The organism is Pseudomonas sp. ML2-2023-3 (assembly GCF_037055275.1).
Lineage (GTDB): Bacteria > Pseudomonadota > Gammaproteobacteria > Pseudomonadales > Pseudomonadaceae > Aquipseudomonas.
This window is the reverse complement of sequence record NZ_CP146343.1, coordinates 1,678,044-1,793,386: the sequence shown is the minus strand read 5'-3', so window position 1 is coordinate 1,793,386 and position 115,343 is coordinate 1,678,044. Positions and strand designations below refer to the sequence as shown.

The 115,343-nt window shown below is 58.4% G+C and carries 108 protein-coding genes and 1 tRNA gene (2 of these 109 cut by a window edge); 50 read left to right on the top strand and 59 right to left on the bottom strand.

The features are described 5' to 3' along the window. Nucleotides 1-375, bottom strand: partial view of an argininosuccinate synthase gene (locus V6P94_RS08320; RefSeq protein ID WP_133075884.1) — the 5' portion only. 843 nt of this gene lie to the left of the window's left edge; the window shows 375 of its 1,218 coding nt (coding positions 1-375); the start codon lies at nt 373-375; its stop codon lies beyond the left edge, outside the window. A gap of 127 nt (nt 376-502) precedes the next feature. Then, nucleotides 503-1,408 carry an OmpA family protein gene (locus V6P94_RS08315; RefSeq protein ID WP_326398398.1) on the bottom strand — a complete coding sequence of 302 codons (906 nt, stop codon included), beginning with the start codon at nt 1,406-1,408 and terminating at the stop codon, nt 503-505. A gap of 144 nt (nt 1,409-1,552) precedes the next feature. Between V6P94_RS08315 and pyrC the strand changes: the two genes are divergently transcribed. Together pyrC and rnt are read left to right on the top strand one after the other, a co-directional pair. Then, on the top strand, nt 1,553-2,599 hold the full coding sequence (pyrC, locus tag V6P94_RS08310) for a dihydroorotase (protein ID WP_133075886.1): 1,047 nt from the start codon (nt 1,553-1,555) through the stop codon (nt 2,597-2,599). Next, entirely contained in the window at nt 2,596-3,270 is a 675-nt protein-coding gene (gene rnt, locus V6P94_RS08305) for a ribonuclease T (protein WP_019823542.1), read from the top strand. The genes pyrC and rnt overlap by 4 nt, the downstream gene beginning before the upstream one ends. Nucleotides 3,271-3,348: 78 nt before the next feature. Here the strand turns inward: rnt and V6P94_RS08300 are convergent, their stop codons facing one another. Beyond that, nucleotides 3,349-3,951 carry a peroxiredoxin gene (locus tag V6P94_RS08300; RefSeq protein WP_133075887.1) on the bottom strand — a complete coding sequence of 201 codons (603 nt, stop codon included), beginning with the start codon at nt 3,949-3,951 and terminating at the stop codon, nt 3,349-3,351. 282 nt (nt 3,952-4,233) lie between these two features. Between V6P94_RS08300 and V6P94_RS08295 the strand changes: the two genes are divergently transcribed. Then, nucleotides 4,234-4,452 (top strand): bacterioferritin-associated ferredoxin, encoded by a 219-nt coding sequence (locus tag V6P94_RS08295; protein WP_133075888.1) that lies wholly within the window; start codon nt 4,234-4,236, stop codon nt 4,450-4,452. Between the two features lie 198 nt (nt 4,453-4,650). Continuing rightward, complete coding sequence (gene bfr / locus V6P94_RS08290; RefSeq protein ID WP_016779692.1) at nt 4,651-5,121, top strand: bacterioferritin; 471 nt, start codon at nt 4,651-4,653, stop codon at nt 5,119-5,121. 90 nt (nt 5,122-5,211) lie between these two features. Here the strand turns inward: bfr and grxD are convergent, their stop codons facing one another. Continuing rightward, nucleotides 5,212-5,553 carry a Grx4 family monothiol glutaredoxin gene (grxD, locus tag V6P94_RS08285; RefSeq protein ID WP_016779691.1) on the bottom strand — a complete coding sequence of 114 codons (342 nt, stop codon included), beginning with the start codon at nt 5,551-5,553 and terminating at the stop codon, nt 5,212-5,214. A gap of 386 nt (nt 5,554-5,939) precedes the next feature. Between grxD and argF the strand changes: the two genes are divergently transcribed. Then, nucleotides 5,940-6,860 (top strand): ornithine carbamoyltransferase, encoded by a 921-nt coding sequence (argF, locus tag V6P94_RS08280; RefSeq protein WP_133075889.1) that lies wholly within the window; start codon nt 5,940-5,942, stop codon nt 6,858-6,860. Next, nucleotides 6,857-7,966: an ABC transporter ATP-binding protein gene (locus V6P94_RS08275; RefSeq protein ID WP_326398399.1), complete on the top strand. Its 1,110-nt coding sequence runs from the start codon at nt 6,857-6,859 to the stop codon at nt 7,964-7,966. The genes argF and V6P94_RS08275 overlap by 4 nt, the downstream gene beginning before the upstream one ends. Nucleotides 7,967-7,989: 23 nt before the next feature. Here V6P94_RS08275 and ybaK read toward each other — a convergent pair whose 3' ends face one another. Beyond that, complete coding sequence (gene ybaK, locus V6P94_RS08270) at nt 7,990-8,460, bottom strand: Cys-tRNA(Pro) deacylase (protein ID WP_133075891.1); 471 nt, start codon at nt 8,458-8,460, stop codon at nt 7,990-7,992. Nucleotides 8,461-8,841: 381 nt separating this feature from the next. Here ybaK and V6P94_RS08265 point away from each other — a divergent pair, with 381 nt between their 5' ends. The 14 genes from V6P94_RS08265 to V6P94_RS08200 all read left to right on the top strand — a co-directional run bounded on the left by V6P94_RS08265 (nt 8,842) and on the right by V6P94_RS08200 (nt 23,105). Then, nucleotides 8,842-9,693 (top strand): MIP/aquaporin family protein, encoded by an 852-nt coding sequence (locus tag V6P94_RS08265; RefSeq protein ID WP_133075892.1) that lies wholly within the window; start codon nt 8,842-8,844, stop codon nt 9,691-9,693. Between the two features lie 89 nt (nt 9,694-9,782). Continuing rightward, the gene (gene glpK / locus V6P94_RS08260) at nt 9,783-11,288 is read left to right on the top strand and encodes a glycerol kinase GlpK (protein WP_133075893.1); all 1,506 of its coding nucleotides are present in this window, start codon (nt 9,783-9,785) and stop codon (nt 11,286-11,288) included. Nucleotides 11,289-11,424: 136 nt separating this feature from the next. After that, a complete protein-coding gene (locus V6P94_RS08255; RefSeq protein ID WP_133075894.1) occupies nt 11,425-12,180 on the top strand; it encodes a DeoR family transcriptional regulator in 756 nt (251 codons plus the stop codon). A gap of 176 nt (nt 12,181-12,356) precedes the next feature. After that, nucleotides 12,357-13,895, top strand: a complete 1,539-nt coding sequence (glpD, locus tag V6P94_RS08250) for a glycerol-3-phosphate dehydrogenase (protein WP_219260810.1) — start codon at nt 12,357-12,359, stop codon at nt 13,893-13,895. 386 nt (nt 13,896-14,281) lie between these two features. Continuing rightward, nucleotides 14,282-15,211 carry a glutamate/aspartate ABC transporter substrate-binding protein gene (locus tag V6P94_RS08245; protein ID WP_133075896.1) on the top strand — a complete coding sequence of 310 codons (930 nt, stop codon included), beginning with the start codon at nt 14,282-14,284 and terminating at the stop codon, nt 15,209-15,211. A gap of 204 nt (nt 15,212-15,415) precedes the next feature. After that, nucleotides 15,416-16,162 carry an amino acid ABC transporter permease gene (locus V6P94_RS08240; protein WP_133075897.1) on the top strand — a complete coding sequence of 249 codons (747 nt, stop codon included), beginning with the start codon at nt 15,416-15,418 and terminating at the stop codon, nt 16,160-16,162. After that, nucleotides 16,162-16,836: an amino acid ABC transporter permease gene (locus V6P94_RS08235; RefSeq protein WP_016779682.1), complete on the top strand. Its 675-nt coding sequence runs from the start codon at nt 16,162-16,164 to the stop codon at nt 16,834-16,836. Before V6P94_RS08240 ends, V6P94_RS08235 begins: the two co-directional genes overlap by 1 nt. Then, nucleotides 16,833-17,567, top strand: coding sequence for an amino acid ABC transporter ATP-binding protein (locus tag V6P94_RS08230; protein ID WP_019823566.1), 735 nt, complete (start codon nt 16,833-16,835; stop codon nt 17,565-17,567). The genes V6P94_RS08235 and V6P94_RS08230 overlap by 4 nt, the downstream gene beginning before the upstream one ends. 149 nt (nt 17,568-17,716) lie before the next feature. Beyond that, the gene (locus V6P94_RS08225; protein ID WP_133075898.1) at nt 17,717-19,621 is read left to right on the top strand and encodes an ATP-binding protein; all 1,905 of its coding nucleotides are present in this window, start codon (nt 17,717-17,719) and stop codon (nt 19,619-19,621) included. Then, nucleotides 19,618-20,943: a sigma-54 dependent transcriptional regulator gene (locus V6P94_RS08220; RefSeq protein ID WP_133075899.1), complete on the top strand. Its 1,326-nt coding sequence runs from the start codon at nt 19,618-19,620 to the stop codon at nt 20,941-20,943. The genes V6P94_RS08225 and V6P94_RS08220 overlap by 4 nt, the downstream gene beginning before the upstream one ends. Nucleotides 20,944-20,951: 8 nt before the next feature. After that, nucleotides 20,952-21,278 carry a GlpM family protein gene (locus V6P94_RS08215; RefSeq protein ID WP_219260995.1) on the top strand — a complete coding sequence of 109 codons (327 nt, stop codon included), beginning with the start codon at nt 20,952-20,954 and terminating at the stop codon, nt 21,276-21,278. A gap of 110 nt (nt 21,279-21,388) precedes the next feature. Beyond that, nucleotides 21,389-22,309, top strand: a complete 921-nt coding sequence (locus V6P94_RS08210) for an arginase (protein ID WP_133075980.1) — start codon at nt 21,389-21,391, stop codon at nt 22,307-22,309. Then, nucleotides 22,306-22,680 carry an EamA family transporter gene (locus V6P94_RS08205; RefSeq protein ID WP_133075901.1) on the top strand — a complete coding sequence of 125 codons (375 nt, stop codon included), beginning with the start codon at nt 22,306-22,308 and terminating at the stop codon, nt 22,678-22,680. The genes V6P94_RS08210 and V6P94_RS08205 overlap by 4 nt, the downstream gene beginning before the upstream one ends. Before the next feature lie 11 nt (nt 22,681-22,691). Next, complete coding sequence (locus tag V6P94_RS08200; protein ID WP_133075902.1) at nt 22,692-23,105, top strand: EamA family transporter; 414 nt, start codon at nt 22,692-22,694, stop codon at nt 23,103-23,105. 46 nt (nt 23,106-23,151) lie between these two features. Here V6P94_RS08200 and V6P94_RS08195 read toward each other — a convergent pair whose 3' ends face one another. Next, nucleotides 23,152-23,916, bottom strand: coding sequence for a MipA/OmpV family protein (locus V6P94_RS08195; RefSeq protein ID WP_133075981.1), 765 nt, complete (start codon nt 23,914-23,916; stop codon nt 23,152-23,154). A 227-nt stretch (nt 23,917-24,143) separates the two neighbouring features. Here V6P94_RS08195 and V6P94_RS08190 point away from each other — a divergent pair, with 227 nt between their 5' ends. From V6P94_RS08190 to V6P94_RS08165, 6 genes are read left to right on the top strand one after another with little or no spacing between them, the layout of a single operon-like run. After that, nucleotides 24,144-24,839: an MtnX-like HAD-IB family phosphatase gene (locus V6P94_RS08190; protein ID WP_133075903.1), complete on the top strand. Its 696-nt coding sequence runs from the start codon at nt 24,144-24,146 to the stop codon at nt 24,837-24,839. Further along, the gene (locus tag V6P94_RS08185; protein WP_133075904.1) at nt 24,832-26,226 is read left to right on the top strand and encodes an aspartate aminotransferase family protein; all 1,395 of its coding nucleotides are present in this window, start codon (nt 24,832-24,834) and stop codon (nt 26,224-26,226) included. The genes V6P94_RS08190 and V6P94_RS08185 overlap by 8 nt, the downstream gene beginning before the upstream one ends. Continuing rightward, complete coding sequence (locus V6P94_RS08180; RefSeq protein WP_133075905.1) at nt 26,223-27,089, top strand: alpha/beta fold hydrolase; 867 nt, start codon at nt 26,223-26,225, stop codon at nt 27,087-27,089. The genes V6P94_RS08185 and V6P94_RS08180 overlap by 4 nt, the downstream gene beginning before the upstream one ends. Before the next feature lie 14 nt (nt 27,090-27,103). Continuing rightward, complete coding sequence (locus tag V6P94_RS08175) at nt 27,104-28,228, top strand: GNAT family N-acetyltransferase (RefSeq protein WP_326398400.1); 1,125 nt, start codon at nt 27,104-27,106, stop codon at nt 28,226-28,228. Continuing rightward, a complete protein-coding gene (locus tag V6P94_RS08170; protein WP_338649206.1) occupies nt 28,228-29,994 on the top strand; it encodes an ATP-binding protein in 1,767 nt (588 codons plus the stop codon). Before V6P94_RS08175 ends, V6P94_RS08170 begins: the two co-directional genes overlap by 1 nt. After that, entirely contained in the window at nt 29,991-31,382 is a 1,392-nt protein-coding gene (locus tag V6P94_RS08165) for a sigma-54 dependent transcriptional regulator (protein WP_326398402.1), read from the top strand. The genes V6P94_RS08170 and V6P94_RS08165 overlap by 4 nt, the downstream gene beginning before the upstream one ends. Before the next feature lie 138 nt (nt 31,383-31,520). Here V6P94_RS08165 and V6P94_RS08160 read toward each other — a convergent pair whose 3' ends face one another. Then, a complete protein-coding gene (locus tag V6P94_RS08160; RefSeq protein ID WP_338649204.1) occupies nt 31,521-34,214 on the bottom strand; it encodes a Tc toxin subunit A in 2,694 nt (897 codons plus the stop codon). Between the two features lie 342 nt (nt 34,215-34,556). Continuing rightward, nucleotides 34,557-35,393: a hypothetical protein gene (locus tag V6P94_RS08155; protein WP_133075910.1), complete on the bottom strand. Its 837-nt coding sequence runs from the start codon at nt 35,391-35,393 to the stop codon at nt 34,557-34,559. Between the two features lie 107 nt (nt 35,394-35,500). On the opposite strand from V6P94_RS08155, the gene metR reads away from it, so the two are divergent. Then, nucleotides 35,501-36,418 carry a transcriptional regulator MetR gene (metR, locus tag V6P94_RS08150; protein ID WP_133075911.1) on the top strand — a complete coding sequence of 306 codons (918 nt, stop codon included), beginning with the start codon at nt 35,501-35,503 and terminating at the stop codon, nt 36,416-36,418. Nucleotides 36,419-36,531: 113 nt separating this feature from the next. Here metR and V6P94_RS08145 read toward each other — a convergent pair whose 3' ends face one another. Genes V6P94_RS08145 through V6P94_RS08135 form a run of 3 tightly spaced genes read right to left on the bottom strand, consistent with a single transcriptional unit; the run spans nt 36,532 to nt 38,114 of the window. Beyond that, nucleotides 36,532-37,044 carry a GNAT family N-acetyltransferase gene (locus tag V6P94_RS08145; RefSeq protein ID WP_133075912.1) on the bottom strand — a complete coding sequence of 171 codons (513 nt, stop codon included), beginning with the start codon at nt 37,042-37,044 and terminating at the stop codon, nt 36,532-36,534. A 12-nt stretch (nt 37,045-37,056) separates the two neighbouring features. Next, a complete protein-coding gene (locus V6P94_RS08140) occupies nt 37,057-37,695 on the bottom strand; it encodes a LysE family translocator (RefSeq protein WP_133075913.1) in 639 nt (212 codons plus the stop codon). After that, a complete protein-coding gene (locus tag V6P94_RS08135; RefSeq protein WP_133075914.1) occupies nt 37,695-38,114 on the bottom strand; it encodes an NUDIX domain-containing protein in 420 nt (139 codons plus the stop codon). Before V6P94_RS08135 ends, V6P94_RS08140 begins: the two co-directional genes overlap by 1 nt. A 323-nt stretch (nt 38,115-38,437) precedes the next feature. On the opposite strand from V6P94_RS08135, the gene V6P94_RS08130 reads away from it, so the two are divergent. The 3 genes from V6P94_RS08130 (at nt 38,438) to V6P94_RS08120 (ending at nt 41,800) form a co-directional block, all read left to right on the top strand. Next, nucleotides 38,438-40,057 (top strand): FMN-binding glutamate synthase family protein, encoded by a 1,620-nt coding sequence (locus V6P94_RS08130; RefSeq protein WP_133075915.1) that lies wholly within the window; start codon nt 38,438-38,440, stop codon nt 40,055-40,057. Nucleotides 40,058-40,078: 21 nt separating this feature from the next. Beyond that, nucleotides 40,079-40,363, top strand: coding sequence for an antibiotic biosynthesis monooxygenase (locus V6P94_RS08125; RefSeq protein WP_133075916.1), 285 nt, complete (start codon nt 40,079-40,081; stop codon nt 40,361-40,363). A gap of 336 nt (nt 40,364-40,699) precedes the next feature. Beyond that, a complete protein-coding gene (locus tag V6P94_RS08120) occupies nt 40,700-41,800 on the top strand; it encodes an OpgC domain-containing protein (protein ID WP_326399127.1) in 1,101 nt (366 codons plus the stop codon). Between the two features lie 101 nt (nt 41,801-41,901). Here the strand turns inward: V6P94_RS08120 and V6P94_RS08115 are convergent, their stop codons facing one another. Beyond that, nucleotides 41,902-43,314, bottom strand: a complete 1,413-nt coding sequence (locus V6P94_RS08115) for an amino acid permease (protein WP_133075918.1) — start codon at nt 43,312-43,314, stop codon at nt 41,902-41,904. A 373-nt stretch (nt 43,315-43,687) separates the two neighbouring features. Between V6P94_RS08115 and V6P94_RS08110 the strand changes: the two genes are divergently transcribed. The 3 genes from V6P94_RS08110 to V6P94_RS08100 all read left to right on the top strand — a co-directional run bounded on the left by V6P94_RS08110 (nt 43,688) and on the right by V6P94_RS08100 (nt 48,410). Then, nucleotides 43,688-46,798, top strand: a complete 3,111-nt coding sequence (locus V6P94_RS08110) for a transglycosylase domain-containing protein (RefSeq protein WP_338649203.1) — start codon at nt 43,688-43,690, stop codon at nt 46,796-46,798. A 251-nt stretch (nt 46,799-47,049) separates the two neighbouring features. Next, nucleotides 47,050-47,628: a PadR family transcriptional regulator gene (locus V6P94_RS08105; protein ID WP_326398406.1), complete on the top strand. Its 579-nt coding sequence runs from the start codon at nt 47,050-47,052 to the stop codon at nt 47,626-47,628. After that, on the top strand, nt 47,625-48,410 hold the full coding sequence (locus tag V6P94_RS08100) for a siderophore-interacting protein (RefSeq protein WP_133075921.1): 786 nt from the start codon (nt 47,625-47,627) through the stop codon (nt 48,408-48,410). The genes V6P94_RS08105 and V6P94_RS08100 overlap by 4 nt, the downstream gene beginning before the upstream one ends. Nucleotides 48,411-48,528: 118 nt before the next feature. Here the strand turns inward: V6P94_RS08100 and V6P94_RS08095 are convergent, their stop codons facing one another. Both V6P94_RS08095 and V6P94_RS08090 read right to left on the bottom strand, forming a co-directional pair. After that, the gene (locus V6P94_RS08095) at nt 48,529-49,164 is read right to left on the bottom strand and encodes a Pr6Pr family membrane protein (protein WP_133075922.1); all 636 of its coding nucleotides are present in this window, start codon (nt 49,162-49,164) and stop codon (nt 48,529-48,531) included. Nucleotides 49,165-49,171: 7 nt separating this feature from the next. Next, nucleotides 49,172-49,402 carry a VF530 family DNA-binding protein gene (locus V6P94_RS08090; RefSeq protein WP_019823597.1) on the bottom strand — a complete coding sequence of 77 codons (231 nt, stop codon included), beginning with the start codon at nt 49,400-49,402 and terminating at the stop codon, nt 49,172-49,174. A 219-nt stretch (nt 49,403-49,621) separates the two neighbouring features. Between V6P94_RS08090 and V6P94_RS08085 the strand changes: the two genes are divergently transcribed. The 9 genes from V6P94_RS08085 (at nt 49,622) to cmoB (ending at nt 62,394) form a co-directional block, all read left to right on the top strand. After that, the gene (locus tag V6P94_RS08085; protein WP_133075923.1) at nt 49,622-51,658 is read left to right on the top strand and encodes a TonB-dependent receptor domain-containing protein; all 2,037 of its coding nucleotides are present in this window, start codon (nt 49,622-49,624) and stop codon (nt 51,656-51,658) included. A gap of 465 nt (nt 51,659-52,123) precedes the next feature. Further along, on the top strand, nt 52,124-53,488 hold the full coding sequence (locus tag V6P94_RS08080; RefSeq protein WP_133075982.1) for a carbohydrate porin: 1,365 nt from the start codon (nt 52,124-52,126) through the stop codon (nt 53,486-53,488). A gap of 130 nt (nt 53,489-53,618) precedes the next feature. Beyond that, a complete protein-coding gene (locus tag V6P94_RS08075; protein ID WP_133075924.1) occupies nt 53,619-56,036 on the top strand; it encodes a glucose/quinate/shikimate family membrane-bound PQQ-dependent dehydrogenase in 2,418 nt (805 codons plus the stop codon). A gap of 304 nt (nt 56,037-56,340) precedes the next feature. Continuing rightward, a complete protein-coding gene (lon, locus tag V6P94_RS08070) occupies nt 56,341-58,770 on the top strand; it encodes an endopeptidase La (RefSeq protein WP_133075925.1) in 2,430 nt (809 codons plus the stop codon). Nucleotides 58,771-59,013: 243 nt separating this feature from the next. Next, a complete protein-coding gene (locus tag V6P94_RS08065) occupies nt 59,014-59,508 on the top strand; it encodes a hypothetical protein (protein ID WP_133075926.1) in 495 nt (164 codons plus the stop codon). 75 nt (nt 59,509-59,583) lie between these two features. Further along, entirely contained in the window at nt 59,584-59,976 is a 393-nt protein-coding gene (locus V6P94_RS08060; RefSeq protein WP_133075927.1) for a protease inhibitor I42 family protein, read from the top strand. A 1-nt stretch (nt 59,977) separates the two neighbouring features. Then, on the top strand, nt 59,978-60,613 hold the full coding sequence (locus V6P94_RS08055; protein ID WP_326398409.1) for a lysoplasmalogenase: 636 nt from the start codon (nt 59,978-59,980) through the stop codon (nt 60,611-60,613). An 84-nt stretch (nt 60,614-60,697) separates the two neighbouring features. Continuing rightward, nucleotides 60,698-61,441, top strand: coding sequence for a carboxy-S-adenosyl-L-methionine synthase CmoA (cmoA, locus tag V6P94_RS08050; protein WP_338649202.1), 744 nt, complete (start codon nt 60,698-60,700; stop codon nt 61,439-61,441). Then, nucleotides 61,438-62,394 (top strand): tRNA 5-methoxyuridine(34)/uridine 5-oxyacetic acid(34) synthase CmoB, encoded by a 957-nt coding sequence (gene cmoB / locus V6P94_RS08045; protein ID WP_133075929.1) that lies wholly within the window; start codon nt 61,438-61,440, stop codon nt 62,392-62,394. The genes cmoA and cmoB overlap by 4 nt, the downstream gene beginning before the upstream one ends. Before the next feature lie 114 nt (nt 62,395-62,508). On the opposite strand, the gene tadA is transcribed toward cmoB, so the two are convergent. From tadA to treP, 7 genes are all read right to left on the bottom strand, one after another. Next, a complete protein-coding gene (tadA, locus tag V6P94_RS08040; protein ID WP_133075930.1) occupies nt 62,509-63,000 on the bottom strand; it encodes a tRNA adenosine(34) deaminase TadA in 492 nt (163 codons plus the stop codon). Further along, nucleotides 63,000-64,376, bottom strand: coding sequence for a multicopper oxidase domain-containing protein (locus tag V6P94_RS08035; RefSeq protein WP_133075931.1), 1,377 nt, complete (start codon nt 64,374-64,376; stop codon nt 63,000-63,002). The genes tadA and V6P94_RS08035 overlap by 1 nt, the downstream gene beginning before the upstream one ends. Before the next feature lie 141 nt (nt 64,377-64,517). Beyond that, nucleotides 64,518-64,793 carry a PTS transporter subunit EIIB gene (locus tag V6P94_RS08030; protein ID WP_133075932.1) on the bottom strand — a complete coding sequence of 92 codons (276 nt, stop codon included), beginning with the start codon at nt 64,791-64,793 and terminating at the stop codon, nt 64,518-64,520. Nucleotides 64,794-64,795: 2 nt separating this feature from the next. Continuing rightward, nucleotides 64,796-67,327, bottom strand: coding sequence for a phosphoenolpyruvate--protein phosphotransferase (gene ptsP / locus V6P94_RS08025; protein WP_326398410.1), 2,532 nt, complete (start codon nt 67,325-67,327; stop codon nt 64,796-64,798). Between the two features lie 59 nt (nt 67,328-67,386). After that, nucleotides 67,387-68,610, bottom strand: coding sequence for a carbohydrate porin (locus tag V6P94_RS08020; protein WP_326398411.1), 1,224 nt, complete (start codon nt 68,608-68,610; stop codon nt 67,387-67,389). Nucleotides 68,611-68,666: 56 nt separating this feature from the next. Then, the gene (gene treC, locus V6P94_RS08015) at nt 68,667-70,313 is read right to left on the bottom strand and encodes an alpha,alpha-phosphotrehalase (protein WP_326398412.1); all 1,647 of its coding nucleotides are present in this window, start codon (nt 70,311-70,313) and stop codon (nt 68,667-68,669) included. Between the two features lie 102 nt (nt 70,314-70,415). After that, the gene (treP, locus tag V6P94_RS08010; RefSeq protein WP_326398413.1) at nt 70,416-71,858 is read right to left on the bottom strand and encodes a PTS system trehalose-specific EIIBC component; all 1,443 of its coding nucleotides are present in this window, start codon (nt 71,856-71,858) and stop codon (nt 70,416-70,418) included. Between the two features lie 207 nt (nt 71,859-72,065). Between treP and treR the strand changes: the two genes are divergently transcribed. Beyond that, on the top strand, nt 72,066-72,773 hold the full coding sequence (gene treR / locus V6P94_RS08005) for a trehalose operon repressor (protein ID WP_133075937.1): 708 nt from the start codon (nt 72,066-72,068) through the stop codon (nt 72,771-72,773). Between the two features lie 54 nt (nt 72,774-72,827). Here treR and V6P94_RS08000 read toward each other — a convergent pair whose 3' ends face one another. Further along, nucleotides 72,828-73,484: a trypsin-like peptidase domain-containing protein gene (locus V6P94_RS08000; RefSeq protein ID WP_133075938.1), complete on the bottom strand. Its 657-nt coding sequence runs from the start codon at nt 73,482-73,484 to the stop codon at nt 72,828-72,830. A gap of 302 nt (nt 73,485-73,786) precedes the next feature. Here V6P94_RS08000 and V6P94_RS07995 point away from each other — a divergent pair, with 302 nt between their 5' ends. After that, on the top strand, nt 73,787-74,098 hold the full coding sequence (locus V6P94_RS07995; protein WP_326398414.1) for a hypothetical protein: 312 nt from the start codon (nt 73,787-73,789) through the stop codon (nt 74,096-74,098). Nucleotides 74,099-74,203: 105 nt separating this feature from the next. Here the strand turns inward: V6P94_RS07995 and guaA are convergent, their stop codons facing one another. The 4 genes from guaA to V6P94_RS07975 all read right to left on the bottom strand — a co-directional run bounded on the left by guaA (nt 74,204) and on the right by V6P94_RS07975 (nt 78,964). Continuing rightward, nucleotides 74,204-75,781: a glutamine-hydrolyzing GMP synthase gene (guaA, locus tag V6P94_RS07990; protein ID WP_019823631.1), complete on the bottom strand. Its 1,578-nt coding sequence runs from the start codon at nt 75,779-75,781 to the stop codon at nt 74,204-74,206. Between the two features lie 103 nt (nt 75,782-75,884). Next, nucleotides 75,885-77,354: an IMP dehydrogenase gene (guaB, locus tag V6P94_RS07985; protein ID WP_133075940.1), complete on the bottom strand. Its 1,470-nt coding sequence runs from the start codon at nt 77,352-77,354 to the stop codon at nt 75,885-75,887. Between the two features lie 229 nt (nt 77,355-77,583). Further along, nucleotides 77,584-78,132 carry a sugar ABC transporter ATPase gene (locus V6P94_RS07980; RefSeq protein WP_326398415.1) on the bottom strand — a complete coding sequence of 183 codons (549 nt, stop codon included), beginning with the start codon at nt 78,130-78,132 and terminating at the stop codon, nt 77,584-77,586. Between the two features lie 85 nt (nt 78,133-78,217). After that, nucleotides 78,218-78,964, bottom strand: a complete 747-nt coding sequence (locus V6P94_RS07975; protein WP_133075942.1) for a sulfite exporter TauE/SafE family protein — start codon at nt 78,962-78,964, stop codon at nt 78,218-78,220. 81 nt (nt 78,965-79,045) lie between these two features. Here V6P94_RS07975 and xseA point away from each other — a divergent pair, with 81 nt between their 5' ends. The 3 genes from xseA to leuA all read left to right on the top strand — a co-directional run bounded on the left by xseA (nt 79,046) and on the right by leuA (nt 83,278). After that, nucleotides 79,046-80,425 carry an exodeoxyribonuclease VII large subunit gene (gene xseA, locus V6P94_RS07970; RefSeq protein ID WP_338649200.1) on the top strand — a complete coding sequence of 460 codons (1,380 nt, stop codon included), beginning with the start codon at nt 79,046-79,048 and terminating at the stop codon, nt 80,423-80,425. Nucleotides 80,426-80,428: 3 nt separating this feature from the next. After that, the gene (locus V6P94_RS07965; protein ID WP_133075944.1) at nt 80,429-81,253 is read left to right on the top strand and encodes a M23 family metallopeptidase; all 825 of its coding nucleotides are present in this window, start codon (nt 80,429-80,431) and stop codon (nt 81,251-81,253) included. Between the two features lie 345 nt (nt 81,254-81,598). Next, nucleotides 81,599-83,278, top strand: a complete 1,680-nt coding sequence (gene leuA, locus V6P94_RS07960; protein WP_133075945.1) for a 2-isopropylmalate synthase — start codon at nt 81,599-81,601, stop codon at nt 83,276-83,278. Nucleotides 83,279-83,495: 217 nt separating this feature from the next. On the opposite strand, the gene V6P94_RS07955 is transcribed toward leuA, so the two are convergent. The 21 genes from V6P94_RS07955 to trmJ all read right to left on the bottom strand — a co-directional run bounded on the left by V6P94_RS07955 (nt 83,496) and on the right by trmJ (nt 102,300). Beyond that, nucleotides 83,496-84,287 carry an amidohydrolase gene (locus tag V6P94_RS07955; RefSeq protein WP_326398418.1) on the bottom strand — a complete coding sequence of 264 codons (792 nt, stop codon included), beginning with the start codon at nt 84,285-84,287 and terminating at the stop codon, nt 83,496-83,498. Further along, complete coding sequence (locus V6P94_RS07950) at nt 84,275-85,423, bottom strand: pyridoxal phosphate-dependent aminotransferase (protein WP_326398419.1); 1,149 nt, start codon at nt 85,421-85,423, stop codon at nt 84,275-84,277. Before V6P94_RS07950 ends, V6P94_RS07955 begins: the two co-directional genes overlap by 13 nt. A 123-nt stretch (nt 85,424-85,546) precedes the next feature. After that, nucleotides 85,547-87,016: a ribosome biogenesis GTPase Der gene (gene der, locus V6P94_RS07945; RefSeq protein WP_019823656.1), complete on the bottom strand. Its 1,470-nt coding sequence runs from the start codon at nt 87,014-87,016 to the stop codon at nt 85,547-85,549. Nucleotides 87,017-87,154: 138 nt separating this feature from the next. Next, nucleotides 87,155-88,306 carry an outer membrane protein assembly factor BamB gene (gene bamB / locus V6P94_RS07940; RefSeq protein WP_133075948.1) on the bottom strand — a complete coding sequence of 384 codons (1,152 nt, stop codon included), beginning with the start codon at nt 88,304-88,306 and terminating at the stop codon, nt 87,155-87,157. Further along, nucleotides 88,299-88,940, bottom strand: coding sequence for a tetratricopeptide repeat protein (locus V6P94_RS07935; protein WP_133075949.1), 642 nt, complete (start codon nt 88,938-88,940; stop codon nt 88,299-88,301). Before V6P94_RS07935 ends, bamB begins: the two co-directional genes overlap by 8 nt. Nucleotides 88,941-88,981: 41 nt before the next feature. Beyond that, nucleotides 88,982-90,271: a histidine--tRNA ligase gene (hisS, locus tag V6P94_RS07930; RefSeq protein WP_326398420.1), complete on the bottom strand. Its 1,290-nt coding sequence runs from the start codon at nt 90,269-90,271 to the stop codon at nt 88,982-88,984. 22 nt (nt 90,272-90,293) lie between these two features. Then, complete coding sequence (gene ispG, locus V6P94_RS07925) at nt 90,294-91,403, bottom strand: flavodoxin-dependent (E)-4-hydroxy-3-methylbut-2-enyl-diphosphate synthase (protein WP_019823663.1); 1,110 nt, start codon at nt 91,401-91,403, stop codon at nt 90,294-90,296. Nucleotides 91,404-91,406: 3 nt separating this feature from the next. Further along, nucleotides 91,407-92,390, bottom strand: coding sequence for a RodZ family helix-turn-helix domain-containing protein (locus V6P94_RS07920; RefSeq protein ID WP_326398421.1), 984 nt, complete (start codon nt 92,388-92,390; stop codon nt 91,407-91,409). Then, nucleotides 92,390-93,148, bottom strand: a complete 759-nt coding sequence (gene pilW, locus V6P94_RS07915) for a type IV pilus biogenesis/stability protein PilW (protein ID WP_326398422.1) — start codon at nt 93,146-93,148, stop codon at nt 92,390-92,392. The genes V6P94_RS07920 and pilW overlap by 1 nt, the downstream gene beginning before the upstream one ends. 12 nt (nt 93,149-93,160) lie before the next feature. Next, nucleotides 93,161-94,309, bottom strand: a complete 1,149-nt coding sequence (gene rlmN, locus V6P94_RS07910) for a 23S rRNA (adenine(2503)-C(2))-methyltransferase RlmN (RefSeq protein ID WP_133075953.1) — start codon at nt 94,307-94,309, stop codon at nt 93,161-93,163. 28 nt (nt 94,310-94,337) lie between these two features. Continuing rightward, nucleotides 94,338-94,763 carry a nucleoside-diphosphate kinase gene (gene ndk / locus V6P94_RS07905; RefSeq protein WP_003443361.1) on the bottom strand — a complete coding sequence of 142 codons (426 nt, stop codon included), beginning with the start codon at nt 94,761-94,763 and terminating at the stop codon, nt 94,338-94,340. A gap of 94 nt (nt 94,764-94,857) precedes the next feature. Continuing rightward, nucleotides 94,858-95,058: a Fe-S cluster assembly protein IscX gene (iscX, locus tag V6P94_RS07900; RefSeq protein ID WP_016779607.1), complete on the bottom strand. Its 201-nt coding sequence runs from the start codon at nt 95,056-95,058 to the stop codon at nt 94,858-94,860. Nucleotides 95,059-95,070: 12 nt separating this feature from the next. Then, complete coding sequence (fdx, locus tag V6P94_RS07895; protein WP_003443365.1) at nt 95,071-95,412, bottom strand: ISC system 2Fe-2S type ferredoxin; 342 nt, start codon at nt 95,410-95,412, stop codon at nt 95,071-95,073. Between the two features lie 3 nt (nt 95,413-95,415). Next, nucleotides 95,416-97,278: a Fe-S protein assembly chaperone HscA gene (hscA, locus tag V6P94_RS07890; protein ID WP_326398423.1), complete on the bottom strand. Its 1,863-nt coding sequence runs from the start codon at nt 97,276-97,278 to the stop codon at nt 95,416-95,418. Between the two features lie 50 nt (nt 97,279-97,328). After that, on the bottom strand, nt 97,329-97,850 hold the full coding sequence (hscB, locus tag V6P94_RS07885; protein ID WP_133075955.1) for a co-chaperone HscB: 522 nt from the start codon (nt 97,848-97,850) through the stop codon (nt 97,329-97,331). Between the two features lie 8 nt (nt 97,851-97,858). Next, entirely contained in the window at nt 97,859-98,182 is a 324-nt protein-coding gene (gene iscA, locus V6P94_RS07880; RefSeq protein ID WP_016779604.1) for an iron-sulfur cluster assembly protein IscA, read from the bottom strand. 68 nt (nt 98,183-98,250) lie between these two features. After that, nucleotides 98,251-98,637 (bottom strand): Fe-S cluster assembly scaffold IscU, encoded by a 387-nt coding sequence (gene iscU / locus V6P94_RS07875; RefSeq protein ID WP_007929523.1) that lies wholly within the window; start codon nt 98,635-98,637, stop codon nt 98,251-98,253. A gap of 97 nt (nt 98,638-98,734) precedes the next feature. Continuing rightward, entirely contained in the window at nt 98,735-99,949 is a 1,215-nt protein-coding gene (locus tag V6P94_RS07870; protein ID WP_133075956.1) for an IscS subfamily cysteine desulfurase, read from the bottom strand. A gap of 49 nt (nt 99,950-99,998) precedes the next feature. Next, entirely contained in the window at nt 99,999-100,490 is a 492-nt protein-coding gene (gene iscR, locus V6P94_RS07865) for a Fe-S cluster assembly transcriptional regulator IscR (RefSeq protein ID WP_019823686.1), read from the bottom strand. 260 nt (nt 100,491-100,750) lie between these two features. Continuing rightward, nucleotides 100,751-101,527, bottom strand: coding sequence for a serine O-acetyltransferase (cysE, locus tag V6P94_RS07860; protein ID WP_133075958.1), 777 nt, complete (start codon nt 101,525-101,527; stop codon nt 100,751-100,753). 2 nt (nt 101,528-101,529) lie between these two features. Then, nucleotides 101,530-102,300, bottom strand: a complete 771-nt coding sequence (gene trmJ / locus V6P94_RS07855; protein WP_019823690.1) for a tRNA (cytosine(32)/uridine(32)-2'-O)-methyltransferase TrmJ — start codon at nt 102,298-102,300, stop codon at nt 101,530-101,532. Between the two features lie 144 nt (nt 102,301-102,444). Between trmJ and suhB the strand changes: the two genes are divergently transcribed. Beyond that, on the top strand, nt 102,445-103,260 hold the full coding sequence (gene suhB, locus V6P94_RS07850; RefSeq protein WP_019823692.1) for an inositol-phosphate phosphatase: 816 nt from the start codon (nt 102,445-102,447) through the stop codon (nt 103,258-103,260). A gap of 156 nt (nt 103,261-103,416) precedes the next feature. Here the strand turns inward: suhB and V6P94_RS07845 are convergent, their stop codons facing one another. From V6P94_RS07845 to queA, 6 genes are all read right to left on the bottom strand, one after another. Further along, nucleotides 103,417-103,944, bottom strand: a complete 528-nt coding sequence (locus V6P94_RS07845; protein ID WP_133075960.1) for a glycine zipper 2TM domain-containing protein — start codon at nt 103,942-103,944, stop codon at nt 103,417-103,419. 120 nt (nt 103,945-104,064) lie between these two features. Continuing rightward, on the bottom strand, nt 104,065-104,979 hold the full coding sequence (gene secF, locus V6P94_RS07840; protein ID WP_133075961.1) for a protein translocase subunit SecF: 915 nt from the start codon (nt 104,977-104,979) through the stop codon (nt 104,065-104,067). Between the two features lie 9 nt (nt 104,980-104,988). After that, nucleotides 104,989-106,857, bottom strand: a complete 1,869-nt coding sequence (secD, locus tag V6P94_RS07835; protein WP_326398424.1) for a protein translocase subunit SecD — start codon at nt 106,855-106,857, stop codon at nt 104,989-104,991. 66 nt (nt 106,858-106,923) lie between these two features. After that, nucleotides 106,924-107,262 (bottom strand): preprotein translocase subunit YajC, encoded by a 339-nt coding sequence (gene yajC, locus V6P94_RS07830; protein ID WP_003443398.1) that lies wholly within the window; start codon nt 107,260-107,262, stop codon nt 106,924-106,926. Nucleotides 107,263-107,304: 42 nt separating this feature from the next. Then, nucleotides 107,305-108,420, bottom strand: coding sequence for a tRNA guanosine(34) transglycosylase Tgt (gene tgt, locus V6P94_RS07825; RefSeq protein WP_133075983.1), 1,116 nt, complete (start codon nt 108,418-108,420; stop codon nt 107,305-107,307). Nucleotides 108,421-108,431: 11 nt separating this feature from the next. Beyond that, the gene (gene queA / locus V6P94_RS07820; protein WP_095001476.1) at nt 108,432-109,493 is read right to left on the bottom strand and encodes a tRNA preQ1(34) S-adenosylmethionine ribosyltransferase-isomerase QueA; all 1,062 of its coding nucleotides are present in this window, start codon (nt 109,491-109,493) and stop codon (nt 108,432-108,434) included. A 106-nt stretch (nt 109,494-109,599) separates the two neighbouring features. Here queA and V6P94_RS07815 point away from each other — a divergent pair. Continuing rightward, a tRNA-Leu gene (locus V6P94_RS07815) sits at nt 109,600-109,684 on the top strand. A 157-nt stretch (nt 109,685-109,841) separates the two neighbouring features. Here the strand turns inward: V6P94_RS07815 and V6P94_RS07810 are convergent. The 6 genes from V6P94_RS07810 to V6P94_RS07785 all read right to left on the bottom strand — a co-directional run bounded on the left by V6P94_RS07810 (nt 109,842) and on the right by V6P94_RS07785 (nt 115,125). Continuing rightward, nucleotides 109,842-110,285: an SRPBCC family protein gene (locus tag V6P94_RS07810; RefSeq protein ID WP_326398425.1), complete on the bottom strand. Its 444-nt coding sequence runs from the start codon at nt 110,283-110,285 to the stop codon at nt 109,842-109,844. A 111-nt stretch (nt 110,286-110,396) separates the two neighbouring features. Beyond that, nucleotides 110,397-112,424: an LTA synthase family protein gene (locus tag V6P94_RS07805; protein ID WP_338649432.1), complete on the bottom strand. Its 2,028-nt coding sequence runs from the start codon at nt 112,422-112,424 to the stop codon at nt 110,397-110,399. Further along, nucleotides 112,424-113,023 carry a hypothetical protein gene (locus tag V6P94_RS07800; protein ID WP_133079539.1) on the bottom strand — a complete coding sequence of 200 codons (600 nt, stop codon included), beginning with the start codon at nt 113,021-113,023 and terminating at the stop codon, nt 112,424-112,426. The genes V6P94_RS07805 and V6P94_RS07800 overlap by 1 nt, the downstream gene beginning before the upstream one ends. Then, complete coding sequence (locus tag V6P94_RS07795) at nt 113,023-114,291, bottom strand: sialidase family protein (protein WP_326398428.1); 1,269 nt, start codon at nt 114,289-114,291, stop codon at nt 113,023-113,025. The genes V6P94_RS07800 and V6P94_RS07795 overlap by 1 nt, the downstream gene beginning before the upstream one ends. Nucleotides 114,292-114,313: 22 nt before the next feature. After that, nucleotides 114,314-114,859 carry a cytochrome b/b6 domain-containing protein gene (locus V6P94_RS07790; RefSeq protein WP_326398429.1) on the bottom strand — a complete coding sequence of 182 codons (546 nt, stop codon included), beginning with the start codon at nt 114,857-114,859 and terminating at the stop codon, nt 114,314-114,316. Then, nucleotides 114,859-115,125 carry a PepSY domain-containing protein gene (locus V6P94_RS07785; RefSeq protein ID WP_133079536.1) on the bottom strand — a complete coding sequence of 89 codons (267 nt, stop codon included), beginning with the start codon at nt 115,123-115,125 and terminating at the stop codon, nt 114,859-114,861. The genes V6P94_RS07790 and V6P94_RS07785 overlap by 1 nt, the downstream gene beginning before the upstream one ends. 146 nt (nt 115,126-115,271) lie before the next feature. Here V6P94_RS07785 and V6P94_RS07780 point away from each other — a divergent pair, with 146 nt between their 5' ends. Then, a protein-coding gene (locus V6P94_RS07780; protein ID WP_326398430.1) for a response regulator crosses the window boundary here: on the top strand, nt 115,272-115,343 show its beginning. Its footprint extends 591 nt past the window's final position; only the first 72 of its 663 coding nucleotides appear in the window; its start codon is at nt 115,272-115,274; its stop codon lies beyond the right edge, outside the window.

The following is a 115,343-nucleotide window of genomic DNA, read 5'->3' as shown; positions in this document are numbered from 1 at the left end:
ATCATTACCTTTACCCGTTGCGCCGTGGGAAATGGCGTCTGCGCCTGTTTCGTTGGCGATTTCAATCAGGCGTTTGGCGATCAGCGGACGAGCAATGGAAGTACCCAGCAGGTACTCGCCTTCGTAAACGGTGTTGGCACGGAACATCGGGAAAACGAAGTCTCGAACAAACTCTTCACGCAGGTCATCAATGTAGATTTCCTTGACGCCCATGGCTTGCGCCTTGGCACGTGCAGGTTCGACCTCTTCGCCCTGACCCAGGTCAGCGGTAAAGGTTACGACTTCACAGTTATAAGTATCCTGCAGCCACTTCAGGATCACCGAAGTGTCCAGGCCGCCCGAATAAGCCAGAACGACCTTGTTTACGTCCGCCATGCCATCACTCCACGGGTTGTTCGAAAAGCCGAACAGTCTACCGCCCATATCCATGAATTTACAGAGGCGCGACAGCTTAAGACGACAAAGCGACAGATAATGTCAAAGGAGCGACCAGACGGTCACGTCAGGAAATCGCCGCAGAATTGCTGACACCTACAGAAGGCACAGACTTTTCTGGCTCTGGTACACGCTCCAAACGCACGCTGACCCGACGATTTCTCTCACGATTTGCCCGGGTCGTGTTGGGTGCCAAGGGGTATTGTTCGCCATGAAAACGGACTGTGATCTGAGACTCCTGGAGCCCCTTCTCCTTGAAGAAGTCCATCACCGCCAATGCCCGTCGCCGTGACAGCTCGCGGTTGGTCAAGCGATTGCCCTGATTATCGGAATAACCGTCCAGGATGACGCGGTTGACCGTAGGGTCTGCCTTCAAGTACTCCACCATGACTTGCAAGTTGATCCGAGCCTTCGCATCCAGCTCGGTACCCCCGCCAGGAAAGCCGACCTGGCTTTGCCTGACCTGCTCAAAGTTCTTCGCCAACAACTTGGTGGTACACGCCTCGTAATCCCCGTAGGCCTGGCGAAATCTGGCCGGTAACAGGCGAACCTCCGAAACATTGCCATCGCGCGAGTAGTGCCTGACCAACGGGCTACGCCCTTCAATCAGCCCACGAAACAAGCTGGCGGCCTGGGCCTGGGAACTGTTGAACAATATCTGCCCACGGCCAATTCGCACCGAGCCCAGGTCAATGTCGCCGCGGCCCGGCTGCCAGGGTGCGGCGGCGGCCAATAGCTTCGCAGACCCCTCCCCCAGCATAGAGTTGTAGGCATTGAGACGAAAAACGGCCTGCTCCCCGGCTCGACGCACAAAGGCCCCGGAGCCGAAATCAGTAATGGGCTGGATCAGCCGACACTCGAATTTGTCGCCTTCCACTTTCCACTCGATATTCTCCAGCCGAGTCTGAAAGGTCAGAGCCATGGCAGGCAGGCTGGCAAACATACTGAGCAGGATGAAATAATGCTGGCGCACGGGAGGCTCCACAGGCTTGCACTGCAAAAAAACAGTCCACAGATTGATGAGATATCGGTCAGCAATCACAAAACTTGATAGCGAGTGCCTGATAGAGTCTTTTCCGGTAGCATTCACATCAGTTTGACCCGCCTGGAATTCCCAATGTCTGACCGCCTGACCCTGCTGCGTCCCGACGACTGGCATATACATCTTCGCGATGGTGCTGTGTTGCCTCACACGGTTGCGGATGTAGCGCGCACTTTTGGCCGCGCCATCATCATGCCCAACCTGGTACCTCCGGTGCGTAATGCTGCCGAAGCCGATGCCTATCGCCAGCGCATTCTGGCTGCTCGCCCGGCCGGTAGCCGTTTCGAGCCGCTGATGGTGCTTTACCTCACTGACCGAACACAGCCAGAAGACATTCGTACGGCCAAGGCCAGCGGATTCGTCCATGCAGCCAAGCTGTATCCGGCTGGGGCAACGACCAACTCCGACTCAGGTGTTACCAGCATCGACGCGATCTTCCCGGTCCTCGAGGTCATGGCTGAAGTTGGCATGCCCTTGCTGATCCACGGTGAAGTCACCCGCGCCGGTGTGGACGTCTTTGATCGCGAAAAAATCTTCATCGACGAGCATATGCGCCGTGTTGTAGATCGCTTCCCGACACTCAAAGTCGTGTTTGAGCACATCACCACCGCTGACGCGGTGCAGTTCGTCAACGAGGCCTCGGCCAACGTCGGCGCAACCATTACGGCTCATCACCTGCTGTACAACCGCAATCACATGCTGGTTGGCGGAATCCGCCCGCACTTCTATTGCCTGCCGATTCTCAAGCGCAACACCCATCAGGAAGCTCTGCTGGATGCGGCCACCAGTGGCAGCGAGAAATTCTTCCTGGGTACAGACTCTGCACCCCACGCCCAGCACGCCAAAGAAGCGGCGTGCGGTTGTGCCGGTTGCTACACCGCTTATGCGGCCATCGAGATGTACGCCGAAGCTTTCGAGCAGCGCAATGCCCTGGACAAGCTGGAAGCCTTTGCCAGCCTGAACGGCCCGCGCTTCTACGGATTGCCCGCCAGCACCGAACACATCACCCTGGTTCGCCAGGAGTGGACCGCCCCAAACAGCCTGCCTTTCGGCGAGTTGACCGTAATTCCGCTGCGCGCCGGTGAAACACTGCGCTGGCGCCTGCTGGAGGAACAGCTGTGAGTGACGACCATTATGATGACGAACACGAAGGCGGCCATGGCGGCGGATCGCGCCACCCGATGGCCGAGCGTTTTCGCGGCTATCTACCGGTCGTAATCGATGTTGAAACCGGTGGCTTTAATAGCGCTACTGATGCCTTGCTGGAAATCGCAGCCGTCACGATCGGCATGGACGAAAGAGGCTTTGTGTTCCCGGAGCACACCTACTTCCACCGTGTTGAGCCGTTTGAAGGCGCCAACATCGAAGCTGCAGCGCTGGAATTCACAGGCATCAAGCTCGACCACCCACTGCGCATGGCTGTCAGCGAAGAGACGGCCCTGACCGACATCTTCCGTGGCGTGCGCAAGGCCTTGAAAGCCAACGGTTGCAAGCGTGCCATCCTGGTGGGCCATAACAGCAGCTTTGACCTGGGTTTCCTCAACGCCGCTGTCGCTCGCCTGGACATGAAACGCAACCCGTTTCACCCGTTCTCAAGCTTTGACACCGCTACCCTCGCAGGCCTGGCGTATGGTCAGACAGTATTGGCCAAAGCCTGCCAGACAGCTGATATCGATTTTGATGGGCGTGAAGCGCACTCGGCTCGTTATGACACCGAGAAAACCGCTGAGCTGTTCTGTGGCATCGTTAACCGCTGGAAGCAAATGGGCGGTTGGAAAGACTTCAACGACTGATCCTGTCGTTCAGGCTTTCATCGCGCCCTAAAAAAAACCGGACACTGGGTCCGGTTTTTTTATGCCTGAAACTGACGCTTACAGCTGGTCAGCATTCTCGGTCAGGTACGCTGCAACACCTGCGGTCGAAGCGGTCATGCCTTTGTCGCCTTTTTTCCAGTTGGCAGGGCAAACTTCGCCGTGCTCTTCGTGGAATTGCAGAGCGTCAACCAGACGCAGCAGCTCGTCCATGTTACGGCCCAGTGGCAGGTCGTTGACGATCTGGGAGCGTACAACGCCCTTGTCGTCGATCAGGAACGCGCCGCGCAGTGCCACGCCGCCTTCGTTTTCAACGTCATAGGCCTTGCAGATTGCGTGATTGATGTCGGCAGCCATGGTGTATTTCACCTGGCCGATGCCGCCATTGTTCACTGGAGTATTGCGCCATGCGTTGTGGGTGAAATGGGAGTCGATCGACACGGCAACCACTTCAACGTTACGCGCCTGGAACTCAGGGATGCGGTGGTCCAGAGCGATCAGCTCGGACGGGCAAACGAAAGTGAAGTCCAGCGGGTAGAAGAACACCAGGCCATATTTACCTTTGATGGCGGTGGACAGTGTGAAGCTGTCAACGATTTCGCCATTGCCAAGTACGGCTGCGACGGTGAAGTCAGGGGCTTGTTTGCCTACGAGTACGCTCATTGGATATCTCCTGGTGTGCTGCGTGAAAAACAGGATCCGGTCGGTGCCACCATCGGTTAATGGTACTCAGCCGACCCGCTCCTGCGTGAAAATGACCGGTCATCATACACCGCCCGTCTGGACGGGCCTTAACCCTTTTTCAGGCCCTGAAGGCAGAATCATCGAGACCGTTCGTCAGCACAGCGCCCACAAGCCTCAATTGAGACTCAAGGTACTTTGACAATCATTCTCGTTAACATTAAGATCCTTGAATTGAATCCCAACCAGCGATGGTTCTTATTTATGTACGTTTGCCTTTGCACTGGCGTCACCGATGGAAAAATTCGCGACGCAATCTACGAGGGTTGCTGCAGCTACCGCGAAGTGCGCGAAGCAACAGGTGTCGCTAGCCAATGCGGTAAATGTGCATGCCTGGCCAAGCAAGTGGTTCGCGAAACCCTGGCTTCACTGCAAACCAGTCAGGCCGCAATGAGTTTCCCGGTTGAATTTTCAGCTGCGTAATGTACAGATTTCAAAGAACCGGACTTAGTGTCCGGTTTTTTTATGCCTAAAATTCAAGTGGTTAGCCCCGAGACGCGGAACACAAACATTCTTATTCCGATTAATTTTCATATATTATTCAAATACTTAGGTTTGACAGTCTGCAACGTGCGGATCAAACTCTGCCGTATATACAGTTAATTAAGGCAGGCCCCAGCCATGAAAGGCGACATTTCAGTTATCCAGCATCTCAACAAAATTCTCGGCAACGAACTGGTCGCTATCAACCAATACTTCCTGCATGCACGTATGTATCAGGATTGGGGCCTGGAAAAGTTGGGTGCTCACGAGTACCACGAATCCATCGACGAGATGAAGCACGCGGACAAGCTGATCAAGCGCATCCTGTTCCTGGAAGGCCTGCCGAACGTACAAGATCTGGGCAAGCTGCACATCGGCGAACACACCAAGGAAATGCTCGAGTGCGACCTGCGTATTGAGAAGACCGGCCACGCCGACCTCAAAGCTGCTATCGCCCATTGTGAAGTTGTCGGTGACTTTGGCAGCCGCGAAATGCTGGAAGATATCCTGGAATCCGAAGAAGAACATATCGACTGGCTGGAAACTCAACTGGGCCTGATCGATAAAGTAGGGATTGAGAATTACCTGCAATCTCAAATGGGTGAGTAACTAACAGCCATTAAAAAGCCCCGCCCTGTTTATCACGGGGCGGGGCTTTTTTATGCGTGTTACATAACAACTGTAACTACGCGACTGACATCAGGCTTCAGTCTTGTTTGCAGCAGCTTTCTCGACAGCTTCTTTGATCAAAGCCTGCAAAGAACCATCGGCGGCCATTTCAGCCATGATGTCGCTACCACCCACCAACTCACCACCGACCCACAGTTGCGGGAAAGTTGGCCAGTTAGCGTACTTCGGCAGATTGGCGCGGATTTCCGGGTTCTGAAGGATGTCCACGTAAGCGAACTTCTCGCCACAACCCATGACTGCCTGGGCAGCCTTGGCCGAAAAGCCGCACTGCGGGGCATTCGGGGAGCCTTTCATGTAGAGCAGAATGGTGTTGTTCGCAATCTGGTCTTTAATAGTTTCGATGATATCCATGGAGCACCTCGGCTGAACTTTCCGACTCAGATGTCGGCACGGTGGCGCATTGTAACGGAAAGCCGAGCGTGACGCTCGGTCTCCCCGACAGACAATAGTCGGCCCCTCACGCCTCTCCAAATGCCCCGCGCAATTGCCAAGCAACGCCACGGCAGTGTACAAATGGACAGCTGAGGTGAGGCATACCACCTGAGTGGCTCGTGCAGCGCAAGACTCGCTCAAACCTCTATACACGTGACCCTTATTGGCAAGACGCGACATTTCCTTATAAGATCGCGCCTTCCCCTATTTCGTCGCCCCGTGCGGCTTTCGCCGCAGGTCTCGCCCGTTTTTCCGAAAACCCCGGCTTTGAGCATCTGCGGTCGTTGCAAAAAAGGTAGTTAATGATGAGCGCAAGGCACTTTCTCTCCCTGATGGATTGCACGCCCGAAGAGCTAGTCAGCGTGATTCGTCGCGGTATCGAGCTGAAGGACCTGCGTCAACGCGGCGTTCTCTTCGAACCTCTGAAAGGTCGCGTGCTGGGCATGATTTTCGAGAAATCATCGACCCGTACCCGTCTGTCATTTGAAGCAGGCATGATCCAGCTGGGTGGCCAGGCCATTTTTCTGTCCCCTCGCGACACCCAACTGGGCCGTGGCGAGCCAATCGGTGACTGCGCCATCGTGATGTCGCGCATGCTTGACGCCGTCATGATCCGCACCTTCGCACACAGCACCCTGACCGAGTTTTCGGCCAACTCCCGCGTACCTGTTATCAATGGTCTGTCAGACGATCTGCACCCTTGCCAGTTGCTGGCCGACATGCAAACGTTTCAGGAACATCGCGGATCGATCAAAGGCAAAACCGTGGCCTGGATCGGTGATGGCAACAACATGTGCAACAGCTATATAGAAGCGGCCATCCAGTTTGACTTCAAGCTGCGTGTTGCCTGCCCTGAAGGCTATGAGCCCAACCCGCAGTTCGTGGCTCAAGCCGGTGATCGCGTGACTATCGTTCGCGATCCTCGTGATGCCGTGATTGGCGCCCATCTGGTCAGCACTGACGTGTGGACCTCCATGGGCCAGGAAGAAGAAACCGCCAAGCGCCTGCAACTGTTTGCTCCGTACCAGGTCAACCGGGCCCTGCTCGACCTGGCTGCCGACGACGTGCTGTTCATGCACTGCCTTCCCGCTCACCGTGGCGAAGAGATCAGCCTCGATTTGCTGGATGACCCCCGCTCCGTGGCATGGGATCAAGCTGAAAACCGCCTGCATGCGCAAAAAGCGCTGCTCGAATTCCTTGTCCAACCGGCGTACCAACCCGCATGAGTCAGCCGTTATTGCTCAACCTTAGCGATCTGGCCTGTGGGTATCAGGGCCAGAGCGTCGTACAAAACCTCAACCTGCACCTCAATGCTGGAGATATTGGCTGCTTGCTGGGCTCATCGGGCTGTGGCAAAACCACCACACTGCGCGCTATTGCCGGTTTTGAGCCGGTGCATCAGGGTGAAATCAGGCTGGCTGGGGAGGTCATTTCAAGTGCTGGCTTTACCTTGGCCCCAGAGAAACGTCGTATCGGCATGGTGTTTCAGGACTACGCCCTGTTTCCGCACCTGAGCGTGGCCGACAACATTGCGTTCGGGATTCGCAATCATCCGAACAAGGATCGCGTGACCGAAGAGCTGCTTGAACTGGTCAATCTCAAGCAGCTCGGCAAACGCTTCCCCCACGAGCTTTCCGGCGGCCAGCAGCAACGTGTCGCCCTTGCACGTGCATTGGCACCCGAACCTCAATTACTCCTGCTGGATGAGCCGTTTTCCAACCTCGATGGCGAGTTGCGACGCAAACTCAGCCATGAAGTGCGAGATATCCTGAAAGCACGGGGCACCAGTGCGATTTTGGTAACACATGACCAGGAAGAAGCCTTCGCTGTGAGCGACCATGTCGGTGTCTTCAAGGAAGGCCGCCTTGAACAGTGGGATACGCCCTACAACCTGTACCACGAACCTCAGACACCTTTTGTGGCGAGTTTTATCGGTCAGGGCTACTTCATTCGGGGCCAGTTACTAAGCCCTGAGTCGGTGCAAACCGAGCTGGGGGTTTTACGCGGCAACCGCGCATACACCTGGCCGACTGGCGGCGCAGTCGATGTGTTGCTGCGTCCGGACGATATCGTCTACGCGCCGGACAGCGATTTGAAAGCCCGGATTATTGGCAAGACATTCCTCGGCGCCTCCACCCTGTACCGCCTGCAACTGCCTACAGGAAGCCAGCTGGAATCGATTTTCCCGAGCCACGCCGATCACTTGCCTGGGGCGCAAGTGGGCATTCGCGTAGCAGCCGAGCATCTGGTGATGTTTCAAACCAGCGGCAGCGTTGCTGCGCAAATCCCGCACTCCGAATCAGGTGTAAGGCGTTTCAGCACCGCTCAGTAATCCCTTACCACAACAATTTGCGCTTACACCCGACCTACCTCTGCAAACTGCGCCTGCGTATGCTCTGCCAGCACCCCAGGCGCCAGTTCCACTTCCAGCCCGCGTCGTCCGGCGCTGACAAAAATAGTCGCAAAACCTTCAGCACTTTTATCGATAAAGGTGCGCAGTCGCTTCTTCTGCCCCAGCGGACTGATGCCTCCCAACAAATACCCTGTTGAACGCTGAGCTGCCGCCGGGTCCGCCATTTCGACTTTTTTGACCCCGGCAGCGTGTGCGAGGGCTTTTAAATCAAGGCTTCCGACGACCGGTACCACAGCGACCAATAACTCCCCCTTCTCACTGCTGGCCAGCAACGTCTTGAACACCTGAGCAGGTTCCAGGCCAAGCTTTTCTGCGGCCTCCAACCCATAGGATGCCGCTTTTGGATCATGTTCATAGCTATGCACACGATGTTCGGCGCGAACTTTTTTCAGCAGGTCCAATGCAGGCGTCATGACAGCTCCAGTCTTGAATGAGTAAAAGAAAACTGATGGCCGATTTTAGGCTATTGGCCCGTAAAAAACGCGCTGGCACGGGGCTTTGCGCCATGCATTTAGCTGAAACGTTACACGCCAACCTACCAATTCGTAGTGTTTTCTTACAGAAAAACCAGTACTACACCCCCGTTCTAAAGTCAGAATGTGAATACCCGTTCACTTTCGACCTTTGACAGCAGCGTTTCTTGTCTATATTTTTTCGAATCTGAATATTAGCATTCAACTTTTGTACGACTTTACCTACATGCTGAAATCAATGGTACGCAATTACCCGATCAGACCAAGGCGCGCCGCCACCCTGATTGATAACGTCTAAAAACAACAATAACGAGGCTTCAGATGACGACTGCATCGCAACACCCCACACTTTCAGGTCAGTGCCTGGCCGAGTTTCTCGGTACCGCACTGTTGATATTTTTCGGTACCGGTTGCGTTGCGGCTCTCAAAGTCGCGGGTGCCAGTTTTGGCTTATGGGAAATCAGCATCATTTGGGGCATTGGCGTCAGCATGGCGATTTACCTGACAGCAGGCGTTTCAGGCGCACACCTGAACCCGGCAGTCAGCATCGCGCTGTGCCTGTTCACCGATTTCGAAAAACGTAAGCTGCCCTTTTACATCCTTGCCCAAGTCGCAGGCGCCTTCTGCGCTGCAGCGTTGGTTTACACGCTCTACAGCAATCTCTTCTTCGATTACGAACAAGCACATCAAATGGTTCGAGGCAGCCAGGCCAGCCTGGAGTTGGCATCGGTCTTCTCGACCTACCCGCACCCCTCGCTTACAACGCTCCAAGCCTTCCTCGTCGAAGTGGTGATTACCGCTATCCTGATGGGCGTGATCATGGCACTTACCGACGACAAGAACGGTTTGCCACGTGGCGCACTGGCACCCCTGCTGATCGGCTTGCTGATTGCTGTCATCGGCAGCTCGATGGGGCCGCTAACCGGCTTTGCGATGAACCCCGCGCGTGATTTCGGGCCTAAACTGATGACATTCTTGGCGGGTTGGGGTGAAATTTCGTTCACCGGTGGACGCGACATCCCTTACTTCCTGATTCCAATATTTGCACCGATCGTGGGCGCTTGCCTGGGCGCAGCCATTTATCGCGGCCTGATTGCCCGCCACCTGCCTGACGCGGCCCCTGTAGCCGCCGACACCCAGGCTGCAGCGCAAGTGAAAACCCAAGCTTCCTGATATCGACTTATGAAACGGGGCGCACGAGACCTACTGCCCGTTACCTTTCTCGCGCCCCCAACCTCCCTCATTCTGCAAGGCACTTTCAAATGACCGACATTCAGAATAAGAACTACATCATTGCGCTGGACCAAGGCACAACCAGTTCGCGAGCGATCATCTTCGATCGTGACGCCAACGTGGTATGCACGGCGCAACGTGAGTTTCAACAGCACTACCCGCAACCGGGCTGGGTTGAACACGACCCGATGGAAATTTTCGCCACCCAAAGCGCCGTGATGGTCGAGGCCCTTGCACAAGCCGGCCTGCATCACGATCAGGTGGCCGCCATCGGCATCACCAACCAGCGTGAAACCACCGTTGTGTGGGACAAGGTCAGCGGTCGTCCGATCTACAATGCCATCGTATGGCAGTGCCGCCGCAGCACCGAAATCTGCGAGCAGCTCAAGCGCGATGGCCACGAGCAATACATCAGCGACACCACTGGCCTGGTGACCGACCCGTACTTCTCGGGTACCAAACTGAAGTGGATCCTCGATAACGTCGAAGGCAGCCGTGAGCGCGCACGCAATGGCGAACTGTTGTTCGGCACTGTCGACAGCTGGCTGATCTGGAAATTTACCGGCGGCAAAACCCACGTCACCGACTACACCAATGCCTCTCGCACCATGCTCTTCAACATCCACACTCTGGAGTGGGATGCCAAGATGCTGGAGGTACTGGATATCCCGCGCGAAATGCTGCCAGAAGTGAAGTCATCTTCAGAAATCTACGGCCGCACCAAAAGCGGTATTGCCATTGGCGGCATTGCAGGCGACCAACAGGCGGCACTGTTTGGCCAGATGTGTGTCGAGCCGGGGCAGGCCAAGAATACTTACGGCACCGGCTGCTTCCTGCTGATGAACACCGGCGCAAACGCCGTCAAATCGACCCACGGCATGCTGACTACCATCGCCTGCGGCCCACGTGGCGAAGTTGCCTACGCATTGGAAGGCGCCGTCTTCAATGGTGGTTCCACCGTTCAATGGCTGCGTGACGAACTGAAGATCATCAACGACGCACACGACACCGAATACTTCGCCAACAAGGTCAAGGACAGTAACGGCGTCTACCTGGTGCCTGCCTTCACTGGCCTGGGCGCCCCTTACTGGGACCCGTATGCCCGTGGCGCATTATTCGGCCTGACTCGCGGCGTACGCGTTGATCACATCATTCGTGCAGCACTGGAGTCGATCGCCTACCAGACACGCGACGTGCTGGATGCCATGCAGCAGGACTCTGGCGAACGCCTCAAAGCCTTGCGTGTGGACGGTGGCGCCGTAGCCAACAATTTCCTGATGCAATTCCAGGCCGACATTCTCGGCACCCTGGTTGAACGCCCGCAAATGCGCGAAACCACTGCATTGGGCGCGGCCTACCTGGCTGGTCTGGCCTGCGGTTTCTGGGGCAGCCTGGATGAATTGCGCGGCAAGGCCGTGATCGAGCGCGAATTCGAACCTGCGCTGGACGAAGCCAGCAAAGAGAAGCTCTATGCCGGCTGGAAAAAAGCCGTCAGCCGCACTCGCGACTGGGAACCCCACGAAGAAAGCAACTAAGCCTACCGGGCAATAACTGCTGCGGGCGCCATTGGCGCCCGCAGTCGCTTCAATATTTGATGGCACCTGCGAGTAGCAGGCGGCGCTTTCCTGCGGCATCATGGGCGAATTTGCTTCGCCGCCCAAAGGAAAATCAATGAATCTGCCTCCACGCCAGCAGCAGATCCTCGAACTCGTACGCGAGCGCGGTTATGTCAGCATCGAGGAAATGGCTCAGCTGTTCATCGTCACACCGCAGACCATTCGCCGCGACATCAATCAACTGGCAGAAGCCGATCTGCTACGCCGTTACCACGGTGGAGCCGCCTATGACTCCAGCGTTGAAAACACTGCCTACGCCATGCGCGCAGACCAGATGCGCGACGAAAAGCGCCGCATTGGCGAAGCCATTGCCGCCCAGATCCCTGATCACGCCTCGATTTTCATCAATATCGGCACCACCACCGAGTCGATTGCACGGGCGCTGCTCAATCACAACCACCTGAAAATCATCACCAACAACCTGCACGTGGCTTCAATCCTGAGTGCCAAGGATGACTTTGAAGTCCTGATCGCAGGCGGCAACGTACGCCGCGATGGCGGTATCGTTGGCCAGGCCAGTGTCGATTTCATCAACCAGTTCAAGTTCGACTTTGCACTGGTCGGTATCAGCGGCATCGACTCCGACGGTAGCCTGCTGGACTTCGACTATCAGGAAGTTCGCGTCTCACAGGCGATTATCGCCAACGCCAGACAAACGATCCTGGCAGCCGACTCCAGCAAGTTCGGCCGCAATGCGATGGTACGGCTGGGCCCGATCACCCTGATTGATTGCCTGGTCACCGACCAGCCGCCCGTGCCCGAACTCGCGCAACTCCTGGCTCAAAACAAGATCCGCCTGGAAGTGGTGTAACCGGCCCGCAGGTTCATCTGCCCATCCAAAATGTTCGATATTCTTCTTTTAACCCCCCTTCGATGAGTTTTTTCAATCGAAGGGTGCTGGCTACCCTCGCCTTTATCCGCTAATATTTTCGAAAATGAACATTAGTGTTCACATTCAAATATGCGTAAAGAACGCGAGGCCCATTTATGTCCCTGACCACCTTGCCTGCCACCCCCCTCGCTGAGGTTTACGACGTTGCTGTGATTGGCGGCGGGATCAATGGCGTCGGGATTGCGGCAGACGCAGCCGGTCGCGGCTTGTCTGTGTTCCTTTGCGAAAAAGACGATCTGGCCAGCCACACCTCATCCGCCAGCAGCAAGCTGATCCACGGCGGCTTGCGCTACCTCGAACACTACGAGTTCCGCCTGGTACGAGAAGCACTGGCTGAACGTGAAGTGCTGCTGTCCAAAGCACCGCATATCGTCAAACCCATGCGTTTTGTCTTGCCCCATCGCCCGCACCTGCGCCCGGCGTGGATGATCCGTGCCGGGCTGTTCCTGTATGACCATCTGGGCAAGCGCGAAAAACTCGCGGGCTCCACCAGCCTCAAGTTTGGTGCAGACAGCCCGTTGAAAGCAGAAATCACCAAAGGCTTCGAGTACTCCGACTGCTGGGTCGATGACGCTCGCCTGGTAGTACTTAACGCCATGGCCGCGCGGGAAAAAGGTGCCCATGTCCATACACAGACTCGCTGCGTGGGTGCGCGCCGTAACAAAGGGCTGTGGGAATTGAACCTGGAACGTGCTGACGGCAGCCTGTTTTCGATTCGCAGCAAAGCTTTGGTCAATGCCGCTGGCCCTTGGGTAGCCAAATTCATCAAAGACGACTTGAAGCTGGATTCGCCTTACGGCATCCGCCTGATCCAGGGCAGTCACCTCATCGTTCCCAAGCTGTATGACGCGCCCAATGCGTTCATTCTGCAAAACGAAGATCAGCGGATTGTGTTCACCATTCCCTACATGGATCAGTTCACTATCATCGGCACCACCGACCGTGAATACACAGGCGATCCGGCCAAAGTAAGCATCACGGAAGAAGAAACCGACTACCTGCTGAATGTAGTCAATGCCCACTTCAAGCAACAAGTAACCCGCAGCGACATCCTGCGCACTTACTCCGGCGTGCGCCCGCTGTGTAACGACGAGTCCGACAACCCTTCAGCAGTGACCCGGGATTACACCCTGGCATTGTCCGGCGCACCGGGCGAAGCCCCGCTGCTGTCAGTGTTCGGCGGCAAACTGACCACTTACCGCAAGCTGGCCGAGTCGGCCATGGCCCAATTGACGCCCTACTTCACCCAGATCAAGCCGAGCTGGACCGCCACCGCGACATTGCCGGGCGGCGAAAACATGACCACGCCAAAAGCCCTGAGCGCCGCCCTGATCAGCAAACACAGCTGGCTGGATGCCGCGATTGCCAAGCGCTGGGCAATCACCTATGGCAACCGCTCGTGGCGCTTGCTGGACGGCGTACAAGGCCTGAGCGACATGGGCGAGCATATCGGCAGTGGCCTCTACAGCCGTGAAGTCGATTACCTGTGCAGCCAGGAATGGGCACTGGATGCACAGGACATTCTGTGGCGCCGGACCAAGCTGGGCCTGTTTACCACCGCTGAAGAGCAGGCGCATCTGTCCCAGTACATGGCCACCCTGAATCTGAAAAACCGCAAGGTAGAAGCGGCTTAAACCTGCTCCCCCGCCCCACAGGTCTCAATTGCTTGTGGGGTGAGGGCATGACGATCCCGCTTGCTCGCGATGAAATCGGAACGGTTTGCCAGAAAACACTGACTACCTGAATCGCGAACTGCCTGCGCCATCTTTCATTCGGTTTTCCGAACGCGCACCCCTGTATCATTCGGCTTTCCGGGCGCGACCGCTTTTAAAGCCCGCCATCAATCAACTTAAATCCCTTATAAATCAAAGCATTAGACATAAATTCAATGTCTGGCACGACTCATGCTCTACACTCTGGACCGAATGCTTTAACAGAGCGTTTAGTCTGTTGAGACATTCGAAGTACAAAAGGGCCCACAAACGGGCTCAATAAAAAAAACAATGTCGAGGAAACACCGATGCGCATCGTTCCGCAACTTTTGGGCGCAGCAATTGCTGCAGCTCTGATTAGCACTCCAGTTTTTGCAGCCGAATTGACCGGCACACTGAAGAAAATCAAAGAATCCGGCACCATCACCCTTGGGCATCGTGACTCCTCCATTCCGTTCTCCTACATCGCGGACGCTTCCGGCAAACCGGTTGGTTACTCCCACGATGTACAGCTGGCAATCGTTGAAGGGCTGAAAAAACAGCTCGACATGCCGGACCTCAAAATCAAATACAACCTGGTTACTTCCCAGACCCGTATCCCGCTGGTGCAGAACGGCACCGTTGACGTTGAGTGCGGCTCCACCACCAACAACGTGGAACGCCAGCAACAAGTCGACTTTTCGGTCGGCATCTTCGAAATCGGTACCCGCCTGCTGTCCAAAAAGGACTCGCCTTACAAGGACTTCGCTGACCTGAAAGGCAAGAACGTCGTAACCACGGCTGGCACCACCTCCGAGCGCATCCTCAAGGCGATGAACGCTGACAAGCAGATGGGCATGAACGTGATCTCGGCAAAAGACCACGGCGAAGCCTTCAACATGCTTGAGTCGGGCCGTGCTGTTGCTTTCATGATGGACGACGCCCTGCTGGCCGGCGAAATGGCTAAAGCCAAGAAGCCAACTGACTGGGCTGTTACCGGTACTCCACAGTCGTACGAAATTTACGGCTGCATGGTTCGTAAAGGCGACCCTGAGTTCAAAAAAGCAGTGGATGACGCCATCGTTGCCTACTACAAGTCGGGCAAAATCAACGACACCTACAACACCTGGTTCCAATCGCCTATTCCACCAAAAGGCCTGAACCTGATGTTCCCGATGAGCGATGAGCTCAAGGCACTGATCGCCAACCCGACAGACAAAGCAGCAGACGACAAGCCAGCAGAAGAAAAGAAATCCTGATTTCTGACCTTTGATACTCCCGAGCGTGTGTCATCACGCTCGAGGAGTTGTCGAGCACCTTTGTACTAAGCTTCTTATTGCATTAGAGAACACTCGAACCGCTGGTTATCGAGCGGGTTTTGTGTGCCCGACGACCCTGTCGGGTGAGAACGGATTCCCTGAAGCAAGTGCTTGTTTATAGACCCATCTGAGGGGAGACCCTGCATGAATTACAACTGGGACTGGAGCGTGTTCTTCAAGTCCACCGGCGTAGGCAGCGAGACGTATCTCGACTGGTTTATTTCCGGATTGGGCTGGACCATCGCTATCGCTGTTGTCGCCTGGATTGTCGCCTTGATCCTGGGTTCGCTGCTGGGTGTCATGCGCACACTGCCGAACCGTTTCATCGCGGGCATCGCCACGGTTTACGTTGAAATCTTCCGTAACGTGCCGCTGCTGGTGCAGCTGTTTATCTGGTACTTCCTGGTACCCGACCTGCTGCCGCCTGATTTGCAGGAGTGGTACAAGCAAGACCTCAATCCGACGACCTCGGCTTACCTGAGCGTTGTCGTGTGCCTGGGCCTGTTTACCGCTGCACGGGTTTGCGAACAGGTTCGTACCGGTATCGAGGCACTGCCACGAGGTCAGGAAGCTGCCGCCCGCGCCATGGGCTTCAGCATGTCGCAGATCTACTGGAACGTGCTGCTGCCGCAAGCCTACCGGATCATCATTCCACCGCTCACCTCCGAGTTCCTGAACGTGTTCAAGAACTCCTCCGTGGCCTCGTTGATCGGCTTGATGGAACTGCTGGCACAAACCAAACAGACAGCTGAATTTTCCGCCAACCTGTTTGAAGCCTTCACCCTGGCCACCCTGATCTACTTCACCTTGAACATGAGCCTGATGTTGCTGATGCGCCTGATCGAGAAAAAAGTAGCAGTGCCCGGCCTGATGTCTCTGGGGGGTAAATAATGGACTTCTTCGATTTCAGCGGCATCGTCCCTGCCCTGCCAGGCCTGTGGAACGGCATGGTCATGACCTTGAAGCTCATGGTCATGGGCGTCGTGGGTGGCGTGGCCCTGGGCACAGTGCTGGCATTGATGCGTTTGTCGTCAAGCAAGTGGATGGCCAATCTGGCCGGCGCTTACGTGAACTACTTCCGCTCGATCCCGCTCCTGCTGGTCATTACCTGGTTCTATCTGGCCGTACCTTTCGTGCTGCGCTGGATCACCGGCAAAGACACCCCGATCGGCGCTTTCGAGTCGTGCCTGGTGGCCTTCGTGATGTTTGAAGCCGCCTACTTCTGCGAAATCGTACGAGCTGGCGTGCAGGCCATTCCCAAAGGCCAGATGGGTGCAGCCAAAGCACTTGGCATGAGTTACGGCCAGGCCATGCGCCTGATCATCCTGCCCCAGGCCTTTCGCAAAATGACCCCCTTGCTGCTGCAACAGAGCATTATCCTGTTCCAGGACACGTCGCTGGTTTACACCGTAGGCCTGGTTGACTTCCTCAATGCCTCGCGCTCCAGTGGCGACATCATCGGCCGCTCCAATGAGTTCCTGATCTTCGCCGGTCTGGTGTATTTCATCATCAGCTTTTCCGCCTCGCTGCTGGTCAAGCGTCTGCAAAAAAGGTTTGCCGTATGATCTCGATCAAGAACATCAACAAGTGGTACGGGGACTTCCAGGTACTGACCGATTGCAGTACTGAAGTCAAAAAGGGCGAAGTGGTCGTAGTATGCGGCCCGTCCGGCTCGGGCAAGTCGACCCTGATCAAGTGCGTCAACGCCCTTGAACCGTTCCAGAAAGGTGACATTACGGTTGACGGCACTTCCATTGCCGACCCGAAGACCAACCTGCCAAAACTGCGTTCGCGGGTTGGCATGGTGTTCCAGCATTTCGAACTGTTCCCGCACATGACCATCACCGAAAACCTGACGATTGCGCAGGTCAAGGTATTGGGTCGCAGCAAGGCCGAAGCCACTAAAAAAGGCCTTGAACTGCTGGAGCGCGTTGGTCTGTCGGCCCATGCCCACAAGCACCCGGGCCAGTTGTCCGGTGGTCAGCAACAGCGTGTGGCGATTGCCCGCGCCCTGGCCATGGACCCGATCGTCATGCTGTTTGACGAACCGACCTCTGCGCTCGACCCGGAAATGGTTAACGAAGTACTCGACGTGATGGTGCAACTGGCCAACGAGGGCATGACCATGATGTGCGTAACCCACGAAATGGGTTTTGCACGCAAGGTGGCCGACCGTGTGATCTTTATGGACCAGGGCAAAATCGTCGAAGACTGCGAGAAAGAAGAGTTCTTCGGTGACGTATCAGCCCGCTCCGAGCGTGCGCAGCACTTCCTCGCCAAGATCCTGCAGCACTAAATTTGGTGCAAACCAAATACCTGTAGTCGCTGCCGCAGGCTGCGAAGGGGGCCAAAGCCCCCGTTTTCTGGATACCACAGGGTATTCTTCGCAGCCTGCGGCAGCGACTACAGTTTTCGCGTGCCTCTTATCGCGACAAGGCATCTGTGATGAAATGCGACCCCACTCTTTACCGCGGTGCTCCGCCCTCACTTGCCGTGAAACCTCGTCTACTGCGCCACTTCCTGCTACCTCTGCTGATCATCCTGTTGACGATCGGCCTGGGCTACGCGGGCTATCGCATCAGTGAACACTTCGGTATTCGCACCCTGAGCGAAACCGGCGAACGCCAGCTCGAACTCCACGCCCGTACCGTCGAAAGCGAACTGGGCAAATACACTTACCTGCCCAGCCTGCTGGAACTGGAGTCCAGTGTTTCCAGGTTGCTGGCCGACCCAAGCGTGCAGAACCGGGTCACCGTCAACCAGTATCTGGAAGGCCTTAACCGTCGCAGCCGCAGCCGGGCCATTTATGTGCTCGACCCCACTGGCCGCGTGATGGCCACCAGCAACTGGCGAGATACCGACAGCTACCTGGGTGAGGACCTGTCATTTCGCGCCTACTTCCAGGACGCCGTGCGCGGTCAACCGGGGCGCTTCTACGGGATCGGCAGCACGTCGGGTGAACCGGGCTATTACCTGGCTCACGGCCTCGAAGAACAAGGCAAGATCATTGGCGTAGCGGTGATCAAGGTCCGGCTCGAAGCCCTTGAAGAACGCTGGCAGCGCGCTCGCCTCGAAGCCTATGTGAGCGACGAGAACGGCATCATCATCCTGTCCAGCGATCCCACCAGACGCCTCAAGTCAATCCGCCCGCTCAGCGCCGAAACCAAAGAGCGACTGGCACGCAGCCTTCAATACTACTGGTGGCCGCTTAATGAACTCGTACCGCTGGAACGGGAAAACCTGGCCGACGGCGTAGAAAAAGTCACCTTTGCCAATAACAACCAGATCGTTACCGACCAGCAGGAAGTCAGCTATCTGGCGCAAACCCGCAAGCTCAATGACACACCCTGGGACATCACCCTGCTCACGCCACTGCAGGACCTGCGCCGTGAAGCGGCGAATCAGGGGACGCTGGTCGCCGTTGCATTTGCCTTGCTGGCCTTTCTGCTGATTGCCTGGAATGAACGGCGCAAAGTGATCGCCACCCGGCTGGCGGCACGCGAAGCCCTGCAAGAAGCCAACAATCAGCTGGAGCGCAAGATCACCGAGCGCACCACTCACTTGCGGGCCAGTAACGAACGACTCAAAGGCCAGATCCGTGAACGACGCCAGGCTGAAGACACCTTGCGCCGTGCCCAGGATGAACTGGTACAGGCGGGCAAACTGGCCGCCATCGGGCAGATGTCCACCAGCATTGCCCATGAACTGAATCAACCCTTGGCCGCATTGCGCACCCTGTCGGGCAATACCGTGCGTTTTCTTGAGCGCGGAGACCTCAAGGTCGCCGCCGACAATCTCAGTACCATCAACAACCTGGTCGACCGCATGGGCCGCATCACCGCCAACCTGCGCTCGTTTGCCCGCCGTGGAGATGATCAGGGCCAGGCCAGCCTGGGCAAAGCCGTCGATGCGGCCCTGCAATTGCTCGCCAGCCGCATGGAGGAGTCCGGGGTGCAACTTCATCGAGCACTCGGCGATGTAGCGCTCAAGATTGATCAGACCCGACTGGAACAAATCCTGGTCAACCTGATCGGCAACGCGCTGGACGCCATGCAGGGCCAGTCAACACCGCCAGAGCTTTGGCTGGAGGGCGAGGTCAGCGAAAGCAAATACCGCCTGCTGGTGCGCGATAACGGCCCCGGCATCGACCCCGAAGCCCGCAAGCATCTCTTCGAACCGTTCTTCACCACCAAACCCGGCGAACAGGGCCTGGGCCTGGGCTTGACCCTGTCAGCCAGCCTGGCAGCCGCCGCTGGTGGAAGCCTCAGCGTCGAGTTCCCGGCCAGTGGTGGTGTCGCATTTGTCCTTCTTTTACCGCTGGTGCAACCCGCCAGGACCGAGCCCCTATGAATAACGACCTGACCGTCCTGATTGTTGAAGACGACCCCCATGTCCTGCTCGGATGCCAGCAGGCGCTGGCACTTGAAGACATTCGCAGCGAAGGCGTAAGCAGTGCCGAACAGGCACTGGCGTTGGTGGGCGACAATTTCCCGGGCATCGTCATCAGTGACATTCGCCTGCCCGGAATCGATGGCCTGGAGTTGCTCAAGCGCCTCAAGGCCCGCGACCGCAGCCTGCCGGTGGTGCTGATCACCGGGCATGGCGATATTTCCATGGCGGTGGGGGCCATGCGTGACGGCGCCTATGACTTTATGGAAAAACCCTTTTCCCCGGAGCGCCTGGTGGATGTGGCCCGCCGTGCGCTGGAACAACGCAGCCTGGCCCGAGAGGTCTGGTCACTGCGTCGCCAGTTGGCAGAACGCGACTCGCTCGAGGGGCGAATCATCGGGCGTTCCCCGGCCATGCAGCACTTGCGAGAATTGATCGCAAACGTCGCCGATACCTCTGCGAACGTGTTGATTGAAGGCGAGACAGGCACAGGCAAAGAGCTGGTCGCCCGATGCCTGCACGACTTCAGCCGGCGCCATCCCCAGCAGTTTGTGGCCCTCAACTGCGGTGGCTTGCCGGAAAACCTGTTTGAAAGCGAGATTTTCGGCCACGAAGCCAACGCCTTCACCGGTGCTGGCAAACGCCGCATCGGTAAAATCGAACACGCCCATGGCGGCACGCTGTTTCTGGACGAAGTCGAGAGCATGCCGATCAACCTGCAAATAAAACTGCTGCGGGTATTGCAGGAGCGCACCCTGGAGCGCCTGGGTTCCAACCAGAGCATCGACGTTGATTGCCGGGTCATCGCGGCCACCAAGTCCGACCTTGATCAACTGAGCAAGGCCAGCCAGTTTCGCAGCGACCTGTACTACCGCCTGAACGTGGTGACACTTGAACTGCCGCCCTTGCGCGAACGCCGCGAAGACATCCTGCAGTTGTTCGAATATTTCCTGCAGCAATCATCCCTGCGTTTTGATCGTGCCGCCCCTGAACTGGACAACCAGACCGTGTCCAGCCTCATGAGCCATGACTGGCCGGGCAACGTACGTGAACTGCGCAACGTGGCCGAGCGTTTCGCCCTGGGTCTGCCTGCCTTCAAAAAATCCGGGAGCAACGCGGCGCAGGGGCTGGGCTTTTCCGAGGCAGTCGAGGCGTTCGAGCGCAACCTGCTCAGTGACGCCTTGCAGCGCAGCGGCGGCAACCTGACCCAGGCCAGCCAGGAACTGGGCATGGCCAAGACCACCCTCTTCGATAAAGTCAAAAAATACGGGCTCGCGCACTGATGGATCTGATACTCAAAGCGGCTCTGGGTGCCGCAGTGGTCATCATTCTGGCAATGCTGGCCAAGACCAAAAACTACTACATCGCGGGCCTGGTCCCGTTGTTCCCGACCTTTGCCCTGATTGCGCATTACATCGTCGGCAAAGGGCGCTCGGTGGACGACCTGAAAACCACCATTGTGTTTGGCATGTGGTCGATCATTCCCTACTTCGTCTACCTCGCAACGCTGTACGTACTGGTCGACCGCATGCGTCTTGAAGCGTCACTGGCGCTGGCCGCCGTGGCCTGGCTGATGGCTGCCACCGTACTGGTCAGCGTGTGGGTGCGCCTGCACTGAGCCCGCTCCCACCTAAAGATCATCAGCGCGCCGCTGGCCCGCCCCTTGCATTTACCCCCTGAAGCCCGCCCTGCCTGGATCGGCGGCGATTGAATGGGGTAAATGACACGTTGAATATTCTCGATCTTGATCACAGCCTGACCTCACAAACACCGATCATGCAGCGTCTGACCGATGGTCGCGCTACACGCCTGGACCTGCTCGAACTGGGCCCGCAATTGCGCCTGTGGTCCACCGAACGCAATTACCGGCGTTTCGCCCAGCGCCTGCAGCAAAGGCCGAGACGCCAGGCCCTGCGGCCTGAAATCTTCTTCATCGGCTCCGGCGACTATCATCACCTGACCCCGGCCCTGCTCGCCGACTTGCCCGAACCTGTCACTCTGATCCACTTCGACAACCACCCTGACTGGGTACGCTTTGCCCCCCGTCGCCATTGCGGTTCGTGGGTGAATCGCGCCCTGAAACTGCCGAATATCAAACGCATCGTCACCCTCGGCCCGTGCAGCGACGACCTGCAAAACCCGCAATTCAAGGGCGGCAACCTCGGGGCCCTGCGCCGTGGTGATTTGCAGCTATTCCCCTGGCAGCATCCCCCCACCAAAGTCTGGGGCCGAATCGGCGACGGCGCGGGGCACGAGCAGCACGAAAACCTGTTGCACTGGCGCAATCTTGCCGATCAGGACTGGCCAACCTTTCTCGCCGAGCTGATCCGCAGCCTGCCCACCGACGCGATCTGGATCACCCTGGACAAGGATGTTCTCGCCAGCGAAGACGCCGCCACCAACTGGGATCAGGGCGGCATGCGCCTGACCCACCTGCTCCAGGCCATCCGGGCCCTGGCCGCCAGCAAGCGGGTGCTGGGCATCGATGTGTGCGGCGAATTCGCCAGGGCACCGCACCGCAACCTGCTCAAGCGCTGGGAGGCCAGGTCCGATCAGCCAGCCCCTGAACGCTGGAGCGAGAGCGACTTGCTGCGCAACTCAACCACCAATGAGGCGCTGATCGCTCTGTTTGAGGAACTGTTCCCGTGACCTTGACCGTGATTGCCCTGGTGGCGTTTTCCATCGTGCTCGATGTCATGGGCCAACTGTGTTTCAAGATCGGCCTGGACCGCCTGCCGGAACTGGAAGGCGGTTTTCGCCTCAACGCATTCTGGGGCCAGGTGTTCAATGCCCCCATGTTGTGGGTCGGGATCGGCGCTTACGTCATCGAGTTTTTCGTCTGGTTGGAGGCCCTGTCACGGGCGCCCCTGAGTGTGCTGTTCCCGGCTGCCGCACTGGCGTACTGCGGCGCGGTGTTCGCCGGCAAGGTGTTCCTGGGCGAACACGTGAGCCGCCGGCGCTGGCTGGGCACCCTGGTGATTACCCTTGGCGTGATGCTGGTCTGCATCGCCGGGGCTTGAGGAGAAGAACAATGGACAACACTGAAACCCTGAAAATCGCAGACAACGGCTGGCTGCATGGACGTCTGGGAACTGTGGTGCTGTGGGCGCTGTTAATTGCCCTCGAAAGCAGCGGGCAGATTGCGACCAAGGTCGGCGGCGATCAACTGGGGCAGATGGATTTCAGCCTGCAATGGCTGCAAGCCGTGATGCTCAACCCCGGCGTGTGGGTGGCTATTGCCTGTTACATCGGGGCGTTTTTCGTGTGGATGCTGATACTGCGCCGCAGCAGCCTGTCGCTGGCGTTTCCGCTCAGCTCGCTGGTATTTGTGGGGGTTCTGCTGGGGTCGTGGCTGGGGTTGGGCGAACATATCAGCGCCCTGCACTGGCTCGGCGTTGCCGTGATCATTGGCGGGATTGCGCTGCTGGCGGAGGGTGAGCCATAGCCCACCTCTGTGGGAGCGGGCTTGCCCGCGATACAGGGGATGGGGTCTAGAACTTGTAACTCACCGCGACCTGCACCGAGCCCTGATTCACATCTCCCTGCTCGCGCACGATACTGCTGTCCGCCGCCGAGCCCAGCAGATGAACCCAACTGGCGCTGGTCACCAGTGACCAGTGTTGTGCCAGGGGAAACTCGAAGTTCTGGGTCAGGGTGACATTCTGCAACCCGCCACTGGCCTTGTATGCGGAAATCCCCGACGCCTGGGCTTCACTGTCGCTGACACCAAAGAACGTCGACATCTGTCGGCCATCCGCAAAATGTACCGCCAACTGGCTGCTGCCGATAACCCCCAGCCCCAGCGGATAACCCAGCTCGCCCCCGACCTGACCCAGCACCCCGCCCTGACCGCCCGCGCCGCCCACCGCCTGCCCGAGTTGTGCATACACGCGCCAGAAATCGGCCGGGCTGTACTGCACAAAGCCGCCCAGCAGGGCCATGTCCGGCACATCGCGAAGGCCCCGCAACGAACCATTGGCATTGCGCCCCGACACGTAGTTGAGCAAGGGGCCCGCGCTCCAGCCGTCGGCCTTGAAGGCACTCCAGGTCAGACCGTCATCGGTATTGAGACTGACATCGCCCCAGTCCACATCGAAATACGGCAACGGCACCACCTGATAGCGGCTGGCGCTTGGATCGTAGGGCTGATAGCCAATCCCCACGCCCACTTCCCCGCTCGGGCCGTCTGCCCCATGGGCACCCACGCCGACGCCCAACAATGTGAGCAGCAATAAAGCACGGACCGGGGCTTTCATGTCGAAGGTTCCATAGAGGTTCATGGGCGCATCAATCCCTTTTTCGCTCGCCCTGTGCAAGCACTCATGTTGTTTGTAGCAAGCTACAAAAATTGTAGCTTCAAATTCGAAAGCCACCCTCCAATCGGCGCAAAGACCCAGCCCACGGGGCTTTTAATAATTGGCACAGTCAATGCTATGTCCTCTGGCAAGCGCAAAAAGCGCGTCTTTTCGACAGGACAATGCAGATGATGCAATGGCATATCGTGTGTGATTTCGACGGGACCATTACCCGCACCGACGTCATCGACAACATTCTTCAACGCTTCGCCGACCCCAGCTGGGAAACGATCGAAGATCAATGGGTGCAGGGTGAAATCGGTTCGCGTGAATGCCTGAGCCGCCAGCTGTCGCTGGTCAAGGCCACGCCAGCCGAACTGCTGGCCTTTTTCGACAGCGTTGAGATTGACCCTCACTTTCCCGACTTCGTTGACCACGTCATCGGCCTGGGCGCCTCCATCGAGGTGGTCAGTGACGGTATCGAACAAGGCATTGCCCGCATCCTGGCCCGCCACTACGTGAGCCTGTTGCCGATCCTTGCCAACCGCCTGCGTCAGGTCGACCAGAACCGCTGGCGCATCGACTTCCCGTACTCCAGCGACACCTGCCGGGCTGCCTCGGGCAACTGCAAATGCAAATCCACCCCCGGCGGCAAACGCGTGCTGGTGATTGGCGATGGCCGCTCCGACATGTGCGTGGCCTCCAGCGCCGACTTCGTCTTCGCCAAGGACAGCCTGGCCGAACACTGCGAACGCAACGGTATCCCCTACGCACGCTTTGACTCTTTCGCCGAACTGCCGGCCTTGCTCGCCAAATTGCCGAACCCGGCCGCCAACGCTCCCCACTATTCTCGTGAACAGCAGGAACTCTTCAATCATGTCTGATATCCGAATCGCTACCCCTGAAGACCAGATCCTTCTGGAAAAAGAAGCCAAGTACTGCTCCTACGGCGACACCGTTCACTACATCGAACCACCGCGCATTTTCAGCCGCTGCGAAGGTTCCTACGTCTGGGACACCGAAGACCAGGCCTACCTCGACCTGCAAATGTGGTACTCGGCGGTCAACTTCGGTTACTCCAACCCGCGCCTGAACAACGCCCTGAAACAACAGATCGACACCTTGCCGCAAATCGCCAGCCAGTACCTGCACAAGGGCAAGATCGAGTTGTCGGAACGCATCGCGGTCGACGCCAAAAACAAGTTCGGCCTCGACGGTCGCGTGCACTTCAACGTCGGCGGGTCGCAGTCCATCGAGGACTCGCTGAAGGTGGTGCGTAACGCCAGCAACGGCAAAAGCCTGATGTTCGCCTTCGAAGGCGGCTACCACGGCCGCACCCTTGGCGCCTCGTCGATCACCTCCAGCTACCGCTACCGTCGCCGCTACGGCCACTTTGGCGAACGCGCCAACTTTATCCCGTTCCCGTACCACTTCCGTGGGCCAAAAGGCATGACTAAGGAAGAATACGGCAGCCACTGCGTGCAGCAATTCGCCCGTCTGTTCGAGACCGAATACAACGGCGTGTGGGACCCCAAAGTCGGCCAGAGCGAATACGCTGCCTTTTACGTCGAACCGATCCAGGGCACCGGCGGCTATGTCATCCCGCCGATGAACTTCTACAGCGAACTCAAGCACGTGCTGGATCAGCACGGCATCCTGATGGTGGTCGACGAAATCCAGATGGGCTTCTGGCGCACCGGCAAGCTGTGGTCCATCGAGCACTTCGACGTCAAACCCGACGTGATCGTCTTCGGCAAGGCACTGACCAACGGCCTCAATCCGCTGGGCGGCATCTGGGCCCGTGAAGAGCTGATCAACCCGAAAATCTTCCCGCCGGGCTCCACCCACTCCACCTTCGCCTCCAACCCGCTGGGCACCGCCGTGGGCCTAGAAATGTTCAAGATGACCAGCGAAGTCGACTACGGCGCGATGGTCATGGCCAAGGGCAAGTACTTCCTGGACGGTCTGCAAGACCTGCAAAAACGCTACCCGATCATCGGCGACGTCGACGGCCTGGGCCTGGCGCTGCGCTGCGAAATCTGCGGCCCGGACGGTTTCACCCCGGACAAGGCCACCCTCGACTTCATGGTTGAAGAAGGCATGAAGGGCGACATTGAAATCGACGGCAAGCGTCTGGGGCTGATTCTGGACGTGGGCGGCTACTACAAGAACGTGATCACCCTGGCGCCGTCCCTGGAAATCAGCTACGCCGAAATCGACCTGGGCATCGCCCTGCTCGACCGTCTGCTGGCTCGGGCCATGAAACGGTGAACGGGCCAGAGATCGATCTGGGCGAAGGCGACGCCGGTTTCGTTCTCGGCACGGGTGAGGTCGGGGTCTTGTTGATCCACGGCCTCACCGGCACTCCGACGGAACTGCGTCGGGTGGCCCAGGGCCTGGCGAAGGACGGGACGTGCACGGTGTACGTCCCCACCCTGGCCGGGCACTGCGGTGACAACGACGACCTGCAAGCCACCGGCTGGCTGGACTGGTACGAAGGCGTGCGCAAAACCTTCGCCGGGATCCGCCAGCGTCACTCGCAGGTTTTTGTCGGGGGTCTGTCGATGGGAGCGGTCATGTCGATGTACGTGGCCTCAGAACACCCGGGCCAGGTCGCCGGGCTGTTGATGTACTCCACCACCTTGCGTTACGACGGCTGGAGCATCAACAAACTGGCTTTTTTGACCCCGTTGCTGATGGCGATCCCCTTTGGCGTACACCTGTGCAATTTTGAAGAAAAACCCCCTTACGGCATCAAGAACGAACGTTTGCGCGCCATTGTCGAGCGCCAGATGCACGCTGGAGAAAGCGCGAATGCCGGGCTGTTGACGATGCAGGGCATCACCGTGCGCGAATTGCACCGGATGAATGCCGTGGTGAAAAAGCGCATGCCGTCGATCACCACCAAAGCCCTGGTTTTGCACTCCATCGAGGACGACATCACCAGCCGCTGGAACGCCGATTACGTGGAGCGTCATCTGGGCGGGCCTGTGACCAAAGTGCTGCTCGACAACTGCTACCACATGATCACCGTCGACCTGCAGTACCGCCGCGTGATCGAACTCAGTGACGCCTTTATCAAGAAAAACAGCCGCGCGGCACCGGTTCCTGTCGACTATCGACAGCAGGCCTGAGCCAAAGGACGCCCATGATTACCGCCCACACCTTTTCATCCATCCAGGCTATCGACCGCGAAGCCTGGAATGACTGTTTTCCAGATGCTCTGGAGGATTGGGACTACATCGTGGCCGTCGAAAAAGCCGGGATTGAAGGCTTTGAATGGCGTTATCTGACGCTGTTCGAAGGCCCCACCCTGCTGGCCGTGGCGACCGCATTCACCACCTGCTATCGCCTCGACACCACCGTTCAAGGGCTCGCCAAGCGCTTTACCGAACAGCTCAACCGCGTGCTGCCGGGGCTGGTGCAGCTGCAGCTGTACGCCATCGGCTCGCCACTGACCGAACAATGCAGTGCAGGGACGGCCAGCGTTATCCCGGCAGCGCAACGCCCTGCCCTGCTCGCCCGGCTGCTGACCCTGGCCCAGGCTGACGCCGCCCGCCTTGGCATCGGCCTGATCGCGGTCAAGGACGTGCCCAGCGACGACCATGAGTGGGCCACCCTCTGCAAGACGGCAGGCTTTCAGTCGATGCCGGGGCTGCCCAGCGCAACCCTGGCGGTGCCCTTCGGCTCGGTGGACGGCTACCTTGGCTCACTGGGCAAGTCCACCCGCAAAGACATGCGCCGCAAACTGCGCAACCCCGGCCCGCGGGTGGAGTGGCGCAGCACCATCGACGACGTTTTGCCTGACGTCATGCGCCTGTACGCGGCCAGCCTGGCACGCAGCGACCTGCAATTGGAGCGCTTACCCGCGACTTATTTCACGGGTATCCTCCAACAACTGGGCGACCGGGCAGTGTGCGTGCTGTACTGGCTCGACGAGCAACTGGTGGCATTCAATCTGGTGCTGATCGATGAACACCGCCTGATCGACAAGTTTTTTGGCCACGACCTTGAGCTGACCCGCGACTACAATCTGTATTTCAGGAGCTGGCTGGTCAATGTCGATTACTGCATCAGCCACAACATTGCCCTGTACGAATGCGGTCAGGCCGGTTACGCCAGCAAGATCCGCCTGGGCTGTACCTTTCAGGGCAACACACTGTATTTCCGGCATCGCAACTGGCTGATCAACAACCTGCTCAAGCTGGTCAAACTGTTCATCCGCCCTGACCGCCACGACCCTGCCCTGGCGGCTGCGATAAGCGAGTATTAATGCCCACCACGCCTGACTCACCGCGCCAGCCCCAACCCCAACCCTTCAAAGTGTCGCGCTGGACCGTGCAGCGCAAACTGGTGCTGGCGTTCTGGCTGGTCAGCGTCATCCCGACCATGATCGCCGCCGAACTGGCCGCCACCACCCTGTCGCAGATTTTCGATAGCAACGTGCGGGTCTGGTTGCAGGAGTCGACCAAAATCGTCAAGGACGAGATCAGCGAAATCCTCGCGGACAACGCCCGGGCCGCCAAGCTGTTCCTGCAATACACCCACCCGCCGTCTTCGAGCAAGGCCATCCGCCATGACCGGCTGACTGCCGACATCGCCGACGCGATGGGCATCGACGTGGTCGCCCTGATCCGCGACAGCGACCACAAAGTGGTGTTCAGCACCGCCAGTGACACCATCGTCGACCAGATCAGCCTGGCGCCCAATGCGGTGTTGCAAACCATCGACGTCGGCGGCGTACCCACCGGCACCGTGGTCTCGACCTTTGCCACTAGCCAGGACGGGGCGGATTACCAACTGCTGGTAGCCACCTACATGGACAGCAGCTTTCTGACCAGCGTGGCCAATGTTCACTCCCTGGACCTGCGCCTGTACCTGTCAAATTCCGCAGGGTTTGCCGAGATCTTCTCCAGCCAGCGTTTCGAAGACCGCCAGCCGATGGTGCCCTCGGCCATCGAGCAAATATTGCGCGAAACCCGCTTGCCCACCGAGCAGTTCACCAGCCGCTACAGCGGTTTGTACTGGCCCATTCTCAACGACAACGGCGAGCTGCAAGGCGTGATCTACAGCGGTCTGCTACGCCATGCCAGCCTGGTGGGGCTGGTCAACCAGAGCAACCTGTTCGCCCTGATGTTCCTGCTCGGTTCAGTGCTGTCACTGACCGTTGGCTGGCTGGTCTCCGAGCGCCTGACCCGACCGCTACGAGACTTGTCAGAAGGCGTACGCGCCGTGACTGCCGGGGACTACAACCAGCGCGTTGGCGTATCAGGCAACGACGAACTGGCCGAGCTGAGCAGCACCTTCAACCACATGACGGCACGGCTGGACCAGTTGCATCATCTCGAAGCACAACTGCGCCGCCGCGACCGCTTGCATGCCCTGGGGGAAGTAGCGATGGGCCTGGCCCACGAAATCCGCAACCCGCTGGGCATTATCAAAACCGCGACCCAACTGCTGCACCGCCGCGCCGACCTGGGCGAGACCGACAAGCGCCACCTGGAATACGTGGTCAGCGAAGTCTCGCGGATCAACGACCTGATCACCGAGTTCCTCGACTTCGCCAAGCCCAGCGCTCCCGTCCGCGCGCAACAGGCTGCACGACCTCTGGTTGAAGACATCCTGGGCTTCTGCAAACCGGAACTGGAAAGCCATAACATCGATGCCCGCATCGACGATCAAGCGCCCGGGGCCACCCTGTATGCCGATGCCGGGCAACTGAAACAGGCGTGCCTGAACCTGATCATCAACGCCATCGACGCCATGCCAGAAGGCGGCTGCCTGACAGTGCACATTTCCCGCGAAAACGATTACACCGTGATAGGCATTGCCGACACAGGAGAAGGGATCGCACCGGACATGCTCGAACGTATTTTCACGCCCTTTGTAACCACCAAAGCCTCAGGCACAGGGCTGGGCCTGGCCAAGGTGTTCTCCATCATGGACAGCCACGATGGGCGCATCGAATGCATCAGCGAAAAAGACGCCGGTGCCACCTTCAATCTGTACATTCCTGCCCACGGAGCAAGCAAGACATGAGTCATAACGTGCTGGTGGTCGATGACGAACCCAAGCTCTGCGACCTGCTCAGCTCGGCACTGAGTCAAAACGACATTCAGGTCTTCACCGCGGGCAACGGCCTGCAGGCGCTGGCGATTCTGGAGCAGGAAGACATCGACCTGGTGATCAGCGACTGGCGAATGCCCGGCATGGACGGCCCGCAGTTACTGGCGGAGGTCAAACTGCGCTACCCGCAGCTGCCGGTCATCGTCATGACCGCCTACAGCACGGTGAAAAACGCCGTACAGTCCATGCGTAACGGCGCCTACGACTACATCGCCAAACCCTTCGATATCGACGAGCTGGACATTACCGTCAGCAAGGCCCTGCAATTTCGCGACATTTTGCGCGACAACGCGCGCCTGCGTGCCGAGCTGGACGAGCACCAGCACATCGACAGCCTGATTGGCGACAGCCCCAGTTTTCGTCGGGTGCTGCAAGCCATCGACTCGGTGCGCGAGAGCAGCGCCACCATCCTGCTGACCGGCGAAAGCGGCACGGGCAAAGAGATGGTCGCCCGCGCCATCCATAAACACGGCAGTCGCGCAGACAAACCCTTTGTCGCGGTCAACTGTGCGGCAATTCCCGAAGGGCTGCTTGAAAGCGAGATGTTCGGCCATCGCAAGGGCGCCTTTACCGGCGCCGTGGCCGACCGTGTGGGGCGCTTTATGCAGGCCGACAAGGGCACGCTGTTTCTCGATGAAGTGGGGGACATGCCCCTGGCCTTGCAGGCCAAGATCCTGCGGGCGCTTCAAGAGCGGGTGATTGAGCCGGTGGGGGATCCGCGAGAGCGCAAGGTGGATGTGCGGGTGATCGCCGCGACCAACAAAAACCTGCTGCAAGCCGTGGCCGACAAAACGTTTCGCGAAGACCTGTACTACCGCCTGAACGTATTCCCGATCCCCCTGCCCGCCTTGCGCGAACGGGTTGAAGACATCGCACCGCTGGCGCGGCACTTTGCCCACAACCTGGGAGCCACCGCAGGTAAACGCATCACCGGTTTCAGCCCCGGCGCCTTGCAAGCAATGGCTGCCTACCACTGGCCGGGCAATATTCGCGAACTGCAAAACTGTGTCGAACGCGCCACCATCGTGGCCAACAGCAGCATCCTCCAGGACAGCGACTTGCCGCCCTACCTGTTCAGCGCCCAGCCCGGCCAGAACAGCGCCCTGCCCGCACCGGGGCCGAGTGTGCCGCCCGATCTGGAAGCGGCACTGGCCGAGGTCGAAAAAGCGTATATTCTTGCCGCCCTGCAACAAGCCAATGGCGTGCAGGCAGCGGCGGCGCAGTTGATCGGGATATCAGAACGCAGCTTCTGGTATCGCCTGAAAAAGCTCGACATCCATGTCGATAAAATCGTCCGCTAGCCCATTTAAGCGGGCAAGCCCGCGCGTGTGGGAGCGGGCTTGCTCGCGATTGGAACGCCGCGGTTTATCAGGCAAACCGCGGGTACCGGTTTTGCGACCTCCCCCCCGCGTCTGTTGTGGCAAACGGTTACTCCCGATTTAGCCGTGTGCGGCGGCGATGACTTTGGCGGCAATCACGTTGAGGCTGGACTGAGTAAGCGCGCTGGTTGCTGTTAATTGTGCGGCCCGCAATAAATCCGTCGGTGACAGGTTAAGACGCTGGCTCAATTGCATTTTTTGCAGCAGGGGCACCAGCGCTACAAAACTTTTCGGGATGCTGGTGCCCATCAACGCAAGGGTCTGGGTCACATCCCAGCCATGCAAATCGCCAAGCAACTGTGCAGCGACTTGCAGGGTCAGTGCCGGGGTTTGGTTGGCGCGCTGCAAATAGCCGCGAGCTTCGGCGACAGGTCCGATCAGTTGGCGTTGCCACTGGCGATAGCGTGACAGCGCCAGCAACAGGTTCAGGGTCAAAGGTGGGGCTGTGCTGGCGCCGGTCAGCGCCGAAGGCCTGCCCTGCGCAACCGGCATCAACAGCTCCAGGTCCTGCTCACCGAGCGGGGCCCAGATGCAGACTTGAGCGAACTGACGCAAAAGGTGTGCGTACTGCACCACCTGAGGTACGTTCTCCAGCGTGGCCAAACCCTGGCAGATACGCTCGATGTCTTCCCAGAACTTCAACAGGCTGTAGCCATTGAGCGTTGGGGCCATGTCCTTGGCCACGGCATCGACCCAGACCAGCATGGCATCGACGATGTTGGGCTTGAGGCCGAACTCGGCACCGATATGGCGTGCCAATTGCGCCCGCAATACCACGTCCTCTGCCGCCAGCAGTTGCGACGGCACGGGTTCGCGGCCGGTCAGGGTGCTGTAGATATTTTCAATAAAGGCTTGCAGCTCAGGTGTTTTCTGCACCGGATAACGCCGGCTGGTCAGGGCGATCAACTGCGCGGCATCCAGCTGTTGGGCTCGCATCCAGTCGACCAGGTAGCCGGTGCGAATCAGTATGGCCAGAGCCTTCTGGTTGGGTTTTGGCTGGGCCAGAGTGCTGACTATGGCATTGGGCTCGCCCAGCAACTCCCATAAATGCACAGCCTCAACCACCCGCAGGCCAAACACGCGAGGGATCGCCACCAGCCGGTACAACGCTGAAATCTGCTCCAGCCCCAATACTGGCAAGGTGTTGCCGACCATGCCTGGCAGGCTCTGAGCCAGCAGGACAAGGCTGGCGTCATCGATCTGCAGGCCCTGGCACAAACGGGCGCGAGCACGCAGTGAGGCCTGATCTTCGGTTGAGCGCTGGAAGTCGACATTGAGCTGACCAATCAAGTCAGTTGCGCCGAACAGACGGGTATAAAACGAGGTCTTGCCGCTGGCATTGAAGGTGTTAAGCACTCCCAGGCAAGCGGCGAAGCTGTCGACGGTCATGCCATAGCGCTGACGCAGTGGCAAATAGACCGCCAGCGCCTGCAAGGATTGCGTGAGCGGGTGAGCGCTAATATCGTCGCTGGCCTGACTGATGAACCAGTCAAGTTCTTCAAAGGACAGAACTTTCAGATGGCGTTGCAGGCGAATCAGGCGGTTTAGGCGGCCAAACGCGGCATTGCTACGATTATGGAGCAGGCTTAGTGGTGGATCGTTGATTGGCCGTGGTACTGGCTGCCCCAATGCAGCCCCGATATACCAGTAAAGCGGTTTTAACGCCTGATCACCACCACTCCAGCCATTGATGTAACGAGCACCGTAAGTTTGGGGCGTTACAATCGACGGGTTATAAAAAGGCCCCGCGCCCAACGCCTCCAAAATTGTTTCCGTTGGTAATTGAATTGCAGCCTTCAGTGTGGTCTCGAAATAAAGAAATTCAGTGGCTTGTTTCCCGTAGTACTTACCCACTGAACCGTAATTATTCGTGAAGTTTTCCGTCAGGATATTAAGCAGTTCAGGCGACATGCCCAGCGCGTCGCGCGCATAGTTCACCGGCATCCTGGTTGCCCAACTTGCCAGCGTACTATCCAGCCGCAATGCCTGATCTTCGTAATCGCCAAATACCGACCACAGTTCGGCCGGGGTAGATTTACGTGCGGCCATGCCTTGCAGGATCTGTTCGCTGGCATGGTTATACGGCAGGTTCATCGGATACAAGGAGGTGCGCAGCAATTCGTCAACATCGCCCTCTACACCAGCCTCAAGTACCTCGAGGGTCAGTACCAGGGTGCTGACTTCTTCATGCACGTTGGCTTCGCTGAGCGCCAGATTGGCCAGGTCCGGGCGCCGTCGGTTTAGCTGCAAGCCGTGGGTTTGCGGATGCAGCGGCTTGGCGGCGCGATACAGGTCGGTCAAGTAGCTGGCGGGGGAGAACAATGAGCCGACCGAGTCCGGATGAGCAAACTGGGTGCCATTGGCTGGCGCGAACCAACTGTCATAACTGCCAGTACCGCCAAGGGAACGCTGCATCCAGGCACTGTCGTATTCCACACCCAGCCTGGACACAGCCTGCATGGCCGGATCGCTGCGCGAGCACAGTTGAGCATAGAGCCGGGTCAGAGAAGCAGCACGGTCTTGCGCCTGATCATAAAAATCCACTGTTTGGTTGAGCTCAAGATTGCGCCCGGATATTTGCAGCATCTGGGTAACGGCCTCGGGGCCACTGTCTGCCACTTCAAACACCGAGCTGTAACCGGACTGTTCGAGCTCTGCTTGAAATACCTGCAGGGATTGGAGGGCAAGCAGGTCGCGTTCAGAGGTTGTGACCTCCTGCCCCTCGGTGTCCGGATCCCTTTCGGGTTCAGACACCTCGCCCTCGCTGGGTCCGGTCTCATCTGCCAGGCCAGCTGGCGGGGGGGGTGGAGCCGTCTGAAGTGTTTTGCGTTGCCATAACCATATCCTCAACTTCCGAATTGACAGGAGCCTCCCCGGCTATCCGCCAAGGCCACCGCCAGCACATCGGTTTTTTTAAGTCAGGAACTGACTCTGTTGAGGTCGATTACGCACTTGGATAGAGAAACTGCCTACTGTCAGAAATGACAGAGACGACATCCATTCATCAGAATTTTCATACGAAAAAAAGAAACATATCTGACGTTAGAAGAGAGGGAGAAACAGCTACAAGCCCCGGCTTGTAGCTTGAAATGCTCTTTAAGCGGCTTGCGAATGCACCTGCCGCGCAGCCGCCAGCCTGTTGATCAGCGCTACTTCTGCCACGGCCCAGCTGCGGGTTTTGAGGGCGCAATCGGGGTTGACCCACAGGTTGTCACCCAAACGCTCCCGGGCTTCTTGCAATTGCACCAGGGTATTTTCAAGGTCGCAGCGCGATACGTTGCGACCGTTGACCAGGCCCAGGGACAGCACTTTGTAAGTCGGCAAACGATCCAGGATTGCATGCAACGGGTCGGGAGCGCGCACCAGATCCACGTGCAACCCGTCCACCGGCAAGCCAACGGCCAGGCCGAGGTTGCCTTCAAGGCCGCTGAAGTAAGTGGCAACCAGCTTTTTCAGCGGCGAGTATTGAAGAATGTGATAAGCGCGCTCAAAGGCGCTTTTCCATTCCTGTGGCAAGTCCAGCGACAGGATCGGCTCGTCGATCTGTACCCATTCCACGCCCTGCTCAGCCAGGCGGGAAAGGGTTTGGGCGTACACCGGCAGCAGGTTTTCCAGCAGGTCGAGCGTGTTGAATTCGTTACCCTTGGCCTTGCCCAGCCACAGGTAGGACAGTGGACCGAGTATGACGGGCTTGACCTTGTGGCCCTGCGCCAGTGCTTGGGCGGTCTCTTCAAACAACGGGTCCCAGTTCAGCTCAAAGTGCTGGTCCAGGCTGAATTCCGGTGCCAGGCAGTACTGTCTGGCACGCAACGGGTGACCCACGCTGTGCAGTGCCGCCTGAACACTGTCGCCTTTGCAGTAGGCTTCGAGTGCTTTTTTCGGATCGCCGTCTGCGCCAATGCCGGGGAAACCAAGAGTGTGGGCCAGAGCCATGACAGCATTCCTTCGTGTAAGTAATGGCTCTATTATCGACACCCGCCTAAACATGAGACAAACTCAATGTTTTCGTGTTGAACATCAAATCTACTCATGGAGCCACTGTGCTGGAAATTCGTCACCTCAAAACCCTGCACGCGTTGCGCGAGTCAGACAGCCTGGTCGAAGCGGCAGAGCGCCTGCACCTGACTCAGTCCGCTTTATCTCACCAATTCAAAGAACTGGAAGAGCGCATGGGCATGCCGCTCTTTGTGCGTAAAACCAAACCGGTTCGCTTCACCAGCGGCGGCTTGCGCCTGCTGCAACTGGCCGATGCCATGCTGCCACTGCTGCGCGGCGCAGAGCGGGATATCGCCCGTCTGGTCGGCGGTACGGCCGGGCGTCTGCACATGGCGATTGAGTGCCATAGCTGCTTCCAATGGCTGATGCCCACCATCGATCAGTTCCGTGATGCCTGGCCCGAGGTCGAGCTGGACCTGGCCTCCGGCTTTGCTTTCGCACCGCTGCCGGCACTGGCACGGGGTGATCTGGATTTGGTGGTGACTTCAGACCCGCAGGAAATTGCCGGCCTGACCTATGTACCGTTGTTTACCTACGAAGCCATGCTGGCCGTGGCCAACCAGCATCCGCTGGCCAACAAACCGTTTATCGTGCCGGAGGATCTGAGCAGCGAGATTTTGATCACCTACCCGGTGGAGCGTGATCGGCTCGATATCTTTACCCGCTTTCTGGAACCTGCCGACGTCGAACCCGCTCAGGTACGCACCTCGGAGCTGACGGTCATGATGATGCAACTGGTCGCCAGCGGCCGAGGCGTCTGCGGGATGCCGCACTGGGCGCTGCATGAATACAGCTCGCGGGGTTATGTGAAGGCCAAGCGCCTTGGCGAGAAGGGGTTGTTTGCCACGCTGTACGCCGGGATTCGCGCCGACATGCTGGATGCACCGTACATGCGCGACTTTTTGCTGACGGCCAAAGACACGTCGTTCTCGACCCTGGACGGGGTGAGCGCGGTGCGATAAGGGCCGCAGGACCTTCAATGTTGTTCACTCAAGGGATTTCTGCCTCTGTGGGAGCAGCATTGCTCTTAAGTGAACAGCATTCCCTCTCAGCCTTCTGCAGCGGCTACACGGTTTCAGATGTCTTCGACGTTCACCAGCCGGCGCATATGCACCCGGTCGTAATACGCCTCACCCACCCGAATCGCGCAGTCTTCCAACCCCGACTGCTCGAATCCGCACCGCGTGTACAACGCCAGCGCAGCATCACTGCCGGCGCTGACGGTCAGCTCAATCACCTTGGTATCAGGCTCTTGCTCGGCCAGTGACAGCACGGCCTGTACCAAATGCTCACCCAGCCCTTGCCCACGAAAATCCCCGGACACATACAAGCCAAACAACGTGGCCTTGTGCCGGGCATCTTCCCAGGGTTCGAACGCCAGGCCGACAATCCCCACCAGCCGGGAATCGACAAAAGCACCAAACAGGGCGCTCAGTTCATCGTCCAATTTGGCTTCCCACCAGCTCAGCGGCAATTTCTCACGCTGGGCGATGGTGGATACAAAAGCCTCGGGGTGCAGCGCGTAAGCCTCAAGCATCAACTGGCGATAGGCCTTGGCGTTTGAGGGTTCAAGCAGTTCTATAGCCATTACAGGTCCAGGTCATACGGTTTTACGTTGTTCCAGCATAAGCCTCACTGCCAGTGCAGCCAGCACACAGCCCATCACATAGCGCTGCACTGCCAGCCACAACGGATTACGCACAAACCACACGGCAATGCCGCTGGCGAACAGCGCAATCAGCAAGTTAACCGTGAAACTGACGCTGATTTGCGTCAGGCCCAATACGATACTCTGAGTGAACACCGAACCGTGCTCCGGGTTGATGAACTGCGGGAAAACCGACAGGTAGAACACCGCTACCTTGGGGTTCAGCACGCTGGTCATGAACCCCATCAGCACCAATCTTGACGATGAGTCCGGCGCCAGCTCCCGGGCTTCAAACGGTGACCGGGCACCGGGCCGCACCGCTTGCCAGGCCATCCACAGCAGGTACAGGGCCCCTGCCCACTTGAGTGCTTCATAGGCCATTGGCACCGCCAGAAACACAGCCGTCAGGCCCGCGGCGGCGGCAAACATATGCACAAAGAACCCCGCCACAACCCCGAGCAAAGACGTGACCCCGGCCTGGCGCCCCTGGCAGATGGAGCGCGAAATCAGGTAAATCATGTTCGGCCCCGGCGTTAGCACCATCAGCAGGCAGGCCGCGGCAAAAATCAGCAGGTCATGGGCTGGAATCATCAGGCAGTCCTGGTCAGCAACGCATTGCGATAAAACGGCAAGACCAGATCGCGAGTCAGGGGCGCCAAGACCAGGCCACCATCCCCCTGCGGATCGATCCACTGCACTTCTTCAATTTCCGCGGCAGGGGTGACCGGCTCGCTGATATGCAGCAAAAACAGCTCGGCCTGCACCTCAAAGCCCGGTTCGTTGACCGCCGGGGCCGCGAAATGGCCCAGCCAGGTGGCGGTGGCCGGATCAATCACCAAAGCCAACTCTTCTTCCAGCTCTCGGGCCAATGCCGTAACAGGTTGTTCGTGGACTTCGATCTTGCCGCCGGGCTGCATGAACGCCTGGGTGCCGCGCTTGCGCACCAGCAGGGTTTGGCCATCAGGGCCGATCAATACCGCAGCAGCAATACGAATGATGTTGGATGTCATGGGTTCTGGAGAGGTCACGTTCAGGGGCCGACACGATAAAAGGTGCGCGCAGGATCACACGAGCCGGCAAACCTGAAAATATACAGATGTCATTTTTACCCGAGCCTTCTGTATGAAATGCCCGACTTTGGTAGGGATGCTGCCGCAAAGGAAATCCCGTTCAATGAATATTCAGACAGGGAGTTGGCATTTGCGTGATGGATGACCAACACTCCCCTGCAAACCTCCGACTCAAAGAGAGGGTTCTATTGTCCTTTTTCTGTTCTCGACCTTTTGAGGCGCAACCGCCTGAGGGAACAGATCAGCCTGAAACAGGAAACCGTATGAGCCTGTCACTGTTAAGCCGTTATGCGTTTTTTGCATGTTGCGTCATTTTCACCCTCGCCAGCCTGCCGTTCATGCACCATGAATGGTTATGGCCCTTTACTGCCGTCACCCTGGCGTTAAGCCTGCTGGGAATTTTTGACCTGCTGCAAAGCCCCCACGCCGTGCGCCGCAACTACCCGATCCTGGGCAACATTCGCTATCTGGTGGAGGCCATTCGCCCGGAAATCCGCCAATACCTGCTGGAATCTGACAGCGACGCGCTGCCCTTCTCACGCTCTCAACGCTCGCTGGTGTACTCACGGGCCAAGAATGAAAGTGCCGACAAACCCTTCGGCACATTGGTGGACGTGTATCAGCCAGGCTTTGAATTTATCGGCCACTCCATGCGCCCGGCCCCGCTGACCGACCCCAGCAGCTTTCGAATCGTGGTGGGCGGCCCGCAATGCAGCCAGCCGTATTCGGCGTCGATCTTCAACATTTCGGCCATGAGTTTTGGCTCTCTGAGCGCCAATGCCATCCGCGCCCTCAATCAGGGTGCAAAGCTCGGTAACTTTGCCCACGACACGGGGGAAGGCAGTATCAGCTCCTATCACCGTGAGAACGGTGGCGACTTGACGTGGGAGCTGGGCAGTGGCTACTTCGGCTGCCGCACCTCGGACGGGCGATTCGACCCTGAACGTTTTGCCGCCCAGGCCCGAACGCCACAAGTGCGGATGATCGAAATCAAGATGAGCCAGGGCGCCAAACCGGGCCACGGCGGTATTCTGCCCAAGCACAAAGTGACCCTGGAAATCGCCGAAACACGCGGTGTACCCATGGGCGAAGACTGCATCTCACCTTCGCGTCACAGCGCGTTTTCGACGCCCATCGAACTGATGCTCTTTATCGCGCAGTTGCGTGAGTTGTCTGGTGGCAAACCTGTCGGCTTCAAGTTCTGCCTGGGCCATCCGTGGGAGTTCATGGGCATCGCCAAGGCCATGCTCGAAACGGGCATCCTGCCGGACTTTATCGTGATCGATGGCAAGGAAGGCGGCACAGGCGCCGCACCCGTGGAGTTCACCGACCATATCGGCGCACCGCTGCGCGAGGGTTTGCTGTTCGTGCACAACACCCTGGTGGGCCTGAATCTGCGGGACAAGATCAAGCTGGGTGCCAGTGGCAAGATTGTCAGCGCCTTCGACATTGCCAGCGTACTGGCCATTGGTGCCGACTGGGCCAACTCGGCGCGGGGTTTTATGTTCGCCATTGGCTGCATTCAATCGCAGTCCTGCCATACCAACAAATGCCCCACCGGCGTGGCCACCCAGGACACGTTGCGCCAGCGGGCGCTTGTGGTGCCGGACAAGGCCCAGCGGGTTTTTCAGTTCCACCGCAACACCCTCAAGGCCCTGGCCGAAATGCTGGCCGCGGCAGGTCTGGAACACCCGGCGCAACTCAAGGCCAAGCACTTGGTGCGACGCATGTCCGCGACCGAAATCAAACTGTTCTCGCAACTGCATGTGTTCCTCAAGCCCGGCGAATTGCTCACCGGAGAGGTCAATGGCGAGTTCTATTCACGCATGTGGCAAATGGCACGGGCTGACAGCTTCGAGCCCAACGAAATCGCCGCTGCCTGACGCACACAAGGACTGAGCAACATGTTGAAGGTGATCGCTGAAGACTTCATCAAGCCCGAACATCTGGAGACCGTACGCCCGTGGTACGCCGAACTGGTGGAAAAAACCCGACAGGAACCCCTGTGCATTGCCTATGACTTGTTTGTGGATCACGCGGACCCCGGGCACTTCATCTTTATCGAACAATGGCCGGATCAGGACGCACTGGATGCCCATTGCCAAAGCGAACATTTCCGCCGGCTGGTGCCATTGATCAATGCCCGTCAGTCAAAAGCCTGCACGTTTATCATGATGCAAGAGTTTTAAATAAACTCTGGCTCGATCTCGGGCTGACAGAGCCCGATCGAGCCCTGGAAACGGAGTTTTGGACGGCATTGCAAACAGCGCCTGACGCTGAAAATTTCTTCAGGGTCATTCGCAACCTCGTCAGAATAAAACCCTGAAACGTATTACCCAGAACATCCTTGATACAAAAACCCGGTAGACCATTCAAGCGAAGTGATAGCTGCTGTCAGGTCACACACGCAGCTATCCACAGCCTTTGCATTTAAACGCTATTAGCGTCACCCTGCGCGCCGCCAACAAGTGGCGTGCACTCTGAGCTGCGCCCATTTTTATTCATTTTTTCGAGTACTCGCCGTGATACTTAACGGACGCGACCACCGCATCGATTTCTTTCGCGGGCTGGCGCTGATTTTTATCTTCTGGGATCACATCCCCCACAACCCGCTGGCCGAATTGACGGTACGAAATTTCGGCCTTAGTGATGCGGCTGAGATCTTTGTATTCCTCGCCGGTTATGCCGCGGTGCTGGCCTACGGCAAAATCGCGCAACGGGATGGATTCCTGATCGCCAGCGTGAAAATCCTGCGCCGCGCCTGGGTGCTGTACGTGGTGCATATCTTCCTGCTGGCGGTGCTGATGGGCATCGTTTTTTATGCCAACAGCCACGTCGAAACCCGCGACCTGGTGCAGGAAATGGGCTTGCAATACTTCTTGAGCAACCCGCAACAGGCCCTGACCGACGAGTTGCTGCTGCGCTTCAAACCCAACCTGATGGACCCGCTTCCACTCTATATCGTGCTGTTGCTCGGGTTGCCGCTGGTATTGCCGATGCTGCTGCGCAAAGCCGTGTATGTGGTAGGCGTGTCCCTGGCGCTGTACCTGCTGGCCCCCGTCTGGAACCTGGCGGCACAGGAAGGCGGGGTGTGGTTTTTCAACCCGATGGCCTGGCAGTTCCTGTTTATCCTGGGGGGTGCTGCGGCACTTCACGGGCAGCGCGACAAGGCCCCTGAAACCCGGCCGTTATCCCGTCAGCCTGTGTTTGTGGGGGCGGCGGCCTATCTGTTGATCACCGGGTTACTGGCGCTGTCATGGAAGTGGCCGCAGTTCCACGACGCCGTCATGCCGCTCTGGCTGGGCGAGCATCTCTATCCGATCAGCAAGACCAACCTGTCGCCGGTGCGTTTGTTGCACTTTTTGGCCCTGGCTTATGTAGCGGCCAAAGTGGTGCCTCGGGGTGACTGGTTGAACAATTGGCTCACCCGTCAGACCTGCCGCATGGGCCGCTATTCGCTGGAAGTGTTCTGCCTGGGGGTGGTCCTGGCACCGCTGGCCGACATGCTCAATGCACTGGGCAGTGACGGGGTTGTGATGCAAGTGTTCAGCGCCCTGATGGGCGTGGGGATGATGGCCGTACTGGCGGCCTGGCTGGACTGGAACAAGCGCCTGTCGCGCAAATAGTGGCTGCTGATGTGGGAGCGGGCTTGCTCGCGACGGGATCCCGAGATCAGTCTGACAGACCTCGGCGTCCTCATCGCAAGCAAGCCCGCTCCCACAGGCGTTTAGTTGACCTTGGCCGGTGAGCCCTGCGTTGGCTGCAACTTGAACACATAGAACAGCACAGTCAGCAGGATCAGAAACCCGGGGCCTACAAACAAGGCGATTCGGGTTTCTTCGAAAAAGGCCATCAGACCGACCACCATCAACAAGAACGCCAACGCCGCGTACGAGCTGTAGGGGTAAAGCCACATGCGGTACTTCAGGGCGGCGGCTTCTTGCGGGCTCAGGTTCTTGCGAAAGCGCAGTTGCGCCAGCAGGATCATCAACCAGGTCCAGATCGCGCCAAAGGTCGCAATGGCTGTCACCCAGACGAACACTTTCTCGGGAGCCATGTAGTTAAGGCCTACACCCAGCAGCAGGACGGCAATCGACAGCAGCAATGCCTGACGCGGCACACCGTTTTTCGCGGTGGTGGCAAAGTTGGCAGGCGCCTGACCGTTTTGCGCCAGGCTATAGAGCATGCGACCGGTACTGAAAATGCCACCGTTGCATGACGACAGTGCTGCGGTAATCACCACGAAGTTGATGATGCCTGCCGCCGTCTTGATACCCAAGCGTTCAAAGGTCATCACAAACGGGCTGCCCGACGTGCCGATTTCGTTCCACGGGTAGATCGACAGAATCACGAACAACGCGCCGACGTAGAACAGCAGGATGCGCCAGAACACCGAGCCAATCGCACTCGGGATGGTCTTTTGCGGGTTCTTGGCTTCACCGGCAGTCAGGCCGATCATCTCGACGCCCAGGTAAGCGAACATCACCATTTGCAGGGACATCAACACACCCTGGATGCCATTGGGCAAAAAGCCGCCGTGGGTCCAGAGGTTCGAAATACCCAGCGCAACGCCGTTGTTGCCAAAGCCGAACGCGATGATGCCAATACCACCGAAGACCATCGCGATGATGGTGACGATCTTGATCAGGGCAAACCAGAACTCGAATTCACCGAACGCCTTCACCGCGATCAGGTTGATCGAGCCCATGCTGATCAGCGCCGCCAGGGCCCAGATCCAGCGTGGTACATCGGGGAACCAGACGCCCATGTACACCGCCACGGCAGTGATTTCAGCGACACAGGTCACCAGCCACAGGAACCAGTAGTTCCAGCCGGTCAGGAAACCGGCCAATGGGCCAAGATAGTCTTGGGCGTAGCGGCTGAACGAACCGGCCACAGGGTTGTGTACGGCCATTTCGCCGAGTGCACGCATGATCACCAGAATGGCCAGGCCACCGATGATGTAGGACAGCATGATGGCCGGACCGGCCATTTCAATGGCTTTGGCCGAGCCCAGAAACAGGCCTACGCCGATACAGGCGCCAAGCGCCATCAAGCGAATGTGGCGTTCGCCCAGTTCGCGTTTGAGCGGGCCGCCTTGAACGGTTTCACCGTGGGGCGGGTGGTTGCCGACTGGCATAAAAATACAACCTCATATTGTTATTGGATATGCATCAATAGAGCGCTCGAAAAGACGGGCGGGTCACCTGTCCAACCTCCTGATCAGCCCGGGCTTTGTAGGCCGTTAGACCAGAAGGGAAATGCCCTACTGAGATCGGCGGCGAGTATTGCACAGGGTTGGTGCACAGTCATTCCCCTACACAGATCGTATTTACCACTAGCAAGGGCTCTATTCCTTCGCTTTGCGTCACGCGGGACGCTTGCATCACGACAAGCCCTATCCTCTGCGGCGATAGGATTATCAGATTACCCTCACAAATTTTTCACCCGAATCCGCCAGCGTCTACGCTTCAATCAAGCGCAACCAAGATGCGTACCTGGAACTGTCGACTATGGGCGTACTGTGGAACTCAAGCTCCAGAAAAACGGCGGTGCCATCAGCAGCAATGGACAATGCTGCACCCCCGCCACCCTCGCCTGAACCCAAGCGCTATGGATGGCTCGTGTTCGGCCTAGTGGTGTTGGCAGGACTGGTTGTACTGGGGTTTGCCATTGCACAGGAGGTGCGCAGCTCCAAGCTGCAAGCCCGTGAATTCAGCCGCTTTGCCGCCTCATTGAGCTATTCGATGCATGCGGGGCCGTCCGACGCGATTCAATATCCTGGGGATGGGCCTTTCGACAAGCGTTTGGGCTACAGCGCATTAGGCGACTTCCTTCCACGCCTGCTAAAACGTGACTACGTAATCACTCAACAAAGCCGCTTTTCGCCAGAGTTACTGGGCTACAGCGAGAAAGGGTTTTTCGTACCCTATTCGGAAAAAATTCAGACAGGACTCTCGATCACCGATTGTGCGGGCAGCGCCCTGTATCAGTACAACTACCCGCAGCAGTTGTACTCAAGCTTTGCGAGCATTCCCCCGCTGGTGGTTCACAGTTTGCTGTTTATCGAAAACCGCGACCTGCTTGACCCTGCGCAGCCGCAAGCGAACCCTGCCGTGGACTGGCCGCGATTTGCCATGGCCGCTTACTCGCAGGTTGCCAAGATGCTGCATCTGCCGGGGCAGTCTGCAGGTGGCAGCACCCTGGCCACCCAACTTGAAAAATATCGTCATTCACCCGATGGACTGACGTTGTCGGGCAGCGAAAAACTGCGCCAGATGGTCTCGGCCAGCGTGCGAGCCTATCAGGACGGTCCACAGACTCTGCCCGCCCGGCAAAAGGTGGTGCGCGACTACCTCAACAGCGTGCCACTGTCGGCAGTGCCCGGTCATGGCGAAGTCCACGGCATGGCCGAAGGTTTGCGGGTGTGGTACGGCGCCGACTTCAATCAGGTCAACCAGATGCTGAGCAGTACCGCCACAGACCCAAAAAGCCTCGCTCAGAGAGGGTTGGCATTGCGCGAAGTGCTGTCACTGATGATCGCCCAGCGCAGACCCTCCCACTACCTGGCCCGAGGCCGTGACGAACTGGCGCAATTGACCGACAGCCATATACGCCTGCTGGCACAAAACAATGTGATTGATCCGGCACTCACTGAAGCCGCACTGGCCAGCCACGTGACCTACCGCGATTGGGCCCTGGCGCCGACGATGCAACCGAACGAAACCAACAAGGGCATCAGCGTGGCCCGCAGCCGCCTTTCAGTGCTGCTCAAGCGTCCGCTGTATGACCTTGACCGTCTGGACCTGTCTGCCACCAGTACCTTGCAAGGCGATCTGCAACGTCAGGTCAGTGAGTATCTGCGTCAACTGGCAGACCCGGCCTTTGCCGCAAAGATCGGCCTGCTTGGCCCCTACCTGTTGACCCCCACCAGCACCGCGCAAGTGCGTTACAGCTTTACCTTGTTCGAACTCACTCCGGACGGTGCGCGAGCACGGGTGCAAACCGACAGCACCGACCAGCCTTTCGACATCAACGAAGGCAGCAAACTGGAACTGGGCTCAACGGCCAAACTGCGAGTCCTGACCACCTACCTGCAAATCATTTCAGAACTGCATGATCGCTATGCCAGCCAGCCCGGCGTCGTCTTGAGAAAAATCCCGATCACCGATCAAGACCCCCTGACCCGTTGGGCACTGGGTTACCTGATCGAAAAACCGGGCTCAACCCTTGCGCCAATGCTCGATGCAGCACTCAACCGCCAATACTCCGCCAACCCCGGTGAAGGCTTTTTTACCGGCGGCGGCATGCATCACTTCCACAACTTCCGCAGCCAGGACAACAACCGGACGGCGACGCTGCGCGACTCGATACGTGAGTCGATCAACCTGCCTTTTGTGCGCCTGATGCGTGATGTGGTGCGCTACACCAGCTACCAGTCGCCCAGCAACAACGTCGAGTTGCTGCGCGATGACAGCAACCCGCTTCGCCAGGAGTATCTGAGCCGCTTCGCCGACCGTGAAGGCACGACATTCATGCTCAAGTTCTGGAAAAAATACCGGGGCAAAGACTCCAAGGCCCGCCTCGACACCTTCCTGGACAGCATGCACCCCACCGCCATCAGAATGGCGGCCGTGCATCGTTATCTGTTCCCGAACTCAGACCAGGCCACCTTCAACCGCTTTGTGCGCTCCCATTTGAGCAGCGACAAAATCACCGATGAGCGGCTGACCAAGCTGTATGAGGGCTACGGCCCCGGTGCCTATAACCTGCCTGACCAGGGCTATATCGCCAAAGTCCATCCACTGGATCTGTGGTTGCTGGGGTATTTGCTCAATAACCCGCAGGCAACCTTCCAGCAAGCCGTCGGCGCCAGCGAGCACGAACGTCAGGAAGTTTACAGTTGGCTGTTCAAAAGCCGGCACAAGAGCGCCCGTGACAGCCGCATCCGCACCATGCTGGAAATCGAAGCTTTCCTGGACATCCATCAACGCTGGCAAAAAGTCGGTTACCCGTTCGACCATCTGGTGCCCTCCCTTGCCACCGCGCTGGGCAGTTCCGGGGATCGCCCGGCGGCACTTTCCGAACTGATGGGCATCATTCTTAACGATGGCGTGCGTTTGCCGGTGTTGCGCATTGATACCCTGCATTTCGCCGCCGATACCCCCTATGAAACCCGCCTGATCAACGACCCGGACAAAGGCGTGCGGGTCATGCCCAGCGAAGTCGCCACGGCCCTGCGCGAAGCCTTGTCCCAAGTGGTGGATGCCGGCACTGCGCGCCGGGTCTCGGGCAGTTTCAAGCTTGATGACGGCTCACCGCTGGCCATGGGCGGCAAGACCGGCACCGGCGACAACCGTATCGAAAGCATGGGGGCGGGTGGACGGATTCTCAGTTCCAAGTCGATCAACCGCACAGCGACCTTCGTGTTTTATATCGGCGAGCATCACTTCGGCACCCTGACTGCCTTCGTTCCGGGGCGCTCGGCCGAGGCGTTCAAATTCACCTCCGCACTGCCGGTGCAAGTGCTCAAGGGCATGGCACCGATCCTCACGCCCTATCTGCAACCGGGTACCAACACCTTGTGCCTGGCGCCAGCGTCGATACAAACCGCAGCGAAATAGCAAAACACCGCGGCCTGTCTGGCAAAACGGGCTGATGCCATCGCGGGCAAGCCCGCTCCCACATTGTTCTGTGACACCCCCTCAAAGGGTGTGAAAACCACAGCACTGTGGGAGCGGGCTTGCTCGCGATGGGGTCCGTGTGAACAAGAATCCTGTCGACCGATGAGAATCATTACCGTTCGTCGAGTGAGTTTTTACATTTCTTAAGATATATCTTAAGTTGTATCTAACTTAACGAGAGCGAAGAGAAAATGAGCGAACATCATCCCCACCACCGCGAACATGGCGCGGGTCAAGACGGCTTCGAGAAACGCACCGGTCGCGAACGCGGCGGACGCGGACCCCGAGTATTCGCCCCAGGCGATTTGAAATTACTGCTGTTGGCACTGATTGCCGAACAGCCTTGCCACGGCTACGACCTTATCCGCCAGATCGAAGGCTTATTCGACGGCGCGTACAGCCCGAGCCCCGGCGTGATCTACCCCACCCTGACCTTCCTTGAAGAAAGCGAACTGATTCAGGGCGACGCTGAGGGTGGGAAAAAACGCTACTGCGTGACCGACCTTGGTCGCCAGTCCCTGAGTGATCAAGCCATTGCCCTGGACGGCGTGCGCATGCGCATCGATGTCAGCAAGCGCTCTTTGCGCGGCCATGATCGACCCGCCGAGATTCACGAGGCTGTACACAACCTGCGCCATGCCTTGCAGATGCACCATGGTCGCTGGAGCCCCGAAGAAATCCTGCGGGTACGGGACTTACTCAACAACACCGCCAAAGCCATTGTCGATGGCCCTGTCACTGCCCAGCCTGCACAGGAGAACGCTAAATGAATGCCGCTACTCCCCAGACCATTCACCGTGTCATGCATGAAATAAAACGCCGCAAGCTTGAAGTGCTACGGGTCGTCGACCTGACCCCGCGCATGCGCCGTATTACCCTGGGTGGACCAGAGCTGGCGGGCTTCATCAGTCTTGGCAGCGACGATCACGTAAAGCTGTTTTTCCCGCAAACCGAGCAAGAGCTGGCAGCGCTGGAAAATCTGGAATTGAGTGCCGGTCTGAAAGGCAGCGTCATGGCGCCGATGCGCGACTACACCCCGCGCCGCTATGACTTGAGCACCTTTGAACTGGACATCGACTTTGTACTGCACGGTGACGGCCCCGCTGCCACCTGGGCCGCTCAGGCCGAGCCTGGTCAGTACCTGCATATCGGCGGCCCAAGAGGCTCGATGGTAGTGCCGGACATCTTCGACAGTTATGTGCTGATCGGTGACGAAACCGCACTGCCTGCCATCGCCCGCCGACTGGAAGAGCTGCCCGCCAATCGCCGCGCCTTAGTGGTGGTCGAGGTGGAAAACGCCCTTGAGGAGCAGCCCCTGCACAGTGCCGCGTCGGTCGAGGTGATCTGGGTACATCGCGATGTGCCTGGGCAGGACGTGCTCAAGACGGTTGCCGGGTTAAGCATGCCTTCAGGTGAGCTCTACACCTGGGTTGCGACCGAAAGCGCGTTGTCGCGCAAGGTTCGCCGGGTACTGCTCGATACCCACGGTTTGAACGAAGAGTTCGTCAAGGCCGTGGGGTATTGGCGCCTGGAAGGTGGTGCTGAAGAGTAGGCCTCACGGCAAAATTCGGTGGGAGCGGGCTTGCTCGCGATGCTAGCAACGGGGTTTGTCTGACCCGCCTGGTGAGGCTATCGCGAGCAAGCCCGCTCCCACAAAAGCCAGGCCGGGATCAGGCCCGCTGGCCCCTGTAACGGTCCACTGCCACCACCGCCAGCGCGACCGCAACAAATCCTGCCAGAATCCCGCCTGCATTGATAAACGCTTGCCCGTAGCCCAATTTCTCGACATCGATAAACGGATACGGGTACACACCCAACAGGTGCCCGCGCAGCAGGATGTAAGCGAAATACAGGACCGGGTACAGCATCCAGAGCCCTATATGGCTCACCCGCAACACCCCTTTCGGCACGTAAAACCACCAGTACAACGCAAACAGCACCGGCATCACGTCATGCAATAGTTCATTGGCCAACCATTGCCAGCCTTCAGGCTGCCAGAGCTGGCGCAGCAACAGGCTATATGCCGCCCCCACTACGATAATGCTGACGGCAATGCCGCTACTGACCCACGGCTGCAAGAAAAACGTCCTGCCCTTTGAGCTGCGGGCGTCTGCGGCATACGTCAACACGCAGGCGGCAAGGGTGTTGGTCAAAATGGTGAAAAAGCTGTAATAGCTCACCAGCCCGCCTACCACATTCGCTCCGCTCATCCAGCGGGCGAACAGCACCAGCTCAAGCTGAATGGCCAGGCCGCTCCAGCCCAGGATTGCCATCACGGTGCACAGCGTGCGTGACGCGACACTCATTGGCCGATCAAATTTCGCGTTTGGTACGGGCATATTTCACGTACAGCTTCTCGACCTTTTCCCGCGCCCACGGGGTTTTACGCAAGAACGTCAGGCTCGACTTGATGCTCGGGTCGCTCTTGAAGCAACGAATATCAATACGCTCGGCCAGCCCTTCCCACTCGTAATGCGCCACCAGCGCAGTGAGGATCTGTTCCAGCGTCACGCCGTGCAATGGGTTGTTGTTGGATTCAGTCATGCCGGGCCTTTAAAGCAATAGAGAGAAAGCCGCGCACCTTAGCCGAGCACCTGCTCAGGGGGAAGTGCATTCGGTACGGAGCAAGTCTAGCCGTGACCCGGCACCCAAATGAAAGTTCCGCTTGGACACCATTAAAGTGATGTTATATTGTAACTATAGCTTTCACTTCAAAGAGCGCTCAGCGCCGCTTTCATTCGTCACCTTGCCAAGGAACTTGCAATGTCCTCCCCTGCCTTCCCACGTCATCTACGACGTCTTCACCTGACACCGCTCGCCACCGCACTGCTGCTCGCCTCCCCTGCCTATGCCCTCGAACTGCAACCGCAGGTCATTACCGGCAACCCGTTGGGCAACAGCCAATCAGCGTCACCCACCACGGTGCTCGAAGGCGACGATCTGACCTTGCAACAGCAAGGCAGCCTGGGCGAAACCCTCAATAAACAGCCGGGTGTTTCTTCTTCCTACTTCGGCCCCGGCGCCAGCCGCCCGATCATTCGGGGGCTGGATGGCGACCGCATTCGCATCCTGCGCAATGGCGTTGGTGCATTGGATGCCTCGTCACTGTCTTACGATCACGCGGTGCCACTGGACCCGGTCAACGTTGAGCGCATCGAAATCGTGCGCGGCCCGGCGGCCTTGCTGTACGGCGGCAACGCCATCGGCGGCGTGGTCAACACCTTCGACAACCGCATCCCCACCGAAGCCATCGAAGGCATTCACGGCGCGGGCGAACTGCGCTACGGCGGCGCAGCCACCACCCGCAGCAGTGCCGGCAAACTGGAAGCCGGTGATGGCACCTTCGCCCTGCACCTGGATGCCAACGCTCGCGAATTCAATGACCTGAAAATCCCGGGTTATGCCCGTAGCCGTCATGCACCCGAAAGCGAAGATGGCGTCGAAAAGAAAGGTCGTTTAGGCAACAGCAACGGCCGCCAGGACGGCGGCGCAGTGGGCGGTTCCTACACGTGGGATGATGGCTACGCAGGTCTGTCCTACAGCACTTACGACGCCAACTACGGCTCACCGGCCGAGCAGGACGTGCGTATCCGCATGAAACAGGATCACTACGCGTTCGCCTCCGAGATACGCAACCTGCAGGGCCCTTTCAGCTCGCTGAAACTGGATGCCGGCTACACCGATTACGAGCACCGCGAAATCGAAGGCGGCGAAGTCGGTACCACGTTCAAGAACAAGGGCTACGAAGCCCGCGTCGAAGCCCGCCATGTGCCGATCGGCCCGCTGGAAGGGGTGGTCGGCGCACAGGTCAATCGCAACGAGTTCTCGGCCCTGGGCGAAGAAGCCTTCGTGCCGCAGACCGATACCAACAGCGGCGCGCTGTTTATTCTCGAAGAGCTGCAAGCCACCGAGCGACTGAAACTCAGCCTCGGCGGGCGCCTGGAGCGCACCGTGGTCGACCCGGATGCCAAGGGCAATGAGCGCTTTTCTGCGGCCGACCGCTCCAAAAGTTTCACCGCAGGCAGCCTGTCTTCAGGCGCTGTGTACACCCTTACCCCTGTCTGGTCGCTGGCCGCCACCCTGGGCTACACCGAACGTGCCCCGACGTTTTATGAGCTGTACGCCAATGGCGCCCACGTCGCCACCGGCACCTATGAAGTGGGCAGTGCCACTCTGTCGAAGGAAAAAGCCGTGTCCAGCGATCTGGCACTGCGCTTTGACAATGGCACCCACAAGGGCAGCGTTGGCGTTTTCTACAGCCACTTCTCCAACTACATCGGCCTGCTGGGCACAGGTCGTACGCTGAATGACGAAGGAGAACCCGACGCCGATGGTATTCCGGAATACACCTATTCCGGAGTTCGGGCACGCTTCACAGGCTTTGAAGCCAAAGATCACTGGAAGCTGGGTGAAAGCGCCTACGGCAAATTTGCTTTGGAGCTGTCCGGTGACTACACCCGGGCCATCAACCTCGACACAGGCGAAGCGTTGCCCCGTATTGCCCCGCTGCGCCTGAGCAGTGGCCTGCTATGGGAACTTGACCGCTGGCAGGCGCGTATTGACGTCGAGCACGCCAGTAATCAGGGCCGTGTGCCAGCCAACGAATCGGGGACCGATGGCTACACAACCCTGGGCGCCAGCGCCGGTTATCACTTCGATGTGGGCAGCAGTCAGTGGCTGGCGTTCGTCAAAGGCGACAACCTGACCAACCAGACCGTGCGCTATGCCAGCTCGATTTTGCGCGACATAGCACCCGCCCCCGGGCGCGGTATCGAGGTCGGCCTGCGCACCACGTTCTAAGCAAGCAACTCCCAGCACACGACACAACCTGTGGGAGCGGGCTTGCCTTCGATGCAGACGCCCCGGTGTTCCTGCCGGACCGCGCCGAAAGCATCGCGAGCAAGCCCGCTCCCACACTGCTCCTGCCCTTCTGGCGTTTGCTGGCACCCCATTACCTGTCAACGTGGCACTCTGTGCTCAATTCCGTCTTTGGTCGTAACTACCTGCCAACAGCACCGAACATGAGACAAAAAGCCCCTGGGACGATGGGTCGCAGCACACTGTTACAGAATCAGAAATGATCCATGTCACTTAAAGTGCTGTTTCTAAACGATTCAGGGCTTTATCATTTCCGCACAAAGGGCTGAAACGATTCATTCTCCCTTAAATCTGAAGTGCATGCCCTGCCCCCAAAGACAGCGCTACCCACAGCCACAGCCATACCTATAAAGACTCGCATCTCGACTTATGTCCACACTCCTGAATATGCGCAAACACAGCGCGCTGCTTCCTGTTGCCGGGCAAAAAGCCCTGGCATTGATCGGCGGCATGACCGCTCTTGGCCTGGCCACCTGCGTGCAGGCAGCACCCGCCTTTGACTCCGACTCCAAGTGGATGCTCGGCGATTGGGGCGGCACCCGCAGCGAACTGGAAAAACAGGGCTATGCCTTCTCTCTCGATTACGTGGGCGAAGTGGGCTCGAACCTGCATGGCGGCTATGACCATGACCGTACGGCGCGCTACAGCGACCAGTTCGGCCTGGGCACGCACCTGGACCTGCAAAAAATTCTGGGCTGGGACGACGCCGAGTTCCAACTGACGATTACCCATCGCAGCGGCAACAACATCAGCAACGATCGCATCAACGATCCACGGGTTGGCGGTTTCACCTCGGCCCAGGAAGTCTGGGGTCGCGGTCAAACCACCCGCCTGACGCAGATGTGGTACCAGCAGAAGTTCTTTGATCAGAAGCTCGACATCAAGGTCGGCCGCTTTGGTCAGGGCGAAGACTTCAACAGCTTCCCGTGCGACTTCCAGAACCTGGCGTTCTGCGGCTCCCAGGTGGGCAACTGGGCTGGCAGCATCTGGTACAACTGGCCCGTCAGCCAGTGGGCACTGCGGGTCAAATATCACCTGACGCCCGAGCTGTACGCACAGGTCGGCGCCTATGAGCAAAACCCGTCGAACCTGGATCGCGGAAACGGATTCAAACTCAGCGGTAGCGGTACCCAGGGCGCGGTACTGCCGATTGAACTGGTGTGGACGCCAAAAATTAATGGCCTGCCAGGGGAATACCGCGCGGGTTACTACTACAGTAATGCCAAGGCAACAGATGCTTACAAAGATGCCAACGGCCAGCCTGCCGCCTTGACGGGTGAAGCGTATCGCAGCAGTTCGAGCAAACACGGGATGTGGCTGGGCGTGCAACAACAGCTCACTACCCGCGCCAGCGATCAGTCGAGGGGCTTGAGTGTGTTCGCCAATGCCACTATGCATGACAAGAAAACCAACGCCGTGGACAACTATGTCCAGGCAGGTGTCGTCTACAAAGGCGTGTTCGATGCGCGGCCCAAGGACGACATCGGCTTTGCCATGGCGCGGGTTCACGTCAATCCGGCTTATCGCAAGAATGCCCAGGCCACCAATCAGGCCCGTGCCGTCTACGACTTCGACAACCCGGCCTACTTGCCGCCTCAGGACACAGAGTACAGCGCCGAACTGTATTACGGCGTGCACGTCACAAACTGGCTGACCATTCGACCGAACCTGCAATACATCCGTCACCCGGGTGGCGTCAGCCAGCTGGATGACGCGCTGATTGGCGGTCTGAAAATTCAAAGTTCGTTCTGACGAGCGGACTGCAACGGCAACCTTGAAGGTTGCAATCAAACACCTATTTAGCTGATTCACTCCCGCGCCGGTTCGTCCTTTCAAGACACACCCTCGCGGGAACACCTCTAACGTAACGGAGAACCACACTATGAGCACTGATGGTGCTTTCAGTCGAAGCCGCCTGCTACCGAGCCTTCTCGGTATCTTGCTGCTGCTAATGGGCCTGGCCATGTTGGCCGGGGGTATCAAACTGATCACGTTGGGCGGGTCGTGGTACTACCTGCTGGCCGGTATCGGTTTTGGCTTGTCGGGCGCGCTGCTGATTGCCGGGCGCCGTGCGGCACTGACGCTGTACGCGCTGGTATTGTTCGCCAGCACCGTGTGGGCACTGGTGGAAGTCGGTCTGGACTGGTGGCAACTGGTGCCACGCCTGGCCGTGTGGTTCGCCATCGGTATCGTTCTGCTGCTGCCTTGGCTCCGTCGCCCGGTTCTGCGCGGTCAGTCGGCACCTGTGGCTACCGGCGCGCTGAGCGTTGCCGTGGTATTGGCAGGCCTGGCAGCACTGGCCAGCCAGTTCACCAGCCCGGGTGAAGTCAAAGGCCAACTGGACCGTGATGCCGTACCTGGCATGACCAACACCGCACCGGCCATGCCGGAAGGTGACTGGCAGTCATACGGTCGTACCGCCTATGGCGACCGTTATTCGCCACTCAAAGAAATCACCCCGCAAAATGCCCACAAGCTGGTTCCAGCCTGGACATTCCGCACCGGTGACATTCCTGGTGAAGGCGATCCCGGCGAAACAACCGCCGAGAACACCCCGCTGAAAGTCAACGGCATGCTGTATGTGTGTACTCCCCACAGCCAGGTGATTGCCCTTGACCCGGATACCGGCAAGGAAATCTGGCGCTACGACCCGAAGATCAGCACTCAGAACGCTGAAAACTTCAAAGGTTGGGCACACATGACCTGCCGCGGCGTGACTTATCACGACGAAAACGCCTACACCAAAGCCAGCACTGAACAAAGCGCTGCCGAGCCTGCTGCTGCCACTTCGAGCAACTCGTGCCCACGTCGCCTGTTCCTGCCGACTGCGGACACCCGCCTGATCGCACTGAACGCCGACACCGGTAAAGTGTGTGAAGACTTCGGTGTAAACGGCGCGGTCGATCTGCGTCACAACATCGGTAACTTCGCACCCGGTGGCTACTACTCCACCTCGCCACCTGCCGTGACCAAAGACCTGGTTGTGATTGGCGGCCACGTGACCGACAACATCTCCACGGACGAGCCTTCTGGCGTGATCCGTGCGTACGACGTACGTACCGGCAAGCTGGTCTGGAACTGGGACAGCGGCAACCCGGAAAAAACCACACCGATTGCTGAAGGCGAAACCTACACCCGTAACTCGCCTAACATGTGGTCGATGTTCGCTGTCGACGAAGACCTCGGCATGCTGTACCTGCCGATGGGCAACCAGACGCCTGACCAGTACGGCGGCGACCGTACCGAAGATTCCGAGCGCTATGCCGCTGGCATCACCGCTCTGGACATCAACACCGGTAAAGTCCGCTGGTACCGTCCGCTCACTCACCATGACCTGTGGGACATGGACGTGGGTGGTCAACCAACCCTGATGGACCTCAAAACCGCTGATGGCGTGAAACCGGCTCTGCTGGCTTCCACCAAGCAGGGCAGCATCTACGTACTTGACCGTCGCACTGGCGAAGCCATCGTGCCGATCAACGAGATCCCGGCCCCTGGCGGCGCTGTAGAAGGCGACCACACCGCACCGACCCAGCCTCGTTCGGACCTGAACATGATCCCGCCGGTCCTGACCGAGCGTGACATGTGGGGTGTGACCCCGTTTGACCAGATGCTGTGCCGGATCCAGTTCAAATCCCTGCGTTACGACGGCATGTACACCCCGCCATCGCTGCAAGGTTCGATCGTGTATCCAGGCAACTTCGGCGTGTTCGACTGGGGTGGCATTTCGGTTGACCCGGTTCGTCAGATCGCGTTCCTGAACCCGAGCTACATGGCGTTCACCTCCAAGCTGGTTCCGCAGGCCGACGTGGCTGCAATGGGCCCGCGCAAAGGCGAAACTTCCGGCGTTCAACCGAACAAAGGTTCGCCTTACGGTGTGATCCTGGAGCCTCTGCTGTCGCCACTCGGCCTGCCTTGCCAGGCACCGGCGTGGGGTTATGTTGCTGCGGTCGACCTGACCAACAACAACCTGATCTGGAAACACAAGAACGGCACCGTGCGTGACAGCTCGCCGGTTCCAATTCCGCTGTCGATGGGCGTTCCAAGCCTGGGTGGCACATTCACCACGGCGGGTGGCGTAGCTTTCCTGAGCGGTACCCTTGACCAGTACCTGCGTGCTTACGATGTAAGCAATGGCAAAATGCTGTGGGAAGGTCGCCTGCCTGCTGGCGGTCAGACCACCCCAATGACCTACACCGGCAAGGACGGCACCCAATACGTGCTGGTCATGGCGGGCGGTCATGGCGGTCTGGGCACCAAAAAAGGTGACTATGTCATGGCGTTCAAACTGGCTGAGTAAGTTTTTCAGCGGGTTTTAAGAAAGGCGGCTATCTCTCGATAGCCGCCTTTTTTTGTGGGCGTTTTTCACTTAAAAACGCTCTCCCGGAATGATGCCTTTCCAAGCCTTGAACACCACGTGTAGTCGCTGCCGCAGGCTGCGATAAGGGCCCAAGGACCTTCAAACAGGGTCGCTGCGCAACCCGTCGCAGCCTCGCATCGCTCCTCAGCGGCTACACGCCAATTGACGATGAAAATCTGTTCACCATTGAAACCACTAGCACCGCGCCCCATCTAACACCCATACCCAATTGCGCAGGTGCCCCATGAGCGACCAGCAAGAATTTCCGGACAACACCACTGAGTACACCGATGTAGAACACTCCGAATCCGAACACCAACCCCACTCAGGCGGGACTGAGCTGGCATTGCCCGAGCAAAATCTGCCGGACAAGGTGTACATCATCCCGATTCACAATCGCCCGTTCTTCCCGGCACAAGTCTTGCCGGTCATCGTGAATGAAGAACCTTGGGCTGAAACCCTCGAATTGGTCAGCAAGTCACCTCATCACTCTCTGGCGCTGTTTTTTGTCGACACGCCACCTGAGGATCCTCGCCATTTCGACACCAAAAGCCTTCCGGAATACGGGACGCTGGTGAAGGTTCACCACGCCAGCCGCGAAAACGGCAAATTGCAATTCGTGGCCCAGGGCCTGACCCGCGTGCGCATCAGCATGTGGCTCAAGCATCACCGCCCGCCGTATCTGGTGGAAGTCGAATACCCGCAGCAGCCCAAGCAGCCCACTGACGAAGTCAAGGCGTACGGCATGGCGCTGATCAATGCGATCAAAGAGCTGCTGCCGCTCAACCCGCTGTACAGCGAAGAGTTGAAAAACTACCTCAACCGCTTCAGCCCCAACGATCCGTCGCCGCTGACCGACTTCGCGGCGGCGCTGACTTCGGCCACGGGCAACGAGCTGCAGCAAGTGCTCGATTGCGTGCCCATGCTCAAGCGCATGGAAAAAGTGCTACCCATGCTGCGCAAGGAAGTCGAAGTCGCGCGGCTGCAAAAAGAGATTTCAGCCGAAGTTAACCTCAAGATCGGCGAACATCAGCGCGAGTTCTTCCTCAAGGAACAACTCAAGGTGATCCAGCAGGAACTGGGGCTGACCAAGGACGATCGCAGCGCCGATATCGAGCAGTTCAAGCAGCGGCTTGAAGGCAAGACGCTGCCGGCCCAGGCGCAAAAACGCATCGATGAAGAACTCAACAAGCTGTCGATCCTGGAAACCGGGTCGCCGGAATACGCCGTTACCCGCAACTACCTGGACTGGGCATCGTCAGTGCCGTGGGGCGTGTTCGGCCAGGACAAGCTCGACCTCAAGCACGCGCGCAAAGTGCTTGATGCCCACCATGCCGGGCTGGATGACATCAAAAACCGGATTCTCGAATTCCTGGCAGTGGGCGCTTACAAAGGCTCGGTGAGCGGTTCGATTGTGTTGCTGGTAGGCCCGCCGGGTGTGGGTAAAACCAGTGTCGGCAAGTCGATTGCCGAATCCCTGGGGCGCCCGTTCTACCGTTTCAGCGTCGGCGGCATGCGTGACGAGGCCGAGATCAAGGGCCATCGACGTACCTACATTGGCGCCCAGCCGGGCAAGCTGGTGCAGGCGCTCAAGGATGTTGAAGTGATGAACCCGGTCATCATGCTCGATGAGATCGACAAAATGGGCCAAAGCTTCCAGGGCGACCCGGCGTCAGCCTTGCTTGAAACCCTGGACCCGGAACAGAACGTCGATTTCCTCGATCATTACCTGGACCTGCGCCTGGACCTGTCCAAAGTGCTGTTCGTCTGTACGGCCAACACCCTGGACTCGATCCCCGGCCCGTTGCTCGACCGCATGGAAGTCATTCGCCTCTCGGGCTACATCACTGAAGAAAAGGTCGCGATCGCCAAGCGCCACCTGTGGCCAAAACAGCTGGAGAAGGCGGGCGTGTCCAAAAACAGCCTGAGCATCAGCGACAGTGCCCTGCGCGCAGTGATCGACGGTTATGCCCGCGAAGCCGGGGTGCGCCAGCTTGAAAAGCAGTTGGGCAAACTGGTGCGCAAGGCGGTGGTCAAGTTGCTGGAAGACCCGAAGGCTGTGATCAAGATCGGCCCCAAAGACCTCGAAGCTTCACTGGGCATGCCGGTGTTCCGTAACGAGCAGGTGATCAGCGGCACCGGAGTGATTACCGGCCTGGCCTGGACCAGCATGGGCGGCGCGACATTGCCCATTGAGGCCACCCGCATTCATACCCTCAACCGCGGTTTCAAGCTGACCGGGCAACTGGGAGAGGTGATGAAAGAGTCTGCCGAAATCGCCTACAGCTATATCAGTTCCAACCTGAAGCAGTTTGGCGGCGACCCCAAGTTTTTCGATGAAGCATTTGTGCACTTGCACGTCCCTGAAGGCGCTACGCCCAAAGACGGCCCGAGTGCAGGCGTCACCATGGCCAGTGCCCTGCTGTCTCTGGCGCGCAATCAGCCGCCGAAAAAAGGCATCGCCATGACCGGCGAGCTGACCCTGACCGGGCATGTTTTGCCGATCGGCGGTGTGCGTGAAAAAGTGATCGCGGCGCGCAGGCAAAAAATCAACGAGCTGATCTTGCCCGAACCTAACCGCGGTCACTTTGAAGAACTGCCCGATTATCTGAAAGAAGGCATCACCGTGCACTTTGCCAAGCGCTTTACCGATGTGGCCAAGGTGCTGTTTTAAAGGCTGTTTTTTGTAGCTGCCTGACCCCGGTGGGAGCGGGCTTGCTCGCGATGGCAGCAGCGTGGTTTGCCTGACAAGCTACGCTGCCTGCATCGCGAGCAAGCCGCTCCCACATTTTTTGCCTGCAACATGTCGTGTGAGATCTATTCTAGACACGTCTACTGTCATTTCTGACAGTAGACACCTGCACACTTTCTATCGTTAATAGAGCCCAATCACACAAAAATAACGCTGGAACCGACTATGCCACTTCATCATCCTGTGTATGAAAATCCGGATGTCCTCAGGCAGAACGAACCAGGGCAGAAGGTTTTCAACCCTAGAACCCGGGGAGAGCTCAAGGCCGAGTTGCTCGACCGCCCGGCTTTTACTGCCCAGGAAATGACATTCGCCAGCAGCCAAAAGAAAATTGTCATCACGGCCGAGTTCGATGACTTCGGCTCAACCCGCTATCGCGCTGTGACCCTGACCCTGGACATCAATATCCAGTCCGGCATTTATGGGTTTAAAAAAGACGAACACGGCCCCATCAAATCGATGTCCTACATCGAATGCATTGAAGTCGATGGCCGCCAGGTTTATCACTTGAACCAGGCCGACGTCGGCACCTTGCACCTGAGCGTGGTCGAGAGTTGCTACAGCGCACGGCTGTTCACAATGGAAGGCCTGGACCACAACGGCAACAGCATGGAAATGAGTGGCGATTTCACCATCAGCCCACCCCATGCCTGTCTCTGACCGGTAGCCGACAAATGGCGCAGCCTCCGTCATGGGTTATGCTGAGCCATTGTGTTTGTCTGACCGGAGCCTTCAATGCTTTCTGCACGCCTTATCCCTCTGCTTGGCCTCAGCCTGCTGGCGGCCTGCGCTCAACAGCCTGCACATAACGTTACTGTCGAATCACAAAGTGATTGCCCCAAGCAACTGCACGTAGGGCAGCATCTGATTGTGTCCCTGCCCAGCAACCCCACCACCGGTTATCGCTGGGCCATTCAGGACTCCGCGGGCGGCGTACTGCGCAGCCTGGGCCCGGAGGTCTACACAAGCAGCGACGATGGCCAGCTGCTGGGCAGTGGCGGGCTCTCGACCTGGCGCTTCCAGGTGTTTGCCGCAGGCAGCGGGCGCCTGCGCCTGACCTCGCAACAGCCATGGGAGCCCGAAGCCGAGCCCGCACACGTATTCGACTGCGCGATCACGGTGAACTGATATGGCGTGGCTGATCCTGGCGGTGATCGGCGCGGGCACTTACCTCTACGGTTTGAGCACCCATGACACGTTGCTCTGTTTACTGAGCAAACCGGTGCCCGTGCTGATGCTGCTCGGCTGGCTCCAGGACGCCCCGGCCAGCCCGTATCGACGCTGGATCAGCATCGGCCTGCTGTTTTCCTTGCTGGGTGACATTCTGCTGGCATGGCCCCAGGACCTGTTTGTGTTTGGCCTGGGCGCGTTTCTGTTCGCCCACCTGGCCTATCTCAAGGCCTACCTTGTGGACTGCCGGCGTCCGGCCTTGTTGCCTTTGGGGCTGGCGCTGCTCGCCGGAGGCAGCTTATTGACCGTAATGGCCTCCAGGGGCCTTGGGGATTTGCTGATCCCGGTGTGTGTCTACGCCCTGGCCATCAGCGCCATGTTGTGGCGCGCCCTCGCCCGCCTGGGCACCCACGTACCCGGGCGCTCGGCCTGGCTGGCAGCTGCGGGCGCGGTGGCGTTCGTGGTCTCGGACAGCCTGATCGGCATCGACCGCTTTGTGCTGCCTTTCAGCGCAGCGCCCTACCTGATCATTCTTACTTACTGGCTCGGCCAATGGGGCATTGGCGCCTCAGTCCGCTCACAGAACAGTCGCTGAACGGTTTATCAGACAGAGCGCGCATCCGGGCGCTAACTTGGCTAAAATGCCGCCCCTTTAAAATTTCCCATCGCCGGAACCGCCGTGAGCAAAGAACCCGACCGTATTTTCGCCCAGCCCCTGGCACAGGTGCCGGACTTCGCCTTCAACGAAGACGTGGTGCGGGTGTTCCCGGACATGATCAAGCGCTCGGTGCCCGGCTACCTGACGATTGTCGAAAACCTCGGCGTGCTCGCGGCACAATTTGCCCAGCCCAACAGCGTCCTGTACGACCTGGGCAGTTCGCTGGGTGCGGTGACCCAGGCCCTGCGCCGACACGTGCGCACCGAAGGCTGCAAGGTCATTGCGGTAGACAACTCGGCGGCGATGGTCGAGCGGTGCCGCGAATACCTCAATGGGCAGAACTCGATGTTTCAGGAGTTGTTGCCCGTTGAAGTGATCGAAGGTGACATCCTGGCGCTGGAATTTGAGCCCGCGTCAGTGGTTGCGCTGAATTTCACCCTGCAATTTATCGCCCCCGATGAGCGCCTGGCGCTGCTTGGACGGATTCGACAGTCGCTGCTGCCGGGCGGCGCCTTGATCCTCTCGGAAAAACTGCGCTTCAGTGATCCCGAAGAGCACGCGCTGTTGACCGAGCTGCACGTTGCCTTCAAACGTGCCAATGGCTACAGCGATCTGGAGATTGCGCAAAAACGCAGTGCCATCGAAAACGTCATGAAGCCCGATAGCCTCGAAGAACACCGCGAACGCCTGCTGGCGGCCGGGTTCTCGAAAGTCGTGCCGTGGTTCCAGTGTCTTAACTTTGCCTCGTTGATTGCCTTGCCATGATTGATCTGTCCCCACTTGCCCGGCGTCTGGCCGGCACTCCATTGGCTGAATGGGCCAACACCCTGCAGGCCCAGCTCGACGTCAAAATGGAGAAAGGCCACGGCGATCTGGAGCGCTGGCAAAGCGCGCTGGATGCGTTGCCCAACGTCAAACCCAGTGAAGTCGACCTGCTTGACGGCCTGACCCTGGACACCGATTGCGACGACGAAACCCGTGCGCAGATGCGCCAGGCGCTGATGGGCCTGTCGCCGTGGCGCAAAGGCCCGTTCGACCTGTTTGGTGTGCACGTTGATACCGAATGGCACTCGGACTGGAAATGGTCACGCGTTGCCCCCCACATCGACCTCAAGCACAAGCGCATCCTCGATGTGGGTTGCGGCAACGGGTACTACATGTGGCGCATGCTCGGCGCCGGTGCTCACAGCGTGATCGGGGTTGACCCCAACTGGCTGTTTTTCTGCCAGTTCCAGGCTGTACAGCGTTTCTTGCAGCAAGAGGCCGCGTGGCACTTGCCCTTCCCGTTCGAAGACCTGCCGCCGAACCTCGAAGGCTTCGACACAGTGTTTTCCATGGGCGTGTTCTACCATCGTCGTTCGCCCATCGAGCATTTGCTGGCATTGAAAGACTGCCTGGTCAAAGGCGGTGAGCTGGTGCTGGAGACCCTGGTGATTGAAGGCGATGTGAATCAGGTGCTGGTGCCTGAAGACCGTTACGCACAGATGCGCAATGTGTGGTTCCTGCCTTCGATTCCGGCGCTTGAGCGCTGGCTGCGCCGTGCTGGTTTCAGCGACGTGCGCTGCGTGGACGTGAGCGTCACCACGGTCGAGGAACAGCGCGCGACCGAGTGGATGAAGTTCCAGTCACTGAGCGACTACCTTGACCCCAACGACCACAGCAAAACCATCGAAGGCCTGCCTGCGCCGATGCGGGCGGTGATCATCGCGAAGAAATAACCACGACCTGTGGGAGCGGGCTTGCTCGCGATAGCATCGCCGCGCGAATCCAGATTGACCGCGCCGTCTGCATCGCGAGCAAGCCCGCTCCCACAGGTTGGGTGGTTGATGTCCCTAGGATTTCGCTCTTCTGGCCTTGAAGAACTCGCTCAAGACCGCCCCGCACTCTTGCGCCAATACCCCGCCTTCAAACACTACCCGGTGGTTGAGAAAGCCCTGGGTAAAGAACTGCCCCTGACTTTGCACTATCCCGGCCTTGGGCTCCAGCGCGCCATACACCACCCGCGCCACCCGCGAATGCACGATCAGCCCCGCACACATGCTGCATGGCTCCAGTGTCACGTACAGCGTGCTGCCCGGTAGCCGATAGTTGTTTACGGCTGTGGCGGCGTCACGGATGGCAACCATCTCGGCATGGGCGCTGGGGTCGCTGCCGCTGATCGGGCAATTGAACCCGCGACCGATAATTTCACCGTTTTGCACCAGCACCGCACCCACCGGCACTTCACCCAGCGCTGCTCCCTGGGCGGCCAGGGCCAGCGCTTCGCGCATAAAGTCTTGATCGCGACTGCGGTCGATGATCTGGGGTTGACGCCCTTGTCGCATCAGGAAACCTCAATAGCGGCCATCAGGCCGGTTTCCATGTGGTCAATCACATGGCAGTGGAACATCCACACCCCGGGATTATCCGCCACCAGCGCCACGCGGGCACGCTCGTTTTTGCCCAACAGGTAAGTGTCGGTGAAGTACGGAATGATCTTTTTGCGGTTGGACGCCAGCACCTTGAAGCTCATGCCGTGCAAATGGATCGGGTGCTGGTACTGGGTCATGTTCTTGAGCTCAAAGATGTAGCTCTGGCCCAGTTTGAGCCTGGCAATGGGACGGTCGGCACAGGTCTTGTCCTTGATGTCCCAGGCAACGCCATTGATCTGCCACAAGCTGGGTGGCTGATCGGGGCCCAGGTCCTCGGACACCGAACCGACCCATTCAAAGTTGAAGTTGATCTTCTCGGCGCTGGCAACGTCGGGCTCGGCAATCGGGTTGGCCGGCAATGCCGGCGGCCACTGCGTCGGCGTGTCATTGCTGGCGACCGAACGCAAGGTGCCCAAGCGTACCGGGCCATCACGCAACGACAGCTCCTCGCCCGCAGCCGGGGCCTTGATGCCCAGGCAAATACGCATGCCGGGGCCCAGCCAGTAATCCTTGCCCAACGGCCTTGGCTCGACGGGATTGCCGTCCAGCGCATAGATCATGGCTTCGGCGCCGGGAATATTCAGGCGGTAGGTAAGCGTGTTGTCGAGGTTGAGGATGCGCACGCGAGTGATCTGCCCGGCCGGCAACTCAATGGTCGGCACATGGCTGCCATTGATCGTCGACAGTCGCCCGGCGGTACCGCCACGCGCGGCTTCGCGGGTAATGCTGAACGGCAGGAAACCGCCCTCTTCATCCACATGCCAATTCTTGATGCTCAGGGTGCGTTCGTGCTTGAAACCGGTGGGCTCGCGCTCTTCAACGATCAGTGGCCCGACCAGGCCACGACCCAACTCTTCGCTGCTGTTGACGTGCGGGTGATACCAGTAGCTGCCCGCATCCGGGACACGGAACTTGTAATCGAAATATTCACCGGGCAGAACCGGCAATTGGGAGACGTAAGGCACGCCGTCCATTTCCAGCGGCAGGCGGATGCCGTGCCAGTGGATGGTGGTGGCGACCGGCAGATGGTTGATAAACCGCACCCGCAGCCATTCGCCCTGGCGTACCCGCAACTCGGTACCGGGTGCCGAAGGGCCGAAGGCCCAGGCCTGGGTCTGATGACCGGGCACCAGCTCGACATCCCGTGGAGCGGCAATCAGCTCGTAATCGTGACCTGCGTTTTCGGCAGCCACCTTGCCCAGCCAGTAACGCGAAGCGCCTCCTGCGCCAACACCCACCACTACCAGGCCGGCCAAACCACCGAGTATTTGTCGACGGGTAAAGGACATGGATTCAACTACCTCTCGTATCCGGCGCGGACGTGAAGCCCGCAAAAGGCGAATACGATACACCTGCAATTGCGAAACAGTAAGGGCGGGGTGGCGAAGGGTCACAGTTGCCAGGCAAACACACACCCTGTGGGAGCGGGTTTACAACCCCACCACCAAATGCACCAGACCGCCCGGCAGGCTCAGGATCCCCGGTACGCCCGCAGCGCGCAGAGCCTGTGGGTCCATGCGCGTGACATCCGCCAGCTCCACGCGGATACGGGTCAAGGCCACCCGCTGCCCGGACTTGACGTTACGGGCACCGCCGAGCGCCGCCAATACGGCTTCGTCCAGAATCGATGCCGACTGGCCTGGTTCATCAGCCACCAGATCAGGGGTCAGGGCTTTCCAGAATGCTTTTTGCATTTTATCGAACATGTTCAGTACTCCAACGCAGTCATGGGCTGCACCCGTGGTTGCAATGCCGCTCTCACCTGCTCGGCACTTTCCAGCCCCAGCACCTGCTGCGCCAGAGTTTGGCACGCCGAGAACTCAAGCTCGCGAACCCGGGCCTTGATCGTCGGAATCAGCGGCACGCTCACTGACAACTCATCAACCCCCAGCCCCAGCAACACCTGCACCGCCAGCGCTTCGGAGGCCAGCGCACCGCACACGCCAACCCATTTACCGTGTGCGTGGGCGGCCTTGACGGTGCTGGCGATCAGGCGCAATACCGCCGGATGCAGGCTGTCCGCCTGGCTGGCCAGACGCGGGTGGTCACGGTCCATCGCCAGGGTGTACTGGGTCAGGTCATTGGTGCCAATCGAGAAGAAGTCGACCAGCGGCGCAAACAGATCCGCCATCAAGGCCGCCGCCGGCACTTCGATCATGATCCCAAGCTTTGGCAGTGTGCTGATCCCCTGCGCCAGCGCCTGCTCTTCGAGCATCTGGCGGGCCATGCGCAGTTCAGACAACTGGGTGACCATCGGCAGCATGATGTGCAACCGGGTCAGGTCGGCACTGGCCAGGATCGCGCTCAACTGTTCACGCAGCAGGTGTGGACGTTCCAGGCACAGACGAATCCCGCGCATGCCCAAGAATGGATTGGCCTCGTGCTCCATCGGTACGTAGGCCAGCGGTTTGTCGCCGCCCACATCCAGTGTGCGCACCACCAGATTGTGTTCTGTACCCACGGTGCGGGCGATAGCGCTGTAGGTGGCTACTTGCTCGTCGTGGCTGGGGGGGCTGTTGCGCTCCAGATACAAAAATTCGGACCGCAACAAGCCCACCCCTTGCGCTCCAAGGGCCACAGCCTGCTCGGCCTCGGCCAGGGACGCGATATTGGCGCTGACCTCAACATGCCGCCCGTCCCGGGTGCAGGCCGCCAGAGTGGCCTGTTGCAGGTCCCGTTGTTGACGCTCGTGCTGCCGGGCACGCTGGAGAGTGAGCTGCTGGATGCGTTCAGGGTCCGGGTGCAGGTGCAACTCTGCCCGATCAGCATCGAGCAGGACCGGGGTGCCATTGGCCAGCGCCAGCACCTGGGGCAGCATCCCGCACATCGCGGGCAAGCCCAGCGCCCGGGCCAGAATCGCAACATGGCTGGTGGCGCCCCCGCCGACGGTGGCAAAGCCCGCCACTTTGCGGGTATCCAGCGAGGCGGTCTGGGACGGGGTCAGTTGTTCGGCAATCAGGATGGCGTGGTCGGGCAATTCCAGGGCATGGTCCTGCACGCCCAGCATGAGCTTGAGCACCCGCTGGCCAACGTCTTCCAGATCCAGCGCGCGCTCGGCCAGCAAGTGGCTGCCCAGTCCCTTGAACAGTGTCGAAGTGGCCTGCGTGGCGCTTTGCCAGGCGAAAGCTGCGCTCTTGCCCTGCTCGATCAGCCCAAACGCCTGCTCCAGCAAACCCGGATCTTGAAGCAGCTCTTGATGCGCCTTGAAAATGTCGGCCTGAGCCTTGCCCGGGGCGTTGTCACACAGGGTTTTCAGCGCATGGGCGGCCTCTGCCAGCCCCTGCTCCAAATGGTCGCGCTCGAGGGCGGGATGCGGCGCGAACTCCGTAATCTGCAGCGCGCTTTCGTTGAGCTGCACCACATGACCGAAGGCCGAGCCCGGTGAAGCGCAAACCCCGCGCAACACATCGGTTGCAGCCTGCTCAGACGCGACCGCTGGCGACGGCTCGACCGGCAGGGCCGCAACCGTTTCGCCGCAACCGGACGCCAGCAGCTCGGACAACACCTTGAGGGCTTGATCGGCATCGGCGCCAGCGGCGCTGAGGTAAACACTGTCACCGTGCACCGTCTGCAAGGCCATGATCGCTATCAGCGACTTGGCGTTGGCGCTGTCACCCTGCTTGTGCAGCTGGATGGTTGACGCAAAGCCTTTCGCCGCCTGGGCGAATACGGCTGCGGGACGGGCGTGCAGACCGTTGGCATTGGGCAAGGCCTGGGGCGCTGAACGGTGTGCCGCCGTGCTCAGATCGTCTGCCACGGCCACGGCTTCAGCCTGCGCCAGTTGCACGCTCAACACCGGCTGGCCACTTTCAACCAGACCGCGGCCCGCCCCCAGAGGAACAAAGGTTTCGCCGCTCACCACCAGCATCAACGTCAACAGGCTGCGGGCATTCAGAGCAATGTAGTCCGCATCGAACTCGATCAGCGCCTGCCCCGCAGTCACGTGCTGGCCTTCCTCGACCAGCGCGGTGAACCCCTTGCCGCCCAGACTCACTGTATCCAGCCCGATGTGCAGCAATACCTGCACGCCATTGTCGCCCGTGATGCTGACCGCGTGCCCGGTGTGCTGCAGGTTGCTGATCACTCCGGCCAGCGGCGCGCAGAGCACCTGCGACGTTGGGTCGATACACAGGCCGTCGCCAATCAGGCGACTGGCAAATACCGGGTCAGGCACGTTATCCAGCGCCATCAGCACACCGGACAGTGGCGCCAGCAATTGGAGTTGTTGGGATGTGACCATGACTTCACCTGCAGTTGATTCGGTTAAATGCCGATGGAGCACGAGCTCCGACAGCCCGCTTATTTCCACCAGTATTCGACTTGCAAACCGGCATTTGAGCCGTGCCGCGCCGTGCCGAACGCGCCGGTATCGGACAAGGCCGAGCCCGCGTCCAGCTCATTGGCCGCCCGTTGTGCGGCAGCGTTCCAACTGGCATAGGTGTAGTACAAGCGCACTTCAGGCCGCGTCCAGAAGCCCGGCCCCTTGGGCGACCAGGTAGGCGCGAAGGTGAACTTGCTCAGCTTGCGCGTACCGTCTGCAGCCTTGACCTGATCATGCCCCAGCTCGGTGACCAGCTTGAACTGCTCGCTGATTGCGTAGGCCGGGCGCACCCCTAGGGACAGCCATTCCTGATTGCCGCCGTCAGGGCGAAAATCCTTCTGATACACCGCCTCGATCTGCCCGCCGAAACGCGGCGTCACTTGCCAGTCAAAAAACTCGACGACGCGATAACGCTTGCTGCTGTTATCCAGCCGAAAGTCACCGGTGTAACCCAGCCCGGTGCCGGAGCCTTCGCCATACTGCACGGCAAACTTGTTTTTGCCGCCCAGAAACTCGCTCTGTACATGCTGCGCGGTAATGGCCCAGCCGCTGTGGGCGTCGGTGCGCTCGGGCTTGTCCAGATAACTGAGGCCCAACTCCAGCTCGCCGCCGGGGTTGGTGTTGAAACCGGCCACGTTGAAGTCGTGACGGGTCACGTAGTTTTCCTGGTAGAGATTGTCTTTGCGCGACAGGGCGTAGCTGTATTTCAGGCCACCGATGAGCACGTCTTCGACACCGGCACCGGTGGCGCTCTGATTCCAGTAGTAGAAGTCAGAAATATGGATGTCGTTACGCTTGTAGTAGCGACGCCCGGCCCACAGCGAGCCGCCGTTGAGGCTCGGCAGGTTGGACCACTGCGCGTACAACTGCGGCAGGCGAGCCGCCCCGTTGTCGCCCTGAAAAGTCAGCTGACGGTCGTACTGGTTGTACAACGAAGCCATGCCATCGACGCTCAGTACCGACCCGTCGTCGAAGCTGTACACGTCCTGGCGCAGTTCAAGCTCGGCGTACTGCTCACATTCATTGCCCAGCCGATATTTGGCCTCGGCACCGGGCAGTTTGAAGCACGATTGCTTGCCGCCATTGAGCGAGTTGCCCACGCCACTGCGCAGGTAACCGGCGAACTCCAGTGCGCTGGCTGACAGTGGCGCCAGCAGGCACAGGCTGGCGATGCAAATGCTGTGGTTGAGTGAAGATTTCATGGGACGACCTTTTTTATTTTTATGTGATTACAGCCATATTTCTGTGGAATCCAGCTTCAGGTGTTCAGGTGCAGCACGAAAGACTCATACGGTCGCAGCGAGATGCTGCGACTGCGCACCGGGCAGTCGTCGTAGTTGCTGACCAGCAGCCGTTGGTCCATGCCCGCGTCAATCACGCCTTGCGGCAGTTCGATGGCGCAGGGTGTGCCGTAGAAGTTGTTGATCACCAGCAAACACTCGCCGTCACCCTGACGCAGATACGCCCACACCTGAGAGTGCTCAGCCAACAACAGGCGATACTCACCGTGTTGCAGCAATGGCTCATCGCGGCGCAAGGCGATCAAGTGCCGGTAGTGATGCAGTACCGACGACGGGTCATTGAGCTGATCTTCAACGTTGATGGCGTGCGCATTGGCGGGAATACCGATCCACGGTTCGGCACTGCTGAAACCGGCATTCGCTTGGTGATCCCATTGCATGGGAGTGCGGCTGTTGTCCCGTGACTTTTGCTTGATCGCGGCCATGCATTCATCGTGAGACGCGCCTGCTTCGCGCTTGAGTCGATAGATGTTCAGGGTTTCCACATCCCGGTACTGCTCGATAGCCTCGAACCCGGGATTGGTCATGCCAATCTCCTCGCCCTGATACACATACGGCGTGCCTTGCAAACAATGCAGCGCGGTGGCGAGCATCTTGGCTGAGACCACTCGGTGTTCACCGTCATCGCCAAAGCGCGAGACCACACGCGGCTGGTCATGATTACACCAGAACAAGGCATTCCACCCTCCGCCCGCCTGCATGCCGACTTGCCAGTCCGAGAGGATGCCCTTGAGCTGCAAAAAGTCGAAATCGGCCCGTACCCACTTCTGCATGTTCGGGTAATCGACTTTCAGGTGATGAAAGTTGAAGGTCATCGACAGCTCTTTGCTCTCGGGTCGCGAGTAACGGATGCAGTGTTCAAGGCTGGTGGACGACATCTCGCCGACACTGACCAGATCGTGGCCCTCGAACACTTCGCGGTGCATCTCCTGCAAGTACTCGTGCACCTTCGGGCCGTCGGTGTAGAAACGGCGCCCGTCGCTGTTGTCCTGGGGGAAGTGAGCCGGCTTGGAGATCAGGTTGATCACGTCCAGGCGAAATCCGCCCACGCCCTTGTCCCGCCAAAAGCACATCAGTTTGTACACTTGCGCCCGTACGTTGGGGTTGTCCCAATTGAGGTCGGCCTGGGTATGGTCAAACAGATGCAGGAAGTACTGGCCGGTTTGCGCCTCGTATTCCCAGGCCGAGCCGCCGAACTTGGATTCCCAGTTGTTCGGCTGGTCGCGCCAGATGTAATAGTCGCGGTACGGGTTGTCGAGGCTGCTGCGCGCCTGCTGGAACCACTCGTGTTCAATTGAGGTGTGATTGACCACGATATCGAGCATCAGCTTGATGCCCCGGGCCTTGGCCTCGCTGATCAGCAACTCGCAATCGGCCATGCTGCCGTAGCTCGGGTCGATGGCGTAGTAGTCGCTGATGTCATAGCCGTTGTCACGCTGGGGCGAGCGCAGGAACGGGGTCAGCCACAGGTAATCAACGCCCAGCCATTGCAGGTAATCGAGCTTGTCGACCACGCCCAGCAAGTCACCGGTCGGGTTGCCCGCGTGGCTGTAAAAGCTTTTTGGGTAGATCTGATAGATCACCGAGCGCTGCCAGTCTTGCATAAAAGAATCCTGCTCAATGGGCTCTGTAGTCGCTGCCGAAAGCTGCGAGCCGGTAAAAGTTCGACAGCTCGCAGCCTTCGGCAGCGACTACGGGATAGGGGTTTAAACGACGCGATAACCGGGACGAATGATTTTCAGGCTCAGGGCGCAAGTCAGGACAAACGGCACGACAATGGCCACCAGCATGCCGATCACAAACATCGGGATGTACTGCGGAATGATCGAGATAAAGCCCGGCAAGCCACCGACGCCAATGGCCGAGGCCTGGACCTTGTTCAGCGACAGGAAAATGCTGCCCAGGGCCGAACCGATCAGCGCCGCATAAAACGGGAATTTGTAGCGCAGGTTGATCCCGAACATCGCCGGCTCGGTGATGCCGAAATACGCGGATACCGCGGAGGTCGAGGCCATGCTGCGTTCACGCACATTGCGGCTCATGTAGAACACGCCCAGCGCGGCGCTGCCCTGGGCCAGATTGGACATGACGATCATCGGCCAGATAAACGTTCCGCCCTGAGTAGCAATCAGTTGCAGGTCAACGGCAAGGAACATGTGGTGCATGCCGGTGATCACCAGCGGTGCGTACAACAGGCCGAAAATCATCCCGCCGAGCACCGGCGCCAGGTCAAACAGCATGACCACGCCTTCGGTGATCAGGATTCCGAGGTGACGAGTCACCGGGCCAATGATTGCCAGCGCCAGCACGCCCGTGATGACGATGGTGGTGATGGGCACGACCAGCAGTTGAATGGCATTGGGTACCCGCGCCCGCAGCCATTTCTCGATCACGCTCATGACATACGCCGCCATCAGGATCGGCAGGATTTGCCCCTGGTAGCCCACCTTCTCGATCTGGAACAGGCCCAGAATGTTGAAGTACGGCAGGCTTTGACCGTCCAGCCCGGCCACGGCCTTGCCGTAGTTCCAGGCATTGAGCAGGTCGGGGTGGACCAGCATCAGGCCCAGCACGATGCCGAGAATTTCGCTGCCACCAAAACGCTTGGCAGCCGACCAGCCCACCAAAGCAGGCAAGAACACAAAGGACGTGTTGGCCATCAGGTTGATCAGGCTCCATACACCGTCCAGTGACGGGTAGGCATCGAGCAGGGTTTTGTCGGCAATGAACATGCCTTTGGCGCCCAGCAGGTTGTTAACCCCCATCAACAGGCCGGCAATGATCAGTGCAGGGAGGATGGGCATGAACACATCGGAGAACACCCGCACCAGACGCTGCATGGCGTTAGCCTTGTCGGCGCCCGTCTGTTTGACATCGGCGATGGTGGCTGCGGCCAGGCCGGTCTGTTCCCGCAGGGCGGCATAGACCTTTTCGACTTCACCGGGGCCGATCACCACTTGATACAGGCCGCCGGTAAAAAAGGAGCCTTTGACCAGATCGACCTGGTTAAGGGTTGCGCTGTCGACCCGGCTTGGGTCCTTGAGCGCCAGACGCAAACGCGTGACGCAGTGTGCGGCCTGCTCAACGTTATCGGCGCCACCGAGGCTGTGCAGCAACTCGCTGGCGATCTTGGAATAGTCGTGGCTCATGCGTTGTCTTCCGCTTGAATTTTTATTATGGAGCGTCGTTTTGGCAGCACGCCGAAGCGAAAAATACTCGTCTGTACGAGTTAAAGCAACAACTGGTACAGACGAGTTTGCATTTTTTTACTTGCTCCCCCGGGGTCTGCACTTGCGCTGCCTACCCCCTGCCCTTAAGGTTCGGGCCCAGAGCCCCAACGGCATAGAGCCCTCGCCATGACTAAATACAATCAGATCTACACCGATCTGCTTGCCAGCATTACCACTGAACGCCTGGCCCGCGGCGCACGCCTGCCATCCGAAGCCGAGTTGATGACCCGTTATGACGCCAGCCGTGGCACGGTGCGCAAGGCCATCGAGCAACTTCAGGAACGCGGTTTTGCGCAAAAGATCCACGGCAAAGGCACTTTTGTGCTGTCATCCAGCCCGATCGAGTTTCAGTTGGGTGGCATTGTCAGCTTCCAGGAAACTTACCCGCGCCTGGGCGACAACGTCAGCACGGACGTCGTTGAATTCACGCAATTTGCGCTACTGGAGAGTGGGTTGTGCGAAAAGCTTGATGTGGAAGCAGGCAGCCTCATCACCCGAATCAAACGGGTACGCCGCATAGATGGCAAACGGGTGATCCTGGACATCAACCATTTCGTGAGCGACCTGATTCCGGGACTCAATCCAGACATTGCCCAGCACTCGATTTATGCCTACATCGAGCAAACCCTGAACCTGCAGATCAGCTATGCCCAGCGCACCATCGAAGCGGTGCCGCGCAGCAAGGACGATCAGCAGCATCTGGACCTGGACGGTCAGAGCCATGTCATCGTGGTGAGCAACCAGACGTTTCTGCAGGATGGGCGCCAGTTCGAGTACACCGAGTCGCGGCATACACTGGACAAGTTCTACTTTTCGGATGTGGCACGGCGCTAGAGCCAATCCGGCCTCACCCTCTCCCTTTGAGAGAGAGGGCGAAGTGCTCCGGGTTTACTTCACCGCATACTTCGAACCACGCGGGCCATCCAGCTGGGCCTGCAACATCAGCCACTCGCGCTGAATAATCGAATACGGGATAAAGATGCTCACCCTCTGCGCGCCTTTCAAGCCGGACTGAGTGATCACATCGTTCAATGTGGTCGAGTAGAACCCTTCATTGATACCCACGATGCTGCCGTCACTGGCGATGACCGGCCCGCCCGACATTCCCTTGACCAGCGGTGCGTCGTGGATGCCATAAAGATCACCGCTATGCTCTTCGATATTGCGAAAGGGGGTTTGATACACCTTGCCTTTGCCCGTGGTGGTCACCAGATAAGGGCTCACCCCCACTGCGGTAATACTTTCACCCACACGCGGGGCCCGCCAGGATGGAAAGTGGCCGCTTGCCTTGTGCTTGATGAAGACCAGATCGCAATGCGTGCTACAACGGTATGCAACATTGGGGATAAACGGAGTGTGCGCGGTCGTGACGGCGTACTCCTCGTTCCATTGCACGGCCGAGGCCATGTACATAAACGGCACGGGAAAGCCTGAAAAGACCGTAAAGTACGCGTCATTAACGGGCCCCGACAAGTCGGGCTTCACGAATCCGTTGCATCCTGCAGTGACAACTCCTATTAACAAGAAGGCCATGATCTTGATCATGATAAATCACCGACTTATAGGAAGAATGCAACTGGCTGTTATTGTCAGTATTTTGACAGCACAGAGAATAGCGCTCCTAACTGCTTGTTTTAGTGGGTCGCTGTATTACTTATGGCTGACAATTTAATAACGCGTATGAATCAATCGAACTAAGCCCAATTGCTTTTTGAGCAACCAGGGAGTTCAAATAATTGGCGCCGAAAATGTGCCGAAATCGAGGAGGCCTACGCGCAGCCTTTCTGGAGAGATTCACCCGACGGCGCCACTCACTTTATGCAGGTCAAACCATAAGGAATAACGCCATGCTCACGAGGAGCCTGCTGCTGGGTTTTTGCGCTGTGTTACTGGTTGGCTGCACGGGAAGGGGCTTTCAACCGCCGGCTCCGGATTACACAAAATGGTACAAGGAGGGCGTATCGCAGACCGGGATCATTGCTGCGATGCGTGCGTGCGGATATACCAATGTTGATGGCGCAGGAGACAGGTCGCCAATCGATGTGAGGTTACTGAACTTCTATTGCATGAAAGACGCAGGCTACAAACGCAAAGATAACGTGGACATGTGCAAGCTCGGTCGTATTGGAGAATCGCCGGTGTGCGAAGGCCGTCGGTAACCCGCCAGCCAACGGATTGCCAGACCCAAAAAGCCAAAAGCCCGCAATTACGCGGGCTTCAGGGTGTTCAGTGCTGCTTGGTGCCGATCAGTGCCGGACGCCCATTCATTCCCACTCAATCGTTGCCGGCGGCTTGCTCGACACGTCATAGGTCACGCGGGAGATGCCTTCGATTTCGTTGATGATCCGGCCGCTGACGGTTTCAAGCAGCTCGTAAGGCAGGTGCGCCCAACGTGCGGTCATGAAGTCGATGGTTTCTACGGCACGCAGGGCTACAACCCAGGCGTAACGACGGCCATCGCCTACAACGCCAACCGACTTGACCGGCTGGAACACCACGAATGCTTGGCTGACTTTGTGATACCAGTCGGCCTTGCGCAGTTCTTCGATGAAGATGTGGTCAGCACGACGCAGGATGTCGGCGTATTCCTTCTTCACTTCACCCAGGATACGTACACCCAGGCCCGGACCCGGGAACGGGTGACGGTAGACCATGTCGTACGGCAGACCCAGTTCCAGGCCCAGACGACGGACTTCGTCCTTGAACAGTTCGCGCAACGGCTCAACCAGCTTGAGGTTCATCTCGTCCGGCAGGCCGCCCACGTTGTGGTGCGACTTGATGACGTGAGCCTTGCCGCTCTTGGCGCCAGCCGACTCGATCACGTCCGGGTAGATGGTGCCCTGGGCCAGGTACTTGATGTTGTCCAGCTTGCAGGATTCGGCATCGAATACGTCGATGAAGGTACGGCCGATGATCTTGCGCTTCTTCTCTGGATCGCTTTCGCCAGCCAGGTTGTTCAGGAACTGATCCGCCGCGTTGGCACGGATCACTTTGACACCCATGTTCTCGGCGAACATGGCCATCACTTGCTCACCTTCGTGCAGGCGCAGCAGGCCGTTGTCCACGAATACGCACGTCAGCTGATCGCCGATCGCCTTGTGCAGCAACGCTGCAACCACCGAGGAGTCAACGCCGCCGGACAGGCCCAGCAAGACGTTGTCGGTGCCAACCTGGGCACGGATGTTGGCAATGGCGTCTTCCGCGATTTTCGACGGCGTCCACAGGGCTTCGCAGCCGCAGATGTCGAGGATAAAGCGCGACAGGATGCGACCGCCCTGCTTGGTGTGGGTCACTTCCGGGTGGAACTGCACGCCGTAGTAGCCACGCTCGTCGCTGAACATGCCAGCAATCGGGCAGCTTGGGGTGCTGGCCAGAACGTGGAAGTCGGATGGCATTTTGGTGACCTTGTCACCGTGGCTCATCCACACGTCCAGACCGAACAGGCCGTCAGCGTCGATATGGTCTTCGATGCCGTCCAGCAGGCGGCTTTTGCCGACCACGTCTACACGGGCATAACCAAACTCACGCAGCTCGGAACCTTCGACCTTGCCACCCAGCTGTTCAGCCATGGTTTGCATGCCGTAGCAGATACCGAAAACCGGTACGCCCAGGTCAAATACAGCTTGCGGCGCGCGAGGGCTGCCGGCTTCGTGCACGGATTCCGGGCCACCGGCGAGGATAATCCCCTTGGGTGCGAATTCGCGGATCGCTGCGTCATCCATGTCGAACGGGTGCAGTTCGCAGTAAACGCCGATTTCGCGCACGCGGCGGGCGATCAGTTGGGTGTACTGGGAACCGAAGTCCAGAATCAGGATGCGGTGAGCGTGAATGTCGAGGGCCATGACAAAATCTCGATTAATTACAGAAACGACACGGGGCTGAATCAAACAGCCCCGGTGACTTAATTCGTATCGCACCCGTGCATGAGCCCGGGTGCGACCACTATCAACCTACGCGATAGTTTGGAGCTTCTTTGGTGATCTGCACGTCGTGGACGTGGGATTCAGCCATGCCAGCGCCGGTGATGCGCACGAACTCGGGTTTGGTACGCATTTGCTCGATGTCGGCACAGCCGGTGTAACCCATCGAGGAACGCAGACCGCCCATCAGTTGGTGAACGATTGCGGTCAACGAACCCTTGTACGCCACGCGACCTTCGATGCCTTCCGGCACCAGCTTCTCGGCACCCGCGGAGGAGTCTTGGAAGTAACGGTCGGAGGAACCCTGGGATTGCGACATCGCACCCAGCGAACCCATGCCGCGGTAGGCCTTGTACGAACGGCCCTGGTACAACTCGATCTCGCCCGGTGCTTCTTCAGTACCGGCAAACATCGAACCCATCATCACGCAGGACGCACCGGCAACGATGGCCTTGGACAAGTCACCCGAGAAACGGATGCCGCCGTCAGCGATCAACGGTACGCCAGTGCCTTCAAGGGCAGCAGCAACATTGGCAATCGCGCTGATTTGCGGAACGCCAACACCGGCCACGATACGGGTGGTGCAGATCGAGCCTGGGCCGATACCGACTTTAACCGCGTCAGCGCCAGCTTCAGCCAGGGCCAGAGCAGCAGCGCCGGTGGCGATGTTGCCGCCGATCACCTGAACTTCAGGGAAGTTCTGCTTGACCCAACGAACGCGGTCGATCACGCCTTTGGAGTGACCGTGAGCGGTGTCGACAACCACCACGTCAACGCCAGCAGCCACGAGGGCGGCCACGCGATCAGCGGTGTCCTTGCCGGTACCTACCGCAGCGCCTACGCGCAGACGACCTTGATCGTCCTTGCTGGCCAGCGGGTAAGCCTTGGCTTTTTCGATGTCGTTAACGGTCATCATGCCTTTGAGGGCAAATTTGTCGTCGACGATCAGCACGCGCTCGATGCGGTGCTTGTGCAGCAGTTCGCGGGCTTCTTCCTTGTCGGCGCCTTCCTTGACCGTGACCAGACGCTCTTTAGGCGTCATCACGTCACGAACGGTAGCTTCCAGACGGTTTTCGAAGCGCACGTCACGGGACGTCACGATGCCGACCAGGTCGCCATTGTGCAGTACAGGAACGCCGGAGATGTTGTGCTGGCGGGTCAGTTCAAGCAGTTCACGTACCGTGGCATCAGCCTCGATGGTGATGGGCTCTTTAACCACACCGGCTTCGAAGCGCTTGACCTTGCGAACTTCGTGAGCTTGCTGCTCGATGGTCATGTTCTTGTGGATGATGCCGATACCGCCTTCCTGAGCCATGGCGATTGCCAGACGGGCTTCAGTCACGGTGTCCATTGCGGCGGAAACCAGCGGAATATTCAGTTCAATGCCACGGGTCAAACGAGTCTTTAGGCTGACTTCGTTCGGGAGAACCTCGGAATAACCGGGGACGAGAAGGATGTCATCGAATGTGAGTGCTTCTTGGCTGATACGCAGCATCGCTGGGGCTCCCGAGCGGGAAAATGGAAGCGCGCCATTGTACTCAAAACACCTGAGTCTCTCAACGGAAACCTTTAGAGAGTTTTGCGCTAAGGGCCAATGATTAGCTGACTTTGAAGGCAGAAAAACAGTCGTGTAGTCGCTGCCGAAGGCTGCGAAGGGTTGCGGAGCAACCCGTTAACTGGAAGCCGCGCGATGCCCTTCGCAGCCTTCGGCAGCGACTACAGGTTCACAGCTCGACTTTCACCCACGCCACCGGCTGATCAAGCCAGTCGGCAAACTCGTCGAGGAAGCTTTGCTTGAAACCCGCCTCGGCCCAGTTGTTGAAAATAAAGCCCAGGTTGGAAAACGCGCACGGCTGCAAAAACAGAAAGCCGTTGATGTCGTCTTCATGGGCGCACAACGGGCAAATGTAATTGTCGGTACGCCCCGGCATCCAGTCCTCGAGACTGTCGAACAACGCCTCCCCCACTTCCTTGCGGCACTCGGCGCAGCCGGCTTCTTCGAGAAAGCCCTTGGACGGGGTGTAGATGCAGCGCTTGGTAATGATCTCCAGGCCATTGACCGGCTGACCAAATGGCAGCGCCTCAGGGTGCAGCACCACCTCCCGGGCACCCGGTGCGATGGCATACGCCATGCCGTTGCCCGTACGTCCGCACGTGGTCAGTTCTTCTTCAATGATGTTCTTGCGCACCAGCCAGCGCACGATGGCCCTGGCACGGGGCTCATGCACCGGCAAGGTGGATATTTTGGGAACGATGATGCTTTGCGAGTTCATGAGATACGGCACATATACGTGGGATAAGGGCAACACACTGAAACGGTGGGAGCGGGCGCGCAGCTTAAAGCCTCACACCGCGAGGTCAAGCGCTCAGATAGCGCGCAATCAGCGCAATCCCGCTGGCCAGTACCAGCCACGTCACCAGTCGCACAAAAGCCTCACGGGACAATTTGCGCGTCAGCCGGCGCCCTACCCACAACCCCAATGCCATGGCAGGCAACAAGCAGGCACCCAGCAACAGTAGCTCGCCGTCGGCATATACGCCTGCGATCACAAACAGGCTCAGGCGCACCACGGTGCTGCAACTGATCAACGCACTTTGGGTCGCCCGCGCTGCTTCCTTGGGCAATCGCGCGTTGAGGTACAGCGCATACAAAAAGCCGCCACTACCAAACAGGGCGCCGAACAAGCCGCCCGTGATACCCGTGGGGATGGCCCAGCCGGCTGCCACCTGTGTCGGTTTCACCTTTACCGCCAGGCTATACAAGGCGTAAGCGGTGATAAAAAGCCCCATCAACAGCAACAACAGGTCGGACTTGAGGCTAAGCAAGAATGTCACGCCGACCACGCAGCCGATCGCCATGCACGGCAGCAAGCGCAACAACTCGGGGCGCGCCACATCTCGCCGGGCAGGCAGCCAGTTGCCAAATGCCGCGACAAAATCCAGCAACACCAGCAACGGGATGATTTTGGACAAAGGCAGGCACAGGATCAGCAGCGGCCCCGCCACCAGTGCGGTGCCGAACCCGGCCACGCCAAACACGATATATGCCAGCGCAATTGCCAGCTCCAGCAACACCCACTCGCTACCCGTAAAAGGCAAATCCATTGCACTGCATCCTTGTATTTTTGTGCGCGGACTTTAACCGGGCAGGTGCAGACAGAACAATCCGCCCTTATGATGACCCGCATGATTAAAGACCCCTTTGCAAGACTCAACCTTGACCGAGAAGTCCTGACCGTCAGCCAACTCAATGGCCGGGCGCGGGTGTTGCTCGAAGACGTGTTCAGCAACATCTGGGTAGAAGGCGAAATTTCCAACCTCGCCCGCCCCGCTTCCGGCCACGTGTATTTCACCCTCAAGGACAGTGGCGCCCAGGTGCGTTGCGCGCTGTTTCGCAACAACGCGGCGCGGGTTCGCCAGGCCTTGAAGGACGGCCTGGCGGTGAAGGTCCGGGGCAAGGTGTCGTTGTTTGAAGGCCGCGGTGACTATCAACTGATCCTCGATACGGTGGAGCCCGCGGGTGATGGCGCGCTGCGCCTGGCCTTCGATGCACTGAAAGAAAAACTCAGCGCCGAAGGCCTGTTCAGCCCCGAGCGCAAGGTTGCCCTGCCTGCTCACCCGCAGCGCATCGGTATTGTCAGCTCGCCCACCGGAGCGGTGATTCGCGACATCATCAGCGTCTTTCGTCGCCGGGCGCCTCAGGTCGAACTGACACTGATCCCCACCGCCGTGCAAGGTCGCGAAGCCACGGCGCAAATTGTCCGGGCATTGCGACTGGCTGATGCCCGGGGTTTCGACGCCTTGATCCTGGCCCGAGGCGGCGGTTCTCTGGAAGACCTGTGGTGCTTTAACGAAGAAGCCGTAGCCCGTGCCATCGATGCCTGTGTGACGCCGATTGTCAACGCTGTCGGTCATGAAACCGATGTGTCCATCGCCGACTTTGTAGCGGACGTACGCGCGCCAACGCCCTCTGCGGCTGCTGAGTTGCTGGCACCGGACTCAAGTGACCTGCAACGCCGAATTGACAGCCTGCACCGGCGCCTGGTGATGCGCATTCGCGACCGTTTGATGCGCGACCGCTTGCGACTGGATGGCCTGGCACGCCGCTTGCGCCACCCTGGCGAACGCCTGCGCCAGCAGGCCCAGCGCCTGGATGACCTGGACATGCGCATGCGCCGAGCGTTCGAGCGCAGCCTCAATACCCGCCGCGAGCGTCTGATCCGCCTCGAAACCCGACTGGCGGCACAGCATCCGGGGCGCCAACTGGCCATGTTGCGCCAGCGCCTGGACAGTCTGGCGGAACGCTTGCCACGGGCCATGCGCGAAGGCCTCAAGGCACGCCGCATGCAGCTGCAAAGCCAGATGCAAACCTTGCACGTGGTCAGCCCGCTGGCGACCCTTGGGCGCGGCTACAGCATTTTGCTGGATGAGCGTGGCAATGCCATTCGCAGCGCCGGGCAAACCCATAACGGCCAGCGCTTGAAAGCCAGGCTGGGCGAAGGCGAACTGCAAGTCCGGGTCGAGGATAATCACCTCACGCCCGTCACCCTTTCCTTACTGGATTAACTGATGTCACGCTTTCTTTCTGCCGTCCTGTTGCTCTGCCTGACCCTCAACGCGCACGCAGCTGACAGTTACATCACGCGCTTATTGAATAAACCGGTGCCGGGCGGTGTTGCCGTGATTGAGCTGGGGACCGGCGCGCAAGCACCCAAGGCAACCTACGATGGCAAACCGGTGCTGGTGATCAAGGAGCAGGACACCTGGCGGGCGATTGTCGGCATCCCGCTAACGGTAAAACCGGGCCCCCAATCAATCATCAGCGGCTCGCGGGAACTGAGCTTCACGGTGGGCAACAAGAAATACCCCGAGCAGCGCATCACGCTGAAGAACCAGCGCCAGGTCAACCCCAACCCGGCTGACATCAAGCGCATCGACAACGAGCTGGCGATTCAGATCAAGGCTTACCGTACTTTCAGCCCCAACACCCCGAGTAACCTGCTGCTGGACAAACCGGTCAACGGACCGCTGTCCAGCAAGTTTGGCGTGCGCCGCTTTTTCAACGGTGAAGAACGCAACCCCCACGCTGGCCTCGACTTTGCCGTACCTGCAGGTACGCCCATCAAAACCCCGGCGGCCGGTAAAGTGATCCTGATCGGCAACTACTTCTTCAATGGCAACACGGTGTTCGTGGATCACGGCCAAGGCTTCATCAGCATGTTTTGCCATATGTCGAAAATTGACACCAAGGTTGGCCAGCAACTGGCTCGTGGCGACGTAGTGGGCAAGGTCGGCTCCACCGGACGCGCCACAGGCCCTCATATGCACTGGAACGTCAGCCTCAATGACGCCAGGGTTGACCCGGCTATTTTCATCGGGGCCTTCCAACCCTGATTACGCCATAGAAACAGAGCATGCCTCGCAGCACCCGAGGCATGCCCTACCTTGAAGTTGCGCAATTTTAGATTTACACAAAACAAAATACAGCAATTAAAACTCGTATTTTCTTCGTATACGAGCATTTATCTCAATGTTTTTTATGCGCTTGCCATCTCTCAGCCCAGTGGTTAGGGTTGAGCTTATGAAAACCTCTCACACCCTCATCCTGCTCCGCCAACATCGCAGCCTTTGCCTCGTCAGCGCACGACTGCAAAGCTAATTGCGGTGCCTCGCCCTCTGCTTTGTATTTTTCCGGCTGGCCGCGTCTGAATAGTCGGCACGCATATTAAGGATTGCCTGATGACCATGCTCAAAAACCCGTCTTCCAAATACCGCGCCTTCCCGGTCATTGATTTGCCTGATCGTACCTGGCCATCGAAAACCATCACCAGCGCACCTGTCTGGTGCAGCTCCGACCTGCGCGATGGCAACCAGTCGCTGATCGAGCCGATGGATGCGGTAAAAAAGCTGCGCTTCTGGAAGACCCTGGTCAGTGTTGGCGTAAAGGAAATCGAGGCATCGTTCCCGGCTGCGTCGCAAACCGACTTTGATTTTGTGCGCACCCTGATCGAAGACGGCCACATCCCGGACGACACCACCATCCAGGTGCTGACCCAGGGCCGTGAAGACTTGATCGCACGCACTTTCGAGTCGTTGCGCGGGGCGAAAAAAGCCATCGTTCACCTGTACAACGCCACCTGCCCTGCGTTTCGCCGCATCGTGTTCAATCAGGACAAGGACGGCATCAAGGAGATCGCGGTCAGCGCCGCCAAGCTGTTCGTCAAATACGCCGCCCAGCAGCCCGAAACCCACTGGACATTCGAGTACTCGCCAGAGACGTTCAGCGCCACTGAGCTGGAGTTCGCCAAGGAAGTCTGTGACGCAGTGATCGAGGTCTGGAACCCAACACCTGAGCACAAGATGATCCTCAACTTGCCTGCCACTGTTGAGTGCGCCACCCCTAACATCTACGCCGACCAGATCGAGTGGTTCGGCCGCAACATCAACCGCCGTGACAGCGTCTTGATCAGCCTGCACACCCACAACGACCGTGGCACTGGTGTTGCCGCAACCGAACTGGGCCTGATGGCTGGCGCCGATCGTGTCGAAGGCTGCCTGTTTGGCAACGGCGAGCGTACCGGCAACGTCGACCTGGTGACGGTGGCCTTGAACATGTACACCCAGGGCCTGGATCCACAACTGGACTTCTCGGACATCGACGGCGTGCGCAAAGTGGTCGAAGAGTGCAACCAGATCCCGGTTCACCCTCGTCACCCGTATGTGGGCGACCTGGTCCACACCGCGTTCTCCGGCTCGCACCAGGACGCTATCCGCAAAGGCTTCGCCCAGCAAAAACCGGACGCCCTTTGGGAAGTGCCGTACTTGCCAATCGACCCGGCGGATATTGGCCGCAGCTATGAAGCCGTGATCCGGGTTAACAGCCAGTCGGGCAAAGGCGGAATTGCTTACCTGCTGGAGCAGGAATACGGCATCAGCTTGCCACGCCGTATGCAGATCGAATTCAGCCAGGTCGTTCAGCGCGAAACCGATCGCCTGGGTCTGGAAATGACGGCTCAGCAGATTCACAACTTGCTTCGCACTGAGTACTTGCAGGCCAATACGCCTTACGCGCTGGTCAGCCACCGCTTACAGGAAGAGAACGGCCATAGCGCAGTCGAGGTTGAAGTGTCGGCCAAAGGCGATGGCGAAACCAACCTGCGCTGGAGCGGCAAGGGCAACGGCGCGCTGGAAGCGCTGGTCGCTGGCCTGCCGGTCAACGCCGAAATAATGGACTACAACGAACACGCAATTGGCGCGGGCACCAACGCCAAGGCTGCGGCTTACATTGAACTGCGGGTCAATGGCGGGCGTGCCGTACATGGCGTGGGTATTGATGAAAACATCACCACGGCAAGCTTCAAGGCCGTGTTCAGCGCCCTGAACCGTTCGCTGACCGAAACCGAGGCCAAAGCGGCGTAAGCATTGGCCCGAAACGCAAAAGCCCCCAAGGTGAACGCCTTGGGGGCTTTTTATTTCATCGAGGCCCAGGACCGGCAATGACTAGCACCTGTGGGAGCGGGCTTGCTCGCGATTCAGGCGGCGCGGTTTGGCAGACAGACTGCAGTGATGCCATCGCGGGCAAGCCACGCTCCCACAGGTTTTAAGTCGCACACCGTCTGATAACGGCTTCCACACATCAGCGCAGCTCGAAATCGTCCGCATCCAGGTTGGCCGGAAACCGCTCACGATAGGCACTCAGATCGGCCGCGTTGAGGCTCATGGTGAACACGCCGTCCGCCTCACCGGCACTGAGCAGTGACTCGCCCTGGAAGTCGAAGATATGGCTGTCGCCCGTGTAGACCATCCCTTTACCGTCCGTGCCCACCCGATTCACCGCTGCGACGTAACAGAGATTTTCGATGGCCCGTGCAGGTAATAAGCGGTTCCAGTGCAATCGACGCGCCCCTGGCCAACTGGCGGTATACAGCAACAAGTCGGTGTCGTGAGGGTCGCAGCTCCACACCGGGAAGCGCAGGTCATAGCAAATCAAAGGGCGAATACGCCAACCTTTGACCTCGAACTGAACCTGACGCTCACCCGGGGTGAAATGCTCATGCTCACCGGCCATACGAAACAGGTGACGTTTGTCGTAGTGCAGCACTTCGCCATCAGGGCGGGCCCACAACAATCGATTACGGTGGCTGCCATCTGCCGCACGCACAATCACGCTACCCGTGACCACGGCATCAAGCCTTTTTGCCTGCTTGCGCAGCCACTCGGTGCTTGGGCCGCCTTCAGGTTCAGCCAGGGTTTTGGACTCCATGCTGAAGCCGGTGGTAAACATTTCGGGCAGCACCACCAGATCGGCGCCCCGAGCATGCTCAAGCAGCTCGTCGAAATGTTCGAAATTGGCCTGACGGTCATGCCAGGCTAGCGTGGTTTGCACCAGTGCCACGGTTAAATCGGGTAAACCCTTCAGATCACGCATAGTTTTTCTGCTGCTTCGCGCAGCGTCTCCTCGCGTTTTGCAAAACATAGACGAACCAGCCGCTGCCCTTCAGGCGGGGTCTGGTAGAACACCGACACCGGGATAGTGGCCACCCCGTGTTCGCGGGTCAGCCATACCGCCATGTCGACATCGTTGAGGTCCGGGCGAATCCGGGAGTAATCCACCAACTGAAAATACGTACCTGCCACCGGCTTGAAGGTAAAACGCGACGGGCTGAGCAAATCACAGAACAGGTCGCGCTTGGCCTGGTAAAACCCTGGCAACTCTTCAACGTGCTCCGGGTGATCGGCCATGAAGTCTGCCAACGCATACTGCAAGGGCGTTACTCCGCAGAAGCTGACGTACTGGTGAACCTTGCGCAGTTCAACGGTCAAGGCAGGCGGCGCAACGACGTAGCCTGTTTTCCAGCCTGTCACGTGGTAGGTCTTACCGAATGAGCTGACAACGAATGCGCGATGGTACAACTCAGGATGGGACAAAACACTGACGTGGGGCACGCCATCGAACACCAGATGTTCGTACACCTCATCGCTGATGAGGTAGATATCGCGGTCGGCAATCAGGCGGGCCAACTGGTCCAGTTCGGCACGACTGATCAGGGCACCGCTTGGGTTGTGCGGGCTATTCAGGATGATCATGCGCGTGCGCGGGCTCAGGGCATCTTCAAGTTGTTGCCAATCTATCGAGAAGTCTTCCAGCCCCAGTTGCACATGCACGCAACGGCCACCCGCCAGCTCAACCGAGGGCTCGTAGCTGTCGTAGCACGGATCAAAGACGATCACTTCATCGCCGGCATGAATCACGGCCTGGATTGCGCAGAAAATGGCCTGGGTCGCGCCAGGCGTGATCGTCACCTCGGTGTCAGCATCCACCTTGACCCCGTAGCTGCGGGAAATTTTGGCTGCCACCTGCTCACGCAAGGCAGGCAAGCCGGTCATGGGTGAGTACTGGTTATGGCCACTGGCAATGTGCTTGCCGACCGCGTCACGCAATGCCTGCGGGCCGTCGAAATCGGGGAACCCCTGAGACAGGTTAAGTGCGCCGGTTTCTGTCGCGAGCTGCGACATGCGCGTGAAAATAGTGGTGCCTACATTCGGCAACTTGCTGGTGATCATGGCCGTTCCCTGTTGAGTTCCCGGCACTGACTACGGCGCAGGACCCTCCGAGAATAGCCCAAACGTCAGACACGAAAAAGGGCCCTTTCGGACCCTTTCTCAATACGCTAGAACCTTGCGCTATCAGCGCTTGTCTTTGCGGTTTTTCTCGGCTTTCTTGTGGTGCGACATCATGCGGCGCTTCTTGTTGACCTGACGGTCGGTCAGCGAGTTCTTGTTGCCTTCGTACGGGTTCTCGCCACCTTTGAACTCGATGCGGATCGGCGTACCGACCAGCTTCAAGACACGACGGTAGGTGTTTTCGAGATAACGGACGTAAGACTTCGGAACCTTCTCAACCTGGTTACCGTGGATCACGATAATCGGCGGGTTAGCACCACCCAAGTGGGCATAACGCAGTTTGATCCGGCGGCTGTTGACCATCGGTGGCGCGTGCTCACTGACCGCATCTTCCAGGATCTGGGTCAGACGGTTGGTCGGCCAGCGGGTAACCGCTGACTTGAAGGAGTTCTGCACCGACTGGTACAGGTTGCCCACGCCAGTGCCGTGCAGCGCCGAGATAAAGTGAATATCGGCGAAGTCGACGAAGAACAGGCGACGCGTCAGCTCGACTTTAACGAAGTCGCGCTCGCTCGGGGTCATGCCGTCCCACTTGTTGATCGCGATGACCAGAGCCCGACCGGCCTCCAGCGCAAAGCCCAACAGGTTGAGGTCGTGGTCAACCACGCCTTCACGGGCGTCCATCACAAAGATCACCACGTTGGCGTCTTTGATCGCTTGCAGGGTTTTGACCACGGAGAACTTTTCAACTTCTTCGTGGATCTTGCCGCGCTTGCGCACACCGGCGGTGTCGATCAGCGTGTACTTCTCGTCGTTACGCTCAAACGGGATGTAGATACTGTCGCGGGTAGTGCCTGGCTGGTCATACACGATTACCCGGTCTTCACCGAGCATGCGGTTAACCAGAGTCGACTTGCCAACGTTAGGACGACCGATGATGGCGATTTTGATGCCGTCTTTTTCGCTTGGGCCAGGAATGCGCTTGGCTTCCTCACCTTCGAGAACGACTTCTTCTTCGCCGTCTTCAGGCTCTTCTTCGTCACGCGGGAAGTTGCTCAGGGCAATTTCCAGCATCTGGGTAATACCACGACCGTGAGCACCGGCGATTGGAATCGCGTCGCCCATGCCCAGTGGCGCGAACTCGGCGCGAGCCATGTCCGGATCGATGTTGTCGACCTTGTTGGCTACTACGTAGGAACGCTTGTTACGTTTGCGAAGGTGTTCGCCGATCATCTGGTCAGCGGCGGTGAAGCCTGCTTTTGCATCTACCAGGAACAGAACGACATCAGCTTCTTCGATAGCCAGCAGCGACTGCTCGGCCATCTTTTCGTCCATACCGTGCTCGTCACCGGAGATACCGCCGGTGTCGACCAGAATGTAGGAACGCCCTTGCCACTTGGCCTCACCGTATTGGCGATCACGGGTCAGACCGGACAAGTCGCCAACGATGGCGTCACGAGTCCTGGTCAGGCGGTTGAACAAGGTGGACTTGCCGACGTTTGGTCGGCCCACCAGGGCGATTACGGGAACCATGCGGCTCTCCACTTCGTTATTTCAGAAAATACAAAAGCCGCTGCAAGGCAGCGGCCAGAGTTCGGAACAGCACAAATGTGCCGCAAACCTTGCCAGAGCAAGGCTGCCCGAGGCCCTGAAGCCTCAAGCATAGACGCCTTAGCGAATGGTCAGGGCTTCCAGTTTGCCGCTGTTACCAAACACGTAAATCATGTCACCGACCACCAGCGGACGCGCCCGAAGGCCATCACTATCAACGCGGGTACGGCCCACGAAACGACCATCGACCTGGCTCAGCAGGTGCAGATAGCCTTCCATGTCACCGACCGCCACGTAGCTGGAGAAGACTTCCGGTGCCGACAATTGACGGCGAGCCAGAGCATCATTGCTCCACAGTGAGGTGGTCGAACGCTCGTCAACGCCTTCTACAGTGCCCGACGCCAGGCTGACGTAGACGCTGCCAAAGCCTTGAGCGACACCTGAATAGCTGGAAGCATCGCGTTGCCAGAGCACGCGACCCGATTCCATTTCAAGCGCAGCCATACGGCCCTGGTAGCTGGCGACATACAGTGTACCGCCAGACATCAGCAGGCCACCGTCGATATCGACAATGCGTTCAAGCTCGGAGCGACCTTGCGGGATGGCAACACGTTGCTCCCACACAGGTACGCCGTTGCGCGTATCAAGGGCAACCACTTTACCGGTCGACAGACCGGCAATGGCCAGGTGATTGGTCACCAGTGGTGCGCCCGTGCCACGCAAGGTCAGCACGCCCGGCGTGCTGTCATACGTCCAACGCTGATTGCCGGTGGAAGCATCCAGGCCGATCAGGCGATCGTCCTGGGTCTGTACCACAACGATATCGCCGTTGGTCGCAGGAGGTGCAAGCACTTCGCTGTTGACGCGAGAGCGCCATTTTTCTTCGCCGGTGCTGGAATCCAGGGCAACCACGTCACCTTGCAAGGTGCCGAGCATGACCAGGCCATAGCCCAGGCCAACTGCGCCAGAAACAGGCAGTTCGAGGTCTTTTTTCCACTCAACGTCGCCGTTCATGCGGTCCAGAGACATCACAACACCCGTTACGTCTGCGGCGTAGATGTTGTTACCTTCAACCGCTGGAACCAGCATATTGTAGGTTTTGCCCTGACCGTCACCGATCGAGCGGCTCCACTGCTTTTGCAGCACGACTTCTTCTTTGAAGTCGGTCAGCTCGGCCGGTGGCAGTTCTTTTTTGCTGTTGCTGCTGCAACCCGCGGCCAAAACGACCAGAGCCAGCAATGCCGCATGTTTCCAACGCATCACGTCACGCATCCCCTTTGGCCAGGTCATCGAGCTTGATTTGTAAGCCACCTACCGCTGCTTCGTCCGACAAGGCGGCCTTGGCTTTTTCGTAGGCTGCACGTGCGTCGTCGGCACGGCCCTGCTGCACCAGCAAGTCGCCCTTGAGCTCTTCGCGGCTGGCCAGGAATGCTTTGTCCGAATCACCTTCAAGCAGTTTCAGGGCATCATCGACCTTGCCCTGTGCCGCCAGAACCTGGGCCAGACGCTGACGCGCCACTTCAGCCAGGGTGGCATTGGCCGGTTTGTCGACAATGGCTTTCAGCTCTGCGGCCGCGTCATCGAGTTTGCCGTTGTCCACTGCGACCTTGGCCACGAACAGACCGCCAAATTGCGCATAGGCAGAACCTGCGTATTCGCTTTTCAACTTGTTGGCCAAATCAGCCACACGGGCCACATCGGGCTGACCGTCAGGCGTGAGTGTGGTCTCTAGCAACTGTTGGTAGAGAATCGACGCACCCTGCGACTGATTCGTCTGATACTTGTGCCAAAACTGCCAGCCGAACACCACCACCAGCGCCAGCATGCCGCCAGTGACCAGGGGTTTGCCGTTACGCTGCCACCAGTCTTTCAACTCGCCCAGCTGATCATCATCGTTACTCGACACCCCAACACTCCTTAATTCGATAAATCGGCTGTTTTACAGCTTCAACCCTGCACGACGCAGGTGGCCAGGTGCTCGGAAAGAGCATCCCAGGCAATCGTTTGTTGTTCGCCCTGGCCACGCAGGGGTTTTAAACCTACCATTTGCTGGGCCAATTCGTCGTCACCCAGGATCAGCGCGTACAGTGCGCCGCTCTTGTCAGCCTTTTTGAACTGGCTTTTGAAACTGCCTGCACCAGCATTGATCTGCAAGCGCAGGTTCGGTAGCTGATCGCGAACACGTTCGCTCAAAGTCAGGGCAGCCAACTCGGCAGCCTCACCGAAAGCACACAGGTAAACATCGACCTGACGCGCGATTTCTTCCGGGATCTGCTCAAGGGTTTCGAGCAGCAGAATCAAGCGCTCGATGCCCATGGCGAAACCGACACCCGTAGTAGGCTTGCCGCCCATTTGCTCGACCAGACCGTCATAACGGCCGCCAGCACACACGGTGCCCTGGGCGCCCAGTTTGTCAGTAACCCATTCGAATACGGTTTTGCTGTAGTAATCCAGACCACGAACCAGTTTTGGATTGATCGTGTAGGGAATGCCCGCTGCATCGAGGCGCGCCTTGAGGCCCTCGAAATGCACACGGGATTCTTCGTCCAGATAGTCAACCAGCTTCGGCGCGTCGACCAGAACAGCTTGAGTATCGGCATTTTTGGTGTCGAGGACGCGCAGCGGATTGGATTTCAAACGACGCTGGCTGTCTTCGTCAAGCTCGCTCAGGCGCGAGGACAAGTATTCGACCAGAGCAGCACGGTAGCGCCCACGGGCTTCGCTGGTGCCCAGGCTGTTAAGTTCGAGCTTGACCGCATCGCGGATACCCAGCTCGCCCCACAGGCGCCAGGTCAGCACGATCAGTTCGGCATCGATGTCCGGCCCATCAAGGTTGAACACCTCGACACCAATTTGATGAAACTGGCGATAGCGCCCTTTTTGCGGACGCTCGTGGCGGAACATCGGACCGATGTACCACAATTTTTGTACCTGGCCGCCGCCGGTGATGCCGTGCTCAAGCACCGCACGCACGCACGCCGCAGTACCTTCAGGGCGCAAGGTCAGCGAATCGCCGTTGCGGTCCTCGAAGGTGTACATCTCTTTTTCGACGATGTCGGTCACTTCACCGATAGAGCGTTTGAACAGCTCGGTGAACTCAACGATTGGCATACGGATTTGCTTGTAACCGTAGTTATCCAGCAAACGCGAAACCTTGCCCTCAAAGTAGCGCCACAGAGGCGTCTGCTCCGGTAGGATGTCGTTCATGCCACGAATGGCTTGCAATGACTTGCTCACAATAAATCCTTTATTCGTCTGGTTAGCCGCGCGCGATAACTGCAGCGTCAGCTTCGACCTTTTCGGCCGCCCTCTGCCGGATCAGTCTTTCGAGCTGGTCCACCAGATTGTCATTCGTCAGTTTCTGCGACGGCTTGCCGTCAATGTAAATCAGGTTGGGTGTACCACCGGTGAGCCCCACATGGGCTTCCTTGGCTTCGCCAGGACCGTTGACCACACAACCGATCACCGCCACATCCAACGGCACCAGCAGGTCTTCAAGACGAACTTCAAGTTCGTTCATGGTTTTCACCACATCGAAGTTCTGCCGAGAGCAGCTTGGGCACGCAATGAAGTTGATGCCACGCGAGCGCAGGTGCAGGGACTTGAGGATGTCGTAGCCGACTTTTACTTCCTCTACCGGGTCTGCCGCCAACGAGATACGGATGGTATCGCCAATGCCTTCGGCGAGCAGCATACCTAGGCCCACGGCAGATTTCACTGTGCCTGAACGCAAACCACCGGCTTCGGTGATCCCCAGGTGCAGCGGTTGAACGATTTCCTTGGCCAGAAGACGGTAGGCCTCAACAGCCATGAAGACGTCGGAAGCCTTCACGCTGACCTTGAAGTCCTTGAAGTTCAGACGTTCAAGGTGCTCGACGTGGCGCAGAGCCGACTCGACCAGAGCGGCTGGTGTCGGCTCGCCATATTTCTTTTGCAGGTCTTTTTCGAGCGATCCCGCGTTGACGCCGATACGGATCGGAATACCGCGATCCCGTGCCGCATCAACTACCGCACGCACACGGTCTTCACGACCGATGTTGCCCGGGTTGATCCGCAGGCAATCCACACCCAGTTCCGCGACGCGCAGGGCGATCCGGTAATCGAAGTGGATGTCGGCAACCAATGGCACCTTGACCAACTGCTTGATCCGGCCAAAAGCTTCAGCAGCGTCCATATCCGGTACGGAAATCCGTACGATATCAACGCCTGCTGCCTCCAGGCGGTTGATCTGGGCTACGGTTGCAGCAACATCATTGGTGTCACTGTTGGTCATGCTCTGTACAGCGATAGGGGCGTCGCCACCTACGGGTACATTGCCGACCCAGATTTTGCGCGATTCGCGACGTTTGATTGGTGATTCGCCGTGCATGACTTATTGACCTAACTTCAGGCGAGCAGTCTCGCCACTGGTGAAAGGAGCCACATCCACAGACTGACCGTTGTAGGTCACCTGTGCGCCACGGGCAAAGCCCAGGCGCAGGGTCAGTGGAGGCTTGCCGCTCACTTCTAGATTTTCGCCTTTGCGCTTCAGGCCACCGAACAGCACTTTACCCGTAGCGTCGGTTACCTGCGTCCAGCAATCAGCGGTGTATTGCACGGCCACTTTGCCAGCACCCGCGACCGGAGCCACTGTGGCCGCCGGTGGAGTGGCGATAGGTGCGACAGCCGGGGCAACTGCAGGAGCGACAACAGAAGGTGCAGGCACCGGGGCTGCCACAACGGGCGCCGCTGCTGGCGCTTGAGCCGCCGCAGGCAGTGCCAATGCAATGCTTGCCGCCTGCTCTGGAGCAGACTCGGTTACAACCGGAGTTTCACCTTCAGCCTTGGCCTCGGCGACGGCCTGGTCTTCAGGCTCGTCAAGCGGATGGATGCGGGTTGTGCCGTCTGCACCTTCAACCTCAACGTGTTCCGGGGTCAGGCCAATCAAGTCCTTGGCACGCATGGACGTTTGATCCTGCCACCAGATAAAACCGCCACCGATCACGGCAATCAGCAACAACAGGCTGACAATACGCAAAATGGTATGGGACACCCGCACTGGCTCTTCTATACGGCCCAGGCTGTGAACGTTGCTGCCGTTGGCATCAGTGCCGGTATACAGGTCAAATTCACGTACCAGGCTGGCCTGATCCATGCCCAGCAATTTGGCATAGGTCCGGATATAGCCGCGAGCAAAGGTATGCCCTGGCAGCTTGTCGAAAGCGCCCGTCTCAAGGTTGCTCAGGGAGCTGGCCGTGAGGTTGAGTTTCAAGGCGACTTCAGCCAGCGTCCAGCCATTGTTTTCACGGGCCTGACGCAGGGTCTCACCGGGATTGACACGAGTCGCTGCTAGAACTTCGGGTTGCGCCGCTTTCATCATTGCTCCGACAGGTATTGCTGATATTCCGGCGTGCCGGGATAGAGTCGTTTTAGTTGCTGGCCATGGTTGGCAGTTGGGGTGCGGTCGTCGAAAACACTCGCCAGTCGCGCACCGAGCAATAGACTACGTGCATTTTGCCCGCTAAGCAGGCTAAAACGATCGTAAAAGTCACGTGCTGATACATATTGCTTGTCTTGGTATGACATCTGAGCCATTTCGAGTAGCGCGCGCGGTTGCCGAGGGTTCAGGCGCAGGGCTTTTTCAAGTTCCTGGCGGCCTCTCTCCCGCTGCCCCAACTCAAGCGACGTTATACCCAGGTTCTCGAAAATACGGGAACGCTCAGGGTAAAGGTCATCAGCCGCAGCCTTTTGAAACTGGACACTGGCTTCCTGATAGCGCTGACGCTCAAACAGGAAACTGCCGTAATTATTGAGGATTCGCGCATCACCAGGCCGCCCGTTCAATGCGGTACGAAATGACTTCTCGGCCAGCTCGAACTCCATTTCGGACTGAAACACCAATGCCAGTGCGGCGTTGGTGTCCGGGTCCGTCTTGTCGAGTTCCAGGGCTTTGCGCAAAGGAACTTTGGCCTGCTCGACCATGCCCTGCTGCAGATAACCCAGGCCCAGCTGAACATAAGCCTGACGCGCCTCATTACGCCCTTTGTCGCCAGTCACCGAGGTTGAATCGCCCGATGAAACGCAGCCAGCCAAAAAGCCGACCAAAACGACAGAGAGCGCGGCGCGCAGGATCATGGATGTCCTCTCTCAGGGCGCGGACGCAGCGCTTTGCGCCGAATCGGCATCGGCGCTGAGCTCACGTGCCGCAATCAGGCGCGAGCTGCGGCGCGTGCGGTCATTGACCTGCCCCACCAGTTGGCCGCATGCCGCGTCGATGTCTTCACCACGGGTGGTGCGCACAGTCACGTTATAGCCAGCTTGCTGCAACAGCTCCTGGAAACGGCGAATGGCGTTGTTGCTTGGACGCTCATAACCGGAATGCGGGAAGGGGTTGAACGGGATCAGGTTAATCTTGCACGGCGTGTCTTTTAATAGCTCGATCATTTCGCGAGCGTGATCGACGTGGTCGTTCACGTCCTTGAGCAAGGTGTACTCCACGGTCAGCACGCGCTTTTCACCCAGGGTCGCCATGTAGCGGCGGCAGGAATCAAGCAGCATGGCCAGCGGGTACTTCTTGTTGATCGGCACCAATTGACTGCGCAATGCGTCATTGGGTGCATGCAGCGACAACGCCAGGGAGACGTCGATGTGCTTGGCCAGCTCATCGATCATCGGCACCACGCCAGAGGTGGACAGTGTCACCCGGCGCTTGGAGATGCCATAGCCCAGATCATCCATCATCAGATGCATGGCGGCGATAACGTTGTCGAAGTTCAGCAGCGGCTCACCCATGCCCATCATCACCACGTTGGTGATGGCACGGTCGATGGTTGCCGGGACGCTGCCAAAGGATTTGTTGGCAATCCACACCTGGCCAATGACTTCGGCGGCGGTGAGGTTGCTGTTGAAGCCTTGCTTGCCGGTGGAGCAGAAACTGCAATCCAGGGCACAGCCAGCCTGGGACGAAACGCACAATGTGCCACGCTTGCCCGAGGGAATATAAACGGTCTCGACGCAGCTGCCGGACTCTACACGTACCACCCACTTGCGGGTGCCGTCGGTAGAAATGTCCTCGCTGACGACTTCAGGTCCACGAACCTCAGCAATGGCCTTGAGCTTGTCGCGCAAGGCCTTGCTGACGTTAGTCATGGCGTCGAAATCATCGACGCCAAAGTGGTGAATCCACTTCATGACCTGACCGGCACGGAAACGCTTCTCCCCGATTGAGTCGAAGAATTTCTCCATTTCCGGCTGAGTCAGTCCCAGCAGGTTGGTTTTGCCAGTCGTTGCAATCATGTCTTCACCCTCACTCACAAGCTAATACTTAGCGAGTGGTTACTTCAGTAGCTGCGAAAAAGTACGAGATTTCACGAGCTGCAGCCGCTTCAGAGTCGGAACCGTGAACAGCGTTAGCGTCGATGGATTCAGCGAAATCAGCACGGATAGTGCCGGCAGCTGCTTCTTTAGGGTTGGTAGCGCCCATCAGTTCGCGGTTCAGAGCGATAGCGTTTTCGCCTTCCAGAACCTGAACAACAACCGGACCGGAGATCATGAAAGCAACCAGGTCGCCGAAGAAGCCACGAGCGCTGTGCTCAGCGTAGAAGCCTTCAGCTTCGGCTTTGGACAGTTGCTTCAGTTTGGAAGCTACAACCTTCAGGCCGGCTTTTTCAAAACGAGTGGTGATCTCGCCGATAACGTTTTTTGCAACAGCGTCAGGCTTGATGATGGAGAAAGTGCGTTGAACAGCCATGGTGTAACTCCAGAAACAGTGATTTAAGCGAAAAATTAAACCCGCGAATTATACGCGGGTTCTTGGGTATTTCATAATTACGTCGATTACAAGCTTAGTCGGCTTCTTCGATCCACAAACCCTGAATGGCTTCGAGGACCTTCTCACCGCCACGATCAGGGATATCGTCGAACTCAGGCAGCGCCATGACCAGATTGCGCAGCGTGACGAAATTCACCGAAAGCGGATCGACGTCCGGGTGAGCTTCAGCCAGCTGAATCGCGATTTCCTGCACATCAACCCATTTAAGGCTCATGACAACCCCTTATCAGTGCGGCGCTTCGGCAGCATGGTTAAGCGAATACTTCGGAATCTCGACAGTGATGTCCTCGGTGCCGACGCGAGCCTGACAGCTCAGGCGCGAAGTGGCTTCCAGACCCCAAGCCCTGTCAAGGTAGTCCTCTTCCAGCTCGTCAGCTTCGTTCAGCGAGTCAAAACCCTCGCGAATCACGCAGTGACACGTGGTGCAGGCGCAAACGCCACCGCAGGCACTTTCGATTTCGATGTGATTGTCGTGAGCCACTTCGAGAATGGTCTTGCCGGTCTCAGCCTCTACAACCATACCGTCCGGGCAATGCTCGGCGTGTGGCAGAAAAATGATCTGCGGCATCAGTTATTCCTCGATTTCATTCAGGTTGCGACCCGCCAGGGCGGCCTTGACGGTCAAGTCCATGCGGCGGGCAGCAAAGGCATCGGTCACTTGCGACAGACGCTTGGTCTGCTGCTCAATGGCGTAACCATCGGTGCCTTTCAATAATTCGGATAATTCCTGCATTTGCAGCTCGATGACCATGCGCTCTTCAGCATCCAGCAGGCGCTCACCATCGACTTCAAGGGCCGCTTGCACAGCCTCGATCAGACGCTGGGCATCCACCTGCTGCTCACGCAATACGCGAGCGACCTTGTCGTCGCTGGCGTACTGGAACGAATCCTTGAGCATTTTGGCGATTTCGCCGTCGGTCAGACCGTATGACGGCTTGACCTGGATATTGGCTTCAACGCCCGAACCCAGCTCACGCGCCGTCACACTCAGCAAACCATCGGCATCCACCTGGAAGGTCACGCGAATTTTCGCAGCACCGGCAACCATCGGCGGGATACCGCGCAACTCAAAGCGTGCAAGAGAACGGCAATCGCTGATCAGCTCGCGCTCGCCCTGCAGCACATGAACCATCATGGCCGTCTGGCCGTCTTTATAGGTGGTGAAGTCCTGAGCACGGGCCACCGGAATCGTGGTGTTGCGCGGGATGACCTTCTCCATCAGCCCACCCATGGTCTCAAGCCCCAGAGACAACGGAATCACGTCAAGCAGCAGCAGTTCGCCACCGTCACGCTTGTTGCCTGCCAGGGTATCAGCCTGAATCGCCGCACCAATGGCGACCACTTGATCAGGGTCGATATCGGTCAACGGCTGGCGGCCGAACATCTCGGCAACGGCCTCGCGCACACGGGGCACGCGGGTAGAACCACCCACCATGACCACTGCCTGGACGTCTTCAATTTCGATATTGGCGTCGCGCACGGCACGGCGGCAAGCCTTCAGGCTGCGCGCAACCATGGGCTCGATCATTGCGTTAAAGGCTTCACGGGTCAGCTCTGAGTGCCAGTCACCGAAGGCAACGGCCACAGAGGACGCATCGGTCAGCGCTTCTTTGGCAGCACAGGCTGCCTGCAACAAGGTGCGCTGCGTGCCCGGATCGAGGTCAGCAGACAAACCGGCCTGCTCTACCATCCAGCTGGCAATTGCATGATCGAAGTCATCGCCGCCCAGCGCACTGTCGCCGCCGGTAGCCAAGACTTCAAACACACCGCCGGTCAGGCGCAGGATCGAGATATCGAACGTGCCCCCGCCCAGATCATAGATAGCCACCACACCTTCAGCCGACTGGTCCAGACCATAGGCCACGGCAGCCGCTGTCGGCTCGTTGAGCAAACGTAAGACATTCAGACCGGCCAACTTGGCAGCGTCTTTGGTGGCCTGACGCTGGGCATCATCGAAATAGGCCGGAACGGTAATCACCGCACCTACCAACTCGCCACCCAGGGTCTTTTCAGCGCGCTCACGCAGCACTTTCAGGATTTCAGCAGACACTTCAACCGGGCTTTTCGGGCCTTGCACAGTGTCGATAAACGGCATGTGCGACTCACCACCTACAAAGTGGTAAGGCAGCTGCTCACCCAATTGCTTGACGTCGGAAAGACCACGACCCATCAAGCGCTTGACCGACAGCACGGTATTGAAAGGATCGCTGGAAGCCGCCAGACGCGCCGACTCACCCACCTCGACGCGATCAGCGTGATAGCGCACGGCAGACGGCAAAATAACGTTGCCATTTGCGTCAGCCAAAGGCTCGGAAAGGCCGCTGCGCAATGCAGCAACCAGCGAATTGGTAGTGCCCAAGTCAATCCCCACAGCCAGACGTCGCTGGTGCGGTTGAGGACTTTGGCCGGGTTCGGCGATCTGCAGTAGGGCCATCGTAATCAGGACTTATCTGTAATCAGGCGTGCAATCAGGGAAGCACGGAGTTAATCGTCGAGGCGCTCTTCTAACTGGCGCACTTCGTAGTTGAGCTTGTCGAGGAACTGCATGCGCCGCATCAGGCGCTCGGCCTGCTCGCGTTGCGCAGCATCATCCCAACAAGCAGCGAAGCTGTCGTTCAATTCGTTCTGAGCGACTTTCAGTCGACGCTTGAATGCTGCAATACCGGCCATATCGGCGCTGTCGTGCAAATCTTCAAGTTCTTCGCGCCACTGCATCTGCTGCATCAGAAACTCGGGATCGTGCACCGTGACTTCCAGCGGCAATTCGCCACCCTGTAGCGCGAGCAGGTAACGCGCACGCTTGGGAGGGTTTTTGAGCGTCTGGTAAGCCTCATTGAGGCTGGCAGACTGCTCCAGCGCCAGACGCTGCTCGCGCTCGGAAGCATCGGCAAATCGATCCGGGTGAACACCGCGCGCCAACTCTCGATAACGCACAGCCAGCTGATCGAGATCCAGATTGAAACTCGGCTGCAGCTCAAACAAAGCAAAATGACAAGGAGTACCCACGACTAGCCTCAGATGTTGAAGCTTTCGCCGCAGCCACATTCACCGCGCACGTTAGGGTTATTGAACTTGAAGCCTTCGTTCAGGCCTTCCTTGACGAAATCCAGTTCGGTGCCGTCAAGGTAGGTCAGGCTTTTTGGATCAATGATCACTTTTTCGCCATGGGTTTCGAAGACCTGGTCTTCTTCGCCCACTTCGTCGACAAACTCCAGCACATAGGCAAGACCGGAACAGCCTGTTGTGCGAACACCCAGACGAATCCCCTCACCTTTGCCGCGCCCGTCAAGGGAGCGGCGAATGTGTCGAGCAGCCGCTTCTGTCATGCTGATAGCCATCGTGACTCCTTACCTTTTGCCAGTTTCTTCACCCCGCCTGCGCCATTAACAGGCACACGCAGCGAGGATCAGATCAAACCTTTCTTCTGCTTGTAATCGCGAACAGCTGCCTTGATGGCGTCTTCAGCGAGTACCGAGCAGTGAATTTTTACCGGCGGCAAAGCCAGTTCTTCAGCCAGCTGAGTGTTCTTGATGGTCTCTGCTTCATCCAGAGTCTTGCCTTTCATCCACTCGGTAGCCAGGGAGCTGGAAGCGATTGCCGAACCACAACCATAGGTCTTGAACTTGGCATCTTCAATAATGCCCTGCTCGTTGACCTTGATCTGCAAACGCATCACGTCGCCGCATGCTGGAGCGCCGACCATGCCAGTGCCGACATCCGGGTCTTCCGCGTTCATCTTGCCGACGTTGCGCGGGTTCTCGTAGTGGTCAATGACCTTTTCGCTGTAAGCCATGGTACTAATCCTCACTCATCAGAGAGTCGCTCTTGAGACGCTGTAAATGCTGCTGTTCGCTGCGCTTACAGCGTCTACTTTACGGCGACTTAAATTGTTAGTGCGCCGCCCATTCGATTTTCGAAATGTCGATGCCGTCTTTGTACATGTCCCACAGCGGCGACAGTGCGCGCAGCTTGGTAACAGCCTCGCAAACCTTCTGCGCGGCGTAATCGATTTCTTCTTCCGTGGTGAAACGACCGAACGTGAAACGAATCGAGCTGTGTGCCAACTCGTCATTGCGGCCCAGGGCACGCAATACGTAGGATGGCTCAAGGGAAGCGGAGGTACAGGCCGAACCGGACGACACAGCCAGATCCTTGAGCGCCATGATCAGCGACTCGCCTTCAACGTAGTTGAAGCTCAGGTTCAGGTTGTGAGGTACGCGATGGACCATGCTGCCGTTGACGTACAGCTCTTCAAGGTGTTCAACCTGCTTGAAGAAACGGTCGCTCAACGCCTTGATACGGACGTTTTCGGCCGCCATTTCTTCTTTGGCGATCTGGAACGCTTCGCCCATGCCCACGATCTGGTGGGTGGCCAGGGTGCCCGAACGCATGCCACGCTCGTGACCGCCGCCGTGCATGGCAGCTTCGATACGGACCCGAGGTTTGCGGCTTACGTACAGCGCGCCAATGCCTTTAGGGCCGTAGGTTTTGTGTGCCGAGAACGACATCATGTCGACTTTGAGCTTGGCCAGGTCGATTTCAACCTTGCCGGTAGACTGTGCAGCATCAACATGGAACAACACGCCGCGCGAGCGAGTCAGCTCACCAATGGCAGCGATGTCGTTGATGGTGCCGATTTCGTTGTTCACGTGCATGATCGAAACCAGAATGGTGTCGTCGCGCATGGCCGCTTCAACCATGGCTGGCGTGACCAGACCATCTGTACCCGGCTCGATGTAGGTCACTTCAAAGCCTTCACGCTCCAGCTGACGCATGGTGTCGAGAACGGCCTTGTGTTCAATCTTGTCGGTGATCAGGTGCTTGCCTTTGGTGGCATAGAAATGCGCAGCACCCTTGATTGCCAGGTTGTTGGCCTCGGTCGCACCAGAGGTCCAGACAATTTCACGGGGGTCGGCATTGACCAGATCAGCAACCTGACGACGACCGTTCTCTACCGCTTCTTCAGCTTTCCAGCCAAATACGTGGGAACGCGACGCCGGGTTACCGAAGTTCCCGTCAACCAGCAGGCAGTCGCTCATTTTTTGAGCAACGCGCGGATCAACCGGGGTAGTGGCTGAGTAATCGAGGTAAATTGGCAACTTCATGGACTATCTCCTAAATCAGGCTGGCTGGCGCACCGTCGTTTTTAAGCAATCACTCGACGGCGGACGCTTCGATCTTATCCAGGTGCGGCGCCTTGCCATTACAGCGGCGCTGATCCTGACGCTGGGCTACCTCTTGTACCTCACGGCGAGTGACAAGATCAGCCAAGCTGATACCACTGAGAAAATCGTGTATTTGCAAGCTGAGGTCGCACCACAGGTGGTGGGTCAGGCAGGTATCGCCAGCATGGCAATCGCCAAGCCCCTGGCAACGCGTTGCGTCGACCGACTCGTTCACGGCATCAATTACCTGAGCCACTTGAATGCTTTGCATCTCGCGCGACAGCTGATAGCCGCCACCCGGGCCACGCACACTGGAAACCAGGCTGCTGCGGCGCAATTTGGCAAACAGTTGCTCAAGGTAGGAAAGAGAAATGCCTTGGCGCTCGGAAATATCGGCCAGGGACACGGGCCCGTGCTGTGCGTGCAACGCCAAATCGAGCATCGCAGTTACGGCGTAACGGCCTTTTGTAGTCAGTCTCATGGACAGGTACCACGGAATTCGGAATGGGGCGAGTATGCTATTCCCGACTATTTAAGTCAACTATTAGACCTAGTACTTTAGTCGGGATTACCCGCAAAAGAGCGCGCGCATTGTAGCAGGGTATGCGGCGTAATGGCACACGACACGCATCCTGCGGGAGCGGGCTTGCTCGCGACGGCATCGATGCCATGTTTCAAGCAAACCCCTGTGATGCCATCGCGAGCAAGCCCGCCCCCCACCCGTCATTCAGCCCACAACCCTCACACCGCCTTGCTTTCGTCCTTGTCTTTTACACAGGCAAAGTCTTCTTCGCGCAGCTCAGGCAGATCTTTCGCACAGTAAGGACTACCCAGATCTTTCAGAGCACCGCACATGCCATCCAGCTTGCCGTCGACCGCCTGCAAGTGATCCAGCAACTGAGCAATGGCACGGGCAACTGGGTCGGGCATGTCTTCACTGACGCCGTAGGCATCAAAACCGATCTTCTCGGCCATCGCTTTGCGCTTGGCCTCGGCCTCATCGTCACTTTTGACAATAATGCGCCCCGGAATACCCACCACCGTAGCACCCGGCGGCACCGCCTTGGTCACCACCGCATTGGAACCAACCTTGGCACCCGCCCCGACAGTGAACGGCCCGAGCACCTTGGCGCCCGCCCCGACCACAACACCATCTTCCAGCGTCGGGTGGCGCTTGCCCTTGTTCCAGCTTGTGCCACCCAGGGTCACACCCTGGTACAGGGTCACGTCATCACCGATTTCCGCGGTTTCCCCAATCACAATACCCATGCCGTGATCGATGAAAAAACGACGCCCTACCTTGGCCCCCGGGTGAATTTCAATCCCGGTCAGCCAGCGCCCGAAGTTCGACACCAAACGGGCCAGCCACTTCCAGCCGGCCTGCCACAACAGCGCCGACAAACGGTGAATCCAGATCGCATGCATCCCCGGATAGCACGTCAGCACCTCGAAAGCGTTGCGCGCCGCGGGATCACGATGAAACACACTTTGGATATCTTCACGCAGACGCTCAAACATCATTAATCCTTGCGCTTGAGCAGCTCGCCACGGGCTGCTTTCTGGGTTTCGGTGAGAATGCCGCGCAGAATGTTCATCTCTGCACGACTGACCGCACTGCGCCCGTAGAGCCGACGCAGGCGCGCCATCAGGTGGCGCGGCTTTTCGGGGTCCATAAATTCAATGGCCACCAGGGTTTGCTCCAGGTGCTCGTAAAAGCGCTCCAGCTCATCCATGGTCGCCAACTCGCCACTTTTAGTGGACGCCACTTCCTCTTTCTCGATCTTGCTCGGCTGCCCCTGGCTCGCGAGCCAGGCCATGCGGATTTCGTAGCTCAATACCTGCACGGCCGCGCCCAGGTTCAGAGAACTGAACTCAGGGTCGGACGGGATATGCACGTGAAAGTGGCAGCGCTGCAACTCTTCATTGGTCAGGCCGGAGTCTTCACGACCAAACACCAACGCAATCTCAGCACCTTGAGCCGCCTCCTCGACCACTTTCTGCCCACACTCGCGCGGGTCCAGCAGCGGCCAGGGGATACGGCGATCACGGGCACTGGTACCCAGCACCAGATTGCAGCCCACCAAGGCATCTTCAAGGGTCGCGACTACTTGAGCATTTTCGAGAATGTCACCCGCACCTGACGCCCGCGCATCGGCTTCATGGTGAGGAAACAACCTTGGCTCCACCAGAACCAGCCGCGACAACCCCATGTTTTTCATGGCACGCGCAGCACCGCCGATGTTCCCGGGATGGCTGGTATTGACCAGAACGACACGAATATTAGGCAACAAAGGAAGCGCTCACAGACCAGCAAAAGGGAGCAAATCTTACCTAAGCAAAACGCCATAAGCTACGAAAGCTAACGCAAACCTTCATCTGCCAAAGTTTTCTGATAGAATATTCGGCTTTCTTTAACAACCTTAGGTGAAACGTCCATGCAGCCCATGCTGAATATCGCGCTGCGCGCCGCCCGCAGCGCCAGTGAATTGATTTTCCGCTCCATCGAGCGCCTGGATACCATCAAGGTTGACGAAAAAGACGCCAAGGATTACGTCTCTGAAGTCGATCGTGCTGCTGAACAGAAAATCATCGACGCCCTGCGCAAGGCTTACCCGACGCACGGCATCCTCGGTGAAGAAACCGGCATGCACCCAGGCAGCGGTGAAGGTGAAGACTATCTGTGGATCATCGACCCACTGGATGGCACCACCAACTTCCTGCGCGGCGTTCCACACTTCGCCGTCAGCATCGCCTGCAAATACCGCGGCCGCCTTGAGCACGCAGTGGTTCTCGATCCGGTTCGCCAGGAAGAGTTCACCGCCAGCCGTGGCCGTGGCGCCCAACTGAACGGTCGCCGCCTGCGTGTAAGCGGTCGCACCAGCCTCGAAGGCGCCCTGCTGGGCACCGGCTTCCCGTTCCGCGACAACCAGATGGACAACCTGGAAAACTACCTGGGCATGTTCCGCAGCCTGGTTGGCCAGACTGCCGGCATCCGCCGTGCAGGCGCAGCCAGCCTGGATCTGGCTTACGTGGCTGCAGGCCGTTTCGACGCTTTCTGGGAGTCGGGCCTGTCCGAGTGGGACATGGCTGCAGGCGCACTGCTGATTCAAGAAGCAGGCGGCCTGGTCAGCGACTTTACCGGTAGCCACGATTTCCTTGAAAAAGGCCATATCGTTGCCGGTAACACCAAGTGCTTCAAAGCTGTACTGACTGCAATCCAGCCGCATCTGCCGGCTTCGCTGAAACGCTAAGCGAAACCCGCAGACAAAAAAAAGCACCCTTCGGGGTGCTTTTTTTTGGCCTTGAAATTGCCCCATGCAGGAGCGGGCCTGTTGGCGATGGCATCACCGCAATTTGCCTCACAGACCGCGCCGCCCGCATCGCGAGCAGCCCGCCCCCACATGAACTTAATTCAGGATCAGCTTGCCTTCCTTGTCCACGGCAATTTCATTGCCCGGCTCGCGATCCATTCGCACCTTGCCTTCCTTGCCGTTGAGCGAATAACGCACGTCATACCCGACAACCTTGCTGCTGATGTCATTGACCGTGTTGCAGCGCGTCTGGGTCGTGGTGTAGGTATCACGCTCCTGCATGCCTTCCTGAACCTTGTTGCCGGCGTAACCGCCACCGACAGCACCAGCAACCGTAGCAATCTTCTTGCCGGTGCCACCGCCCACCTGATTACCCAGCAAACCACCCGCAACAGCGCCGATCACGCTACCGACGATCTGATGCTGATCCTTGACCGGCGCCTGACGCGTCACAGTCACATCCTTGCACACCTCACGCGGCGTTTTGACCTGCTGGTTGACCGGCACAACTGCCAGCACCTGCGCAGACTCAGGGCCTTTAACCAAGCTGTAAGTGGCAAAAGCGCCACCGGCTGTAACACCGACAGCACCCAGTACAGCACCTACCAGCAATGACTTGTTCACGTGAACCTCCAGACCATCATACGTAGGAAAATCCCACATCAATCCCAGCCTTGGAGCACAAAAAAAGGCGCGAGTTCAATACTCGCGCCTTTTAGGTGACAACCTGCTTATAACCAGAGGTTATGGACGGTCGTCGATCTCTTTCTCAGTCGCCGCAGGCGGAATCAAATCCTCTGCACTGAGGTTCAGCCAGATCAGCACCACGTTCGCGATATAGATCGACGAGTAAGTACCCGCCATCACACCAACGAACAGCGCAATCGAGAAGCCCCACAGGTTATCGCCACCGAAGATCAGCAACGCCGCAATCGCCAGCAATGTGGAGACCGAAGTCGCCACGGTGCGCAACAGGGTTTGCGTGGTCGAGATGTTGATGTTGTCGATCAGGCTGGCCTTGCGCAACACCCGGAAGTTCTCCCGAACCCGGTCGAATACCACGATGGTGTCGTTGAGCGAGTAACCGATGATCGCCAGCACCGCCGCCAACACCGTCAGGTCGAAGGTGATCTGGAACCAGGACAGGATACCCATGGTCACGATCACGTCGTGAACCAGGGACACAATCGCGCCGACCGCGAACTTCCACTGAAAGCGGAATGCGAGGTAAAGCATGATGCCGCCCAGTGCCATCAGCATGCCGAGGCCGCCCTGGTCACGCAGCTCTTCACCTACTTGCGGCCCAACAAATTCAACGCGCTTGATGACCGCAGGGTTGGACGTGTCGGCCTGGCCCAGCGCAGCCGCTACCTTGTTACCCAGTAGCGGATCGTCGCCCGGCATACGCACCAACAAGTCAGTGGTTGCACCAAAGCTCTGCACCACGGCGTCATGGAAGCCGGCCGAAGCCAGCTCCGTACGCACCTTGGTCAGGTCAGCCGGCTTCTCGTAGGTCAGCTCGATGAGCGTACCGCCGGTGAAGTCCAGGCCGTAGTTCATGCCCTTGTGGAACATGCTGAACAAAGCCAGCACGGTAAGCAGCACAGTGACGCCGAACGCTACGTTGCGAACGCCCATGAAGTTGATTGTACGTAACATGGCAGCCCCTTAAATCCACAACTTCTTGAAGTCCCGACCGCCATACACCAGGTTGACCAGTGCGCGGGTGACCATGATGGCCGTGAACATCGAGGTAAAGATACCCAGCGACATGGTGACCGCGAAGCCCTTGACCGGCCCGGTACCCATGGCAAAGAGAATCCCGCCGACCAGCAGGGTTGTCAGGTTGGAGTCAACGATGGCAGTAAAGGCACGGTTGAAACCTTCGTTGATCGCCCGCTGCGGTGTCATGCCATTGGCAATCTCTTCACGTATACGCGAGAAGATCAGTACGTTGGCATCGACCGCCATACCCATCGTCAACACGATACCGGCAATACCCGGCAGGGTCAGGGTTGCACCCAGCACCGACATCAGAGCCAGCAGCAAGACCATGTTGCCCGCCAGTGCCACCGTTGCGATCACACCAAAGAAACGGTAGATGGCAATGATGAAGAGGGACACGAACAGCATGCCCCACAGCGAAGCATCGATACCCTTGGTGATGTTGTCAGCACCCAGGCTAGGACCAATGGTGCGCTCTTCAGCGAAGTACATTGGCGCCGCCAGACCACCGGCACGCAACAGCAGTGCCAGCTCGGAAGCCTCACCCTGGCCATTCAGGCCGGTAATCCGGAACTGACTGCCCAGTGGCGACTGGATAGTCGCCAGACTGATGATCTTTTTCTCTTCTTTGAACGCCTGGACCGGCACGTCCTTCTCAACACCATCAACCACTTTCTTGGTGTAAGTCGTCACCGGCTTCTGCTCGATGAAGATTACCGCCATGCTGCGGCCAACGTTGCTGCGGGTCGAACGGCTCATCAACTCGCCGCCATGACCATCAAGTTTGATGTTCACCTGCGGACGGCCGTGCTCGTCAAAGCCGGCCTGAGCGTCGGTTACCTGGTCACCGGTGATGATCAGGCCACGCTCGATCTGCGCGGTCGGACGGTTGCCCTCACGGAACTCAAAGGTCTCGGACGTCGCCTTGGAAGCACCCGGCTCAGCAGCCAGACGGAACTCAAGGTTGGCCGTCTTGCCCAGGATACGCTTGGCTTCGGCAGTATCTTGTACGCCTGGCAGCTCAACCACGATGCGGTTGGCACCCTGACGCTGAACCAAAGGCTCGGCAACACCCAACTCGTTAACCCGGTTACGGACGGTTGTCAGGTTTTGCTTGATGGAATATTCGCGGATTTCCGCCAGCTTGGCCGGGGTCATCACCAGACGCAGAACCGGCTGACCATTGAGGTCTGCAGCAGTAATGTCGAAGTCATTGAAGCTTTTGCGGATCAGGCCACGCGCTTGCTCACGGGTAGCTTCATCAGTGAAGCCCAACTGAATGGCACCGTTGAGTTGCGGCAGACTGCGATAACGCACTTTCTCTTTGCGCAGCAGGCTTTTGACATCGCCTTCGTACACTTTCATGCGTGCATCGACAGCTTTGTCCATGTCCACTTCCAACAGGAAGTGCACACCACCCGACAAGTCCAGACCCAGTTTCATTGGGTGAGCACCCAGACTACGCAACCATTGCGGCGTGGTCTGTGCCAGGTTGAGCGCTACGACATAGTCGTCACCCAGGGCCTTGCGTACGACATCCTTGGCTGGCAACTGGTCGTCTTTCTTGACCAGACGCAGCAAGCCACCTTTACCATTCTGGGCCAGAGTGGCGCCCTTCACGGCAATGCCTGCATCCGTCAGCGCCTTGGTGGCGCGATCCAGATCAGCTTGAGTGACCTGCAGGGCCGTGCTCGCACCCGACACTTGAATCGCCGGATCATCAGGGTACAGATTGGGAGCGGAATAAATAAAACCGATCGCCAGCACTGCCAGGATCAGTAAGTATTTCCACAGAGGGTATTTGTTCAGCATCAATCACGCCGCCCGCTTAAAACGCGGGGCGCCTTGCGCGCCCCGTCGATTGTTAAAAGTTGAAACTTAGATCGCTTTCAGCGTGCCTTTAGGCAACGTGGCTGCAACAGAGCCTTTCTGAATTTTCAGCTCGACAGTGTCAGACACTTCGATAACAACAAAAGCGTCAGAAACCTTGACGATCTTGCCGGCGATGCCGCCAGTGGTCACGATCTCGTCGCCTTTTTGCAGGTTACCCAGAAGGGCTTTCTGCTCTTTGGCGCGCTTGGCCTGTGGACGCCAGATCATCAGATAGAAGATGACCAGGAAGCCGACCAGGAAAATCCATTCAAAACCGCCACCCATAGGGCCAGCAGCGGCAGGTGCAGCAGCGTCCGCGAAAGCGGAAGAGATGAAAAAGCTCATTAAGCACTCCAGTTGCAATGTTGTTTCTTAAAGGTCCGAAACTCAGTCCAAAGGCGGCACAGGAAGCCCGCGCTTGGCATAGAAGGCGTCGACAAAGGTGGCCAATGTACCCTGTTGAATAGCCTCGCGCAAACCAGCCATGAGCACCTGATAGTGCCGCAAATTATGGATGGTATTGAGCATGCTCCCCAGCATTTCGCCGCACTTGTCCAGATGATGCAGATAAGCGCGAGAGAAGTTCTGGCAGGTATAGCAATCACAGGTCGGATCCAGCGGCGAATCATCATGGCGATGGAACGCATTGCGGATCTTGATGACACCGGTGTCGATAAACAGATGCCCATTGCGGGCATTGCGGGTTGGCATCACGCAATCGAACATGTCCACACCGCGGCGCACACCCTCAACGAGATCTTCCGGCTTGCCAACCCCCATAAGGTAACGAGGTTTGTCAGCGGGCATCATCGCGGGCAGGTAATCCAGCACCTTGATCATTTCGTGCTTGGGCTCGCCTACGGACAAACCGCCGATGGCCAGGCCGTCAAAACCGATCTTGTTCAGACCTTCGAGCGAGCGCTCGCGCAGGTTCTGGTGCATGCCGCCCTGAACGATACCGAACAGAGCCGCCGTGTTGTCGCCATGGGCATTCTTGGAGCGCTGCGCCCAGCGCAACGACAGCTCCATGGAAACACGGGCCACATCTTCATCCGCCGGGTACGGCGTGCACTCATCAAAAATCATGACCACGTCGGAACCCAGGTCACGCTGAACCTGCATCGACTCTTCCGGGCCCATGAACACCTTGGCGCCATCTACCGGCGAAGCAAAGGTCACGCCCTCTTCCTTGATCTTGCGCATGGCGCCCAGGCTGAACACCTGGAAACCACCCGAGTCAGTCAGAATCGGACCTTGCCACTTCATGAAGTCGTGCAGGTCGCCGTGCTTCTTGATCACTTCAGTGCCAGGACGCAGCCACAAGTGAAAGGTGTTGCCCAGAATCATCTGCGCGCCGGTATCGACGATATCGCGCGGCAACATGCCCTTGACCGTGCCGTAAGTACCGACCGGCATGAATGCCGGGGTTTCGACCACGCCACGGGGGAAGGTCAAACGACCGCGACGAGCCTTGCCATCAGTGGCAAGTAGCTCGAAAGACATACGACAGTTGCTCATGCTTGATCCTCAGGGGCCGGGGCAGGAGCCGTCGGCGCAGGATTGCGGGTGATGAACATTGCATCACCGTAACTAAAGAAGCGGTATCCATGCTCAACCGCAGCCTTGTAGGCCGCCATGGTTTCGGGATAACCGGCGAACGCCGAAACCAGCATCAACAGCGTGGATTCCGGCAAATGGAAATTGGTCACCAGCGCATCGACCACATGAAACGGTCGGCCCGGGAAAATAAAGATATCGGTATCACCACTGAACGGCTTGAGCACGCCATCACGGGCGGCGCTCTCCAGCGAACGCACGCTGGTGGTGCCCACGGCAATCACCCGCCCGCCACGGGCTCGGCATGCGGCCACGGCATCAACCACATCCTGGCCCACTTCGAGCCATTCGGTATGCATGTGGTGATCTTCAAGACGCTCAACCCGCACCGGCTGGAAAGTACCCGCGCCCACGTGCAAGGTCACAAATGCCGTCTCGACGCCCTTGGCAGCGATAGCCTGCATCAGCGGCTCGTCAAAATGCAGGCCTGCCGTTGGCGCAGCCACGGCACCCAGGCGCTGCGCGTACACGGTTTGATACCGCTCGCGGTCAGAGCCTTCGTCCGGACGATCGATATAGGGCGGCAATGGCATGTGCCCGACACGGTCCAGCAGGGGCAAAACCTCTTCGGCAAAGCCCAGCTCGAACAACGCATCGTGACGTGCCAGCATCTCGGCTTCGCCACCACCGTCAATCAGGATTTTCGACCCTGGTTTTGGCGACTTGCTGGAGCGCACATGGGCCAGCACGCGGTGGCTGTCGAGCACCCGCTCAACCAGAATTTCCAGCTTGCCGCCCGAGGCCTTTTGGCCAAACAAGCGAGCCGGAATCACCCGGGTATTGTTAAACACCATCAAGTCGCCTGGGCGTAAATGCTCAAGCAAATCAGTGAATTGACGATGTGCCAGTGCTCCGCTCTCCCCATCAAGGGTCAGCAGGCGACTGTTGCGGCGCTCCGCCAAAGGATGGCGTGCGATGAGCGAATCAGGGAGTTCGAAAGTAAAGTCAGCAACGCGCATGATAGGTTTCGTCTAGCAGGGCCGGGGAGTTTAACGGACTTAGTAAAAATAGACCAATAAGTTGTTGACCGACCTAGACCTCATCTCTATACTTCGCCGCCATTGAGCCCTGATGGCGGAATTGGTAGACGCGGCGGATTCAAAATCCGTTTTCGAAAGGAGTGGGAGTTCGAGTCTCCCTCGGGGCACCATATAGCAGTATCTGCAAGTCTCTACCAGGACTTGCAGCACAGAGAAACCGGCCACTGAGCCGGTTTTTTTGTGCCTGAAAAACACCTCTTGTATCCCGGCCTGTATCCCAAAAAAAACCCATTAATTTTGGGATACAAGCAACCGCACCAACCAGCGTTACGGGATCTCTGGCTCGACTAGCTTGGCCAGCAATACCAGGGATTCCTGCCACCCGAGATAGCACGCCTCGGGTGGAATGATCCCGGGGATGCCCTCTTGCACCACGCTCAATTCAACTCCGCAAAAGACCTCTCGCAAAGTTACCGTTGTCTGCATCACGCCCGGCAGGTCAGGATCATCAAAGGTGTCCGTGTAGCGGATCAGTTCATGGGGCACCAATTCAACGTACTCCCCGCCAAACGAGTGGACCTGACCGCTGTTGAAGTTGGTAAACGACATTTTGTACGTCCCGCCCACCTTTGCTTCCAGGTGGTGGACCTTGCCCGTGAATCCGTTCGGGGGCAGCCATTTGACCAGGGCATCGGCATCCAGAAATGCACGGTAGACGCGCTCTGGTGTTGCTTTGATGACGCGGTGAAGCCGGATCACATGCGTGGCCATGACAACTCCTGAAGTTATCGGATATCTCGGCTCTATAGCTTAGAAGACCACCCGCCCCTCGGGGCTTACGGTGACGAGTGACCTTTGTTGCGCACGATCGCCTCCAGGACATCAACGCTCGCGAACATTGCGGTAAAGCATCAGGCGCGCACTTTCATGCAATCCCAAGGTCAAGGCTTGCAGGCGTTGAAACTCTTCAGGGTGCTGCTGCGCCACATCCTCCCTGGGAGTTTGCGACGCCAGGTCATGCAGCGTCGGTGAGCTGCCGTCGTGCTGCATTTGCAGCAGGAAGTCCTTGGTCACCCCTCCGATCACCGGAAAGGTCCCTTCGCTCAGTACCAACGGCACCATTCGCTCTCCCTCCGGCACAGGCTGCTGGATATCCCTGCCCATCGCACCATTGAGAAAGGGAATACCGGCCATGCCCGCCACGGTCGGCAGCAGGTCCGACAGACCAACCGCCTCTTCGATCACTTTGGGCTGCAACCTGCCTGGCGCGTAGATCAACAACGGCACGTTGTTACTTTCAAGCCCCAGCTGTTCAAAGGCCGGCGCCATGTGCGGTATCTGGCTGATGCGGGTGTTGTGGTCGCCGAAGAACACAAAAATGGTGTTGTCGTGGTAACCCCCCGCCTTGGCAATTTCCATCAGCCGACCAATGTTGTAGTCCAGCAGGCGCACGGCGTTGTATTGCTCGACACTGCGCGAACCAGCAGCCTGGACCTGCTCCAGGGAAAGGTCTTTGACCACGAAACTGTCGTTGCTGGCGGGTATGGTGAATGGCCGGTGATTCCCGGAAGTCTGCACGTAAGCAAAGAACGGCTGGTCCTTGGCTACGGCGCGCAAGATGTCGTCACTCTCCTTGAACAGGTCCAGGTCGGAGATGCCCCACACATCCACCCGCGGCGAGCGCCAGTGACGCTCATCATAAAGCTTCACACCCTCGATACTCTGCCGGATCAATCCATTGATATTGGCCCAACCGGCATTGCCGCCGATCATGTAGAACTTCTGGTACGCCTCGAAGGCATTGATCAATGTGTGTTGGCAGGTAATCAGGGGGTTACGGGTTGCGGTTTCCTGGCGGGTGACGTCAGGCACACCGGTAATGCTGCCCCAGACCGTTTTCGCAGTGCCGGTGACCGGCACGTAGAAGTGTTTGAAGAACCAGCTCTGACTGGCCAGCCGGTCCAGGTTCGGCGTGGGGTTGAGGGGGTTGCCGTAAGCCCCCACGGCGCTGGTCCCCAGGGATTCAAGCATGACGAACATGACGTTGGGCGCACGCTCACCGGCAAATCGGTAAGGCTGCACGGCTTGCTCACGCACAAAGCTCAATTGCTCGGCATCGGGCCGCGTCACACCCAGGTAGTGCGCCACTTGGGGGTAATGCTCTCGGACTTTGGCTTCATCGAATTGCGACTGCCCGACCCTGAGGGTGTCGAACAAAAACAGCACCGGGTTAAGGCCGACGGCGGCGATCTGGTTATTGCCGGAAAAGAAAGCATCGCTCCAGCGCAGAGGCACCGGGTTTTCCAGGTTGAGATTGGCCACGCGCCCCAACAGTGAAAGCAGGATGGCAACGACGCCGATCACGGCCACGGACGCTATGGCAACGACGCCCGCAGACTGCTTTTCACGATCCAGGGTGATCCGCTCAAGACGAATCAGCGCGTAGGTCCACAGCACAACGGCCATCAGCCAGCTCAGGGTTATCCACAGCACCGGGTAGGTTTCCCAGACCATCTGCCGTGAAATCTGCGCGTCCTCCAGGTAACGCAGCACTGTGGCATTAAGGCGTACGCCCAGGTAGGCGTAATGACCAAAGTCGATGATGTACACCAGTCCGACCACGCCCAACACCAGCAACAAGTAGCCGCGGGCCAGCCAGCGCAATGCTCGCGTGTTCAGCAGGTTCCAGCGCGGCAGCCAGGCCAGCAGAGCCAGCGGCAGCAACATCAGTACGGCCAGGCGCAGATCGAAACGCAGGCCAATGCCCAGGGTTTCCAGCAGCGCGGCCTCTTGCAGACCGACCCCGGAAAAGCCCAGCACAAAAATCAGCCGCAGGCAGACCAGCAATGCAAATACCAACCCGATGGCGCCTATGCCGTAACGCAGGCGCCGTGAGTACAACCCTCCCATCATTGACCTCGCTGCAGTTTTAAAAGAGGACGCCAGCCAGCCATCACCAGCATCCATAACCCGACCACCAGGCAGTAGCCTGTCAGCAACGGGTCGATCAGATAGTCCCAGTAGTTTTCCGAAGCCTTGAGCCGCAGGGTAAAAGCCACGGTTGCCGCCGCCAGCATCCACACCGCCAGGCTGTTGCGCAGCGCCAGCATCAGCAGGGCCACCGCCCCCACCAGCACAATCATCGGCCGAGGGTTGAAGCCCCAGCGGTAAGGATCGAAATAAGTCAGCCCCAGAGTGGCCGGATACAGAACCAGACTCAGGGCGCCAAACAGCAGCACCACCTGCAGTCGCTGCGCGCTCTTGAGTGGCTGCACCACACCCAGGCGGTGCAAGCAGACCCACGCCAATAACACCAGGGTGGTGATTGCCAGGTCATCGGTAAAGCTGCGCACATAACCCGCCAGCGCCAGCTCATTGACCGGAATAAAACTCACCACCACCAGTACCGGCAGCAACCAGGGACGCCAGCGCGCACCGAAGCGCACAGTACTGATCAGTACAAAACCCAGCAGGACAAAACTCAAATGGGCTTGCCACATTGAAAACATCACAGTCGCTCCGCCAGCCAGGCCTCATTGAAGCTGACATGTTTGATAAACGTGTTATTCCACGAGTACACCAGGTGGTACATGCCATCCGGGCTGCGACTGAAGTACGGATACTCGTATTCGAATTCACAGCCACGGGGTTTGCACACGCGGTAATCCAGGCTGCTCAGAAAACGCTGCTCCAGGCCCAAACGGCGGGCGCCGCTGGACGCACGAAAGCCTTCGCCGATGATTTCCTTGTAAGCCTCAGGGGAGAACGGTTGACCCAGCGGGTCGGGGGACTGATCCAGCTCCACCAGGGTGCGCCACTGATTAAGCTGCGCATCGGTGCCGTACAGGCTGAGTTTGAAGCGCCCGTCCTCAAGGTCATTGAGGGCCACCAGCAAACCGTCGTCCGGCGTGCCGATTGCCGACAACGACGAATTGGGGTTGGACGGTTCCAGCGGATACGGCTCACTCCAGGTCTGCCCGGCGTCTTGCGTGCGGCTGGCGAGCACCCGGTGATGGGTTTCACCGGCGTAGCGCAACATGGCGATTGCACGCTGGCCATCCTGAGCAACGATGGTCGGTTGCAGTGAGTGCTTGCCACGGCTGATGCGGAATTTATCGATGACTGCACCGTCGGCGCTCAAGTACAGGTACTCGGCAAACTTGCCCATGAACTCGTGGTACACCGGCAGGCCAATCGAGCCATCGGCATGAAACACAGGAGCAGCACGCACCAGGGTGCTGATGTTGAAGAACGGTGACGTCACCAACTGCCGGGGCGCCGACCAGTTCGCGCCCATGTCTTGCGAGACCATCACATTGATCGCGCTGGTGGCCCAGCCGCCCACCGACACCGAGACATAAAACATCCACAGCCGATTGTCAGGTCCCAGGGCGATGACCGGGTTGCCCAGCTTGCGTATATAACGCCGGGTGCCGTCGCGGGTTGTCTCACGGGTAACCAGTATTTGCTCCGGGCCCCACTCGGTGGTTTTGGCATCAAAACGTGCAATGCGGACCTGCACGTCGGCAGCGCCCTCCCGGGAACCGGCAAACCACACCGCCATCAGGTCGCCGCCTGGCAGGGCCGTGACCGAGGACGAATGGACAAAGTCGTTGAGATGGGAGGATACAAAGCGGCTGTTGAATTGCGGAGCGTCCGTAGTGGGCACCCCTTCCTTGTCGGCCAGGGCGAAAGGCGCCAGCACATGGGGCGGATGGCTGAGCCATGCGGCAGAAAACACCAGTAGCAGGCAGCTGATCAGTAAAAACGGGCGCATAGAAAACCTGTTGAAAAGAGAGTTACTGAACAGGGTCATCCGGCAATCGCCTCCTGCGGCCGGTGAGCATGGATAACGGCAGGTTGTCCCGCACCTGGATACTTTCAAACAACGCCGCCAGCGAATGAATGATCACCAGGGTCAGCAGCACATTGGCCGTGACTTCATGCAAAAGCAGCGGCCAGTCGGCGCCCCACAAGGCGTCGACTTCCTGCATCAGAAAACCGCTGATACCCAGGGTCAGCAGGGCCAGCAGCATCAGGATCATCACCAGCGCCCCCAAGGGCGAATGGCCAAGGCGATGCTGCGCACGGCCATTGAGCAGCGAACGCACATGGCCACTCAATCGCGCAGGTGTTGGCCAAAAGTCAGCCCAACGCGCACTGCGCGGGCCAACAAATCCCCACACCAGCCGCACCAGCAGCCAGGCCACAGCGTAATAGCCCAGCCAGACGTGCCAGTCGTCACCCGCTTCATTGAAGAAGTAATTGGCGACAAAGACTGCCGCGATGGAGAGATGAAACACCCTCACCAGCGGGTCCCAGAGGCGTAGGAATTGCTCCGGCATCAGCCCTTGATCTCGGTCTTCACGGCTTTACCCGTCACAGGGTCGTGATAGATCTCGACCTTGCGTTTGTCTTTGTCAAAACCGTAGATCTCGTAGCAATTGCCATCGGTGATCTTGAACTTGCTGATTTCGTAACCCTGGGCTTTCAGTTGTTCCTGAAAAGCCTTCGGGTCCTGCCATTGCGAGCGCTCGGCAGAGGTACATTGCGGGCCGGCGATTGCCAGGGGGCTGGCAATCACCAAGGACAGCAGGAGAATTTTGCGCATGGAAATACCCTCAGTAGACGTAGGAAATCCACTGTGCAAAACCAACCTTAGGAAAAGCTTAGTTAGCAACGAGCTGTAACATCTTTCCCGGAATAGCCCCGGCCTGAACACGGCATGATGCCGCCGTTTCCTACAGAGATTGTGCTATGCGCCTGCTCCTCGTCGAAGATGATCGCGCCTTGGGCCAAGGCATTCGCGTGGCGCTCAGCGCCGAAGGC

Excerpts from the sequence above, each read along its gene's own strand:
- guaA (WP_019823631.1), bottom strand. The coding sequence starts at position 75,781 with ATGGCCCTCGACATTCACGCTCACCGCATCCTGATTCTGGACTTCGGT.
- iscR (WP_019823686.1), bottom strand. The coding sequence starts at position 100,490 with ATGAGACTGACTACAAAAGGCCGTTACGCCGTAACTGCGATGCTCGAT.
- V6P94_RS08175 (WP_326398400.1), top strand. The coding sequence starts at position 27,104 with ATGATTACCGCCCACACCTTTTCATCCATCCAGGCTATCGACCGCGAA.
- V6P94_RS08235 (WP_016779682.1), top strand. The coding sequence starts at position 16,162 with ATGGACTTCTTCGATTTCAGCGGCATCGTCCCTGCCCTGCCAGGCCTG.
- tadA (WP_133075930.1), bottom strand. The coding sequence starts at position 63,000 with ATGCGACAAGGGCGTCAACCCCAGATCATCGACCGCAGTCGCGATCAA.
- V6P94_RS07950 (WP_326398419.1), bottom strand. The coding sequence starts at position 85,423 with ATGATCACCAGCAAGTTGCCGAATGTAGGCACCACTATTTTCACGCGC.
- V6P94_RS08155 (WP_133075910.1), bottom strand. The coding sequence starts at position 35,393 with ATGGCTCTGGCCCACACTCTTGGTTTCCCCGGCATTGGCGCAGACGGC.
- V6P94_RS08130 (WP_133075915.1), top strand. The coding sequence starts at position 38,438 with ATGAGCCTGTCACTGTTAAGCCGTTATGCGTTTTTTGCATGTTGCGTC.
- ybaK (WP_133075891.1), bottom strand. The coding sequence starts at position 8,460 with ATGACGCCTGCATTGGACCTGCTGAAAAAAGTTCGCGCCGAACATCGT.
- iscA (WP_016779604.1), bottom strand. The coding sequence starts at position 98,182 with ATGGCTATCAGCATGACAGAAGCGGCTGCTCGACACATTCGCCGCTCC.
- leuA (WP_133075945.1), top strand. The coding sequence starts at position 81,599 with ATGACCATGCTCAAAAACCCGTCTTCCAAATACCGCGCCTTCCCGGTC.
- lon (WP_133075925.1), top strand. The coding sequence starts at position 56,341 with ATGAGCGACCAGCAAGAATTTCCGGACAACACCACTGAGTACACCGAT.
- yajC (WP_003443398.1), bottom strand. The coding sequence starts at position 107,262 with ATGAGCTTTTTCATCTCTTCCGCTTTCGCGGACGCTGCTGCACCTGCC.
- V6P94_RS07800 (WP_133079539.1), bottom strand. The coding sequence starts at position 113,023 with ATGTTTTCAATGTGGCAAGCCCATTTGAGTTTTGTCCTGCTGGGTTTT.
- V6P94_RS08145 (WP_133075912.1), bottom strand. The coding sequence starts at position 37,044 with ATGGCTATAGAACTGCTTGAACCCTCAAACGCCAAGGCCTATCGCCAG.
- V6P94_RS08220 (WP_133075899.1), top strand. The coding sequence starts at position 19,618 with ATGAATAACGACCTGACCGTCCTGATTGTTGAAGACGACCCCCATGTC.
- V6P94_RS08060 (WP_133075927.1), top strand. The coding sequence starts at position 59,584 with ATGCTTTCTGCACGCCTTATCCCTCTGCTTGGCCTCAGCCTGCTGGCG.
- bfr (WP_016779692.1), top strand. The coding sequence starts at position 4,651 with ATGAAAGGCGACATTTCAGTTATCCAGCATCTCAACAAAATTCTCGGC.
- V6P94_RS08065 (WP_133075926.1), top strand. The coding sequence starts at position 59,014 with ATGCCACTTCATCATCCTGTGTATGAAAATCCGGATGTCCTCAGGCAG.
- argF (WP_133075889.1), top strand. The coding sequence starts at position 5,940 with ATGAGCGCAAGGCACTTTCTCTCCCTGATGGATTGCACGCCCGAAGAG.
- iscU (WP_007929523.1), bottom strand. The coding sequence starts at position 98,637 with ATGGCTTACAGCGAAAAGGTCATTGACCACTACGAGAACCCGCGCAAC.
- V6P94_RS08090 (WP_019823597.1), bottom strand. The coding sequence starts at position 49,402 with ATGACTGAATCCAACAACAACCCATTGCACGGCGTGACGCTGGAACAG.
- V6P94_RS07795 (WP_326398428.1), bottom strand. The coding sequence starts at position 114,291 with ATGCGCCCGTTTTTACTGATCAGCTGCCTGCTACTGGTGTTTTCTGCC.
- iscX (WP_016779607.1), bottom strand. The coding sequence starts at position 95,058 with ATGAGCCTTAAATGGGTTGATGTGCAGGAAATCGCGATTCAGCTGGCT.
- secF (WP_133075961.1), bottom strand. The coding sequence starts at position 104,979 with ATGTTACGTACAATCAACTTCATGGGCGTTCGCAACGTAGCGTTCGGC.
- der (WP_019823656.1), bottom strand. The coding sequence starts at position 87,016 with ATGGTTCCCGTAATCGCCCTGGTGGGCCGACCAAACGTCGGCAAGTCC.
- hscA (WP_326398423.1), bottom strand. The coding sequence starts at position 97,278 with ATGGCCCTACTGCAGATCGCCGAACCCGGCCAAAGTCCTCAACCGCAC.
- V6P94_RS08125 (WP_133075916.1), top strand. The coding sequence starts at position 40,079 with ATGTTGAAGGTGATCGCTGAAGACTTCATCAAGCCCGAACATCTGGAG.
- guaB (WP_133075940.1), bottom strand. The coding sequence starts at position 77,354 with ATGCTGCGTATCAGCCAAGAAGCACTCACATTCGATGACATCCTTCTC.
- V6P94_RS08105 (WP_326398406.1), top strand. The coding sequence starts at position 47,050 with ATGAGCGAACATCATCCCCACCACCGCGAACATGGCGCGGGTCAAGAC.
- V6P94_RS08100 (WP_133075921.1), top strand. The coding sequence starts at position 47,625 with ATGAATGCCGCTACTCCCCAGACCATTCACCGTGTCATGCATGAAATA.
- pyrC (WP_133075886.1), top strand. The coding sequence starts at position 1,553 with ATGTCTGACCGCCTGACCCTGCTGCGTCCCGACGACTGGCATATACAT.
- grxD (WP_016779691.1), bottom strand. The coding sequence starts at position 5,553 with ATGGATATCATCGAAACTATTAAAGACCAGATTGCGAACAACACCATT.
- V6P94_RS08000 (WP_133075938.1), bottom strand. The coding sequence starts at position 73,484 with ATGATCAAGATCATGGCCTTCTTGTTAATAGGAGTTGTCACTGCAGGA.
- V6P94_RS08135 (WP_133075914.1), bottom strand. The coding sequence starts at position 38,114 with ATGACATCCAACATCATTCGTATTGCTGCTGCGGTATTGATCGGCCCT.
- V6P94_RS08275 (WP_326398399.1), top strand. The coding sequence starts at position 6,857 with ATGAGTCAGCCGTTATTGCTCAACCTTAGCGATCTGGCCTGTGGGTAT.
- rlmN (WP_133075953.1), bottom strand. The coding sequence starts at position 94,309 with ATGATTGCAACGACTGGCAAAACCAACCTGCTGGGACTGACTCAGCCG.
- V6P94_RS08265 (WP_133075892.1), top strand. The coding sequence starts at position 8,842 with ATGACGACTGCATCGCAACACCCCACACTTTCAGGTCAGTGCCTGGCC.
- V6P94_RS07805 (WP_338649432.1), bottom strand. The coding sequence starts at position 112,424 with ATGGGAGGGTTGTACTCACGGCGCCTGCGTTACGGCATAGGCGCCATC.
- bamB (WP_133075948.1), bottom strand. The coding sequence starts at position 88,306 with ATGCGTGACGTGATGCGTTGGAAACATGCGGCATTGCTGGCTCTGGTC.
- suhB (WP_019823692.1), top strand. The coding sequence starts at position 102,445 with ATGCAGCCCATGCTGAATATCGCGCTGCGCGCCGCCCGCAGCGCCAGT.
- V6P94_RS08085 (WP_133075923.1), top strand. The coding sequence starts at position 49,622 with ATGTCCTCCCCTGCCTTCCCACGTCATCTACGACGTCTTCACCTGACA.
- V6P94_RS08140 (WP_133075913.1), bottom strand. The coding sequence starts at position 37,695 with ATGATTCCAGCCCATGACCTGCTGATTTTTGCCGCGGCCTGCCTGCTG.
- V6P94_RS07870 (WP_133075956.1), bottom strand. The coding sequence starts at position 99,949 with ATGAAGTTGCCAATTTACCTCGATTACTCAGCCACTACCCCGGTTGAT.
- V6P94_RS08295 (WP_133075888.1), top strand. The coding sequence starts at position 4,234 with ATGTACGTTTGCCTTTGCACTGGCGTCACCGATGGAAAAATTCGCGAC.
- V6P94_RS07995 (WP_326398414.1), top strand. The coding sequence starts at position 73,787 with ATGCTCACGAGGAGCCTGCTGCTGGGTTTTTGCGCTGTGTTACTGGTT.
- V6P94_RS08185 (WP_133075904.1), top strand. The coding sequence starts at position 24,832 with ATGTCTGATATCCGAATCGCTACCCCTGAAGACCAGATCCTTCTGGAA.
- V6P94_RS08255 (WP_133075894.1), top strand. The coding sequence starts at position 11,425 with ATGAATCTGCCTCCACGCCAGCAGCAGATCCTCGAACTCGTACGCGAG.
- V6P94_RS08055 (WP_326398409.1), top strand. The coding sequence starts at position 59,978 with ATGGCGTGGCTGATCCTGGCGGTGATCGGCGCGGGCACTTACCTCTAC.
- V6P94_RS08075 (WP_133075924.1), top strand. The coding sequence starts at position 53,619 with ATGAGCACTGATGGTGCTTTCAGTCGAAGCCGCCTGCTACCGAGCCTT.
- V6P94_RS08095 (WP_133075922.1), bottom strand. The coding sequence starts at position 49,164 with ATGAGTGTCGCGTCACGCACGCTGTGCACCGTGATGGCAATCCTGGGC.
- V6P94_RS08030 (WP_133075932.1), bottom strand. The coding sequence starts at position 64,793 with ATGTTCGATAAAATGCAAAAAGCATTCTGGAAAGCCCTGACCCCTGAT.
- glpK (WP_133075893.1), top strand. The coding sequence starts at position 9,783 with ATGACCGACATTCAGAATAAGAACTACATCATTGCGCTGGACCAAGGC.
- V6P94_RS07975 (WP_133075942.1), bottom strand. The coding sequence starts at position 78,964 with ATGGATTTGCCTTTTACGGGTAGCGAGTGGGTGTTGCTGGAGCTGGCA.
- V6P94_RS08115 (WP_133075918.1), bottom strand. The coding sequence starts at position 43,314 with ATGCCAGTCGGCAACCACCCGCCCCACGGTGAAACCGTTCAAGGCGGC.
- V6P94_RS07810 (WP_326398425.1), bottom strand. The coding sequence starts at position 110,285 with ATGGCCACGCATGTGATCCGGCTTCACCGCGTCATCAAAGCAACACCA.
- V6P94_RS08225 (WP_133075898.1), top strand. The coding sequence starts at position 17,717 with ATGAAATGCGACCCCACTCTTTACCGCGGTGCTCCGCCCTCACTTGCC.
- V6P94_RS08300 (WP_133075887.1), bottom strand. The coding sequence starts at position 3,951 with ATGAGCGTACTCGTAGGCAAACAAGCCCCTGACTTCACCGTCGCAGCC.
- ispG (WP_019823663.1), bottom strand. The coding sequence starts at position 91,403 with ATGCACGGCGAATCACCAATCAAACGTCGCGAATCGCGCAAAATCTGG.
- V6P94_RS07965 (WP_133075944.1), top strand. The coding sequence starts at position 80,429 with ATGTCACGCTTTCTTTCTGCCGTCCTGTTGCTCTGCCTGACCCTCAAC.
- V6P94_RS08170 (WP_338649206.1), top strand. The coding sequence starts at position 28,228 with ATGCCCACCACGCCTGACTCACCGCGCCAGCCCCAACCCCAACCCTTC.
- V6P94_RS07785 (WP_133079536.1), bottom strand. The coding sequence starts at position 115,125 with ATGCGCAAAATTCTCCTGCTGTCCTTGGTGATTGCCAGCCCCCTGGCA.
- cmoB (WP_133075929.1), top strand. The coding sequence starts at position 61,438 with ATGATTGATCTGTCCCCACTTGCCCGGCGTCTGGCCGGCACTCCATTG.
- tgt (WP_133075983.1), bottom strand. The coding sequence starts at position 108,420 with ATGTCTTTCGAGCTACTTGCCACTGATGGCAAGGCTCGTCGCGGTCGT.
- V6P94_RS08230 (WP_019823566.1), top strand. The coding sequence starts at position 16,833 with ATGATCTCGATCAAGAACATCAACAAGTGGTACGGGGACTTCCAGGTA.
- V6P94_RS08165 (WP_326398402.1), top strand. The coding sequence starts at position 29,991 with ATGAGTCATAACGTGCTGGTGGTCGATGACGAACCCAAGCTCTGCGAC.
- V6P94_RS08195 (WP_133075981.1), bottom strand. The coding sequence starts at position 23,916 with ATGAAAGCCCCGGTCCGTGCTTTATTGCTGCTCACATTGTTGGGCGTC.
- fdx (WP_003443365.1), bottom strand. The coding sequence starts at position 95,412 with ATGCCGCAGATCATTTTTCTGCCACACGCCGAGCATTGCCCGGACGGT.
- V6P94_RS08035 (WP_133075931.1), bottom strand. The coding sequence starts at position 64,376 with ATGTCCTTTACCCGTCGACAAATACTCGGTGGTTTGGCCGGCCTGGTA.
- V6P94_RS08110 (WP_338649203.1), top strand. The coding sequence starts at position 43,688 with ATGGGCGTACTGTGGAACTCAAGCTCCAGAAAAACGGCGGTGCCATCA.
- queA (WP_095001476.1), bottom strand. The coding sequence starts at position 109,493 with ATGCGCGTTGCTGACTTTACTTTCGAACTCCCTGATTCGCTCATCGCA.
- treP (WP_326398413.1), bottom strand. The coding sequence starts at position 71,858 with ATGAGCCACGACTATTCCAAGATCGCCAGCGAGTTGCTGCACAGCCTC.
- glpD (WP_219260810.1), top strand. The coding sequence starts at position 12,357 with ATGTCCCTGACCACCTTGCCTGCCACCCCCCTCGCTGAGGTTTACGAC.
- ptsP (WP_326398410.1), bottom strand. The coding sequence starts at position 67,327 with ATGGTCACATCCCAACAACTCCAATTGCTGGCGCCACTGTCCGGTGTG.
- V6P94_RS08080 (WP_133075982.1), top strand. The coding sequence starts at position 52,124 with ATGCGCAAACACAGCGCGCTGCTTCCTGTTGCCGGGCAAAAAGCCCTG.
- V6P94_RS07920 (WP_326398421.1), bottom strand. The coding sequence starts at position 92,390 with ATGAAAGCGGCGCAACCCGAAGTTCTAGCAGCGACTCGTGTCAATCCC.
- V6P94_RS08245 (WP_133075896.1), top strand. The coding sequence starts at position 14,282 with ATGCGCATCGTTCCGCAACTTTTGGGCGCAGCAATTGCTGCAGCTCTG.
- cysE (WP_133075958.1), bottom strand. The coding sequence starts at position 101,527 with ATGTTTGAGCGTCTGCGTGAAGATATCCAAAGTGTGTTTCATCGTGAT.
- V6P94_RS08200 (WP_133075902.1), top strand. The coding sequence starts at position 22,692 with ATGGACAACACTGAAACCCTGAAAATCGCAGACAACGGCTGGCTGCAT.
- V6P94_RS08190 (WP_133075903.1), top strand. The coding sequence starts at position 24,144 with ATGATGCAATGGCATATCGTGTGTGATTTCGACGGGACCATTACCCGC.
- V6P94_RS08020 (WP_326398411.1), bottom strand. The coding sequence starts at position 68,610 with ATGAAATCTTCACTCAACCACAGCATTTGCATCGCCAGCCTGTGCCTG.
- xseA (WP_338649200.1), top strand. The coding sequence starts at position 79,046 with ATGATTAAAGACCCCTTTGCAAGACTCAACCTTGACCGAGAAGTCCTG.
- treR (WP_133075937.1), top strand. The coding sequence starts at position 72,066 with ATGACTAAATACAATCAGATCTACACCGATCTGCTTGCCAGCATTACC.
- ndk (WP_003443361.1), bottom strand. The coding sequence starts at position 94,763 with ATGGCTGTTCAACGCACTTTCTCCATCATCAAGCCTGACGCTGTTGCA.
- V6P94_RS07790 (WP_326398429.1), bottom strand. The coding sequence starts at position 114,859 with ATGCCGGAGCAATTCCTACGCCTCTGGGACCCGCTGGTGAGGGTGTTT.
- treC (WP_326398412.1), bottom strand. The coding sequence starts at position 70,313 with ATGCAAGACTGGCAGCGCTCGGTGATCTATCAGATCTACCCAAAAAGC.
- V6P94_RS07955 (WP_326398418.1), bottom strand. The coding sequence starts at position 84,287 with ATGCGTGATCTGAAGGGTTTACCCGATTTAACCGTGGCACTGGTGCAA.
- pilW (WP_326398422.1), bottom strand. The coding sequence starts at position 93,148 with ATGATCCTGCGCGCCGCGCTCTCTGTCGTTTTGGTCGGCTTTTTGGCT.
- V6P94_RS08240 (WP_133075897.1), top strand. The coding sequence starts at position 15,416 with ATGAATTACAACTGGGACTGGAGCGTGTTCTTCAAGTCCACCGGCGTA.
- secD (WP_326398424.1), bottom strand. The coding sequence starts at position 106,857 with ATGCTGAACAAATACCCTCTGTGGAAATACTTACTGATCCTGGCAGTG.
- V6P94_RS07980 (WP_326398415.1), bottom strand. The coding sequence starts at position 78,132 with ATGAACTCGCAAAGCATCATCGTTCCCAAAATATCCACCTTGCCGGTG.